This is a genomic window from Curtobacterium sp. PvP017 (assembly GCF_054060195.1).
In genome coordinates this window covers 618617-731313 of record NZ_JBSSCY010000001.1, presented here as the reverse complement: position 1 = coordinate 731313, position 112697 = coordinate 618617, and the positions used below count along the sequence as shown (strand labels likewise).

Annotated in this window: 105 protein-coding genes (2 of these 105 running past the window's edge); 43 read left to right on the top strand and 62 right to left on the bottom strand. The window is 70.7% G+C overall.

Translation table 11 applies throughout. The annotated features are described in order from the left end of the window. On the top strand, positions 1-63 hold the 3' end of the coding sequence (locus ACVKXF_RS03545; RefSeq protein WP_456794842.1) for a transglycosylase domain-containing protein. It extends 1992 nt beyond the left edge of the window; only the last 63 of its 2055 coding nucleotides appear in the window; its start codon lies beyond the left edge, outside the window; its stop codon occupies positions 61-63. A 98-nt stretch (positions 64-161) separates the two neighbouring features. Here the strand turns inward: ACVKXF_RS03545 and ACVKXF_RS03540 are convergent, their stop codons facing one another. The 4 genes from ACVKXF_RS03540 to ACVKXF_RS03525 are packed head-to-tail and all read right to left on the bottom strand — an operon-like array spanning position 162 to position 4235. Next, entirely contained in the window at positions 162-1172 is a 1011-nt protein-coding gene (locus tag ACVKXF_RS03540) for an ABC transporter substrate-binding protein (RefSeq protein ID WP_456794841.1), read from the bottom strand. 11 nt (positions 1173-1183) lie between these two features. After that, positions 1184-2086, bottom strand: coding sequence for an ABC transporter ATP-binding protein (locus tag ACVKXF_RS03535; protein ID WP_456794840.1), 903 nt, complete (start codon positions 2084-2086; stop codon positions 1184-1186). Continuing rightward, on the bottom strand, positions 2083-3159 hold the full coding sequence (locus ACVKXF_RS03530) for a FecCD family ABC transporter permease (protein WP_396289107.1): 1077 nt from the start codon (positions 3157-3159) through the stop codon (positions 2083-2085). Before ACVKXF_RS03530 ends, ACVKXF_RS03535 begins: the two co-directional genes overlap by 4 nt. Next, positions 3156-4235: a FecCD family ABC transporter permease gene (locus ACVKXF_RS03525; protein WP_425340779.1), complete on the bottom strand. Its 1080-nt coding sequence runs from the start codon at positions 4233-4235 to the stop codon at positions 3156-3158. Before ACVKXF_RS03525 ends, ACVKXF_RS03530 begins: the two co-directional genes overlap by 4 nt. 28 nt (positions 4236-4263) lie before the next feature. Here ACVKXF_RS03525 and ACVKXF_RS03520 point away from each other — a divergent pair, with 28 nt between their 5' ends. Then, positions 4264-5103, top strand: coding sequence for a siderophore-interacting protein (locus ACVKXF_RS03520; RefSeq protein WP_123314122.1), 840 nt, complete (start codon positions 4264-4266; stop codon positions 5101-5103). 200 nt (positions 5104-5303) lie between these two features. Here ACVKXF_RS03520 and ACVKXF_RS03515 read toward each other — a convergent pair whose 3' ends face one another. The 3 genes from ACVKXF_RS03515 to ACVKXF_RS03505 all read right to left on the bottom strand — a co-directional run bounded on the left by ACVKXF_RS03515 (position 5304) and on the right by ACVKXF_RS03505 (position 8622). Continuing rightward, positions 5304-6218: a carbohydrate ABC transporter permease gene (locus tag ACVKXF_RS03515; protein ID WP_123314121.1), complete on the bottom strand. Its 915-nt coding sequence runs from the start codon at positions 6216-6218 to the stop codon at positions 5304-5306. A 1-nt stretch (position 6219) separates the two neighbouring features. Next, a complete protein-coding gene (locus ACVKXF_RS03510; RefSeq protein WP_123314120.1) occupies positions 6220-7191 on the bottom strand; it encodes a carbohydrate ABC transporter permease in 972 nt (323 codons plus the stop codon). 75 nt (positions 7192-7266) lie between these two features. Further along, entirely contained in the window at positions 7267-8622 is a 1356-nt protein-coding gene (locus ACVKXF_RS03505) for an extracellular solute-binding protein (protein WP_123314119.1), read from the bottom strand. 284 nt (positions 8623-8906) lie between these two features. On the opposite strand from ACVKXF_RS03505, the gene arfA reads away from it, so the two are divergent. Then, entirely contained in the window at positions 8907-10412 is a 1506-nt protein-coding gene (gene arfA / locus ACVKXF_RS03500) for an arabinosylfuranosidase ArfA (protein ID WP_456794839.1), read from the top strand. 369 nt (positions 10413-10781) lie between these two features. Here the strand turns inward: arfA and ACVKXF_RS03495 are convergent, their stop codons facing one another. Further along, a complete protein-coding gene (locus ACVKXF_RS03495; protein ID WP_456794838.1) occupies positions 10782-11813 on the bottom strand; it encodes a LacI family DNA-binding transcriptional regulator in 1032 nt (343 codons plus the stop codon). A gap of 188 nt (positions 11814-12001) precedes the next feature. Here ACVKXF_RS03495 and ACVKXF_RS03490 point away from each other — a divergent pair, with 188 nt between their 5' ends. From ACVKXF_RS03490 to ACVKXF_RS03475, 4 genes are all read left to right on the top strand, one after another. Then, positions 12002-12949 (top strand): carbohydrate ABC transporter permease, encoded by a 948-nt coding sequence (locus ACVKXF_RS03490; protein ID WP_123314116.1) that lies wholly within the window; start codon positions 12002-12004, stop codon positions 12947-12949. After that, on the top strand, positions 12946-13917 hold the full coding sequence (locus ACVKXF_RS03485) for a carbohydrate ABC transporter permease (protein ID WP_221180584.1): 972 nt from the start codon (positions 12946-12948) through the stop codon (positions 13915-13917). Before ACVKXF_RS03490 ends, ACVKXF_RS03485 begins: the two co-directional genes overlap by 4 nt. Before the next feature lie 47 nt (positions 13918-13964). Continuing rightward, positions 13965-15299 carry an ABC transporter substrate-binding protein gene (locus ACVKXF_RS03480; protein ID WP_340195802.1) on the top strand — a complete coding sequence of 445 codons (1335 nt, stop codon included), beginning with the start codon at positions 13965-13967 and terminating at the stop codon, positions 15297-15299. An 87-nt stretch (positions 15300-15386) separates the two neighbouring features. Next, positions 15387-17216 (top strand): glycoside hydrolase family 35 protein, encoded by a 1830-nt coding sequence (locus ACVKXF_RS03475; protein WP_456794837.1) that lies wholly within the window; start codon positions 15387-15389, stop codon positions 17214-17216. A 93-nt stretch (positions 17217-17309) separates the two neighbouring features. Here ACVKXF_RS03475 and ACVKXF_RS03470 read toward each other — a convergent pair whose 3' ends face one another. Beyond that, positions 17310-17615 carry a biopolymer transporter Tol gene (locus tag ACVKXF_RS03470; protein WP_456794836.1) on the bottom strand — a complete coding sequence of 102 codons (306 nt, stop codon included), beginning with the start codon at positions 17613-17615 and terminating at the stop codon, positions 17310-17312. 44 nt (positions 17616-17659) lie between these two features. On the opposite strand from ACVKXF_RS03470, the gene ACVKXF_RS03465 reads away from it, so the two are divergent. Beyond that, positions 17660-18733 carry a spore photoproduct lyase family protein gene (locus tag ACVKXF_RS03465; RefSeq protein WP_456794835.1) on the top strand — a complete coding sequence of 358 codons (1074 nt, stop codon included), beginning with the start codon at positions 17660-17662 and terminating at the stop codon, positions 18731-18733. Positions 18734-18793: 60 nt separating this feature from the next. Here the strand turns inward: ACVKXF_RS03465 and ACVKXF_RS03460 are convergent, their stop codons facing one another. The 3 genes from ACVKXF_RS03460 to ACVKXF_RS03450 all read right to left on the bottom strand — a co-directional run bounded on the left by ACVKXF_RS03460 (position 18794) and on the right by ACVKXF_RS03450 (position 20613). Beyond that, positions 18794-18970, bottom strand: a complete 177-nt coding sequence (locus tag ACVKXF_RS03460; protein ID WP_123314111.1) for a CsbD family protein — start codon at positions 18968-18970, stop codon at positions 18794-18796. A gap of 106 nt (positions 18971-19076) precedes the next feature. Further along, a complete protein-coding gene (locus tag ACVKXF_RS03455; RefSeq protein ID WP_456794834.1) occupies positions 19077-20177 on the bottom strand; it encodes an SDR family oxidoreductase in 1101 nt (366 codons plus the stop codon). A 37-nt stretch (positions 20178-20214) separates the two neighbouring features. Beyond that, complete coding sequence (locus ACVKXF_RS03450; protein WP_123314109.1) at positions 20215-20613, bottom strand: DUF3253 domain-containing protein; 399 nt, start codon at positions 20611-20613, stop codon at positions 20215-20217. Positions 20614-20694: 81 nt separating this feature from the next. Here ACVKXF_RS03450 and ACVKXF_RS03445 point away from each other — a divergent pair, with 81 nt between their 5' ends. After that, positions 20695-22032 carry an alpha-amylase family glycosyl hydrolase gene (locus tag ACVKXF_RS03445; protein ID WP_456794833.1) on the top strand — a complete coding sequence of 446 codons (1338 nt, stop codon included), beginning with the start codon at positions 20695-20697 and terminating at the stop codon, positions 22030-22032. A gap of 75 nt (positions 22033-22107) precedes the next feature. On the opposite strand, the gene mmsB is transcribed toward ACVKXF_RS03445, so the two are convergent. The 3 genes from mmsB to chvE form a co-directional block, all read right to left on the bottom strand. After that, positions 22108-23289, bottom strand: coding sequence for a multiple monosaccharide ABC transporter permease (gene mmsB, locus ACVKXF_RS03440; RefSeq protein WP_111086259.1), 1182 nt, complete (start codon positions 23287-23289; stop codon positions 22108-22110). After that, a complete protein-coding gene (mmsA, locus tag ACVKXF_RS03435; RefSeq protein WP_123314108.1) occupies positions 23276-24826 on the bottom strand; it encodes a multiple monosaccharide ABC transporter ATP-binding protein in 1551 nt (516 codons plus the stop codon). Before mmsA ends, mmsB begins: the two co-directional genes overlap by 14 nt. A gap of 102 nt (positions 24827-24928) precedes the next feature. Continuing rightward, positions 24929-26056, bottom strand: a complete 1128-nt coding sequence (chvE, locus tag ACVKXF_RS03430; RefSeq protein WP_123314107.1) for a multiple monosaccharide ABC transporter substrate-binding protein — start codon at positions 26054-26056, stop codon at positions 24929-24931. A 181-nt stretch (positions 26057-26237) separates the two neighbouring features. Between chvE and ACVKXF_RS03425 the strand changes: the two genes are divergently transcribed. After that, positions 26238-27287, top strand: coding sequence for a LacI family DNA-binding transcriptional regulator (locus ACVKXF_RS03425; protein ID WP_456794832.1), 1050 nt, complete (start codon positions 26238-26240; stop codon positions 27285-27287). A gap of 204 nt (positions 27288-27491) precedes the next feature. Here ACVKXF_RS03425 and ACVKXF_RS03420 read toward each other — a convergent pair whose 3' ends face one another. Genes ACVKXF_RS03420 through ACVKXF_RS03405 form a run of 4 tightly spaced genes read right to left on the bottom strand, consistent with a single transcriptional unit; the run spans position 27492 to position 32757 of the window. Then, positions 27492-28445, bottom strand: coding sequence for a carbohydrate ABC transporter permease (locus tag ACVKXF_RS03420; RefSeq protein WP_456794831.1), 954 nt, complete (start codon positions 28443-28445; stop codon positions 27492-27494). Between the two features lie 3 nt (positions 28446-28448). Next, entirely contained in the window at positions 28449-29405 is a 957-nt protein-coding gene (locus ACVKXF_RS03415; RefSeq protein ID WP_456794830.1) for a carbohydrate ABC transporter permease, read from the bottom strand. A gap of 42 nt (positions 29406-29447) precedes the next feature. After that, positions 29448-30755, bottom strand: coding sequence for an ABC transporter substrate-binding protein (locus tag ACVKXF_RS03410; protein WP_340195794.1), 1308 nt, complete (start codon positions 30753-30755; stop codon positions 29448-29450). 4 nt (positions 30756-30759) lie between these two features. Further along, positions 30760-32757, bottom strand: a complete 1998-nt coding sequence (locus tag ACVKXF_RS03405; RefSeq protein ID WP_456794829.1) for a glycoside hydrolase family 127 protein — start codon at positions 32755-32757, stop codon at positions 30760-30762. 146 nt (positions 32758-32903) lie between these two features. On the opposite strand from ACVKXF_RS03405, the gene ACVKXF_RS03400 reads away from it, so the two are divergent. The 10 genes from ACVKXF_RS03400 (at position 32904) to ACVKXF_RS03355 (ending at position 46163) form a co-directional block, all read left to right on the top strand. Further along, a complete protein-coding gene (locus ACVKXF_RS03400) occupies positions 32904-33917 on the top strand; it encodes a LacI family DNA-binding transcriptional regulator (protein WP_456794828.1) in 1014 nt (337 codons plus the stop codon). 298 nt (positions 33918-34215) lie between these two features. After that, positions 34216-35946, top strand: a complete 1731-nt coding sequence (locus ACVKXF_RS03395; protein WP_456794827.1) for a xylulokinase — start codon at positions 34216-34218, stop codon at positions 35944-35946. Further along, the gene (locus tag ACVKXF_RS03390; RefSeq protein ID WP_123314056.1) at positions 35943-36653 is read left to right on the top strand and encodes an L-ribulose-5-phosphate 4-epimerase; all 711 of its coding nucleotides are present in this window, start codon (positions 35943-35945) and stop codon (positions 36651-36653) included. The genes ACVKXF_RS03395 and ACVKXF_RS03390 overlap by 4 nt, the downstream gene beginning before the upstream one ends. After that, complete coding sequence (gene araA, locus ACVKXF_RS03385) at positions 36650-38230, top strand: L-arabinose isomerase (protein WP_456794826.1); 1581 nt, start codon at positions 36650-36652, stop codon at positions 38228-38230. The genes ACVKXF_RS03390 and araA overlap by 4 nt, the downstream gene beginning before the upstream one ends. Before the next feature lie 17 nt (positions 38231-38247). Beyond that, entirely contained in the window at positions 38248-39522 is a 1275-nt protein-coding gene (locus tag ACVKXF_RS03380; protein ID WP_456794825.1) for an FAD-binding protein, read from the top strand. Between the two features lie 112 nt (positions 39523-39634). After that, positions 39635-40612: a hypothetical protein gene (locus ACVKXF_RS03375; protein WP_456794824.1), complete on the top strand. Its 978-nt coding sequence runs from the start codon at positions 39635-39637 to the stop codon at positions 40610-40612. Positions 40613-40829: 217 nt separating this feature from the next. Beyond that, positions 40830-42497 carry an ABC transporter substrate-binding protein gene (locus ACVKXF_RS03370; protein ID WP_123314053.1) on the top strand — a complete coding sequence of 556 codons (1668 nt, stop codon included), beginning with the start codon at positions 40830-40832 and terminating at the stop codon, positions 42495-42497. Continuing rightward, a complete protein-coding gene (locus tag ACVKXF_RS03365; protein WP_456794823.1) occupies positions 42494-44236 on the top strand; it encodes a dipeptide ABC transporter ATP-binding protein in 1743 nt (580 codons plus the stop codon). Before ACVKXF_RS03370 ends, ACVKXF_RS03365 begins: the two co-directional genes overlap by 4 nt. Beyond that, on the top strand, positions 44233-45168 hold the full coding sequence (locus ACVKXF_RS03360; RefSeq protein ID WP_456794822.1) for an ABC transporter permease: 936 nt from the start codon (positions 44233-44235) through the stop codon (positions 45166-45168). The genes ACVKXF_RS03365 and ACVKXF_RS03360 overlap by 4 nt, the downstream gene beginning before the upstream one ends. Next, positions 45165-46163, top strand: coding sequence for an ABC transporter permease (locus tag ACVKXF_RS03355; RefSeq protein WP_340195785.1), 999 nt, complete (start codon positions 45165-45167; stop codon positions 46161-46163). The genes ACVKXF_RS03360 and ACVKXF_RS03355 overlap by 4 nt, the downstream gene beginning before the upstream one ends. Before the next feature lies 1 nt (position 46164). On the opposite strand, the gene ACVKXF_RS03350 is transcribed toward ACVKXF_RS03355, so the two are convergent. From ACVKXF_RS03350 to ACVKXF_RS03320, 7 genes are all read right to left on the bottom strand, one after another. Continuing rightward, positions 46165-47142, bottom strand: coding sequence for a squalene cyclase (locus tag ACVKXF_RS03350; RefSeq protein ID WP_456794821.1), 978 nt, complete (start codon positions 47140-47142; stop codon positions 46165-46167). Positions 47143-47152: 10 nt separating this feature from the next. Continuing rightward, positions 47153-47518: a DUF2087 domain-containing protein gene (locus tag ACVKXF_RS03345; RefSeq protein ID WP_456794820.1), complete on the bottom strand. Its 366-nt coding sequence runs from the start codon at positions 47516-47518 to the stop codon at positions 47153-47155. A 107-nt stretch (positions 47519-47625) separates the two neighbouring features. Next, entirely contained in the window at positions 47626-47952 is a 327-nt protein-coding gene (locus ACVKXF_RS03340; RefSeq protein WP_456794819.1) for a pyrophosphatase, read from the bottom strand. Further along, positions 47952-49271 (bottom strand): GNAT family N-acetyltransferase, encoded by a 1320-nt coding sequence (locus ACVKXF_RS03335; protein ID WP_456794818.1) that lies wholly within the window; start codon positions 49269-49271, stop codon positions 47952-47954. Before ACVKXF_RS03335 ends, ACVKXF_RS03340 begins: the two co-directional genes overlap by 1 nt. A 29-nt stretch (positions 49272-49300) precedes the next feature. Beyond that, a complete protein-coding gene (locus ACVKXF_RS03330) occupies positions 49301-50776 on the bottom strand; it encodes a cryptochrome/photolyase family protein (RefSeq protein WP_456794817.1) in 1476 nt (491 codons plus the stop codon). Between the two features lie 38 nt (positions 50777-50814). After that, on the bottom strand, positions 50815-51177 hold the full coding sequence (locus ACVKXF_RS03325) for a hypothetical protein (protein ID WP_123291944.1): 363 nt from the start codon (positions 51175-51177) through the stop codon (positions 50815-50817). Positions 51178-51279: 102 nt separating this feature from the next. Then, the gene (locus ACVKXF_RS03320; protein ID WP_456794816.1) at positions 51280-51819 is read right to left on the bottom strand and encodes a hypothetical protein; all 540 of its coding nucleotides are present in this window, start codon (positions 51817-51819) and stop codon (positions 51280-51282) included. A 99-nt stretch (positions 51820-51918) separates the two neighbouring features. On the opposite strand from ACVKXF_RS03320, the gene ACVKXF_RS03315 reads away from it, so the two are divergent. Further along, positions 51919-52596 (top strand): DUF402 domain-containing protein, encoded by a 678-nt coding sequence (locus tag ACVKXF_RS03315; protein WP_456794815.1) that lies wholly within the window; start codon positions 51919-51921, stop codon positions 52594-52596. Between the two features lie 6 nt (positions 52597-52602). Here ACVKXF_RS03315 and ACVKXF_RS03310 read toward each other — a convergent pair whose 3' ends face one another. The 8 genes from ACVKXF_RS03310 to ACVKXF_RS03275 all read right to left on the bottom strand — a co-directional run bounded on the left by ACVKXF_RS03310 (position 52603) and on the right by ACVKXF_RS03275 (position 59891). After that, positions 52603-53109, bottom strand: coding sequence for a hypothetical protein (locus ACVKXF_RS03310; RefSeq protein WP_456794814.1), 507 nt, complete (start codon positions 53107-53109; stop codon positions 52603-52605). A gap of 164 nt (positions 53110-53273) precedes the next feature. Then, positions 53274-56252, bottom strand: coding sequence for a fibronectin type III domain-containing protein (locus ACVKXF_RS03305; protein WP_456794813.1), 2979 nt, complete (start codon positions 56250-56252; stop codon positions 53274-53276). 96 nt (positions 56253-56348) lie between these two features. Next, positions 56349-56489 (bottom strand): hypothetical protein, encoded by a 141-nt coding sequence (locus ACVKXF_RS03300; protein ID WP_185020900.1) that lies wholly within the window; start codon positions 56487-56489, stop codon positions 56349-56351. A gap of 17 nt (positions 56490-56506) precedes the next feature. Next, on the bottom strand, positions 56507-57034 hold the full coding sequence (locus ACVKXF_RS03295) for a hypothetical protein (protein WP_456794812.1): 528 nt from the start codon (positions 57032-57034) through the stop codon (positions 56507-56509). An 11-nt stretch (positions 57035-57045) separates the two neighbouring features. Continuing rightward, complete coding sequence (locus ACVKXF_RS03290) at positions 57046-57699, bottom strand: signal peptidase I (protein WP_456794811.1); 654 nt, start codon at positions 57697-57699, stop codon at positions 57046-57048. Then, positions 57696-58592: a hypothetical protein gene (locus tag ACVKXF_RS03285; RefSeq protein ID WP_456794810.1), complete on the bottom strand. Its 897-nt coding sequence runs from the start codon at positions 58590-58592 to the stop codon at positions 57696-57698. The genes ACVKXF_RS03290 and ACVKXF_RS03285 overlap by 4 nt, the downstream gene beginning before the upstream one ends. After that, positions 58589-59185 (bottom strand): TasA family protein, encoded by a 597-nt coding sequence (locus tag ACVKXF_RS03280; RefSeq protein ID WP_456794809.1) that lies wholly within the window; start codon positions 59183-59185, stop codon positions 58589-58591. The genes ACVKXF_RS03285 and ACVKXF_RS03280 overlap by 4 nt, the downstream gene beginning before the upstream one ends. 151 nt (positions 59186-59336) lie before the next feature. Continuing rightward, a complete protein-coding gene (locus ACVKXF_RS03275) occupies positions 59337-59891 on the bottom strand; it encodes an alternate-type signal peptide domain-containing protein (protein ID WP_396289067.1) in 555 nt (184 codons plus the stop codon). A 356-nt stretch (positions 59892-60247) separates the two neighbouring features. Here ACVKXF_RS03275 and pnuC point away from each other — a divergent pair, with 356 nt between their 5' ends. After that, entirely contained in the window at positions 60248-60913 is a 666-nt protein-coding gene (gene pnuC, locus ACVKXF_RS03270; RefSeq protein WP_456794808.1) for a nicotinamide riboside transporter PnuC, read from the top strand. Positions 60914-61016: 103 nt separating this feature from the next. Then, a complete protein-coding gene (locus ACVKXF_RS03265) occupies positions 61017-61727 on the top strand; it encodes a hypothetical protein (RefSeq protein ID WP_340195772.1) in 711 nt (236 codons plus the stop codon). Here ACVKXF_RS03265 and ACVKXF_RS03260 read toward each other — a convergent pair. The 6 genes from ACVKXF_RS03260 to ACVKXF_RS03235 form a co-directional block, all read right to left on the bottom strand. Continuing rightward, the gene (locus ACVKXF_RS03260) at positions 61724-62944 is read right to left on the bottom strand and encodes an ABC transporter permease (RefSeq protein ID WP_456794807.1); all 1221 of its coding nucleotides are present in this window, start codon (positions 62942-62944) and stop codon (positions 61724-61726) included. The genes ACVKXF_RS03265 and ACVKXF_RS03260 overlap by 4 nt on opposite strands. Next, the gene (locus ACVKXF_RS03255; RefSeq protein ID WP_123314012.1) at positions 62941-63876 is read right to left on the bottom strand and encodes an ABC transporter ATP-binding protein; all 936 of its coding nucleotides are present in this window, start codon (positions 63874-63876) and stop codon (positions 62941-62943) included. Before ACVKXF_RS03255 ends, ACVKXF_RS03260 begins: the two co-directional genes overlap by 4 nt. A 145-nt stretch (positions 63877-64021) precedes the next feature. After that, positions 64022-65683 carry a glycoside hydrolase family 13 protein gene (locus ACVKXF_RS03250; protein WP_456794806.1) on the bottom strand — a complete coding sequence of 554 codons (1662 nt, stop codon included), beginning with the start codon at positions 65681-65683 and terminating at the stop codon, positions 64022-64024. Between the two features lie 50 nt (positions 65684-65733). After that, a complete protein-coding gene (locus ACVKXF_RS03245) occupies positions 65734-66639 on the bottom strand; it encodes a carbohydrate ABC transporter permease (RefSeq protein ID WP_123314011.1) in 906 nt (301 codons plus the stop codon). Next, positions 66639-67586 carry a carbohydrate ABC transporter permease gene (locus ACVKXF_RS03240; RefSeq protein WP_123314010.1) on the bottom strand — a complete coding sequence of 316 codons (948 nt, stop codon included), beginning with the start codon at positions 67584-67586 and terminating at the stop codon, positions 66639-66641. Before ACVKXF_RS03240 ends, ACVKXF_RS03245 begins: the two co-directional genes overlap by 1 nt. An 11-nt stretch (positions 67587-67597) precedes the next feature. After that, complete coding sequence (locus ACVKXF_RS03235) at positions 67598-68860, bottom strand: ABC transporter substrate-binding protein (protein WP_456794805.1); 1263 nt, start codon at positions 68858-68860, stop codon at positions 67598-67600. A 168-nt stretch (positions 68861-69028) separates the two neighbouring features. Between ACVKXF_RS03235 and ACVKXF_RS03230 the strand changes: the two genes are divergently transcribed. Then, positions 69029-70285, top strand: coding sequence for an ROK family protein (locus ACVKXF_RS03230; protein WP_456794804.1), 1257 nt, complete (start codon positions 69029-69031; stop codon positions 70283-70285). Here the strand turns inward: ACVKXF_RS03230 and ACVKXF_RS03225 are convergent. Further along, positions 70191-70904 carry an NUDIX hydrolase gene (locus ACVKXF_RS03225; RefSeq protein ID WP_456794803.1) on the bottom strand — a complete coding sequence of 238 codons (714 nt, stop codon included), beginning with the start codon at positions 70902-70904 and terminating at the stop codon, positions 70191-70193. The genes ACVKXF_RS03230 and ACVKXF_RS03225 overlap by 95 nt on opposite strands. 57 nt (positions 70905-70961) lie before the next feature. On the opposite strand from ACVKXF_RS03225, the gene ACVKXF_RS03220 reads away from it, so the two are divergent. The 5 genes from ACVKXF_RS03220 (at position 70962) to ACVKXF_RS03200 (ending at position 73429) form a co-directional block, all read left to right on the top strand. Further along, positions 70962-71495: a hypothetical protein gene (locus tag ACVKXF_RS03220; RefSeq protein WP_456794802.1), complete on the top strand. Its 534-nt coding sequence runs from the start codon at positions 70962-70964 to the stop codon at positions 71493-71495. An 83-nt stretch (positions 71496-71578) separates the two neighbouring features. Next, entirely contained in the window at positions 71579-72115 is a 537-nt protein-coding gene (locus tag ACVKXF_RS03215) for a hypothetical protein (RefSeq protein ID WP_456794801.1), read from the top strand. After that, positions 72112-72726, top strand: coding sequence for a class I SAM-dependent methyltransferase (locus tag ACVKXF_RS03210; RefSeq protein WP_456794800.1), 615 nt, complete (start codon positions 72112-72114; stop codon positions 72724-72726). The genes ACVKXF_RS03215 and ACVKXF_RS03210 overlap by 4 nt, the downstream gene beginning before the upstream one ends. A 173-nt stretch (positions 72727-72899) precedes the next feature. Beyond that, a complete protein-coding gene (locus ACVKXF_RS03205; protein WP_456794799.1) occupies positions 72900-73118 on the top strand; it encodes a hypothetical protein in 219 nt (72 codons plus the stop codon). A 62-nt stretch (positions 73119-73180) separates the two neighbouring features. Next, positions 73181-73429, top strand: a complete 249-nt coding sequence (locus ACVKXF_RS03200) for a hypothetical protein (protein WP_243649938.1) — start codon at positions 73181-73183, stop codon at positions 73427-73429. Positions 73430-73542: 113 nt separating this feature from the next. On the opposite strand, the gene ACVKXF_RS03195 is transcribed toward ACVKXF_RS03200, so the two are convergent. The 11 genes from ACVKXF_RS03195 to ACVKXF_RS03145 form a co-directional block, all read right to left on the bottom strand. Then, the gene (locus ACVKXF_RS03195) at positions 73543-74532 is read right to left on the bottom strand and encodes a glycoside hydrolase family 16 protein (RefSeq protein ID WP_456794798.1); all 990 of its coding nucleotides are present in this window, start codon (positions 74530-74532) and stop codon (positions 73543-73545) included. Between the two features lie 282 nt (positions 74533-74814). Further along, positions 74815-76008 (bottom strand): alpha-hydroxy acid oxidase, encoded by a 1194-nt coding sequence (locus tag ACVKXF_RS03190; protein WP_456794904.1) that lies wholly within the window; start codon positions 76006-76008, stop codon positions 74815-74817. Positions 76009-76136: 128 nt separating this feature from the next. Next, positions 76137-77612, bottom strand: coding sequence for a rhamnulokinase (locus ACVKXF_RS03185; RefSeq protein ID WP_456794797.1), 1476 nt, complete (start codon positions 77610-77612; stop codon positions 76137-76139). A 36-nt stretch (positions 77613-77648) separates the two neighbouring features. Beyond that, on the bottom strand, positions 77649-79733 hold the full coding sequence (locus ACVKXF_RS03180) for a bifunctional aldolase/short-chain dehydrogenase (RefSeq protein WP_456794796.1): 2085 nt from the start codon (positions 79731-79733) through the stop codon (positions 77649-77651). Between the two features lie 4 nt (positions 79734-79737). Beyond that, complete coding sequence (gene rhaI / locus ACVKXF_RS03175) at positions 79738-80910, bottom strand: L-rhamnose isomerase (RefSeq protein WP_123314001.1); 1173 nt, start codon at positions 80908-80910, stop codon at positions 79738-79740. A 430-nt stretch (positions 80911-81340) separates the two neighbouring features. Continuing rightward, positions 81341-83668 carry a family 78 glycoside hydrolase catalytic domain gene (locus ACVKXF_RS03170; RefSeq protein ID WP_456794795.1) on the bottom strand — a complete coding sequence of 776 codons (2328 nt, stop codon included), beginning with the start codon at positions 83666-83668 and terminating at the stop codon, positions 81341-81343. A 120-nt stretch (positions 83669-83788) separates the two neighbouring features. Beyond that, entirely contained in the window at positions 83789-84667 is an 879-nt protein-coding gene (locus ACVKXF_RS03165; RefSeq protein WP_456794794.1) for a carbohydrate ABC transporter permease, read from the bottom strand. Then, entirely contained in the window at positions 84664-85599 is a 936-nt protein-coding gene (locus ACVKXF_RS03160) for a carbohydrate ABC transporter permease (RefSeq protein ID WP_260233136.1), read from the bottom strand. Before ACVKXF_RS03160 ends, ACVKXF_RS03165 begins: the two co-directional genes overlap by 4 nt. 4 nt (positions 85600-85603) lie before the next feature. Beyond that, complete coding sequence (locus tag ACVKXF_RS03155) at positions 85604-86953, bottom strand: ABC transporter substrate-binding protein (RefSeq protein WP_456794793.1); 1350 nt, start codon at positions 86951-86953, stop codon at positions 85604-85606. A 291-nt stretch (positions 86954-87244) separates the two neighbouring features. Continuing rightward, a complete protein-coding gene (locus ACVKXF_RS03150; protein ID WP_456794792.1) occupies positions 87245-88330 on the bottom strand; it encodes a LacI family DNA-binding transcriptional regulator in 1086 nt (361 codons plus the stop codon). 47 nt (positions 88331-88377) lie between these two features. Continuing rightward, positions 88378-89388 (bottom strand): LacI family DNA-binding transcriptional regulator, encoded by a 1011-nt coding sequence (locus ACVKXF_RS03145; RefSeq protein WP_123313996.1) that lies wholly within the window; start codon positions 89386-89388, stop codon positions 88378-88380. A gap of 419 nt (positions 89389-89807) precedes the next feature. Here ACVKXF_RS03145 and ACVKXF_RS03140 point away from each other — a divergent pair, with 419 nt between their 5' ends. From ACVKXF_RS03140 to ACVKXF_RS03110, 7 genes are all read left to right on the top strand, one after another. Beyond that, on the top strand, positions 89808-91163 hold the full coding sequence (locus ACVKXF_RS03140; RefSeq protein WP_340197572.1) for an MFS transporter: 1356 nt from the start codon (positions 89808-89810) through the stop codon (positions 91161-91163). Beyond that, a complete protein-coding gene (locus tag ACVKXF_RS03135; protein ID WP_340197571.1) occupies positions 91160-91501 on the top strand; it encodes an L-rhamnose mutarotase in 342 nt (113 codons plus the stop codon). Before ACVKXF_RS03140 ends, ACVKXF_RS03135 begins: the two co-directional genes overlap by 4 nt. 63 nt (positions 91502-91564) lie before the next feature. Continuing rightward, positions 91565-91822 carry a hypothetical protein gene (locus tag ACVKXF_RS03130; protein ID WP_456794791.1) on the top strand — a complete coding sequence of 86 codons (258 nt, stop codon included), beginning with the start codon at positions 91565-91567 and terminating at the stop codon, positions 91820-91822. Between the two features lie 23 nt (positions 91823-91845). Beyond that, on the top strand, positions 91846-92043 hold the full coding sequence (locus tag ACVKXF_RS03125) for a hypothetical protein (RefSeq protein ID WP_456794790.1): 198 nt from the start codon (positions 91846-91848) through the stop codon (positions 92041-92043). A 48-nt stretch (positions 92044-92091) separates the two neighbouring features. Continuing rightward, the gene (locus tag ACVKXF_RS03120) at positions 92092-92277 is read left to right on the top strand and encodes a hypothetical protein (protein WP_456794789.1); all 186 of its coding nucleotides are present in this window, start codon (positions 92092-92094) and stop codon (positions 92275-92277) included. 69 nt (positions 92278-92346) lie between these two features. Then, complete coding sequence (locus ACVKXF_RS03115) at positions 92347-93261, top strand: metallophosphoesterase (RefSeq protein ID WP_456794788.1); 915 nt, start codon at positions 92347-92349, stop codon at positions 93259-93261. 187 nt (positions 93262-93448) lie between these two features. Further along, the gene (locus ACVKXF_RS03110) at positions 93449-94510 is read left to right on the top strand and encodes an NADP-dependent oxidoreductase (protein WP_456794787.1); all 1062 of its coding nucleotides are present in this window, start codon (positions 93449-93451) and stop codon (positions 94508-94510) included. A gap of 50 nt (positions 94511-94560) precedes the next feature. On the opposite strand, the gene ACVKXF_RS03105 is transcribed toward ACVKXF_RS03110, so the two are convergent. The 3 genes from ACVKXF_RS03105 to ACVKXF_RS03095 are packed head-to-tail and all read right to left on the bottom strand — an operon-like array spanning position 94561 to position 97518. After that, a complete protein-coding gene (locus ACVKXF_RS03105) occupies positions 94561-95454 on the bottom strand; it encodes an ABC transporter permease (protein WP_340197567.1) in 894 nt (297 codons plus the stop codon). After that, on the bottom strand, positions 95441-96403 hold the full coding sequence (locus ACVKXF_RS03100; protein WP_456794786.1) for an ABC transporter ATP-binding protein: 963 nt from the start codon (positions 96401-96403) through the stop codon (positions 95441-95443). The genes ACVKXF_RS03105 and ACVKXF_RS03100 overlap by 14 nt, the downstream gene beginning before the upstream one ends. Positions 96404-96441: 38 nt before the next feature. Then, positions 96442-97518, bottom strand: a complete 1077-nt coding sequence (locus ACVKXF_RS03095) for a LolA family protein (protein WP_456794785.1) — start codon at positions 97516-97518, stop codon at positions 96442-96444. A 139-nt stretch (positions 97519-97657) separates the two neighbouring features. On the opposite strand from ACVKXF_RS03095, the gene ACVKXF_RS03090 reads away from it, so the two are divergent. Then, positions 97658-99127, top strand: a complete 1470-nt coding sequence (locus ACVKXF_RS03090) for an FGGY-family carbohydrate kinase (protein ID WP_456794784.1) — start codon at positions 97658-97660, stop codon at positions 99125-99127. 97 nt (positions 99128-99224) lie between these two features. On the opposite strand, the gene ACVKXF_RS03085 is transcribed toward ACVKXF_RS03090, so the two are convergent. The 4 genes from ACVKXF_RS03085 to ACVKXF_RS03070 are packed head-to-tail and all read right to left on the bottom strand — an operon-like array spanning position 99225 to position 103929. Next, on the bottom strand, positions 99225-99707 hold the full coding sequence (locus tag ACVKXF_RS03085; RefSeq protein ID WP_222658265.1) for a ribose-5-phosphate isomerase: 483 nt from the start codon (positions 99705-99707) through the stop codon (positions 99225-99227). Next, on the bottom strand, positions 99704-101443 hold the full coding sequence (locus ACVKXF_RS03080) for a dihydroxyacetone kinase family protein (protein WP_456794783.1): 1740 nt from the start codon (positions 101441-101443) through the stop codon (positions 99704-99706). The genes ACVKXF_RS03085 and ACVKXF_RS03080 overlap by 4 nt, the downstream gene beginning before the upstream one ends. An 11-nt stretch (positions 101444-101454) precedes the next feature. Beyond that, the gene (locus tag ACVKXF_RS03075) at positions 101455-102771 is read right to left on the bottom strand and encodes an MFS transporter (protein WP_456794782.1); all 1317 of its coding nucleotides are present in this window, start codon (positions 102769-102771) and stop codon (positions 101455-101457) included. 27 nt (positions 102772-102798) lie between these two features. After that, entirely contained in the window at positions 102799-103929 is a 1131-nt protein-coding gene (locus ACVKXF_RS03070) for a zinc-binding dehydrogenase (protein ID WP_456794781.1), read from the bottom strand. A gap of 106 nt (positions 103930-104035) precedes the next feature. On the opposite strand from ACVKXF_RS03070, the gene ACVKXF_RS03065 reads away from it, so the two are divergent. Next, positions 104036-104854, top strand: a complete 819-nt coding sequence (locus ACVKXF_RS03065) for a GolD/DthD family dehydrogenase (protein WP_456794780.1) — start codon at positions 104036-104038, stop codon at positions 104852-104854. Positions 104855-104879: 25 nt separating this feature from the next. Beyond that, positions 104880-105842: a sugar-binding transcriptional regulator gene (locus ACVKXF_RS03060; RefSeq protein WP_340197558.1), complete on the top strand. Its 963-nt coding sequence runs from the start codon at positions 104880-104882 to the stop codon at positions 105840-105842. 189 nt (positions 105843-106031) lie between these two features. On the opposite strand, the gene ACVKXF_RS03055 is transcribed toward ACVKXF_RS03060, so the two are convergent. Continuing rightward, a complete protein-coding gene (locus tag ACVKXF_RS03055; RefSeq protein WP_396289036.1) occupies positions 106032-106556 on the bottom strand; it encodes a DinB family protein in 525 nt (174 codons plus the stop codon). Positions 106557-106747: 191 nt separating this feature from the next. On the opposite strand from ACVKXF_RS03055, the gene ACVKXF_RS03050 reads away from it, so the two are divergent. Continuing rightward, positions 106748-108271 carry an MFS transporter gene (locus ACVKXF_RS03050; RefSeq protein ID WP_340197557.1) on the top strand — a complete coding sequence of 508 codons (1524 nt, stop codon included), beginning with the start codon at positions 106748-106750 and terminating at the stop codon, positions 108269-108271. A 161-nt stretch (positions 108272-108432) separates the two neighbouring features. Here the strand turns inward: ACVKXF_RS03050 and ACVKXF_RS03045 are convergent, their stop codons facing one another. After that, the gene (locus ACVKXF_RS03045; protein ID WP_456794779.1) at positions 108433-109461 is read right to left on the bottom strand and encodes a GTP-binding protein; all 1029 of its coding nucleotides are present in this window, start codon (positions 109459-109461) and stop codon (positions 108433-108435) included. Between the two features lie 57 nt (positions 109462-109518). Between ACVKXF_RS03045 and ykgO the strand changes: the two genes are divergently transcribed. Continuing rightward, entirely contained in the window at positions 109519-109641 is a 123-nt protein-coding gene (gene ykgO / locus ACVKXF_RS03040) for a type B 50S ribosomal protein L36 (protein WP_022905672.1), read from the top strand. 28 nt (positions 109642-109669) lie between these two features. Further along, on the top strand, positions 109670-110326 hold the full coding sequence (locus ACVKXF_RS03035; RefSeq protein WP_456794778.1) for a histidine phosphatase family protein: 657 nt from the start codon (positions 109670-109672) through the stop codon (positions 110324-110326). 93 nt (positions 110327-110419) lie between these two features. Here the strand turns inward: ACVKXF_RS03035 and ACVKXF_RS03030 are convergent, their stop codons facing one another. Next, positions 110420-112162 carry an FAD-dependent oxidoreductase gene (locus tag ACVKXF_RS03030; RefSeq protein ID WP_456794777.1) on the bottom strand — a complete coding sequence of 581 codons (1743 nt, stop codon included), beginning with the start codon at positions 112160-112162 and terminating at the stop codon, positions 110420-110422. 191 nt (positions 112163-112353) lie between these two features. On the opposite strand from ACVKXF_RS03030, the gene ACVKXF_RS03025 reads away from it, so the two are divergent. Continuing rightward, positions 112354-112697 carry the beginning of a sugar-binding transcriptional regulator gene (locus ACVKXF_RS03025; RefSeq protein ID WP_165901120.1) on the top strand. Its footprint extends 619 nt past the window's final position, so the window shows 344 of its 963 coding nt (coding positions 1-344); its start codon is at positions 112354-112356; the stop codon falls past the right edge of the window.

Genomic DNA, 112697 nt, shown 5'->3' with positions numbered 1-112697 from the left:
TCCCGCGCAGCGGTCTGGCGCGATGCGCAGACCGCGGTGAACGCCGCCTTGCCGGTGGGCTGACGACAGCAGCGGGTCACGTGCCCGAGACGCACCACAGAACGGACGGGAGGCCCGTTGCCAGCTGGCAACGGGCCTCCCGTCTGATCGTTGGTTGCGTCCTAGGACAGCTTCTTGCTGTCCTCGAGCCAGCCCGCGAGTTCCGTCATGTAGCCGGCCTGCGAGGCGTAGTCGAGCGCGGGGAAGGTGAAGCTGTGCACCTGGCCGGCCTCGAGTGCCGCGTTGTCGGCGAAGGTCGGCTGCTTCTCGAGGTCCGCGACCTGGTAGCCCTGCTGCGACAGCAGCAGGACGTCGGCCTTGATCTGGCCCGCGTTCTCCCACGAGTAGATGCCCCAGTAGAAGCCCTTCGGCTTCGGGTTCACGAAGTCGACCCCGAACGACGAGTACATCTGCAGCAGCGGCTCGTCGGTCGGGCGGGTGACGTAGGCGCCGTCACCGTCGGCGTACATGGAGACGACCGAAAGGTCCTGCTCCTTCGCGACCTTCTCGAGCTCGTCGCCGGCGGTGTCGAAGCGCTTCTCGGCGGCCTCGATCGTCGACTCCTCGGCACCGAGGGACTCGCTCAGGTCGGCGATCTTCTCGATGACGTCCTCGCCCTTGCCGCCCCACTTGACCTGGACGACCGGCGCGATGGCCTCGATCTGCTTCTCCTGCTCGTTGTCCTTGAAGCCGTAGCCGGGCTGCGTGTCGTCGAGCGTGCCCTTCTCGTCGGTCGGGTACACCGAGGTCACGACCAGGTCGGGCTTCAGCGCGGCGAGCTTCTCGAGGTCGATGTCGCCGTACCCGGTGCCGAGCTGCGTGATGCCGTCGGTGTCCAGGTCGTCGAAGCGGGCGTCCTTCGCCATGGTCAGCTGGCCGAAGGTGCCGACCGGCTTCAGGCCGTACTCGATGAACGAGATCGCGATGTCGTTCAGCACGACGACGCGCTTCGGCGTGTGGTCGACCTTGACGGTCGTGCCGGTGGCGTCCTCGTAGGACCAGGCCTTCGACGCCGAGGTGTCACCGTCGGAGTCGTTCGAGTCGGTGCTCGAGCAGCCGGCGAGGAGGAGGGCCGAGACGGCCACGGAGGTCAGGAGGGTGGCTCGGAGGGAGCCGCGTCGGGAGAGCTTCACGTTAGGAGAGGCTAACCTAAGTCTGTTGCGCCCGCCAGCACGGTGTCGCGTTCACGGTGCAGCGACGGGTCGTGCTCGTCGGCCTCGGGCACGATCATCGGGGCGCCGGTCACGGGGTCCGGGAACACGCGCGCGTGCAGCCCGAAGGCGCGCTCGAGCAACGCGGGGGTCAGCACCTCGTGCGGTGCGCCGTCGGCGGCGACGCCGCCGTCGTGCAGGACGACGAGCCGGTCGGAGAACCGGGCCGCGAGCGACAGGTCGTGCAGGACCATCACGATGGTGGAGCCCTGCTCGCGGTTGAGTCGGCGCACCAGGCGCAGGACCTCGAGCTGGTGTGCGAGGTCCAGGTAGGTCGTCGGCTCGTCGAGCAGCAGCGTGTCGGCCTGCTGCGCGACCACCAGGGCGATCCACGCACGCTGGCGCTGCCCGCCCGACAGGCTCGCGACGTCGCGGTGCGCGACGTCGGTCAGTCCGGTCGCCGCGATGGCCTGCTCGGCCACGTCGGCGTCGTCCGCGGTCCACGGCTTCGCCCAGGACTGGTGCGGGTTGCGCCCGCGCATCACCAGGTCGAGCACGCTCGTGCCGGCGGGTGCGACGGGGGACTGCGGCAGGATCGCGAGCTTCCGGGCGACCTGGCGGTTCGGCTCCTTGCGGATCGGGGCGCCGTCGAGCAGGACCTCGCCGGACTGCGGCTTCAGCACCCGACCGAAGGCCTTGAGCAGGGTCGACTTGCCGCAGCCGTTCGCGCCGAGGAACGTCGTCACGGTGCCCCGCTCGACCCGCAGGTCCAGGTCGGTCAGCACCGGGTGCCGGTCGTAGCCGACGGACAGGCCGCGGGCCTCGAGGACCGGGGTGGACAGCGGCTTGGTGGACGGCGTCGTGCTGGACGGCGTCGTGCTGGACGGGGGAGTCATCGGGACATCTCCTTGCGGTGACGGATGAGGAGCCAGATCAGGTACGGGGCGCCGATCACGGTCGTGATGATGCCGACGGGCACCTGCCACGGGAACGCGGCGCGCGACAGCAGGTCCGCGGCGAGGACGAGTGCGGCGCCGAGCAGTCCGGCGAGCAGCAGGGGCGGGCGGTTCGTCCCGGCCAGCCGGAGCCCCACCTGCGGGACCACGAACGCCACGAAGCCGACCGGTCCCGCAGCGGCGACGGCAGCCGCGGTGAGCACGACGGCCAGCGCGATCACGAGCAGGCGGTGCCGCTGCACGGCGAGCCCCACCCCGGTGGCGACCTCGTCACCGAGCTGTCCGATGCCGAGCGCCGCGCTCGTCGCCAGGGCGATCGGCACCGCGACCGCGGCGACGATGAGCAGCGGCCAGACGCTCGACCACGAGGTGCTCGACAGACTGCCGACGAGCCACTGCGACGCGGCGGTGGCGAGGGTGATCTTGGCGCGGACGAGCAGGTAGCTCGTCACCGCGTCGAGGGTGGCGCTGACGCCGATGCCGACCAGGATGAGCCGGTAGCTCTGCACCCCACCGCGCCAGCCGAGCCCGTACACGACGGCGGCGGCGATCAACGCACCGATCGTCGCGGCCACCGGGATCCCGCCGCTGAGCACGAGCGAGGACACCGAGTACGTGCCACCGCCGAGCACGATGGCCGCCACGGCGCCGACGCTCGCCCCCGACGTCACGCCGATGATGTCCGGGGTGCCCAGGGGGTTCCGGGTGAAGGTCTGGGTCAGCGCCCCTGCGATGCCGAGCGTGAGACCGACGAGTGCCCCGGTGAGGACGCGCGGCAGTCTGAGTGTGGTGATGATGAAGGCGTCCGGGCCAGTCTCGAGCCCGACCAGGGAGCGGACGACGATGCCCGGGGCGATCCAGGTGGAGCCGATCGCGACGCCGAGGACGACGAGCACCAGGACGGCGCCGAGTGACGCGACCGTGTACCAGAACACCCGTGGGCGCCAGGCGAGGCCGATCGGTCCGATGCGGACGCCGGCGCGGCCGGGCGCACGGACCGCTGCGCCCGTCACAGGGACACCAGCGATCGGCGACGGGCGACGGCGACGAACACCGGACCGCCGATGACGGCGAGGACGATGCCCACCTCGACCTCCGAGAACCCGCCGATGAGCCGCCCCACGACGTCGGCGAGCAGGACGAGCGCGGCGCCGACGAGTCCCGACACCGGCAGCGTCCACCGGTGCCCGGTCCCGACGAGTGCACGGGCGACGTGCGGCACGGTCAGGCCGACGAAGCCGATCGGGCCCGCGGCGGCGGTCGCGCCGGCAGCGAGCAGGGTGATGCCGCCGAGCCCGACGAGCCGCGCGACGAGCACGTTCTCGCCCAGGCCCTTCGCCAGGTCCGACCCGAGCCCGAGTGCGTCGAGGGCCCGGACGTTCACGACCGCGAGCACCAGCCCGGCGACCAGGAACGGCCACACCGCGCCGAGGACGTCGAGCTGCCGTGCGGCGAGGGAGCCGACGACCCACAGTCGGTACGCGTCGAGCGAGTCCTGGTCGGTCAGCACGACGAACGAGGTCAGCGCGCCCAGCAGGGCCGAGACCGCGGCGCCGGCGAGGGCGAGCGGGACCGGGCTGGCGGTACCGCTGCCCGCGACGGTCACGGAGAACACCACGACGCTCGCGACCAGCGCACCGCCGAGGGCGAACCACACCGTCGCGCCGGTGCTGGTCACGCCGAACACGTAGACGCCGAGGACGACGGCCAGCCCGGCACCCGACGAGACCCCGAACAGTCCGGGGTCGGCGAGCGGGTTGCGGGTGTGCCCCTGCATCAGGAGCCCCGCGATCCCCAGGGCCGCACCGACGGCGGCACCGATGAGCGTGCGCGGGATCCGGGAGCCCCAGACGATCGCCTCGTCGGTCGTCGACCCGGTCCGCAAGAGGCCGTCCAGCACCCGGTCGACGCCGATCCGGTTGCTGCCGAGGAGCATGCTCGCGACCGCCACCAGGACCAGCACGACGACCAGTGCGGCGATCACCAGGACGCGGCGGCGGACGGCGGTGCGGTGGACGCCGAGGGCGGTGGTCGCATCGGGGACGCGGGCCTCCGGGACGGAAGCCAGAGTGGGAGAGGGGGCTGGCACGGAGAACATCTTAGGTTAGCCTTGCCTCATGGCGAAGACTCCGCGGCTCCTGCCCGAGAATCCCCGGCTCTTCCGCGCCCGGGTCCTGCGGACCGAGCGCACCACGCCGTCGATGCACCGCGTCACCGTCACCGGTGACGACCTGCACGAGTTCCCGTTCCTGGGCTTCGACCACTGGTTCCGTCTGTTCACCGGGCGCCCGGACCAGGACGCGTTCCGGATGCCGGACCTGGACGGCAAGAAGTGGTGGCCGACGTTCCTGGCCATCCCCGAGGACGTCCGCCCGCACTGCGCGAACTACACCGTCGCCGCGTTCCGCCCGATGCCCGACGGCACCGCCGAGATGGACATCGACTTCGTCGTGCACACCGACGCCGACGGCGAGCCCGAGGGCCGCGCCGCCATCTGGGCGTGTGCGGCCCGACCGGGTGACCAGCTGGCGATGCTCGACCAGGGCTGCATCTTCGACTGCCCGGACGACACCAGCGAGGTCGTCATCGCGGCCGAGGAGACCGGCCTGCCCGGCGTGCTCGGCATCGCCGCGTCGCTGCCCCGGGACACCGTCGGCCGCATCATCCAAGAGGTCCCCACCGCCGGGGACGTCCGCGAGATCGACGCACCCAGCGGGGTGACCGTCACGTGGATCGTCCGCGACGAGGTGGACCACCACGCCGTGCCGGGTCGCGCCGCGCTCGCCGAGCTGCAGCGGCACGTCCCCGTCGACGACCGGGGCTACGCGTTCGTGGTCGGCGAGTCGACCCTCGCGACCGAAGGGCGCCGGCACCTGCACCGTGCGGGTCTGCCGAAGTCACGCATCACGTTCTCGGGCTTCTGGAAGCACGAGGCCAAGGAGTCCGTCTCTGCCTGAGCGGCGCTCGTTCCTTCCCCTGGCGCCTGCGATGCCTGGTGCCTTCGGGCGTACCGTCACAGAACTTCTCGCCGGGTACGCCCGTTTCCGCCAGGTACGCCCGATCCCGGCAGGCGACCCACGCCCGAGACGCGACCGACCGACGGACGGGAGGCCCGGTGCCAGCTGGCACCGGGCCTCCCGTCCGTCGTGGGGTGGCGTCAGCCCTTGAGGCCGGAACCCGTCACGCCCTCCACGATCTGCCGCTGGAAGATCAGGTAGAGGATGATCAGCGGCAACGCCGCCAGGATCGCTCCGGCCTGGATGTCCGCGTAGCGCTGACCGAAGCTGCCCTGGACCGTGGCGAGCCCGACCGGGATCGTCATGAGGTCCGGGTTCGACAGCACGAACAGCGGCAGCAGCAGGTTGTTCCAGACACCGACGAACGTCAGGATCGTCACCGCGGCGATCACCGGACGCGACAGCGGCAGGATGACCGACCAGTAGATCTTCCAGATGTTGGCGCCGTCGATGCGTGCCGCTTCCTCCAGCTCCTTCGGGATCCCGTCGAAGAACTGCTTGAAGATGAACACCGCGATCACGGCGGGCACCTGCGGGAAGATGACCGACCAGTAGGTGTTCAGCAGGCCGACGGCGTTGAGCTCCTGGAAGATCGGGATGATCAGGACCTGCGTCGGGATCATGATCCCGAGGATGATGAGCAGGAACGCGATGTTCCGACCGCGGAACACCAGGCGGGACAACGCGAACGCCGCCATCGAGGCGAACATGACGGTCAGGACGGCCGTGACGACGCTCGTGATGGCGCTGGCGAGGTACCAGTTCCAGATGTCGCCGGCCTGGAACAGTGCCGCGTAGGAGTGCAGCGTCGGGTTCCAGTTCGACAGGATCGAGTTCGCGCCGAGGGCGGCGACGCCGTTGTCGGACAGCGACGTCTTCAGGGCGAACAGGCTGGGGATGAGCCAGATGATCGCGAAGACGATCAGGATGATGCCGGCGACCAGGTTGAAGCCCTTGCCGGAGACGCCGATCTTGGCGGCGTTCGCGGGCGCGGCGGCCGAGACGCCGGTGCGGAGCTTGGCGCGGCCGGTGGTGATGCTCTCGGTGGCGGTCATGTCAGGCCCCGATCTCTCGCTTGGCGGCAGCGCGCTCGACGAGCTGCCGGATGACCGCGATCGCGACGATCACGATGAACAGGAGCACCGACGCTGCCGAGGCGGCGCCGAGTCGGTTGTCGGTGAAGCCGACGCCCGTGATGAGCTGCAGCGAGACCTGGGTGGAGATGCCCGGTCCGCCGTTCGTCATCAGGTACACCTGGTCGAAGATCTTCAGGCTCGCGATGATCTGCAGCAGGATGACCAGCGTCGTGGTGCGGCCGAGCAGCGGCAGCGTGATCGACTTGATCTGCTGCCAGTTCGACGCACCGTCGACGGCGGCCGCTTCGTACAGTTCGCGCGGGATCTCCTGCAGGCCGGCCAGGTAGAGCACGAAGTTGAAGCCGAGGGTCCACCACACGGTGGCGATCGCGACACCGATCATCGCCGTGTTCGGGCTGGACAGCATGCCGGAGCCCGGGGTGAGGCCGATGGCCGACTGCATGCTGGCCCACAGGCCGGTCGCCGGCGTGAAGATGAACACCCAGATCAGCGAGATGGTCGCCGACGGCAGGATGAACGGCAGGAAGAACGCCAGTCGGAAGAACCACTGGCCGCGGTTCATCCGGTTCGTCAGGACGGCGAAGACGAACGCCAGGATGACGAGAGGCGGCGTCGTGTAGAGCGTGAACTGCAGGGTGTGCCAGAGCGACGACCAGAAGTCGGAGCGTCCGAGCATCTCCGCGTAGTTCGCGAACCCGGCGAAGCTGCCGAGGCCGGTGCGCACGGTCGAGGTGTTGAAGAAGCTCGAGACGATCATCCAGACCGTCGGGCCGAGCAGGAAGGCCACGTAGAACAGGCCGAACGGGGCGAGGAAGAGCCAACCGCTGCGGCCCTGGCCACGGGTGAGGCTCGTGCCGTAGGTGCGGCTCCGGCGCGGACGCGGCGCGGTGGTCGCGTCGGTCGCCCGGTCGAGGACAGGTGCTGTGGTCACGTCATCGTGCCTTTCGCGCGGTGTTCACGGCGTTCACGTGCCGGGCAGGTGCATGCCCGGTGGTCGCGGGCCCGGTCACAGTGGGCTCGGGGTGTTCAGGTAGGTCGCGAGCTGCGACTTGATGGCACGGAGTGCCTGCGCGGGCGACGAGCTGCCCTGCTGCACGAGTGCCAGCTGGGCGCCGACGGTGCCCTCGAAGGTCGAGCCGGAGCCGCCGTACCAGGCGGGGTCGTCGAACACGGCGGTCTCGGCTGCGGCGGCGTAGTTCGACTGGGGCTTGAGCTCCTTGTAGGCGCTGCTGTCGAACGTCGGGATGTAGGCGGGCACGTGCCCGCCCTCGGCCCAGGTCAGGCTCTGCTCGAGCATCTGCTTGATGAAGAGCATGTGCTGCTTGCGCTGCTCCGGGGTGCGGTCCTTCTTCGGCAGCACGAACGTGTGCGAGTCCGCCTGCGTCGCGGGCTTGTCGTACAGCTGCGGGATCGGGGCCATGCCGAACTTCAGTCCCTTGATGGACTGCGCGGTGCTGATCTCCCACTCGCCCTGCATGAAGAAGCCGGCCTTGCCGTCGAACATCAGGGACTGCGCCGTGGCGTAGTCGAGCGCCTTGTTCATCCAGCCCTGCTTGACCCACTTCTGGGTGCGGCTGGTGACCTCGTTGTAGGCGTCCTCGTTGACCGTGAGCTTCGCGCCGCCGTCGCTGATGAAGGGGGTCGCGTCGTTGATCTGGTTGTACATCGTCCAGAAGAAGCGCCACGGGGTGGCGGTCTCCGGCACGACGTTGGCGACGTTGAGGGCCGTGCCGCCGGTGACCTTTGCGACCGCGGCGAGGGCGCTCTCGAACGTGTCCATGCCGGACAGGTCCTTGAGGTTGCCGTCGGCGTCCAGCAGGCCCGCCTTCTTGCACACGTCGACGTTGTAGAAGAGCACGAAGGGGTGCGTGTCGAGCGGGATGGCGATGTTGTTGCCGTCGGTCTTCTGTGCCGTCCACGCCTTCTGGTTGAAGTCGGCGGCGCTGAGGCCGACGCTCGCCAGGTCCTCGGACGTGATCGGGTCGAGCAGGTCGCCGTCCCACAGCGGCTTCGCCCGGGTCAGGTGGGCGACCGCGACGTCCGGCGGCTTGTTCCCGACGGTGGCCAGTGTCAGCTTCGAGTAGTAGGGGTTGCCCCACGCGAACGTGGTGGCCTGCAGCGAGCTCGATCCGCCGTGCTGCTTCGCGTAGCCGTCCTCCATCGCCTGCATGCGGAGGCCGTCACCACCGCCGAAGAGGTTCCAGAAGACGAGCGTCTCGGGGTTGAGTGCACTGCCGGCCAGGCCGGCTGCGATCGGGCTCGAGCACGCGGCGAGCGGCAGGACCGTCGCGGCCGCCGCTCCTGCGGCGAGGAAGCCGCGGCGCGAGAGGCGCGACGCGGGTGTTGCTGGGCGGTTCGGCATGGCATCACTCCATCGGGATGGGCCGGTCTCGGGAACAGGGTCGGTGCTCCCGCCGGAGCATCGCTGTTCCGGACACGGAGCAGTGGGTCGCTGTTCCGTGAGCGCTCACATTAGCCCTCGCGTTCGCTGTCCGCCACCCCTTTCGCGTCGGCGTGGAACCCGGTAGCGTTTCGGTCAGGTGAGCGCTCACTTTCGTGACGGTCCGCTTCGCTTCCCGAGCGCCGGACCGTGCCCGCCCACCGCATGACCCGCAGTACCCGCTCTCGCACGATCGAAGGAGATCCATGCCCCGCACACACCTCGTCCTCGACGCCGCGTTCACCGTGGGGCCGGTGCGACGTCGCCTGTTCGGCGGGTTCGTCGAGCACCTCGGCCGCCACGTCTACGACGGCATCCACGAGCCCGCGCACGAGACCGCCGACGAGCACGGCTTCCGCAAGGACGTCGTCGAGCTCGTCAAGGAACTCGGCGTCTCCGCCATCCGCTACCCCGGCGGCAACTTCGTCTCCGGCTACAAGTGGGAGGACGGCGTCGGCCCCGTCGAGCAGCGCCCGAAGCGCCTCGACCTGGCCTGGCACTCGACCGAGACGAACGAGGTCGGCCTGCACGAGTTCCAGCACTGGCTCGACCAGGTCGGCTCCGAGCTCATGCTCGCCGTCAACCTCGGCACGCGCGGCACCGCCGAGGCGATCGAACTCCTCGAGTACGCGAACATCAACGCCGGCACCGCACTGTCCGAGTACCGCAAGTCGAACGGCCGCCAGGAGCCCTTCGCCATCAAGATGTGGTGCCTCGGCAACGAGATGGACGGCCCGTGGCAGCTCGGCCACAAGAACGCCGAGGACTACGGCAAGCTCGCCGCCATGACCGCCAAGGCCATGCGGCAGATCCAGCCCGACCTCGAGCTGGTCGCCTGCGGTTCCTCCGGAGCGTCGATGCCGACGTTCGGCGAGTGGGAGCGCACCGTCCTCGAGCACACCTACGACGACGTGGACTACATCTCGGCGCACGCCTACTACGAAGAGGGCGACGATCTGCCGTCGTTCCTCGCCGCGGGCGTGAACATGGACCACTTCATCAAGACGGTCACCACCGCCGCCGACCACGTGCAGGCGCAGAAGAAGTCCGACAAGCGCATCGACATCTCGTTCGACGAGTGGAACGTCTGGTCGATCACGAAGTGGAACGAGCAGCAGAAGACCTTCGGGCCGCAGGACTGGCCGGTCGCCCCGCGCCTGCTCGAGGACGTCTACACCGTCGCCGACGCCGTCGTCGTGGGTGGGCTGCTCATCTCGCTGCTCCGGCACGCGGACCGCGTCGCCTCGGCCTCGCTCGCGCAGCTCGTCAACGTGATCGGCCCGATCATGACCGAGCCCGGCGGCCCGGCCTGGCGCCAGACGACGTTCTTCCCGTTCTCGCTGACGTCGCGCCTGGCGAACGGCACGTCGCTGCAGGTCAAGGCCTCGGGCGACACCGTCGACGGCGGCAAGTACGGCGAGGTCCCGGTCGTGGACTCCGCCGCCACCGTGTCCGAGGACGGCAAGGCCGCGGTCTTCCTGATCAACCGCCACCCGTCCGAGTCGACCACCGTCACGATCGACCTCGCGGGCCTGGCGGCCTCGGGTGACGTCCGTGCCGAGGGCATCTGGGACGACGACATCCACGCCGTGAACGACCTGCCGTCCACCGAGCGCGTCGGGCTCCGCACGAACGAGACGGTCAGCCGCGACGGCGACACCATCACGATCGAGCTGCCGCCCGTGTCCTGGACCGCCGTGTCGATCGGCTGAGACGCCTCGGCGTGCGCTGCGGCGGGCGTCGAGTGAGCACAGAGGACGTCGGGCGGTCGCGCCCGACGTCCTCTGCTCGTTCCCGCGCGGGTGCGCGGGGGCCGAGTCTCGGCCTGGGCGACACTTCTCGCGCGCGCGGCCGCGAGATCGGTCGCTCACCGCGAGTCTCGGGGCAACGGGCTCGAGACTCGGCCGGGCGGCGGACGGGAGGCCCGTGGCGGGCTGGCACCGTGCCTCCCGTCCGGTGGGTCCAGGGATTGCGGGCCGAGTCTCGGCCTGGGCGACACTTCTCGCGCCCGCGGTCGCGAGATCGGTCGCTCACCGCGAGTCTCGGGGCGCGGCCAGCGGCCGGCCCGCGGGCGGGCCGCGTCAGCGCGTGGGCGGGGGCGCGGTGCTCGACCGCTCCACCAGGCGCACGGGCACCAGGTCGGGGGCGGAGGACACGGACTCGCCGTCGATCTGGGCGAGCAGGTTCGCGACCGCTCGGCGCCCGACCTCGTCGAACGACTGGTGCACGGTGGTGAGCGGCGGCCAGAAGGAGTCGGACTCGGGGGAGTCGTCGAACCCCACCACGCTGAGCGACGACGGCACGGACCGCCCGGACTCGTGTGCGGCGCGGAGCACGCCGAGGGCGGTCTGGTCGTTCGCGGCGAACACCGCGGTGATGTCCGGGCGTGCGGCGATCTCGAGCCCCGCCGAGTAGCCGTGCTCGGTCGTCCAGCCGCCGTGGAAGACCGGCGGGACGACCCGTCCGGCGCGCGACAGGGTGTCCTGCCACGCGGCCAACCGGCGTGCGGCGGAGTACGACGAGGTCGGTCCGGCGACGTGCCAGACGGTCTCGTGGCCCAGGTCGAGCAGGTGCTGCGTGGCCTGGCGGGCACCATCGGTCTGGTCGGTGTCGATCGCCGGGTGCTCGGTGCTGCCGGTGGAGTCGACGATGACCATCGGCACGCCGTCGGGCAAGACGACCTCGGCCGTGTCGATGATGTGCGACTCGATGATGATCACGACGCCGTCGACGGCCTGCTCGTGCAGGCGGGAGAACGCGGAGCGGACGCCTTCCTCGGTGCGCGAGGCCATCGGCAGCAGCGTGATCGTGAAGTCGGCGGCACCGGCGGCGTCGGCGATCGCCTCGAGCGTGCGCATGTTGCCGAAGGACGCGAGGGTGAACATGATCACGCCGATGGTGCGGAAGCGCCCTGATCGCAGGGCACGGGCTGCGCGGTTCGGGCGGTAGCCGAGGGCGTCCATCGCGCGCTGGACCCGGTCGCGGGTGTCCGGGCTGACATTGTCGAACCCTCGGGCGACACGCGAGACCGTCTGCATGGAGACCCCGGCTGCGTCGGCGACGGCGGCCATCGAGGGCGAGCGGCGGGTGCCGGCGGGGGACTCGGTCGTCATCGGCTCGCTCCTTCCGTTGCGGGTTCGCGCAGTCTGCCTCCCCGGACGGTAGTGCATGTTGACGTTGCCATGCTATCGTCCTGACGTTCGATGTTGACGTCAACATCGGTGTTCACCCCGGACCTCTGATCCGTCCGGGGCTGCGACGTCGACATCGACCACCCGAACGCAGCAGACGAAGGAGTCACATGAGCACGCTCGCAGCGCGGCCCGGCGAAGCAGCCGCAGCGCAGCCGGCAGCACCCCGCCCGGCCGGTCGTCGGACCAAGGCGCGCGGACGCTGGACCGGCTGGCTCTTCGTCGGCCCCTTCGTGGTCGTCCTCGTCGCCATGCTCATCGTCCCGATCGGCTACGCCCTCTGGCTCAGCCTGTTCCGCGACCAGCTCATCGGCGGCAACCAGTTCGTCTGGTTCGCCAACTACGTGCAGCTCTTCCAGGACGCCAAGTTCTGGTCCGGCTTCGGCCGCGTCGCGATCTTCCTGGTCGTCCAGGTGCCGATCATGCTCGGGCTCGCACTCGTCGCCGCCCTCGCGCTCGACAGCGCCCGACTCTGGGGCACGTCGTTCTTCCGCATCGCGGTCTTCCTGCCCTACGCCGTCCCTGGTGTCGTCGCGGCCCTGATCTGGGGCTTCATCTACGGCAACCAGTTCGGTCTCACCGGCGCCGCGAACGATGCCCTCGGCATCGACCTGCTGCAGCCCTTCAGCCCCACCTGGGTCCTGACGAGCATCGGCAACGTGGTCACGTGGGAGTTCCTCGGCTACAACATGCTGATCTTCTACGCCGCACTCCGCACGGTGCCCGGTGAGCTGTACGAGGCCGCCGAGCTCGACGGCGCGGGCCCCCTGCGCACGGTGTTCTCGATCAAGCTCCCGGCGCTCCGCGGCCCGATGGTCATCGCCACGATCTTCTCGATCATCGGCAGCTTCCAGCTCTTCAACGAGCCGAACCTGCTCAAGACGCTCGCGCCGAACGTCATCGGCAGCGCCTTCACCCCGAACATGTACGCCTACTCGCTGTCCTTCAGCGGTCAGCAGTTCAACTACTCCGCCACGGTCGCGATCGTGATGGGCGTGATCACCGCGGTGATCGCCTACGTCGTCCAGGTCCGCGGCACCCGCGAGGAGAACCGATGAGCACCATCCAGCACCCCGCCGGGCCCGCAGCGGCCACGGTGACCGAGGCGACCACGACGCAACGTGCGCCGCGCACCCGCTCGATCCGCGCCTCCAGGAAGGCCGAGGAGCACGTCGACGGACGCAAGCCAAAGCGTTCCGGCCTGCTGACCGCGGTCATGGTCGTCTTCGTCGTGTACTCGTTCGCGCCGCTGTTCTACCTGCTCGTGAACAGCACGAAGACGCAGGCGTCGCTGCTGTCGACCTTCGGCCTCTGGTTCGGCGGGGACTTCAACCTCTGGCAGAACATCGTCGACACCGTCACGTACAACGACGGCATCTTCCTGCAGTGGTTCGGCAACACGCTGCTCTACGTGGTCGTCGGTGCCGGTGGCGCCACGCTGCTCGCGACCGTCGCCGGCTACGGCATGGCGAAGTTCCAGTTCCCCGGACGCCGCGCGGTGTTCGCCATCGTGCTCGGTGCCATCGCGGTCCCCGGCACGGCGCTGGCGGTCCCGACCTTCCTGCTCTTCTCGCAGGTCGGCCTGACCAACACCCCGTGGTCGATCATCCTGCCGTCGCTCATCAGCCCGTTCGGCATGTACCTGATCTGGACCTACGCGGTCGACGCGATCCCCGCCGAGCTCCTCGAAGCCGCCCGCATGGACGGCGCCGGCGAGTTCCGGATCTTCTTCACCATCGCGCTCCGCCTGCTCGCTCCCGGTGTCGTCACCGTCCTGCTCTTCGCGGTCGTCGCCACCTGGAACAACTACTTCCTGCCGCTCATCATGCTGAGCGACCCGAAGTGGTACCCCCTGACGGTCGGCCTGAACCAGTGGAACGCCCAGGCCACCGGGTCCGGCGCGCAGCCGATCTACAACCTCGTCGTCACGGGATCGCTCCTCACGATCATCCCGATCGTGGTCGCGTTCCTCTTCCTCCAGCGCTTCTGGCAGTCCGGCCTCGCGGCCGGGTCGGTCAAGGCCTGACACAGCAAGCTCCACCCCCTCTCCACGAAGAAGTGAAAGGCACCCCCATGAACAAGCGTCTCCGGCGCGGGCTCAGCGCCCTCGCCATCGGCGTCACCGCCGCGATCGCCCTCGCTGCCTGCGCGTCCGGCGGCTCGTCCTCCGGCGGTTCGTCCGACGACATCGACAAGGCCCTGAAGGACGGTGGCACCCTGACCTACTGGTCCTGGACGCCCTCCGCCAAGGCCCAGGTCGCCGCGTTCGAGAAGCAGTACCCCAAGGTGAAGGTCAAGCTCGTCAACGCCGGCACCGGCGCCGACCAGTACACGAAGCTGCAGAACACCGTGAAGGCCGGCTCCGGCGCCCCCGACGTCGCCCAGGTCGAGTACTTCGCGCTGCCGCAGTTCGCCCTGTCCGACTCGCTCCTCGACCTGTCCGGCTACGGCTTCGACTCGCTCGAGGACAAGTTCGCGAAGAGCACCTGGAGCTCGGTCTCGATCGACGGCAAGGTCTACGGCCTGCCGCAGGACTCCGGCCCCATGGCGCTGTTCTACAACAAGACGGTCTTCGACAAGCACGACATCGCCGTGCCGAAGACGTGGGACGAGTACGTCACCGCCGCGAAGAAGCTGCACAAGGCCGACCCGAACGCGTACATCGCGGCCGACTCCGGCGACGCCGGCTTCACCACGAGCATGATCGCCCAGGCCGGTGGCACCCCGTTCACCACCGACGGCGACAAGGTCACGATCAACCTGCAGGACGCGGGCACCAAGAAGTGGACGAGCACCTGGAACGAGCTCGTCGAGCAGGGCCTGCTGTCGAAGACGGTCGGCTGGACCGACGACTGGTACAAGCAGCTCGGCAACGGTGAGATCGCCACGATGATCACCGGCGCCTGGATGCCCGGCAACCTGGAGTCCGGCGTCGCCCAGGCCTCGGGTGACTGGCGCGTCGCCCCGATGCCGACCTACGACGGCGGCACCGCCCAGACCGCGAACAACGGCGGCAGCGCCGAGGTCGTCATGAAGCAGTCGAAGAACCCGGCCCTCGCCGCGGGCTTCCTGAAGTGGCTGAACTCGTCGAAGGCGTCGACCGACGTCTTCATGAAGTCCGGTGGGTTCCCCTCGACCACCGCCGACCTCGACTCGTCGGCCTTCCTCGACGAGAAGCCGGAGTACTTCGGCGGCCAGCAGATCAACAAGGTGCTCGTCGACGCGTCGAAGTCCTCGGACAACGACTTCACCTACCTGCCGTACCAGGTGTACGCGAACAGCGTCTACGCCGACACCGTCGGTCAGGCGTACGAGAACGGCACCTCGCTCGACGCCGGCCTCGAGGCCTGGCAGAAGGCCCTCGCCAAGTACGGCAAGGACCAGGGCTTCACGGTCTCGACAAAGTAGGCACCGCACCCTCGGCGGGGCCGTGCGGACACGTCCGCACGGCCCCGCTCCACGCCCGGCTCCGGCCGGCCATGAGAAAGTCACACCATGCGATTCGCCATCGGCGACACCGACTTCCTGCTCGACGGCGAGCCGCACCGGGTCCTGTCCGGCGCGATCCACTACTTCCGCGTGCACCCCGACCTGTGGGCCGACCGCATCCGCAAGGCGAAGCTGATGGGGCTGAACACCATCGAGACCTACGTCGCCTGGAACGCGCACGCCCCGTCGCCCGGGGTCTTCGACCTGACCGGCGGGCTCGACCTGGGCCGGTTCCTCGACCTGGTCGCCGCCGAGGGCATGCACGCCATCGTCCGCCCCGGCCCCTACATCTGCGCCGAATGGACCAACGGCGGCCTGCCGTACTGGCTCTTCGCCGACGGCACCGTCGGCGTCCGACGCGACGAGCCGGGGTTCCTCGCCGCCGTTTCCTCGTACCTGCACGCGTTGGCGCCGGTGCTGGTCCCACGGCAGATCGACAACGGCGGACCCATCGTCCTGGTGCAGGTCGAGAACGAGTACGGCGCCTACGGTTCCGACCCCGTCTACCTGTCGAAGCTCGAGCAGATGCACCGGGCGATCGGGCTCACCGTCCCCTTCACGAGCGTCGACCAGCCGATGGGCACGATGCTCGAGGACGGCTCGCTGCCGTCGCTGCACAAGACCGGCTCGTTCGGCTCGCGGTCCGTCGCCCGCCTCGAGCGCCTGCGGCAGGCGCAGCCCACCGGCCCCCTGATGTGCTCCGAGTTCTGGGACGGCTGGTTCGACAGCTGGGGTGAGCACCACCACACCACGCCGGCTGCTGCCTCGGCAACGGACCTGGACGACCTGCTCGCCGCCGGCGGCTCGGTCAACATCTACATGTTCCACGGCGGCACGAACTTCGGCTTCACGAACGGCGCGAACGACAAGGGCGTCTACCGTCCGATCGCGACGTCCTACGACTACGACGCCCCGCTCGACGAGGCCGGTCGGCCCACCCCGAAGTTCCACGCCTTCCGCGCGGTCATCGAGCGCTACGCGCCCGTGCCGCCGCTGCCGGCATCGATGGAGCCGGGTGGATCGGGTCGGCTCGCGTCCGATGCTGCGGACGGAGCCGACCGGGAGGCCCGGGTCGTCCCCGCCACGGACCTCGCCGTCCGCCTGGACCGCGTCGCGTCGCTCCGCTCCCTGCTGCCCACGCTCACGACGTGGTCGGCGCACGACGAGCCGCCGACGTTCGACGCCCTCGGTGCGGCGAGCGGCTTCGTCCTGTACCGGGCCGAGGTGGACCTGCCGTCCGGCGGCGTGCTGACCGTCGGCACCGAGGTCCGCGACCGCGCGATCGTGTCCGTCGACGGTGTGGTCGTGGGCGTCCTGGAGCGCGAGCACCACGACCGTGCGATCGTCCTGCCGCCGGTGACCGGCACGCTCGAACTGCTCGTCGAGGACCAGGGGCGGGTCGACTACGGCATCCGCATCGGCGAGCCGAAGGGCCTGATCGGCGGGGTCGCCGTCGACGGGGTCCCGCTCTCGCGCTGGACCGCGTCGCCGTTGGCGCTCGACCCGGTCGCACCGTCCGCACTCGAGGCGCTGTCCGCCGTGGAACCGGCCGACGGCGAGGTGCTCGCCGGACCGACGTTCGCCACGGGGTCGTTCGACCTCGACGCGGTGGACGACCGCTACCTGGCGCTCGACGGGTTCCGCAAGGGTGTCGCCTGGGTCAACGGGTTCTGCCTCGGCCGGTACTGGTCGCGCGGCCCGCAGCAGACCCTGGCGATCCCCGGCCCGGTCCTGCGCTCAGGCCGGAACGACTTGGTCGTCCTCGAGCTGCACGCGTCGGCGTCCCGCACGGCGCACCTGCTCCTCGAGCCGGCGTTGGGCCACACCGAGGCGTAGCCGCGCGTACCTGGTCGAATCGGGCGTCCCTGGTCGGAAGTTTCGACCAGGGACGCCCGATTCTGCTTTCCACCGCGGGCGTCATGGGAAGGATCAGTCGCGGTCGAGCGCGTCCAGGTCGGCGAGGGCACGCTCGGCGTCGGCGATCCGATCGGCCTCGGGCCGCGTCCACCACTCCGGGCCCCGTTCGCCGAGGCCGTGCTTCGCCAGGCCGTTCCGGTGCCGCGCCGCAGCCAGTGCTCCGTGGTCGTCCGCACGGTTGGCCTGCTTGACGGCGTTCCGCCCACGGCCGAGGTGGCTCCGGAGCGCCGCCGCGATGTCCTCGGGCAGCGCGGGGTCGGTGCGGCGCCAGCGTCGGCCGTCCACGACGAAGAAGTGGTCGTCGGGCTCAGCGGTCATGGTCCGAGTCTGCACCGTCGGTGGTGTCGGGTAGACAGGAGCCGATGAGCAACGACCGAGTCCGCCCGATGCTCGACGTCCGACGCATCTACGCCGAGCGGGCCGCCCTCGAACTGCAGCGCGGGCAGGAGATCCTCGGGCGCTGGCCGGACGCCGAGATCGTCCCGGTCGAGTCGCACTGGAACATCCCCGAGGTGCACGGCGACGAACGGAACGTCCAGCGCTGGGTGCGGATCAAGGCCGAGGCGCTCGTGCTCGGCGTGAAGAAGTCGCTGGTCACCCGGCCGAACGGTCGCTCCGCCGACTTCATCGCGCCCTCGACGGCGAACGGCTGCGCGATGGCGTGCGCGTACTGCTACGTGCCACGGCGCAAGGGCTACAGCAACCCGGTGACGGTGTTCGCGAACATCGACCAGATCACGAAGCACGTCGCACGGAACATCGCGAAGCAGGGACCGAAGACCGAACCGAACCAGTGCGACCCGGAAGCCTGGGTCTACGACATCGGCGAGAACAGCGACTGCTCGGTCGACGCGATGCTCAGCGACAACGTCCGCGACCTCTGCGACCTCTTCCGGATGACCCCGACGGCCAAGGCCTCGTTCGCGACGAAGTACGTCAACCGCGACCTGCTCGACTGGGACCCGATGGGCCGGACCCGCATCCGCTTCTCGCTCATGCCGCACGAGACCGCGAAGGTCACCGACATCCGCACGAGCCCGATCGCCGAGCGCATCGCCGCGGTGAACGACTTCGTCGACGCCGGGTACGAGGTCCACCTGAACTTCTCGCCGGTCATCGTCACCCCGACCTGGGAAGCCGACTGGGCCGAACTGCTGCGGCAGGTCGACGACGTGCTGTCCCCGGCCGCCAAGGCGCAACTCGCGGCGGAAGTGATCTTCCTCACGCACAACCAACCCCTGCACGAGGTCAACCTCGGCTGGCACCCGAAGGCCGAGGACCTGCTGTGGCGCCCCGACCTGCAGGAGCAGAAGGTGTCGCAGAACGGCGCAGTGAACGTCCGCTACCGGTCCGGCATGAAGGGACAGCTCGTCGAGCGCTTCCGCGAACTCGTCGCCGAGCACCTGCCGTCCTGCCGCATCCGGTACGCCTTCTGAACGCACCGACGGCCCGACGTCAGCAGACGTCGAGCCGTCGGTGCGTTCACGAGCTGGTGCTCACGCGTCGTCGACGGCGTCCTTCGCCTTCTCCGTCTGCATGCGCGCCTCGCCCATGTGCTGGTCCTTCTTGCCCTGGGCGTGCAGCTCCTGGTCGTCGGTGTGCTCGCCGACCTTCTCCTCGACCTTGCCGACGATCTTCTGCGTGGCGTCCTTGGCCTTGTCTCCGAGCGACATGGTGATTCCTTCCGGTGGGGCATCACCGGCGGTCCCGGCGGTGTGCCACCGACAGTACGGACGCGCCTGTACCCCGTTCACTGCGGCGGGACAGGCGCGTCGCTGATCACGGGATGAGGCGGTCGGCCCGGTAGCGCGCGAACAGGTCGGCGAACGCGCGTTCGGTCCGGCGGAAGGCCGTGAACCCGGCGTCGCGGCTCTTCCCCATGTCGGTGACGACCTCCATCGCGCGACCGAGGTCGGCGTCGGTGTGCCACCACGAGGCGAGCCGGGTGATGTCCGCCTCTGCCAGACCGTGTCGCTCGGCGATGCCGGCCCACTCGGACTCGTAGGGTGCCATCTGCTGCTCGAGCGGCCGCGGCTCGTCCTCGTAGCCGACCACGCGCGCCGGGTCGACGCCGAGGTGCGCCGCGAGCCGCGGCCACATCCAGCGCCACCGGAAGACGTCGCCGTTCACGATGTTGAAGGCCTCGTCGGCACCCTCGGGTGCGGTCGCTGCCCAGACCATCTGCTCGGCGAGGATCCCGGCCTCGGTCATGTCGGTCAGGCCGTTCCACTGCGCCTCGCTGCCCGGGAACACGAAGTCCAGGTCGAGCTCCTTCGCCAGCGTGGCCTGCACCGCGATGGTCAGGCCCATGTTCATCGCGTTGCCGACGGCGTGCCCGATCACGGTGTGCGAGCGGTGCACCGACCACGTGAAGCCCTGGCGCTCGGCGGCGGCGAACAGCTCGTCCTCCTGCGCGTAGTAGAAGTTCGGGGTGTCGAGTCGGGGCTCTTCCTCGTGGAAGGGCGTGTCCGGCATCTCGCCCGCGGCGTAGGCCTCGAACGGGCCGAGGTAGTGCTTCAGGCCGGTGACGAGGGCGACGTGCTCGAGCGGAGCGTGTGACAACGCGGCCAGCAGGTCGCGGACCATACCGCCGTTCACGCGGATGTTCTCCGCTTCGGTCTCCTGGCGCTGCCACGCGGTGAAGAACACGTGGGTCGGCTGCTCGTCGGCGAGCGCGGTCGCCAGGCTCTCGGGGTCGCGCAGGTCCGCTGCGACGGTCCGGACGCCCTGCTCGGCGAGCGGCCGGCGGGACAACGCGGTCACGTCCCAGTCGAGGTCGAGCAGGTGGCTCACCAGGGCGGAGCCGGTGATGCCGCTCGCTCCCACGACGAGGGCTCGGGGCTGGGCGGAGGTCGGTGCGGTCGATCCGGTTGCAGTCATCCCTGCATGCAACCGACGATGGACGACAGGTGTTCCCTCACCGCGGGCGACGGATGCGGATCGGGCCCTTCGCCGTCGAGGGGTCGACGACGGAGCCGCCCTGGGTGATCTCGACCTCGCCGCGGGCCGTCATCCGTCGAGCCGCTCGACGGGCGGGTTCCATCAGCGGACGCCAGTCATCGGGCTCGAGCGAACGCGCGACCTCGGACGGGCAGATGCTCGAGGTCCGGGCCCGCGCGGCGAGGAGTTCGTCGATGCGCTGTTCGAGGGCCCGGTCGGTGGCGTCGACTCCGTGCTTCCGGCACGCTGCGGAGCAGTACCGCGCCTCCGGGGCCGCGGACGCGGGCATCGTCCGACCGCACGACGCGCACGTGCGCTCGGCGTGCTCCGCCTCGTTCGCCGCAGCGTCCGCTTCCGTTCTGATCGCGCGTCCCATGCCGTCATCTTCGTCCTGCTGCTCCTGTCCGTTCTCAGCACGAGCGCACCGGGCGCGGGTCCGGCTGGCAGCATCGGAGCGGTGACCTCCGACACCGTCCCCGTCCGTCAGCCCGAGCCTTCCTGGATCGAGCACGTCATGTGGTGGCACGTCTACCCGCTCGGGTTCGTCGGGGCGGACGTCCGACCCGGTTCTGCTGTCGAGGAACGCGCCGTCGAGCACCGCCTCGGCCGCATCGAGCCCTGGCTCGACCACGTCGTGGACCTCGGCCTGAACGGCCTGGTGCTCGGACCGGTGTTCGCGAGCTCGACGCACGGCTACGACACGGTGGACCACTTCCGCATCGACCCCCGGCTCGGCGACGACGCCGACTTCGACCACCTGGTCACCGCCGCGCGGGAGCGGGGGATCCGGGTCCTGCTCGACGGCGTCTTCAACCACGTCGGCCGCGAGCACCCGGCGTTCCGGGCGCTCGAGGAGCAGGGTCCGGACGCAGCGTCCGCTGACCTCTTCGCGATCGACTGGTCGGGGTGGACCCCGGGGCAGCCGGTGCCCGTCGGGTTGTTCGAGGGGCACGACATCCTCGTGGCGCTCGACCACGACAGCGCAGCGACCGAGGACCTCGTCGTCCAGGTGATGACGCACTGGCTGGAGCGGGGGATCGACGGCTGGCGCCTCGATGCTGCGTACGCGGTGCCGCCGGCGTTCTGGGCCAGGGTGTTGCCGCGGGTGCGGGAGCGGTTCCCGGACGCGTGGTTCAGCGGCGAGGTGATCCACGGCGACGCGGCGGCGATCGCCCGGGAGTCGACCATGGACTCGTTGACGCAGTACGAGTTGTGGCAGGGGATCTGGCACGGCATCGCGGACGGCAACGGCCACGAATTGGCGCACGCGATCGAGCGGCACGACGCCCTGCTCGAGACCTTCGCCCCGACGACCTTCATCGGCAACCACGACGTGACCCGCATCGCGAGCGCCGTGGGGGAGCCGTTCGCCGGCCACGCCGCCGCGGTGTTGTTCACGGTCGCCGGCACCCCGATCGTCTACGCGGGCGACGAGTACGGCTGGACCGGGGTGAAGGAGGAACGCGAGGGCGGCGACGACGCCGTCCGGCCGGAGTTCCCGCCCACACCACCCGCACCGGGCGAGCTGACGCACGCGTACGAGGCGCTCATCGCCCTGCGCCGCCGCAACACGTGGCTGCACCGGGCGCACACCGACGTCGTCCACCTGACGAACACCGCGGTCGTCCTGCGCACCGCGACGTCGGACGCTGCCGTGGTGACCGCCCTGAACCTGTCGGCCGACCCCGTCGAGGTTCCCGCAGCCGACGCGACGCAGGTGGAGGCGGGCGGTGCCGATCTCGGGGACGGGACCATGCGCCTCCCGGCCCGGGGGTGGGCGGTCCTGTCCCGCTGACGCACGAAAGCGACAGAAGTGCGCGGATGTTCCGCAGCACTCTGTCGCTTTCGCGGGGTGACCCCGACCGACGCCCTACTTGCGCGCGGCGGCCGCCCGACGCTTGTTGAACACGTCGAACGCGACGGCGGCGAGCAGGACCAGGCCCTTGATCAGGGACTGGTACTCGGTGCCGACGCCGAGGATCGACATGCCGTTGTTGAGCAGGCCGATGATGAGACCACCGACGATGGCGCCCGGGACCGTGCCGATGCCGCCCGTGACCGCCGCGCCACCGATGAACACCGCGGCGATGGCGTCGAGCTCGAAGCCGTTGCCCGCACCGGGGGCCGCCAGGTTGAGCTGACCGGTGAAGACCACGCCGGCCAGGGCCGAGATGACACCCATGTTGACGAAGAGCATGAACGTCACGCGCTTGGTCTTCACGCCGGACAGCTGCGCGGCCAGGGCGTTGCCGCCGATGGCGTAGACGTGGCGGCCGAACACCGCGCTCCGCATGATGACCGAGTAGATCACCACGAGGGCACCGAGGATGACGAGCACGATCGGGGTGCCGTTGTAGCTCGCGAGCAGCAGGGCCACGTAGACGACCAGCACCACGCCGAAGACGAGCTTCACGATGAACCAGGCGAACGGTTCGCTCTCGAGCTGGTACTTGCGGCGGGTGGCGCGGCCGCGGAACGCGGTGACGGCCATGACGGCTGCGGCGGCGAAGCCGAGGATCATCGTGAGCGGCTCGTAGCCGGTGGTGCCGAACGACGGCAGGAAGCCGGACCCGAGGGCACGGAACCCGTCCGGGAACGGCGAGATCTGCTGGTTGTGCAGCACGATCTGCGCCGCACCGCGGAAGGCGAGCATGCCGGCCAGGGTGACGATGAACGCCGGGATCCCGAAGTAGGCGATCCAGAACCCCTGCCAGGCGCCGACGAGCGCACCGACGACCAGGCAGAGCACGACGGCGATCGGCCACGGGATGTGCCACTGCGTGATCATCACGCCGGCCATCGCGCCGGTGAAGGCGACGACCGACCCGACCGACAGGTCGATGTGCCCGGCGATGATGACCATCACCATGCCGATGGCGAGGATGAGGATGTAGCTGTTCTGGACGATCAGGTTCGAGACGTTGATCGGGGCCAGGGTGATGCCGTTGGTCGTCACCTGGAAGAAGACGACGATGACGATCAGCGCGATGAACAGGCCGATCTGTCGGAGCTGCCCGGTGAGGTAGCCGGCGGCGGACTTAAGCGCGTTCATTGACAGGGGTCTCCCGTTCCTGGGTCATGTACTGCATGAGGACCTCTGGGGTGGCCTCGGAGCGGGGCACATCAGCGGTGATGGTGCCCTCGGAGAGCGTGTAGATGCGGTCGCAGATGCCGAGGAGCTCCGGGAGCTCCGAGGAGATCACGATGACCCCCTTGCCCTGGTCCGCGAGGCTGTTGATGATCGTGTAGATCTCGTACTTCGCACCGACGTCGATGCCGCGGGTCGGCTCGTCGAGGATGAGGACGTCGGGATCGGTGTACATCCACTTCGACAGGACGACCTTCTGCTGGTTGCCGCCGGAGAGCTTGCCCGTGACGACGTCGACGTTCGGTGCCTTGATGTTGAGGTTCTTCAGGAACTGCCCGGCGACCGTGGTCTCCTCGGACGCGTTGACGAAGCCCCAGTTCGCGAGCTTCCCGAGCGCCGACCCGGAGATGTTCCGCTTGATGTCGTCGATCAGGTTCAGGCCGTACCGCTTGCGGTCCTCGGTGACGTACGCGATGCCGTGGTCGATCGCCTGTGACACCGTGTGGGTCTTGATCGGCTCGCCGCGCTTGTAGACGGTCCCGCTGATGCCGGATCCGTACGACCTGCCGAACACGCTCATCGCGAGTTCGGTCCGCCCGGCGCCCATCAGTCCGGCGATGCCGACGATCTCGCCGGCCCGCACGTTCAGGTTGACCTGGTGGATGATCTCGCGCGACCCGTCGAGCGGGTGGTGGACCGTCCAGTCCTCGATCCGCAGGAGCTCCTCGCCGATCCGGGGATCGTGCTCGGGGTACCGGTTCGACAGGTCGCGGCCGACCATGCCGCGGATGATGCGGTCCTCGGACACGTCGTCGGCGTGCATGTCGAGCGTCTCGATGGTCTTGCCGTCGCGGATGATCGTCACCTTGTCGGCGATCGCCTTGATCTCGTTGAGCTTGTGGCTGATGATGATCGCCGTCATGCCCTCGGCCTGCAACGAGCGGATGAGCTCGAGCAGGTGCGCGGAGTCGTCGTCGTTCAGGGCGGCGGTGGGCTCGTCGAGGATGAGGAGCTTGACCTTCTTCGACAGTGCCTTCGCGATCTCGACGAGCTGCTGCTTGCCGACACCGATGTCCACGATCTTCGTGACCGGGTTGTCCTTGAGGCCGACGCGCTGCAGGAGCTCGGCGGCGGCCAGGTTCGTCTTGTTCCAGTCGATGAAGCCGCCCTTGGACCGCTCGTTGCCGAGGAAGATGTTCTCGGCGATCGACAGGAACGGGCTCAGCGCGAGCTCCTGGTGGATGATGACGACGCCAGAGGCCTCGGAGTCGTTGATGTCCGCGAACGAGACCGGTGCGCCGTCGAGCAGGATCTGCCCCTCGAAGGAGCCGTGCGGGTAGACGCCCGACAACACCTTCATCAGGGTCGACTTGCCGGCGCCGTTCTCGCCGCAGATGGCGTGGACCTGGCCACGCTCGACCTCGATCGAGACGCCCTGCAGGGCCTTCACGCCGGGGAACGTCTTGGTGATGTCACGCATCTCGAGGATCGTGTCCGTCACGTCGACCGCCTTCCGTGGTGCGCGCCGTGGCGCGCGGATGGGGCGGACGGGAGGCACGGGGCGGGGTCGACCCGTGCCTCCTGTCCGACAGGTGGGTTGCGACTACTTCAGGTCGGCTTCGGTGTAGTAGCCCGAGTCGACGAGGACTTCCTTGTAGTTGTCCTTCGTGACGACCGTCGGCTGGAAGAGGAAGGTCGGGACGACCTTGACCTTGTTGTCGTAGCTCTTCGTGTCGTTGACCTCGGGCTTCTTGCCGGTGAGCAGGTCCTCGGCCATGGTGACCGACTGCTTGGCGAGCTTGCGCGTGTCCTTGTAGATGGTCGAGTACTGCTGACCGGCGATGATCGACTTGACCGACGCCGCCTCGGCGTCCTGGCCCGTGACGGTCGGCAGCGGGCGGTCGCTGGTGCCGTAGCCGGCACCCTGCAGCGCCGAGATGATGCCGATCGAGATGCCGTCGTACGGCGAGAGCACGCCGTCGAGCGTGGTGCCGCCCGAGTAGGACTTCGCGACCAGGTTCTGCATGCGGGCCTTGGCGGTCGCCGGGTCCCACTGCTGCGTGGCGGCCTGCGAGAGCTGGTCCTGACCCGACTGGATCTTCAGCGTGCCGTCCTCGAGGTACGGCTTGAGGGTCTTCATGGCGCCGTTGAAGAAGAAGCTGGCGTTGTTGTCGTCGAGCGAGCCGGCGAAGACCTCGATGTTGAACGGGCCCTTCTCGCCGGTCTTCTCGCCCTTGTCGTCGAGGACGCCGAGGCCGGTGAGCAGGCTCGTCGCCTGGTCGACGCCGACCTTCTCGTTGTCGAACGACACGTAGTAGTCGACGTTCTTGTTGCCCGTCAGCAGGCGGTCGTAGGAGATCACCTTGATGCCGGCCTTGGCGGCGGCGTCGAGCTGGTCGGAGAGGGCTCCGCCGTCGATCGACGCGATGATGAGGACCTTCGCGCCCTTCGTGATCATGTTGCTGACCTGCTGGGCCTGCTGCTGGACCTTGTTGTCGCCGTACTCGAGGTCGACCTTGTAGCCGGCCTTCTCGAGGTCGCTCTTGACGGCGTCGCCGTCCTTGATCCAGCGTTCCGACACCTTGGTCGGCATGGCGACGCCGACCAGGGCGCCCTTGTTGTCGGTGCTGCCGCCGCCGTCGGTGGACGCACGGCCACCGGCCGAGCAGCCGGCGAGTGCGATCGCGATGCCGAGGGCTGCAACGCCCGCGATGATCCTGCGCTTCGTCATCGAAGTACCTCTGTTCCTCTCGCGTCGTCCTCGACGCGCTCAGGTGCCGGGGCTGCTGTGCCCCGAGGGATGTGCTCGTGTGAGCGCTCACATCTTGTGGGTTCCGTGACGGGGTGTCAACTCGACGTGACCGTTTCGCGATCTTGCCGCGCGGGTCGGACTGCGCGGTACGGTTGGCCTCGTGACGACCACGACCGCCCCAGGGGGCACGGGCGGCAAACGCCGGAAGGCGCCGACGATCTTCGACGTCGCCGAGCGTGCGGGCGTCTCCCACCAGACCGTCTCGCGCGTCATCAACGGCGATCCGACGGTCCGCGACGCGTTCCGCACGCAGGTCACCGACGCCGTCCACGAACTCGGCTACCGGCCCCGCGCCGCCGCCCGGGCACTCGCCGGCGGCCGGAGCCGCGCGCTCGGCATCATCACCGCGGGCGACGCCCTGTACGGTCCGTCGAGCACGGCGATCGGGTTCGAACGCGCGGCCCGGTCGGCCGGGTACCACGTGCTGCTCTCGACCCTGCCCGAGGACCCGACGCCGTCCGACCTGTCCGGTGCACTGACCACGCTGCTCGCGCAGGACGTCGCCGCGATCGTGCTCGTCGCCGCCGACAACCGCGTGCTCGACGCCCTCGCCTCGCTCACGGTGCCGGTCACGGTGCCCGTGGTCGTGGCCAACGCCGTGCAGCGGGACGCCGTCCGCGCGCCGGTCGCGCCCACCGTCGCCGCGGTCGCCATCGACCAGGCCGAGGGCACGGCGCTCGTGATGCAGCACCTGTTCGCGCGCGGGCACCGGCGGATCGTGCACATCGCTGGACCACCGGTGTCGCAGGAGTCCGAGGTGCGCCGTGCCACGTACGTCCGGATCATGGAAGCGGCCGGCCTCGAGCCCGTCGTGCTCGACGGCGACTGGACCCCGGGGAGCGGGTTCGCGGCCGCACGCCACATCGACGTGACGGCCGTCGACGCCGTGTTCGCCGGCAACGACCAGATGGCGCTCGGGGTGCTCCACGCCTTCGCCGACGAGGGCCTGCGCGTGCCGGACGACATCGCGGTGGTCGGGTTCGACGACGTGCCCGAGGCCGCGCACTTCACGCCGCCGCTGACCACCGTGCGGCAGGACTTCCGGGCGATGGGCGAACGGGTGCTCGACACCGTGCGGGCCCTGGTCGAGGGCGAGCCGCGCGACGAGACGCTGCTGGCGCCCGAGCTCGTGGTCCGCCGCAGCGCGTAGAGCGCACGGTGCGGGGTTCTCCGGCCGGGGCGACGTTCTGCCGTGCGCGGGGCAGCGGCGCACGGTGCCGCCTTGCCCATCCGGTGCGAGGTTGGTCGCTCGGTGCGGCGCTCCCCTCACCGAGCGAGCAACCTCGCACCGGCCGGCCAGGGGCGCACGGTGCGGGGCCGTGTCAACCTCGCACCGGCCGGGCTGACCCGACCGTCAGCCCTTCAGCGCGCCGGACGACAGGCCTGCGACGTAGAACCGCTGCAGCCCGACGTAGAGCGCGATGCACGGGATCATCGCCACGACCGACCCGGCGACGAGGTTGCCGTACGACACCTGCCCGTACGCACCGGTCTGCAGGTTGAGCAGCGCCACCGGCAGCGTGTAGAGCGAGTCCTTCGTCAGGAAGGTCAACGCTCCGAGGAACTCGGTCCACGACGCCAGGAACGCGTACAGCGCAGCGGTCGCGGCCCCGGGCAGCAGGAGCGGGCGGAGCACCGACACGACGACCCGGAAGCGGGAGGCCCCGTCGACGAACGCCGAGTCCTCGAGTTCGGTCGGGATCGACTCGAACGCGTTCCGCATCACGAACACCCCGAACGGCAGGTTCACCGTCGTGTAGAACAGCACGAGCCCGAGCAGCGAGTTCGTGAGCTTCATGGCGTTCATCTCGAGGTACAGCGGGGTGAGGATCGCCTGGAACGGCACCATCATCGTCAGCAGCACCAGGCCGAACACGATGCCGGAGCCGCGGAACCGGAAGCGGGCGAACCCGTACCCGGCCATCGTCGCGATCACCGCGGTGAGCACGGCGGTGGCGATCGACACGATCAGCGAGTTGAACACGCCGCTCAGCAGGTGCGACGACGAGCTGAACACCGCCGCGAAGTTCTGCCAGCCGAGCTGGAAGAACGTCGCGGGGTCGGCCGCCTGCGTGATGACGGCCTCGGACTGGAACGCCCGCAGGATCGACCACAGCAGCGGGACGCCGAAGACGAGCACCGACCCGACGCCGGCGATCACGTAGAGGGTGCGCTTGACGGCGGTGTCGCGTGGATGCCGGACGCTGCCCTGGTGGTGGCGCCGGCGGTGTCCGTCGCCGCTGGTGGTCAGCGTTCGGGTGGACAGGTCCGGTGCTGCGAGGCCGGCGCGGGAGGTCGTGGTGCTCATGGCTCAGTCCTTCTCTCGCAGTGCCCAGAACTGGAACACCGTGACGGCGGCGATGACGACGACGAGGGCGATCGACTCGGCGGTCGCGGCGCCGAGCTGCAGGTTGACGAAGCCGCGGTTGTAGATCGCGTTCACGATCGTGGTCGTCTCGGTCCCCGGTCCACCCTGGGTCAGGATGTAGAACTGGTTGAACGCGAGCAGCGAACCGATCACCGAGATGATGGCGCTGAGGGCGATGGTCGACCGGATCATCGGCAGGGTGATGAGCCGTTCGGTCTGCCACCAGGACGCGCCTTCGAGCTGCGCGGACTCGTACACCTCGTCGGGGATGCCCTGCATCGCCGACATCAGGAGCACCATCGTCAGCCCGGACACCGCCCAGACCACGAGCACGCAGATGAGCAGCGTGGCGAGGGGGCCGTTGACGAGCCAGGCCGTGCTGCCGTCGGTGATGCCGAGCCAGCGGAGCACCATGTTGACGGCTCCGGAGTTCGGCTGCGCCTCGAGCACGAGCATGAACGACAGCGTGGTCAGGCCGACGACGTACGGCAGGAAGAACACCGTCCGCAGCAGGGTGCTGCCCCGTCGCCGGGCCCGGATGAGCACCGCCAGGAAGTAGCCGAGCACCAGGATCGGCACCGTCACGATCGCGGTGTACAGCAGCGTGTACCCGATGGCGTGCACGAACGTCGGGTCCTGGAACAGCGTCAGGTAGTTCTGCAGCCCGATGAACCGGTACGGGCCGATCAGGGGCCAGTTCGTGAACGAGATGTAGAGCGCGAACACGAGCGGGGCGAGGACGAACACCGCGACGAAGACGATCGCCGGGGTGACGAGCACGGCGCCGGCGCGCGGCGGGTGCGTGAGCGAACCGCGGGACGGACCCGGGCGGCCCCGGCCCCGGCCGCGGCCGACGGTCGGGCGGCCGGCGCCGGTCCGTCGGGTGGAGATGGTGGTCATGTCTGCACCTCTCTGTGCAACAAACGAGCGAACGAGCGTCGGTCAGGCCTGGACCTGGTCGAGGATGCGGGTGTAGTCCGCCTGCGCCGTCCGCATCGCGGCAGCGGTGCCCGAACCGAACACGGCCTCGCGGAACATCGCGAAGTACGGCGACGACGGCTGGTTGACGAGCAGGTTGTAGGCCAGGGTCTGCGGCGCGTAGCCCTTCTCGATGGCGTCGAGCGGGCCGAACGCCAGCGGGAACCGCTTCCGGTACTCGGGCGTCGCGGCGTCCGAGCGGGTGGGGAAGTACCCGCCGTCGGGCAGGGCCTGCTGTTGCTGGAGACCGTTTGCGTACTGCATGAAGGCCCAGCCGCCCGACGGGTTCGCCGCCCCGTTCGGGATGCACATGTTGTCGCCGCCGTCGAAGAACGACCGCTGGCCGTCCCACGACGGGATGAGCACCGTCTGCATCTTCGCCCGCATCGCCTTGGTGGCCGCGGGCACGGTCGCGCCGTACGAGGTCGGGAAGATCCCCACCTTGCCGGCCCGGAAGTCGGCGCCCCAAGTCGTGCCGGCGTCGGCGTACGTCGCTTTCGACAGCACGCCGTCCTTCCAGAGCTGCCGGTAGAACTCGAGCATCCGTTCGAGGGCTTCGTTGCCGGTGATGTTCGCCGTCTGCCCGCCGACCTCGCCGGACATCATGTCGACGCCCGTGGCCCAGACGTGCGGCTGCGTGACGAAGCCGATGATGCCGGCGGCGTTGCCGGAGATCGACCAGCCGAAGACGTCGTCGTCGAGCTTCCGGATGGCCTTCGCCGCGTCGAGCAGCGTGGAGAGGTCCTTCGTCGACTCCTCGACGTCGAGCCCCGCCCGGTCGAACAGCTCCGTGTTGACGAACAGCTGCGAGTTGTCCGCCAGGTAGGGCAGTCCGTAGTACCGGTCGCGGTACTCGAGCAACCGCAGGTGCCCCGGTGAGATCGCGTCGAAGTAGTCGAGGCCCTGCACCACGTCGGTCAGGTCGGCGAACGCCTCGCGGAAGATGAACAGCTGCGAGTTGATGTCGTCGATGTCCACCACGTCCGGCGGCTCACCACCGCGGATGGCCGTCGCCAGCTTCGTCACGTACTGCCCGTCCGGCACCGGGGTCAGCTCGACCTGCAGTTTCGGGTTCGCCTTGTTGAAGCCGGCCACCGCCGAGGTCAGCCCCGCCTGGGTCGCGGACCGGCACCAGACGTGCACGGTGCCGGTCGCGTCCTTGCCGAAGCTCGCCGCCTTCGCGTCGACCTTCGGCAGGGTGCCGGAGCACCCTGCCAGGGCGAGTGCTGCGCCGCCGGCGACACCGCCGACCAGGAACGCTCTGCGGTCCATCACGTCACCGCGCCAGCGGGAGCCACACGCGCATCGGCGCCGCGCCCCGGTTCGCCCAGGCGTAGTAGGGAACCGCTGTCGCGGTGACCGACGGGAGGCCCGTGGTGGCGCCCTGCGAGCTGGCCACGTCGCCGACGCGGGTCGCGTCAACGGCGTGACCCGCGCCTCCAGACCGGGTCGCGTCCAGCCGCTGGTACGGCCACGGTGCCTGCTCGTGTGCGGCGGGGGCGTGTCCGGGAACGCGCAGCGTGACGATGCCGTCGAGCAGGTCGTCGCGACGTTCCTCGGTGATCGGGGCGACCGCGTCGACCGTCAGGTCGTCGACCGTGAAGCCCTGCTGGTCCGCCTGCTCCACGGCGTACACGAGGGGGCCGCGCTCGATGGCGACCTGACCGCGGGCGGCGTCGATGCGGGAGTCGGCGACGTACCGGTGCGGCGTCGTGTCGAAGACGAGCTCGACGGTGTCGCCGGCGGTCCAGTGCCGGTCGACGACGTGCAGCGTTCCCGGCTCCGGGTGCGCGGTGCCGTCCGGACCCTGCACCGTCGTCGTGTCCGACCAGACCGGGATCCGCAGGCCGAGGGCGAGCGGGCCGTCCTCGGTGACGGTGACGACCACGCGGCCGTCGTGCGGGTAGCCGGTCTCGACCGACACCGGGCCGAGGTCCGCGGTCGCGTACTGGTGGACCTGCAGGCCGCCGTCGGTCGCCGTCGCCAGGTAGCCGTCCAGGCTCGCGAAGGTGCGCATGATGTTCGGCGGGCAGCAGGCGCAGTCGAACCAGCCGCGGCGCCCGTGTGCGGGGGAGCGGTTCTCGTCCTGGTGCGCGTGGTCCCGCTGCTGCAGGGGGTTCACGTAGAAGTACTCGGTGCCCGCCAGGCTCACCCCGGCCAGGAAGGCGTTGTACAGCAGGCGCTCGATCGCGTCGGCGTAGACCGGCTTGCCGGTGGCGAGCAGCAGGCGCCAGGCCCACTGGACACCGCCGATGGCCGCACAGGTCTCGGCGTAGCCGCGGTCGGTGGGCAGCTCGTAGGGGTCGCCGAACGCCTCCCAGTCCCAGCGCGCACCGAGGCCGCCGGTGATGAAGGCCTTCGTCGCCATCATGTCCGCGAACTGCGTCTCGCTCGCGGCCAGGAGCTCGGTGTCACCGGTCTCGATCGCGACGTCCACCGCACCCGCGGCCAGGTACACGGCGCGGACGGCGTGGCCCTCGACGGTCGTGGCCTGCCGGCTCGGCACCCGGTCGGAGAAGTACGTCGGCTCGCCACCGGCGCGCTCGATGATGCCCGTGCCGCGAGCGTCGACGAACCAGTGCGCCAGGTCGAGGTAGTCGCGGTTCCCGGTCTCGCGGTACAGCTCGACCAGGCCCATCTCGACGACGGGGTGGCCGTCGACGTCGCGGGTCTTCGGTGTGCCGTCGGGTGCGGTGCCGTCGCCGAACGTGCGGACCAGGTGGTCGGCGTTCTTGATCGCGACCTCGAGCAGGCCGGTGTCGCCCGTCGCGCGGTGCTGCGCCACGGCCGCCTGGTAAAGGTGCCCGGCGCAGTACATCTCGTGGCTCCACTTGAGGTCCGTGTACCGCTCGCCCTTCCCACGGATCTGCTGCACCGAGTCGAGGTAGCCGTCGTCGGCCTGCGCCTGGGCGTACAGGGCGGTGACCTCGCGCTGCAGGTCGAGCAGGTCCTCGGACGGGGCCCGGCCGTACTCCCACGCCACCGCCTCGAGCCACTTCGTCACGTCGGAGTCCATGAAGATCGGCCCGGTGGCCTCGCCCTCCTCGAGCCCCGCGGCGATGCGCAGGTTCCGGAAGTTGCCGGCGGTCTCGAGCAGGGCGTACCCGCCGCGGACCGCGTCACGGCCGTTGCGCTCCTGCCGGAGTGCCCAGAACCCGCCGGTGATCCGGGCGTCGCCCGTCGGCAGGGGCCGGAGCGTCAGGTGCGCGGCAGCGGTGGGGAGGACCGGGGTCGCGGTGTGTGCACGGCTGTCGGTCGCGAGCGTGGTGGTCATGTCGCCTCCTTGCGATGTGACGTGATCCGTTTCGGAAAACGGTTTCTGGCGGGGACGCTACGACATCGACACGGTGTGCGCAAGCATCCCAGCCGATTCGATGCGTATGCTCATCGACACGTCTCCCGATCCGGAAAGGAGTTGCCGTGACGCTCGAACGCACCGGTGTCGACCGCGGCGCGCAGCCCGTCCGCATCACCGACGTCGCCGCGCTCGCCGGGGTGTCGATCGGCACGGCGTCGAAGGCGCTCAACGGCACCGGGCAGCTCCGCGACTCCACGCGGGCGCGGGTCAAGGACGCCGCCGAGAAGCTCGGGTTCGTCGGTGATGCCCGGGCCCGCGCACTGTCGTCGGGCCGCACCTACACGGTCGGCATGATCACCACCGACTCCTTCGGTCGGTTCTCGATCCCGGTGCTGCTCGGCGCCGAGGACGCCCTGTCCGCCGGGCAGATGGCCGTCCTGCTGTGCGACACCCGCGACGACCACGTCCGCGAGGCCCACTACCTGCGCTCACTCGCGGCCCGCGGGGTCGACGGCATCATCGTGACCGGTCGGTCGGCCGACGCCCGGCCGCCGATCAACGTGTCCATCCCCGTGGTCTACGCCTTCACCCCGTCGACCTCGGCCGACGACGTCTCGATCACACTCGACGACGAGGCCGGCAGTGCGGCCGTCGCCGCCCACGTGCTCACCCTCGGCCGGTCACGCGTCGCCGTCGTCACCGGGCCCTCACGGCACCGTTCCGCTGAACGCCGGGTGGCGGGAGCGGCCTCAGTGCTCGGGTCGCGGCTCGTCACGCCGCCGCTGTTCGGCGAATGGTCGGAACGGTGGGGGCGCCAGGCCGTCGACGTGCTGGCTCGGCAGTCGCCTGACGTCGATGCGATCGTGTGCGGCAGTGACCAGATCGCCCGCGGCGTGTGCGATCGGCTGCGGGAGCTCGGACGATCGGTGCCCGGAGACGTCGCCGTCACGGGCTTCGACGACTGGGACGTGATGGCGCTCGCCTCGCGGCCGCCGTTGACCACAGTGGACCTGCGGCTCGAGGAGCTCGGGCGTGTGGCGGGGCAGGCGTTGCTCGGCCTGATCGACGGCGGTGCGGCGGCCTCGGCGTCGGTCGCCCCGGCCCTCGTCATCCGCGAGAGCACCGCCGGCCCGTAGCCCGCCGCCGCGCGCCCCCCGCGGCCGCCGCCCGCCCGGACCCCGAGGTTCCGAAATCTCGGCATCTGGGCGCGGATCCGAGTCGTCGGTGGAACCTGGGCGGTGCGCGGGCGGCGTGTTGTGGAACCTCGGCGGGAGGGGGTCGGGCGAGTCTTCTCCGCGGATGGGTTCACCGGGCGGGGTGTTGTGGAACCTCGGCGGACGTGAGCGGGGCGGCGCGCCCGGGCATTGCGAGAGTGAGCGCTCACGTGCCAGGATGTGAGCGCTCACGGAGGACGACGGAGTTCTGGAGGAACGCATGGGCGACGACCCCACCCAGCAGGTCGCGAACGGCCGCACGACACTCGGGATCGAGCTCGGCTCCACCCGCATCAAGGCGTGTCTGGTGGACGAGGACCTCGTGCCCATCGCCGCCGGGTCCCACGAGTGGGAGAACGAGTTCGTCGACGGCCGCTGGACCTACTCGCTCGACGCCGTCGAGACCGGCCTCCGAGCCGCGTACGCCGCGCTCGTCGCCGACGTCGAAGCGCAGTTCGGCGTGCGTCCGACCACCTTCCGCGCCGTCGGTGTGAGCGCGATGATGCACGGCTACCTGGCGTTCGACGCCGCGGGCGAGCTGCTCGTGCCGTTCCGGACCTGGCGCAACACCTCGACCGGACCCGCAGCCGAACGGCTCAGCGAAGTCCTGTCCTTCAACGTCCCGCTCCGCTGGTCGATCGCACACCTGTACCAGGCGGTGCTCGACGACGAGCCGCACGTGGCCGAGGTCGCGGGCATCACGACCCTCGCGGGCTACGTCCACCGACGACTCACCGGTCGGAACGTGCTCGGGGTCGGGGACGCCTCCGGTGTCTTCCCGATCGAGAGCGGCCCCGTCGACAGCGGCCCGGGCGAGCCCGGCTCCCGCGACTGGGACGGGCAGATGCTCGCCACGACGCAGGAACTGCTCGGCGAGCACGTCCCCGACCTCCGTGCGGTCCTGCCCGAGGTGCTCGTCGCGGGCGAGGAAGCCGGAGCCCTCACCCCCGAGGGCGCCGCGTGGCTCGATCCCACCGGCTCGCTCAGCCCCGGCGCACCCCTGTGCCCGCCCGAGGGCGATGCCGGCACCGGTATGGTCGCGACGAACGCCGTCGCCCCGCGCACCGGCAACGTCAGCGTCGGCACGAGCATCTTCGCGATGGTGGTCCTCGAGCACCCGCTCAGCACCCCGCACGAGGAGCTCGACGTCGTGACCACCCCGTCCGGCGACGCCGTCGCGATGGTGCACTGCAACAACGGCGCGAGCGAGATCGCGAGCTGGGCGCGGGTGTTCGGACGCTTCGCCGAGGCATCGGGCAGTCCGATGCCGACGGATGACGTGTTCCGGGTCCTCCTGGACGAAGCCGAACAGGCCGACCCCGACGCCGGCGGCCTGCTCTCCTTCAACTACCTGGCCGGCGAACCCGTCACCCACGTCGAGGACGGCCGACCCCTGCTGCTCCGCACCCCCGACGCCCGCTTCACCCTGGGCAACCTGGTCCGCTCCGAGGTGCACGGCGCGTTCGCCACCCTGGCGATCGGCATGGACGTGCTGCACGGCGAACAGGTGCAGGTCGACCGGATGACCGCGCACGGTGGGCTCTTCCGCACGCCCGGTGCCCCGCAGCGACTGCTCGCCGCCGCACTACGGGTGCCGATCGCCCTCGAGGAGACCGCGGGCGAGGGCGGGGCGTGGGGCATCGCCGTGCTGGCCGCCTACCTCGAGCACACCGACCAGCAGCTCGCCGACTACCTGTCGGACACCGTGTTCGGCGGGGACGCCGTGCACGTGGCCGAGCCTGAGCCGCGCGACGTCGAGGGCTTCCAGACGTACCTCGGCCGGTACCGCGCTGCCCTACCCGTCCAGGCCGTGGCGGCAGCGGCGACCCGACCAGACGCGACCGGAACCGGTGCGGCAGCCGCCCCCGGCGCCGGCGCGACCACGACCCGGGGCGAGGGGACGGCGGGAGCCGAGCCGCGCCTCCCGGCAGAGCAGGAAGTGACCAGATGACCAGCGCAACCGACCAGGACACCCAGCGGGCCGTCGCGGCCACCCGCGAGCGCGTCGCCCGCCTGCACGGCGAACTCGTCCGCTACGGCCTGGTGATCTGGACCGGCGGCAACGTCTCCGAACGCGTGCCCGGCACCGACCTCTTCGTCATCAAGCCGAGCGGCGTCTCGAGCGACGACCTGACCCCGGAGAACCAGGTCGTCTGCACCCTCGACGGCCAGCCGGCCGACGGGTGGGGCAACGAGCACGGCCCGTCCTCCGACACCGCCGCGCACGCCCACGTGTACCGGAACATGCCCGAGGTCGGCGGCGTCGTCCACACCCACTCGACGTACGCGACGGCGTGGGCCGCACGAGCGGAACCCATCCCGTGCGTGATCACCGCGATGGCCGACGAGTTCGGCGGCCCGATCCCCGTCGGCCCGTTCGCGATCATCGGCGACGACTCGATCGGCCACGGCATCGTGGAGACCCTCAGCGGACACCGGAGCCGCGCGGTCCTGATGCAGAACCACGGCGTCTTCACCATCGGCAAGGACGCGAAGGACGCCGTCAAGGCGGCCGTGATGTGCGAGGACGTCGCCCGGACGGTGCACATCGCGAAGCAGGGCGGAGACGTCGTCCCGATCGCCGAAGCAGACATCGATCGACTCTTCGATCGCTACCAGAACGTCTACGGACAGAACCCCGAAGGAGCCATGCGATGACGCAGGACACCACGACGCAGGACACCACGACGCCGGACACCACGACGCCGGACACCATCGTCGACCCCCAGGCCACGCTCGACGGCTACGAGGTCTGGTTCCTCACCGGTTCCCAGGGGCTGTACGGCGAGGAGACCCTGCGCCAGGTGGAGTCGCAGTCCCGTGCCGTGCACGCGGAGCTGGCGCAGCACGTGCCGGTGAAGCTCGTCTGGAAGCCCGTCCTGAAGGACGCCGACGGCATCCGCCGCGCCCTGATCGAGGCGAGCGCCGACGACAAGGTCATCGGTGTCACGACCTGGATGCACACGTTCAGTCCCGCGAAGATGTGGATCGGCGGCCTGCAGGCGCTGACGAAGCCGCTGCTGCACCTGCACACGCAGGCGAACGTCACGCTGCCCTGGGCGGACATCGACTTCGACTTCATGAACCTCAACCAGGCCGCGCACGGCGACCGTGAGTTCGGCTACGCCCTGGCGCGCCTCGGCGTCCGGCACGCCACCGCCGTCGGGCACGTCTCGGACCCGCGCGTGCAGCAGCGCGTGTCGAACTGGACCCGTGCCGCAGCCGGTGCTGCAGCCGTCCGCGAGCTGAAGCTGACGCGCTTCGGCGACAACATGCGCTACGTCGCCGTCACCGAGGGCGACAAGACCGAGGCGGAGATCGAGCTCGGCGTGCAGGTGAACACCTGGGCCGTCAACGAGCTCGCGGCAGCGGTGGACGCTGCTGCAGCGGACACGGCAGCGGTGGACGCGCTCGTGGCGCAGTACGAAGCGGCCTACGACGTCGACCCGTCACTCCGCAGCGACGGCGGCGAACGGCACGCCGCGCTCCGCGACGGCGCCGCCATCGAGATCGGCCTCCGCACCCTGCTCGCGCAGAACGGCAGCGCCGCGTTCACCACGAACTTCGAGGACCTCGGCTCGCTCAAGCAGCTGCCGGGCCTGGCCGTGCAGCGCCTGATGGCCGACGGCTACGGCTTCGGTGCCGAGGGCGACTGGAAGACGGCGGTCCTGGTCCGCGCGATGAACGTCGCCGGTGCCGGCCTGCCCGGCGGTGCGAGCCTGATGGAGGACTACACCTACGACCTCACCCCGGGTGCCGAGAAGATCCTCGGCGCCCACATGCTCGAGGTCTCCCCGACGCTCACCACCACGAAGCCGACGCTCGAGATCCACCCGCTCGGCATCGGCGGCAAGGACGACCCGGTGCGCCTGGTCTTCACCGCCGACTCCGGCGAGGCCGTCGTCGTGGCGCTCTCCGACACCCGCGACGGCTTCCGCCTGACCGCGAACGTCGTCGACGTGGTGCCCCCGACTTCGGCGTTGCCGAAGTTGCCGGTCGGCCGTGCCGTCTGGGAGCCGCGCCCGTCCTTCCCCGTCGCCGCAGAGGCCTGGCTCACCGCCGGCGCCGCCCACCACACCGTCATGACGACGGCCGTCGGTCTGCAGGTCGTCGAGGACCTCGCCACCATGGTCGGCACCGAGTTCCTGGTCATCGACGAGCACACCACCGCCCGCGGGTTCCGCGACGAGTTGCGTCTCCAGCAGACGTGGCACCGTCTCGACCGCGGCTTCTGAGGAGTCAGGACCCCACGATGGACGACGTGATCGCGGCCGAGCGCACGTGGACGAACTGGGCGGGCAACGTCACCTACCGCGCCTCGGCGCTGGCGCGCCCGACGTCGACGGACGAGCTCCGGCGGCTCGTCGCGTCGACGCCGCGCCTGACGGCGCTCGGCTCGCGACACTCGTTCAACACCATCGCCGACACCGACGCCGTGCAGGTGTCGCTGCAGGACCTGCCGCCGGTGCTCGACATCGACACGTCGCGGCGCGTGGTCCGCGTCGCCGCCGGCATGACGCACAGTCAGGTCGCGGCCGGTCTGGAGGCCCGTGGCTGGGCACTCGGGAACCTCGCGTCCCTGCCGCACATCTCCACGGCCGGGGCCGTCGCCACGGGCACGCACGGCTCCGGCGTCCGCAACCCATCGCTCGCGCAGGCGGTGGTCGGACTCGACGTGGTGCGCGCCTCCGGCGAGCTCGCGCACGTCGATGCGTCCTCGCCGGACGGCGCCCTCGACGCCCACCGGGTGGCCATCGGCGCGCTCGGCGTCGTCACCGCCGTGGAGCTCGCGATCGAGCCGACCTTCGAGGTCGCCACGACGGTGCACCTCGACCTGCCGTGGGACGCCGTCGCCGCGCAGTTCGACCAGGTGATGTCCGACGCGTACTCGGTGTCGATGTTCACGTCGTTCGACGACCGCGGCGCCCGGCAGGTCTGGGTGAAGCACCGCACCGACGAACCCGCACCGACCGTCGACCTCGTCGCCCTCGGCGCGCGGCCCGCCACCGGCCCCGTGCACCCGGGGGAGAACGACCCGGCCGGCGTCACCGAGCAGGGCGGCGTCTCCGGGCCGTGGGCCGAGCGGCTGCCGCACTTCCGGTCCACGTTCACCCCGTCGACGGGCGCCGAGATCCAGGCCGAGTACCTGATCCCCGCGGCCTCGGCCGTTGCGGCGCTCGAGGCGCTCCGTCCGCTCGAACCGGTGTTCGCGCCGATCCTCATCGCCGCCGAGATCCGCACGATCGCACCCGACACCGCGTGGCTCGCGCCGTCGTCCGGTCGGCAGTCGGTCGGCATCCACTTCACGTTCCGCCGGGACGCCGCTGCCGTGGCGGCCGCGGTGTCGCGGATCGAGGAGGCGCTCACGCCCTTCGACCCACGGCCGCACTGGGGGAAGGTGTCCGGCGTGGGCGTCGAGCGTCTGCACGAGGCGTACCCGCGGCTGTCGGACTTCGCCGCGGTCGCCCGGGACGTCGACCCCACGGGGCGGTTCCGCAACGCGTACCTGGCGCGCGTCCTGTCCTGACGGGGCGTGCCGCTCGCTTCGTGCGCAGCTCACAGGGGATGCCCACCGGACGTGCGGGCGACCCGCCGGTTCGTCGCTGGGAGCGCACATGTGCATCCACAAAGGTCGAGGCATGGCGAACTTCAACCGCATCCTCGGCATGGCCTCGAAGGTCATCGACAAGCAGCTCCAGAAGCGTGGGCAGGGGGACGGTGCGCCCGGCAACGGAGCGCAGCGCGGTGGCGGGACCGACTGGCGTGACGTCGTCCGCGGCGCCGCGGACCGGCTGACCGGCGACGACCGGAGCCAGCAGCAGCGGCCCCAGCAGCAGTACGGCCAGCAGCCGCAGCAGTACGGCCAGCAGCAGTACGGGCAGGCACCACACCCGCAGTACGGTCAGCCGCCGCAGCAGTACGGCCAGCAGCAGTACGGGCAGGCACCACAGCCGCAGTACGGTCAGCCGCCGCAGCAGTACGGCCAGCAGCAGCAGGGCCCGGCCGACTCCGACAAGGTCGCCCTGGCGAAGTACGACTACCTGCTCCGCACCTCGTCGCCGGACCAGCTCGAGCAGGTCCACCACGACGCGTTCGCCCGGCTCACCCCGGCGCAGCGGCAGCAGGTGCGCAACCGCCTGAACTCCGAACTGCCGCCGCACGAGCACCTGCGCGACGACTCGGCAGGCGGCATGGCGCGCGCGATGACGCGCGGTGAGGTCCGACGTCCGGGTCTGATCCGACGCGTCCTCGGCGGCTCGAGCAACGGCAGCGGACGCGGTCGTGGTGGCGCCTTCGCCGGTGGTGCCGCTGTCGGCGCCGGCGCGATGGCGCTCGGCGGCCTCGGCGTCGCCGTCGCTGGGGGAGCGGTGCTGAGCGCCGCCGCCGGCCCCGTGCTGGCGGAGGCCGCGAACCTCGGCGTCGACTTCGACGGCATCGCCTCGGGCATCGGCGACCTCGGGCTCGGAGACCTCGGAGCCGACCTCGGCGGTGGCTTCGAGGGGATCGCGGGCGAAGGCGAGCAGCTCCTCGGGGGCCTCGGCGAGCAGGCATCCGGCCTCGGCGAGCAGGCGTCGAACCTCGGCAACGACTTCCTCGGGGGCCTGTTCGACCGCTGACCCTCGCCCTCGGGGTGGACTCGGTGCAGATCCATCGGGAATAGTCGGACGTCGCACGGGACTTGGATTGTTTCGTCGTGCGACGTCCTTCGCACGTGGAATTCGGACGGGTGACCGCAGCGGTGTCAGGATGGACGCCGCCCGGTGACCCGATCCGCGGAACCGCAGCGACTGCCGCACGGTCGCCACCACCCTTCCCACGAGGAGCCCCACCGTCATGAGACGCCCGAACCGCCTGACGATCACCGCGGCCGTCGCCGCAGCAGCAGCCCTGGTCCTGACCGGCTGCTCGGGTGGCAGCTCCTCGGACGACGCGACGAGCGGCACGGCAAAGGGCGGCACGCTCAACATCCTGACGCCGCAGACCTCGTTCCACCTCGACCCGGCGACGAGCCAGAGCCTGGGCATCACGTCCCTCGGCCTCGTCGCACGGCGTCTGACCACGTGGGACGTCGAGCCGGGCAAGACCGCGAAGGTCGTCCCGGACCTGGCGACGGACACCGGGAAGTCCAGCGACGGTGGCAAGACGTGGACCTACACGCTCAAGGACGGGCTCGAGTTCCAGGACGGAACGCCCATCACCACGAAGGACATCAAGTGGGGGATCGAGCGCTCGTTCGCCCCCACGCTCTCCGGCGGCCTGAGCTACCACAAGTCGCTCCTGGTCGGCGGTGACAGCTACAAGGGCCCGTTCGACGGCAAGTCCCTCGACAGCATCGAGACCCCGGACGACAAGACCATCGTCTTCAAGTTGAACGACGCCTACGGCGACTGGCCGTGGCTCGCCTCGATGCCCGCGTTCACGCCGGTCCCCGAGGGCGACGGCAAGGACACCGGCGCCTACGACCTGAAGCCGGTCGCGTCCGGTCCCTACCAGGTGCAGTCGAACACGCAGGGCACGCAGGTCACCCTCGTGCGCAACAAGGCCTGGAGCGCCAAGACCGACGAGGTCCGCACCGCCGGCCCCTCGAAGATCGTGTTCAAGGAGAGCCAGGACGCCTCCACGATCACGCAGACGCTCATCGCCGACAACGGCGACGCGAAGGACTCCTTCGGCGCCATCTACCTCGGCGCGGCCGAGCTGAACCAGGTGCGCAGCAACCCCGCAGCGCAGGACCGTCTCGCCACGTCCAAGGCCGGTCCGATCTCGTACATGGCGATCAACACCCAGAAGGGCGCGCTGAAGGACCTCAAGGTCCGCCAGGCGCTGCAGTACGCCGTCGACAAGAAGTCGTTCCGGATCGCGGCCGGTGGCGCGATCGCCGGGTCGTACGCGTCGACGCTGATCACCCCGGGCATCGCCGGGCGCGAGGACTACGACCTGTACAAGACGGGCGCCACGGGCGACGTCGACAAGGCGAAGTCGCTGCTGAAGGACGCCGGTGTCAGCAACCTCAAGCTCACGCTGGTGACGCAGAACGACCCGACCTACCTCGCACAGGCGCAGGCGCTGCAGTCCGGCCTGAAGCGTGCCGGCATCACGGTGACGCTGAAGCCGCTCGACTACGACTCCTTCACGCAGGCCACCACGAACGGGACGGACTTCGACCTGTCGCTCTCGAGCTGGCAGCCGGACTTCCCGAGCGCGAACGCCAACCTGCAGCCGCTGTACGACTCGTCGCAGATCGGTGGCGGCGGCTACAACGTGTCGAAGTACAGCAACCCCGAGGTCGACGCGCTGATCAAGAAGGCCAGCGCGACGGTCGACCAGCAGGACGCGCAGAAGCTCTGGGCCGAGGCCGACCAGAAGATCATGGCCGACTCCCCGTCGGTGCCGCTGATCTACGCGAAGCAGTCGTTCCTGGCCGGTTCGAACGTGCAGAACTTCCAGATCGCGGACTTCCCAGCGTACCCGAACTACCTCAAGGTCTCGCTCGCGAAGTGAGTTCGCCGCTGCTCGAGGTCGAGGGGCTCCGCGTCGCGTTCGGCGACGCGGAGCCCGTCGTCCGTGACGTCTCCTTCACCCTGACCCCCGGACGCGTGCTCGCGCTCGTGGGCGAGTCCGGCTCCGGCAAGTCCGTCAGCGCCATGAGCGTGCTCGGTCTGCTGCCGCCCGAAGCGCGGGTCTCCGGCAGCGTCCAGTTCCGCGGCGAGGAACTCGTCGGCGCCTCCGACGACACGCTCCGTGCCGTTCGCGGCGCCGGTATCGGCGTCGTCTTCCAGGAACCGATGAACTCGTTCACGCCGGTGCTGTCCATCGGCACGCAGGTCGCCGAGGCGATCCGGGCGCACCCGACGGACCTCGACCGTGCGGCGGTGTCCACGCGCATCGACGAGCTGCTGCGTGCCGCGGGCCTCACCGACCCCGAGCGGATCCGCACGGCGTACCCGCACGAACTGTCCGGCGGACAGCTGCAGCGCGCGATGATCGCGATGGCCCTGGCCGGGGACCCGGTCGCGCTGATCGCCGACGAGCCGACGACCGCGCTGGACGTCACGGTGCAGGCCGGGATCCTCGACCTCCTCCGCCGGCTCGGTCGCGAGCGCTCCCTCGCCGTCCTGCTCATCACGCACGACATGGGCGTGGTCGCGGACGTCGCGGACGAACTCCTGGTGATGCGGCGCGGCGACCCCGTCGAGCACGGGACGGTCGCCGAGGTCTTCGCGCACCCGTCCGCCGACTACACGCGCGAGCTCCTCGCCGCCGTGCCGTCCCTGGAGGCCCGTCCCGCGTCCGCCACGCCGGCTGCGGACCCCGAGACTCGGCCTGGACGACAGGACGCGGCCCCCGGGACCCGAGCCGTGTCGTCAGACGCGAGTCTCGGACCAGCGGAAGCGAGTGTCGCGGGGGCGAGCCACGCCTCCCCTCCGCTCGTCGCGCGCCTGCGCGACGTCGCCGTGCGGTACTCGCGCCGCGGCGAACCGACCGTCTCGGGCATCGAGCTGGACCTGCGGGCCGGCGAGACCGTCGGCCTGGTGGGGGAGTCCGGGTCGGGCAAGTCGACCATCGGACGCGCCCTGGCGGGGCTGGTGCCCGTCGTCGCCGGCTCGGTCGAGGTCGACGGCAGCGACCTGCGGACCGCCAAGGGCCGACGGCTCCGCGAGCTCCGCAGCCGCGTCGGCATCGTCTTCCAGGACCCGGCGTCGTCGCTCAACCCGCGGCAGACCATCGGCTGGAGCATCGCCGAACCGCTCCTCGTGCACGGGACGGCCTCGGCTGCCGACCGTGCGGAACGCGTCCGTGACCTGCTGACCGCCGTGCAGCTCGACCCCTCATGGGCCGAGCGGTTCCCGCACCAGCTCTCCGGTGGACAGCGCCAGCGGGTCGCCGTCGCGCGGGCCCTGGCGCTCCGTCCGGCGCTCGTCATCGCCGACGAGCCCACCTCGGCTCTCGACGTGACCGTGCAGGCGGCCGTGCTCGACCTGCTCGCACAGCTGCAGGACGAGTTCGGGTTCGGCATGCTCCTCATCAGCCACGACCTGGCCGTCGTCCGACAGCTCGCCGACGAAGTCGTCGTCCTGCACGACGGTCGCGTGGTCGAACGGGGGACCACGGACGCCGTCCTCGACGACCCGCAGCAGGACTACACGCGCATGCTGCTCGCAGCGGCGCCCGTCGCCGATCCCGTGCGACAGGCGGCGCGCCGCGAAGCGTGGCGCGCCTGGGAAGGAGTGGCCTCGTGACCGCCAACGTCGTCGAGCGCCCCGTGGCGTCGTCCGGACGCGCGACCGGCTTCCGCGCCGTGGTGCGCCGGGTCCGGCAGGACCGCTGGGCCGTGACGTCGGCCGCCGTCATCGTGGTGTTCCTCGTGGTCGCCGTCGCGGCGCCGCTCATCAGTGCCGTCTCCGGGCAGGACCCGTACGGGTACGACATCGACGCGCTCAACTCGTTCGGCGCGCCCAAGGGCTTCGGCGGCGGGATCAGCGGCGAGCACTGGTTCGGCGTCGAGCCGCTGACCGGACGCGACCTGTTCGCGATCGTGACTTACGGCGCCCGGACGTCGCTCGGCATCGGGCTCGCCGCGACCCTGGTGTCGATCGTGATCGGCGTGCTCGTCGGCGTCACCACCGGCTTCTTCGGCGGCTGGTACGACCGTGTGCTCTCCCGCGTGGTCGACGTCATCTTCGGCTTCCCCTCGCTCGTCTTCATGATCGCCCTGACCGCAATCGTGCCGACGTCGTTCCCGAAGCCCGTCCTGGTCGTGCTCGTCATCGGCTTCTTCGGCTGGCCGTCCGTGGCCCGAGTGGTCCGCGGTCAGACGCTGTCACTCGTGAGCCGGAACTACGTCGTCGCCTCCACGGCGATGGGCGCCGGCCGGTGGCACGTCATCCGCACGCAGCTGCTGCCGAACCTGGCGGCGACGATCACCGTCTACGCGACGATCTCGATCCCGTCGATGATCGGCGCCGAGGCTGCCCTGTCGTTCCTGGCCGTCGGTGTGACGCCGCCGACGCCGTCGTGGGGCCGCAGCATCGGCGACGCCGTCGGCTGGGTGCAGACCGACCCCATGTACCTCGTGTTCCCCGGAGTGGCCCTGTTCCTCATCACCCTCGCGTTCAACGTGCTCGGCGACGCCCTGCGGGACGCACTCGACCCGAGGGGAGCACGCCGATGAGCACCTTCCGCTTCATCGCGATCCGCATCCTCGGTGCCGCCGTCGTGCTGCTCGTCGTCGCGGCGATCACCTACGCGCTGTTCATGCTGCTGCCGACGAACCCCGCGCGCGCGATCTGCGACAAGCCCTGCACGCCGGACCGGCTCCGCGAGGTCCAGGCGTTCCTGGGGACGGACAAGCCCTGGCTGGTGCAGTTCGGCGCGTACCTGGCGGGGATCTTCACCGGCCGCACGTTCGGCAGCGGCGCGTCCGTGATCACCTGCGCCGCACCGTGCTTCGGGTACTCGTTCCAGCTGCACGAGAGCGTCACCGAACTGATCCTGTCCCGCCTGCCCGTCACCGCGTCGATCGCCGTCGGTGCCGCCGTGCTCTGGCTCGTCGCCGGGGTGTTCGGCGGCACGGTCTCGGCGCTCCGCCGTGGCACCTTCGTCGACCGGGCCGTGATGACCGTCGCCGTCGCCGGGGTCTCCTCGCCCGCGTACCTGATCGGGCTGCTCGGCATCCTGCTGTTCGGGTTCGTGCTCGGGATCCTGCCGACGAGCGGGTACGTCGCGTTCGCCGACGACCCCGTCGGCTGGTTCACGCACCTGATCCTGCCGTGGTGCGTGCTCGCGTTCATCAGCGCCGCGATCTACGCCCGACTGACCCGAGGCGAGATGCTCGAGTCGATGTCGCAGGACTTCGTACGGACCGCTCGGGCCAAGGGCCTGCGGGAGCGCCAGGTCGTCGTGCGGCACGGACTCCGCACCGCGATCCTGCCGGTGGTGACGCTGTTCGGGCTCGACCTCGGGTCGCTGCTCGGCGGTGCGGTCATCACCGAGAAGGTGTTCTCCATGCAGGGCCTGGGCGCGCTGCTGATCGATGCCGTGCACACGCTCGACCTGCAGGTCGTCGTCGGCTTCACGCTGTTCTCGGCGCTGTTGATCGTCACCGCGAACGTGATCGTCGACGTGGTCTACGCGTTCGTCGACCCGCGGGTGCGGCGCAGGGCGTAGCTCAGGCTGCGTCCCACCAGCGCAGCACGCGGGTGCCGTACAGCGTGAGCCACTTCGACGGCTCGCCCTCGGGGACGTCGACCTCGAACCACTGCCGACCCGGCGGCCGAGCGCCCTGCGTCCACGTCCCGTCGGCGTTCCCGGCGGCGCGGACGATCTCGACCGCCTCGGCTGCCCGGGGGTCCGGCGCGGTGCCGTCCTGCAGCGCGGCAGCCCGCAGGTGGTCGGTCACCCGCAGCGCCGAGTAGATCCAGCGCAGCGGGTACGCGAACCGGGTCGCCCACGGCCCGACGAGTTCGCCGTCGTGCTTCCGGAACAGCAGTCGACGCTCGAGCAGGTACTCGGCGCCGCGGTGTCGAGCCGCACGGAGCTCCGCCGCGCGGGGGTGGGTGCCGCCGGTCAGCTGCTCGTGCTGTAGGAGCCCGTCGATGACGTTGAGGGTCGAGTGGAACGACGACACGGTCGACCCCTCGATCCACTCGCAGTTCCACCCGCCGTCGTCCAGCTGGTGATCGAGGAACCACGCCGCCAGCTGACCGACGTCGGCACCGAGCCACGCACCGTTCGCCAGGGTGAACGCGTTGATGCAGCAGTCGACCTCGCCGCTCCAGTAGAGCAGGTCCTCGTACTCCCAGCGGCTGTTCGTCGCGAGGCGTGCAGTCGTGTCCCCGAGGACCGCCGGATCGAGCCCCCAGTCGCGCAGGGCGTTCAGCGACCAGGTCGTCGCCGTGTAGGGCTGTCCGGGCTCGTCCGCCTCGGGACCGTCGAAGTCGAAGTCCGTCGGAAAGTACGCGCCGCCGGCCCACTGCCCGTCGGGGGCTTGGCGTGCGAGCATCGCGGCCCCGAGGCCCTCGGTCGCGACTCGTCCCCGGGTCTGCTGCCACACCGACGGCGGCGCACCGGTCAGATCGCGCTCGACCTGCCACCGGACTGCCGGGTCCGAGTCGAGCAGCCACTCGACCACCGCGTCGTCGCTCATGGCGCGGAGGCTACGCCGTGCGGAACCCCGCCGCCACGTACCGGTAGGACGAGCCGTCGTCGGCCCGATTGACCACACCGAGGTCGACTGCGTCACGTCGGACGATCGCGACGTCCTCGCAGAACATCGCGATGGCGGCGTTCAGCACCGCCTCGCTGACGGGGCGTGACGATCCGAGTCGCTCGAACACCAACTCGACGATGCGCGTCGACAGCGGGAGCCGCTCGTCGTCCTCCACGGGCATCCGGTGGATCCGGTCGAACTCCAGGAGCGCGGCCGGCGCCTGCAGACGCTGCAGATCCTGCGCTGTACGGCCGAGCAGCGCCACATCGGGTCCGTCCGCATCCAGCCAGTCGAACGCGCTGACCGCGGACATGGTCCGCTCGTCGAGCTGAACGCGATCGACGAGCGCTGGGCGCAGTGTCCGGCTCGCCACCACCGACACCACCTGCCGTGCACGTGCCAGCGGCTCCGTGACCCTGCTCAACCTTCCGCCGCCAGCCGATCGGGGTGCCACTTCGCCCACTTCTCACGAACAGCGGCATCGAGCGGGACGTCGAAGTGCCGCGCGATGAGCAGGACCTGCGCGAGGACGCCCGCGATCTCGTCCCGGAAACCCTGCTCGATCTCGTCGTCCGTGCGGCCCTTGCGCCGAGCCTGACCCGAGCGCGCGAGGAACGCCTGCGTGAGTTCGCCCACCTCTTCGCCGAGCTTCAGGACGAACCACTCGTCGGTGCGGTCGATGCCGTGCCGCTCGGCGTAGAACGCGGAGACGGCCTCGACCTCGTCGCTCAGGTCCTGGACGTCCATCAGAAGTAGGTGATGCCGTGCGGGGTCCGAGGCGGGAGCAGCATCGCGCGCAGCAGCTCGATCGACGCAGGATCCGCAGCGCGGACCAGGCCGGCGGCCGCCAGGGTGACGGGCGAGACCGACCCGATGAGCAGCGCACCGAGCTCTGCCACGTCGAGCTGGACGTCGGAACCGGCCGCGTCGGCGTCGTCGGCGATGCGGGTGACGCTGCCACGGGCCTCCTGGACGTCCAGCCGGTACGTGCCGGTCGTGTGGCCGAGCGCATCGGTGACCGCGAGTGTCAGCGAGCCGTCGACGGCGAACGGCCGCGACTCGAGCACCGCGGCCACGTCGAGGACGCGCAGCCAGACGTGGTCCTCTTCGTGATCGACGTCGTAGGCACGGTTGTCGCCGAGGGCCGCGACGATCGGGTCGTCGAGCCGCGAGCGGTTGTACTTCACGACGTCGTTCAGGTCGATCGACAGCAGAAACTCCCACAGCGCCGTGTACGCCTGGTCGTTCGCGTAGACCAGGTCGACGATCTCGAGTGCGGTGTCGGAACCCCGGTCCTCCTTGACACGCCAGGTGACGTAGCCGTCGACCTCGTCGGAGCCGTCGGCACGGTGCACCGCCGCACGGACGTCCTTCGCCTTCTGGCCGTCGTTGCCGAGCAGCCCGAAGACGATCGGCCAGGTGCCAGCGTTGCGGATCATCGAGCCGGGCGTGCGGGTGTGGAAGCGCTCGAAGACCGCCTTGCCGGGGCCGTCGGCGAGCCACTGCGGCGTGACGACGGACACCGAGCCCGACGTCGGGGCGAGGAGGGGGAGTGCGCGTTCGCGACGCACGCGCACCGCGCGCTCGCGGATCGCGCTGCCGAAGCCGAAGCGGCGGTAGATCGTGCCCTCGGACGCGGTCAGCGACGCCACGGCGTAGCCCTCGGCGACACCGCGCTCGAGCGCGTGCGTCATCATGCGGCGCAGGATGCCGCGGCGACGCTCCGTGGGCCGGACCGTGACCGCGGAGATGGCCTGCGTGTCGACGGACGACCCGTCGCCCCAGCTCAGCGCCTTGCGGAACCACGTGAAGGTGCCTGCGGGCCAGGTCTCGTCGACGGAACCGGGGAAGGGCTTCCGGACGTAGACGCCCAGGAAGGTCTCTTCGTCGGCGATGAAGTGGGACGCCATGCGCGCCGCGCCCTCGGCGTCCGGATCGGCTTCGTGGAAGCCGAGGCCGACGGCCTGCATCCACGCAGCCGTCTCGGCGTTCGGCGCCCCCTCGTCATCCGTCCCGGGCGCGAACTCGCGCAGCTCGTAGCGGTCGTCGAATGCCTCGTTGCTCACGCTCACGACCCTATCGGGACCGGGTGACGTCACGGCGTGGTGCGACGAGCCTCCTGCGCGACGACCTCGTCGAGGTCCACCAGCGACCGCATCTGCTGCAGCGGACGGGCCATCCGGTGGTTGTCGCGGAGCGCCGGTTCGACGCGCGACAGGAACGCCCAGTACCCGGCCGTGAACGGGCACGCGTCGTCGCCGACCCGCTTCGTCGGGTCGAACCGGCAGCCCCCGCAGTGGTCCGACATCCGGTCGATGTAGCGGCCGCCCGACGTGTACGGCTTGGTGGCGACCATTCCGCCGTCGGCGTGCTGGGACATGCCAATGATGTTCGCGGGCATCACCCAGTCGGTGCCGTCGACGAACACGTCCGTGAACCACTCCGTCAGGTGCACCGGGTCGTAGCCGCGCTGCAACGCCCAGTTGCCGAGCACCATGAGGCGCTGGATGTGGTGCAGCCAGCCGTGGTCGTGCAGGCCCTCGATCGCGGTCCGCACGCAGACGGCCTCGACCTCGGACGCGTCGAGGTCCTGCCACCAGCCGGGCAGCCGTCCGTGCGCGCCGAGGGCGTTCTCCGATGCGCCGTAGTCGTCGCCGAACCACCAGTAGAGGTGCCAGACGTAGTCGCGCCAGCCGGCGACCTGACGGACGAAGCCCTCGACGCTGGCGAGCGGTGCGGCCTCGGTGCGGTGCGCTTCGAGGGCGGCGTCGATCGCCTGACGCGGATCGAGCACCCCGAGGTTCATCGGCACGCTGAGGAGCGAGTGCGCCATCGTCCAGTCGTTCGTCAACGTGGCGTCCTCGAACGGACCGAAGTCGCCGAGGCGCACCGCGACGAAGTCGTCGAGCGCACGCTGGGCTTCGTCCGCCGTCACCGCGAACCGACGGGTGTCGTCGCGGCCGACGAACCGGGCGGTGCCGTCCCGCTCCCACCGGTCCAGGTCGTGCCGGACTTGGTCGTCGATGTCGTCCTCGTCCGGCCACCACGGCTCCGGCAGCCCGAGGGTCGTCGCACCTTTCGGCGGCGGCTCGCGGTTCTGGTCGTCGAGGCTGAACTTCCCGCCGATCGGCTTGCCGTCGCGCAGCAACCAGCCCTCGCGGCGCCGGACACGCTCGTAGTGGTCCTCCATGCGGAACCGACCCGTGCCCTGGGCCGCCCACTCCGCGAACTCGTCCTCGTCGGTGACGAACCCGCGGCTCGGCAGGATCACGGTGTCCCGGCCCCAGTGCCGGACCTGCGCGCGGAGGGTGCGGGACGGCGGGTCGATCACCTCGAGGTCGTCGCGGCCCGTCAGTGCTTCGCGGAGGGTGTCGACCTGGACGTGGTCGGCACGGTCACCGAGTTCGCGGACGCGGTGGCGCAGGGCGCTCAGCCAGAGGTGGGCCTTCGCCCGGTGGACGGGGCGGGCGGTGAAGAACTCGCGTGCCTCGACGACGAGGGCCGGGCCGCCGTCGTCGAACGCAGGACCGTACTGGCCGGGCAGGACCAGGCGACGACGTTCGGTGGGCATGGGTGGACCGTACCCAAGGGGCGGGGTGGGCTTGTCAGTCAGGGACGCTCGTCGACGAGGGCGATGAACCGGCTACCGATGCCCTCGACCTCTCGTCGGGTGAGCCCGGCGGTCGGTTCCGGCGCCTGGTACGGCTCGTGGTAGTCGCACATCAGGTAGTCCCACTCGGGCCACCACTTCTTCGGCCGCGCTTCTTCGGCGAACGCGCAGACGACGCACTCGAGGCGGACCCAGACCTTCTTGGCACCCGTGCGGTTCGCCCGCGACTGCACGAGCCACGCCGGCGGATCCTGTTCGATCGCGTCGAGTTCGGCTTCGCTGAGACGCGAGGGGATTCCGTGGTGGGTCGCCATCTCGAGGGTGATGTCGAGTCGAACGGCGGCGTCGCGTCGGGAGAGCATCCGACCAGATTAGGTTCTGTCGGGGCGCAGCGCCCGTCGGACCCCGCCGCGCCGGTCGGACCGCTCGGTGCCGGTCGGAGCGCTCGGTGCCGGTCGGACCGTTCAGTGCCCGTCGAGGGCGTGGCATCCGCCGTCGAGGACCCACCCGGCCGTCGTGACCTCGGCCGTGCCGTCCCGCTGGACCTCGCCGATGAGGCAACCGGACATCTCGATCTGTGCCTCGAACAGCACCTTCTCACCGCTCTGCGTCGTCACGATCCAGCGGTCCGGCGCCCCGACGCCGTCGAGGATCTCCTCGACCGCCGGCTGCAGGACCGGGGTCGACTGCGCAGCGAGCTCCCGCTCCACCTGAGCACGTGCGACGTCGAGCGCTGCCGCCGACTCCGCGCTCAGGTCGGTGCGGTCATGGTGCCGCTTGTTGATCCCGTACTGCGGCGGGCTGTCGCCGCCCGGGCCGGCGCCGTCCCCGGACGCAGCGTACGTTCCCGCGGCGCCCGTCGGCTCTCCGGTCGTGGTACCGGCCTGCGCGCCGCTCGTCGACGACACACCGGAAGCCGGGCCGCTCTGCACCGCGCAGCCCGTCAGCAGGATCAGCGCGAGCAGCGCCCCGGTCACCGATGCGGTCGTTCTGCGGTCCCCCATGAGCGGTATCCTGACAGAGCGTGGGGGAGCGCACGGGGCTCGTCCCCGGATCGTGATGCGGGGTGCGGTGACCGAGAACTCCTGTGAGAGCATCGCCGGATGCACGACGATGTTGCGAACGACGTGCGGAGCGAACCGTTCCGTGCCGGTGAATCCGTGGTCCTCCGCAGTCTGCACACGCTCGGCTCGCACGGTCGGACCGTCGCCTTCGCCGTCGCGGGTCGAGTCCTCGTGGACGACGACGACGTCGCGGTGGTCGCGAGCCCGCTCGGTTCCGCCGTCCGTCGCCGGGCCGGTACCGGCAGCGGACCGAACGCGCGGCTCGTCCTCCCCTCGGACTGGAACGGTTCCTACGTCGAGGACCGCTGGTTCGGAGCGACCGTGGTCCGCGTGCACCCGAAGGGCGCAGCGTGGTCGGTGTGGCGCTGGCACGACGGGACGCAGTGGCTGCCGGACTGGTACGTCAACCTCGAGCTGCCCTGGGTGCGTACGTCCATCGGCTTCGACAGCCAGGACTGGACCCTCGACGTCGTCGCAACCCGAGACGGTGCGGGTCGCTGGTCGGTCCGGTACAAGGACGAAGACGAACTCGCCTTCTACACGGACGAGGGCCTGGTCACGGAAACGGACCGAACGATGATCGAACGCACCGGCGAGGATGCCACCGCGGCCGTGCACACGGGCTCGTTCCCGTTCGAGACCGACTGGTCGCGGTGGGTGCCGGACCCGAAATGGTCCGCTCCGCAGATGCCCGCAGGGTGGGACGCCGTCCAGTAGACCCGCTCAGTGCGTCTGCGCTGCGCGTTCGGCGTAGGCGGCGGCGTACCAGCTGACGGTCGAGTCCCCTGCCGTCGGCCCGATGGTGATCGAGTCGGCCGACGTCACGACGTAGAGGTCTTCGTCGTGGCCGCACTGGACCGAGCGCGCCGCGAGCTCGCTGCCGGTGTCGGCGCCGTCGGCGATGCGACCGCCCCAGACGGCCATGCGGACGGTTCCGTGTCCCTGGCAGGCGACGGACACGCGGACGTGTGGGCGCTCGCCCCCGTCTGCGACGCCCAGGGACAGCCGACTGGATGCGTCGTTGGTCCCGGCACCGGCGCCGAGTTCACCGGGCTGTTCGGCCCACCGATCCTGGACGTTCTCCATCCAGGCAGAAGCAGCCTCGACGTCGTCGACCGGCGTCGCACGCCCGGAGCAGGCGGTGAGCGACACCACGATCACGAGCGTCAGCCCGATGCTGCTGCTCCATCGGCGGCGGCGAAGGTGGTCGTGCACAGGCGAGGCAATCATGTCGATCACAGTGTCGTGCACGCCGACCGCTCCCGCACCCTCCCGTTCTGGTGACGAGGGTCGCGTGCGTGCGCCGGCGCTGCGGACGCGAAAGCGCACCTGACTACGGACTGGAGGCCGTGCTCACCACGTGAGCACGGCCTCCAGTCCGTCGTGTGGTCGCGTCAGGACCGCTGGCGGCTCCGGCGGACGCCCGTGCGGACGGCGAAGCCGAGTAGTACGGCGAGCAACGCCGCGAGGGCCATCGGGCCGGTGCCGTCGGCACCCGTGTAGGCGAGTTCGTCCGCGGTCGGGGCCGTGGCGGCGCGGTCACCCTGGTCCGCGACCGGTGCCGCGGTGGGAGGCGCGGTGGCCTGCGACGTGGGAGCCGCGGTGGGCTCCGTCGTCGCAGGCGCCGTCGGCGCCGTCGTCGGCGGCGTGACGACCGCGGTCGGGCTGACCTCGACGGTCAGCGACGCGCTGACCGAGCCGACCGTCGCCGTGATGACGTGCGGCGAGGCGTGGTGGAACGTGACGGTGTCGCCGTGGATCTCGTCCGAGGCGACGCTGCTCGTGAGCACCACGTCGCCGGGCGTCGCGAGTTCGTTGCCGTACGCGTCGGTCCCGGTCGCGGCGACGCGGATCGTCGTCCCCTGCTGGGCCGTGATCGTGCCGTCGTCGTCACCCGTCCCCGCCGTGTCCAGGGTGAGAGCGTCGAGAGCGCCAGGGGTGACGTCGATCGTGACGGTCGAGACGGCGGGGAACCCGACGCCGTTGTCCGCGGTGATCCGGATGACCGACTGGCCGGCCTTCGTGGGGATCCCGGTGATGTCACCGGTCTCCGGGTCGAACGTCAGCCCTGCCGGCAGCTCGCCGTCGAAGGTGACGGTCGGCGCGGGGGAGCCCTCGATGTCGACGTGGTAGCGGAACCGCTCGCCGGCGACGGTCGTCGTCGGCAGGGTGCTCTCCGGGGTGACCGTCGCGGGGATCCCGGCGACCGGCACCGTGCCGTCGGAGGTCACGGTGAGCGTGTCCCATCCAGCGAGGGTGCCGGTGACCTCGACGCTGATGACGTGACCGAGGTCGGCTTCGACGGGGGTGTAGGCGCGGTCCGTCGCGCCCGCGACGGCGGTGCCGTCGCGGAGCCAGCGGTAGGAGAGCTCGGTGCCCGGGGCCCAGCCGGTGCTGCGCGCTGTGAGCTCGGCTCCGACCTGTGCGGTGCCGGTGGCCTCGATCGCGACGGCGGCGTGCTGCGTACCCGCGACCACGGCGGTCGCGGCGGATGCGTCGACCGTGCGGTCCGTGTACCCGTCGAGGTGCCCGGTCACCGTGACGCCGATCACGGCGTCGACGTCGTCGGCCGTCGGCGTGTAGGTGGCGCCGGTCGCGCCGTCGATGGCGACGCCGTCGCGGGTCCACTGGCGGTCGAAGGACGTGCCCGCGAGCCAGCCGGCGTCCGTGGCGGTGAGCGCGGTGCCGACCGCGGCGGTGCCGTCGATGCCGACGGTGCCGTCCTGCGTACCGTCGCCCACGACGACCGGTGTGCTGGCGACGGAGTACCGGTCGTAGCCCTCGGCGGTGCCGGTCGCGACGACGTGCAGGGCGTGCCCGGCCTGTGCAGCGGTCGGCGTGTAGGTGGCGGAGGTCGCGCCGGTGATGGCCCGCTCGCCGTCGAACCACTGCAGCGAGACCGTCGCGCCGGACGGGGTCCAGCCGCTGGTCGTCGCGGTGACGGACTCGGCGACGGTGGCCGCGCCGGTGGTGACCGTGCCGGTCTGCGTGCCGTAGTCCGCGATGACGGCATCCGAGGTGGCCGTCGTCGCGGTGTACCCGCGCGCGGTGACCGAGGCGATGACGAAGACCGCGTGGCCGCCGACGGCGTCACGGCCGGTGACCGTGTACTGGGCTGCGGTGGCGCCGGGGATCTTCACGTTCGTGCTGTCGCGGTACCACTGGTACGTGACCGCGGAGTCGGTGGGGGCCACCGCCGGGAGCGACGCGGTGAGGACCGTGCCGGCCTGTGCGGACGAGCCGACCGTGGCGTCCTGTGCGTCGGCGATCCGGACGGCGCCCGGGGCGATCGTGCCGGCGGCGACGGTGCCGAGGTCCGCGGTCTTCGTGGCGGTGTGCCGGCCGACGGCGTTCGCGGTCACGGTGACCTGCACGGCCTTGCCGAGGTCGTCCGGGGTCGGCGTGTAGGTCGGAGCCGTGCTGACCTGGGCGCTACCGACGGTCCACGACCAGGTGAGGGTCGGGGCCGGGGTCCAGCCGTCCGACTTCGCGGTCACGGGCTTGCCCACTGCCGGGGCCGCGTCGTCGATGGTGAGTGTCCCACCGGTGAAGTCGCCGATGGGCGTCGCCGTCGCGGTGGTGCTCCACGCGCCGGGGCCGCGGTCGGTCGTCGCGCGGACGCGGAAGTCGTAGGTCGTGCCGTCCGTCAGGCCGGTGACCGTTGCGGTCGTTGACGTCGTCGCGGCTGGCGTGCTCCACGAACCGGAGCCGCTGACGGCGTACTCGGTCTCGTAGCCGGTCAACGTGGTGTCCGCGGGCGGGGTCGGGGCGGACCAAGACAGCGCGGCGGTGCCGTCGCCGGCGGTCGCGGTGAAGGGGTCCGGGGCTGTGATCGACAGGACGTAGGTGCGGTAGTTCAGTGAGTACGAACCCCTGTAGTCGTACCCGGAGTACGTCATGCCCTCACCGGGCGCCGGGGCATCGTCGAACCAGATCGCGCCCCCCGGCACGCTGAGGAAGTAGGTGGAACCGGCCGTGATCGTCGGCGGGTCCTGGAACTCCACCGTCTGCCATCCCTGCTCCAGCGAGATCGTGCCGGTCGCGAGCGGACTCTCGTTCCGGGCACCACCCGCGTACACCGAGACCGTTCCGGTGGTTGCGCCGTCCGTGTAGTACACGGTGTTGTCCTGGTACCAGTTGAGGTCCGCACCGGTGAGCTGTCCCGACCGTCCGGCGACGAAGGTCTGGCCTGTCGTGGAGTCGGCCAAGATGGCGCCGTACTGCGACTCGCTCGAGCGGTCGAGCGTTCCGTTGGCAGGGGCAGCCTGCGCGGCGGGCGCAGCGACGAGGGTGAGACCAGCGACGAGGGCGGCGGCGAGGGCCGCTGCCGAGAACCGGGCACGGCGACGTGGCCGCGCGGAGCGTGAGAGCACGGGGATCCTTCGGGTGGATGCGACCGATGCCGGTCACGGGTGTGCTCACCGTACCGAGCAGTACTCACTGCACGCGTCCTCCCATCCGGGGGCCAGTCAGTAGTCGGGGTCCTGGCGATCCTGGTCCTGCCAGGGCAGCATCCGGCCGGCAACCAGCGACAGCACGCCCCCGAACATGAAGACGAGCAGCACCGCCCACCAGGGGTTGCTTCGTTCGCGGGGCTGCTGTCCGTCCATGCCGTCACGATAGCGGGTCAGTCGGTCGCACCCCGTGGCGGTTCGACGAGCAACCCGACGCGATCGGCCAGGTAGTCGGCGAGCGGGACGGCGGAACCCGCGGCCGGTGACCAGCGGACGAGCGGCACGTCGTCCTCGACGAAGAGCACCCCGGTCGAGCCGACGAGCGTCCTGTCCAGCGCGATCGCCGTGGCGCCGTGGTTGACGGTGTCGCCGGCCGCGAAGTGCCCTTTCGCCGCAGCCGCGCGATAGGCCCGACGGACCTCGGCGGAGACCGACTGGAACTGCGCCCGGCCCGGATCGGTGACCCGGGTGATCGCCCCGGTGGCCCAGACCCGGCCGCCGGACTCGAGCGACGACCCGATCAGCAGCGCACCGACGCGCCACACGCGACCGAGGGGCCGCATGGTCGCTTCGCGGCGGATGCCGAGGACCGCCTTCGGCTGCACGTACTCGCCGAGCGCTTCGTCCGGCACCCCGGCGGCGCGGAGCCGACGTGCGGCGTCGTCGAGCAGTTCGCGCGCTCGCTGCACTCCGTCGGTCACGTCCACCGAGCCTAGACCGGGGCCTGCCCCGAGCCCCGGTGCGATGCGCTGCGGCGCCCGTGACCGGTCGTCGCACGTCGCCCGTGCCCGGCCGTCGACCGTCGGCGGCGCGCAGCGGTCACGGTGCCGATCGCGATCATCACACCGCCGTACGCCAGCAGGACCCCGGCGACGGTCGGGATGAGCCAGGTCCGCGACCCGTTGACGAGCTGGTTGACGACACCGATCTCGGGGATGCTGTACCAGACCACGCCCCGGATCTGCGCGGCGGTGACGGGGTGCGGGTCGGCCTTCGCGTTGTTGTCGCCCTTGAGGACGAACGTGCGTTCACCGTTCGACGCCGAGGACACCGAGACCACGCGGTGGCTGATGACGGCCGGCTGGCCGGAGACGATCTGGTAGGTGACGACGTCGCCCACCTCGATGTCGTCGACGGCGGTGGGACGGACGACGAGCAGGGTGCCCGGGGGCAGCGTTGGCTCCATTGACTGGGTCAAGACCGTCAGCGGCATCGAGCCGGTGGCCTTGGGCACCACGATGAGCACGACGGCGAGGGCCGCGACGAGCAGGAGCAGTCCGGTGCTCACGCCGAGGACGACGGCGTGCACGACGGCGCGCGCGCCGGAGCGCTCGGCACGTTCGGGACGGGCGGTCGCGCGGGTCATGCGCCACACCGGATCGCCGCGCCGTTGTTCTGGGTGAAGAGCGTGACCGGGCCGCTGCCGGCGACGGTCGAGGTCGGGTTGCCGGCGCTGTCGAGGACCTTGACGGTCACGGTGAGCGTCCCGGAGGTGCCGGCGCTCGCCGGGACGTCGTTCGGGGCGATGGTGATGAACGCCGAGTAGTCCTGCGCCTTCTGGCCGACCGCGGTGGTGCCGACGAAGGCGCCGTACCAGGTGTCCTTCGGTCGGTCCGCGGCGTCCCAGCGCACCTCGACGTACCAGCCGTCGTGGTCCGTGCAGACCAGTGCGGGACCGGTGTCCGCGGCCGTCGCCGGGATGGTCAGGGTGAAGCCGCCCTGCACGACGCCCGAGGTCCAGCTGCCGCTCGCCACGGTGAGGTTCACGTTCACGGTGGCCGTGGCGGACGCCGGCGCCGACGACTTGAGGGTGCTGCGGGTGCACCAGATGGCCGAGGCACCGGCGGCGAGCTTGGACGTCATGCTCGGCAGCGATGCCCAGGTGCCCGTGACCGATCCGCTGCCGACCGCGGCACTCGTCGTGCACGCCGCGGTCGCGGCGACGGGCCACGCGACGACGGTGACGGCCTGGGCGAGCGCCGTCGAGCTGCCGGAGACGACGGACACGGTGGTCGTCGCGGTGCCGGCGATCGTGCCCGAATCGGTGAGCGTGATCGGCTTCGTGACCGACGTCACCGTGGACGAGAAGGTGGTGGTCAGCGCGCTCGTGCCGGCGATCGAGGCGGAGAGCTTGCCGATGGTGACGCTCGAGGCCGTGGTGCCGGACGCGCTCCACAGTGCCCAGGCGGCGCTCGATCCGCCGCCGACGAACACGGCGGTGAGCAGCACGGCGACGACGAGCCGGAGTCGGCGGTTCATGCGGAGACCTGCGTTCCCGTGACGGTGAGGGTGAAGTCGGTGACGGCGCCGGAGACGCTCTGCGGCGCGTCGGCGTCGAGGACCAGCTCGACACAGCCGACGGAGCTCGCACCGGGCTGCAGCGTGAACGAGCTGCTGCCGGTGTCGAAGGCTGCGAGACGGCCGCTCGCGCCGGACAGCCCGGCGGTGCAGGCCGCAGCCGATGACACGTTGGTCAACCGGAGCGTCAGTTCGCCGAGCACGGCCGCCGACGAGGCGTTCGTCGCGGAGGCGACCTTCGTGGACGTCGTGGCGACCCGCATCGACAGCGGGATCGAACCGGTGTTCTTCACAGCGAAGGTGCCGGTGACGCCGGTCCCCGGTCCGAGGACGGTGGTGTTCATCGTCGACAGGGTGCCGACGGTGATCGTCGCCGTCGCGGACTTCACGGTGGTGGCAGCGGTGCTGGCGGTGCCGTTCCAGAGGGCGTAGGTCCCGCCGACGCCGAGGAGCGCCGTGGCGACCGCGACAACCAGGGCGAGCGCGACGGGCAGGATCCACCGGTGGCGTCGTGCTGCGCGGTGGCGGCCCGTCGTCCTCGGTGTCCCGGTCATGTGCGTCCCCTGGTGCTCGTGAGCCTCTGCTGGTGCGGACCACAAGGGGCCCAGACGGGCCACAAGGGGCCCAGACGGGCCCAAGGGCCCGGGCGGGCCGCGACCGGCGGATCAGGGGCCGGTCGCGGCTCGCGTCAGTGCGATCGGTGGATCAGGAACCGATCGCGGTCTGCGTGAGGGTGAAGGCCAGCGCGCCGACGTTGATCGACCCGTTCTGTCCGGTGGTCGCCGAGGACGGCAGCGTGATCGTGAAGACGACCTTGACGGTCGAGGTGGACGCCGACGGCGAGACGACGAAGGTGTTCGCGTTCGACGTGGACTGCACGACGGTGGCGCTCGACGACGTCACGGCGAGGGTCTTCTGCGTCGCGGCGAGGAGCGCGGAGTCGCCGGTGATCGACTGGCTGGCGTAGGTCAGGTTCGCCTTGAGGTCCTGGCCGGTCGCGCCGATGTTCAGCGTCTGCGTGAACTGGAACGTGTTGCCCGGCACCATCAGGGCGGTGGTGGGGTTGATCGCGGTCGAGCGGCCGTTCGTGATGTCGGTCCAGGCACCGTCGTTGTTCGCGGTGAGGGTCAGTGTGCCGGAGCTCACCGAGGACGCGGCGCTCGAGGCGCTGGCGTTCCAGAGGGCGAAGGTGCCTGCTCCGCCGAGGAGGAGGGCGATGCCGGCCGCGCCGGCGATGGTGCCGGTGACGATCTTGTGCATGGGAGTGGTCCGTTCTGCGCTTCGGGGCGCGCTGAGCACCACCGGCTCGCGGGTTCGGGTCGTCGAGCTGGTGGGACGGTGTCATCGACCTCGCGGGTGAGGGGTCGCGGCTGACCGGTGCCGAGAGTGGTCGCCGGGCTCCGGAGCGCAGATCTGCTGCTCGGGCGGGCTGGACTCGCTCTGGTGACGACGCTACTCGTCCCCCAAAGTGCGGACAAGTCGGAACATGCTTTTGCATGCACCCAGAACGGGGGTGATTTTTGTCCTCCCTGTGGAGGACAGGGTTGTACCCCGATCCTGATCGGAATGTCGGGCGTCCCCCGACCGTTGCACCGACCGGAAACGAGGAGGGACCCATGGGCATCGTGCGCTGGCTGTTCGACGCGCAGATCGTCATCGGCGACCAGACGGTGCTCTGGCGCGAGGTGATCGGCAACGTCTTCGGGCTGCTCAGCGCGCTCGGCGGGATGCGCCGCAAGGTCTGGGCGTGGCCGATCGGGCTGATCGGCAACGCGCTCCTGTTCACCGTCTTCATGGGTGCACTGTTCGACACCCCGAACCCCGTCAACCTGCTCGGTCAGGCCGGCCGCCAGGTCATGTTCATCATCGTGAGCATCTACGGCTGGTACCGCTGGACGCACCGCCCCGACGACACCGCCACCGTGATCGAACCGCACTGGGCCTCGTGGCGGACCCGGGCCCTGCTGGTCGTCGGCATGGTCGGTGGGACCGCGCTGCTCACCCCGGTGTTCCGCGCCCTCGGGTCGTACGAACCGGTGTGGAGCGACGCGTGGATCTTCGTCGGTTCGCTGCTCGCCACCTACGGCATGGCGAAGGGCTGGGTGGAGTTCTGGCTCATCTGGGTCGCGGTCGACCTGGTCGGCGTCCCGCTGCTGTTCTCGGCCGGGTACTACGCGTCGGGTCTCATGTACGTCTTCTACGGCGCCTTCACGCTGACCGGTTTCTTCGTCTGGATGAACCAGCGGGTCAAGCCCCCGGCAGCGCCGGTCACGGTCGGCTGAACGGCCCGCCCACACCGAACCGGTCCACGACGACCCGGCGCGGATGTGACGGCCCCCGGTCTGGGACGAGACAATGGGGTACCGCACACGATGGGATGGTCCGATGGAACCCCTGCACGGCGAACGCGTCGAGGATGATGAGTCCCTCGCCGAGCGCACCGTCCGCGGAGCGATCCGCGCCTACCGACTGCACTCCTTCGACGCGGTCGACGCGTCGGTCGTGGCCGAGGTCGCGGGCATCCCGCTCGAGACCGTGGAGCGCCTGTTCCCCGCGTGGGAGGCGTTGCTGCTGGTGACGTACGACCGGTGGACGCAGCTGCGGGGCACTCGTCGGAAGACCCCGCCGGCGTGCACGATCGACCACGTCCGGTTGACCCTGGCCGAGGACGTCGCCGACCCGGGCCTCGTCCGCGTCCTGGCGGGCGTGATCACCGTCGCGAGCTCGGAGTCCGGGTTCGCCGAGCTGTTCCGCAAGCGCTTCGACGAGTACGTCGAGCAGCTCAGCAACGGTCTGCAACGCGACTTCGACAGCGGCGCCGAGGAATCGGCGATCCCGGCGTACCAGGCGGCGACGCAGCTGCTCGCGGTGTACGAGGGGCTGCAGATCCAGATGCTCGTCCGGCCGCACATCGACGTCATGGTGGAGTTCGACCGCTCGGTCCGGACGCTCCGACAGGGCTGGAAGCAGCACGAGCTGCCGTCGTGGGACCTCGATGCCGACGTCCCCGAGCGCGAGACGCCGCAGCGCGAGCGACCGGCAGCGCAGCAGCAGACCGCACGCGAGCCCGAGCGGGAACCCCAGAGTCGTCCCTAGCGGGAGACCGACCGCCGCCAGGACACGATCTGCCGCAGCGTCACCTTCGACCCGTACTGCGCGACCGAGTGCCGGAACAGGTACTCGGCGAACCACAGCAGCAGCCCGGCGGCGACGAACACCTCGACGATGCAGACCACCGACTCGGTGACGCTCAGTGAGCCGACGGCGTTCCGGACCATGGCGGTGACGGGCGTGAACGTCGGGAAGTACGTGAAGAACGCGGCGACGGGCGACGACGGGGTGGTCATCACGAAGAACGCCGCGTAGAGCGGGATGATCAGGGCGAAGATCGCCGCCGACTGCAGCGCCGAGGCGTCCTTGATCGACGGCACCGCGGCACCGACGGCGACGAACAACCCGGACGCCAGCAGGACGCCGCCGACGAGCAGCAGGGCACCGACGAGCATCCGCCACGGGTCGATCGTCAGGCCGCCCAGCTGCGAGGCGACGAGCGGCAGGACGGCGAGCATCCCCACCAGCCCGGGGACGACGAACACCCCGACCTGCACGAACCCGACGAGCAGCATCGCGATCACCTTGCCGCGGATCAGGTCGCCGGCGGTGACGGCGGTCAGGATCATCTCGGAGATGCGGTTCTCCTTCTCCTCGACCACGACGGTCACCATGCGTGCGGCGAGCAGGATGACGAGCCCGAAGAAGGCGGCGACGTACAGGAACGGCGGCACGATCGACAGCCAGCCCGGCGCGACCCGCCCCTCGGCGTAGGTCGTGACGTCGGTGGCCGGTGGGGAGCGCAGGAGCTCGACCGTCTCGGGGTCGTCGACGGTCGCGGCGACGCTCTGCTCGAGCACCCGCTCGGCGAGCGACGAGTAGCCGCCGTTCGCGAACAGCCCGCGGTCGGCGGCGTCGACCTGGATCGCGGTGGTCGACGGCGACGCGGGGAACTCGATGAACGCGTCGAGGGCGCCGGAGCGCACTGCGGCGCGGTCGGCACCGGCGTCGGTGGACGGCGACCCGCCCCACTTCGCGGCCACGGACTCGGACACCAGCCCGGAGTGGTCGAGGTAGCGGAACGGGGTCTTCGTGGCCGACGAGCCGGAGACCACCGAGTCGGTGCCGGCTGCCTGTCCGATGCCGACGAGCAGGGACACGATGACGATGACGACCGGCAGCGCGAGCGTGCCGATCCAGAACGCGGGCTTCTTGACCGCGCGGACGAACTCGAACCGGACGACGGTGCCGAGCCGGCTCATGCGGCGGCCCCGTCCACCGAGGCCGTGGCGAGCGCGTCGTGGCCGTAGACCTGCACGAAGATCTCGTCGAGTGGGATCCGGCGCATCTCGAACGCGGTGACGCGGACACCGTCCGACACCAGCGCCGCGAGGATGTCGGCGCCGTCCGGCGCGGCGGCGGACGTCGGCACGAGGTAGGCGACGTGCCCCTCGTGCCGCGCGAGCTTGTACAGCGGCGAGCGGGGGACCGGTCCGTCGAGGCCGACCCGGGCGACGGCGCCGCCGAAGGCGTCCTGCACGTCGGGGATGGACCCGTAGGCCGCGGCCGTGCCGTCCTTGAGCAGCAGGATCCGGTCGCAGAGCCGCTCGACCTCGTCCATGTGGTGGGTCACGAGGATGACGGTCGCGCCGTCGGCCTTGCGCTCGTCGACCAGGTCGAGCAGCAGTCGACGGTTGACGGGGTCGAGGCCCTTCGTGGGTTCGTCGAGGATGAGCAGCCGCGGCCGGTCCATGATCGTGATGCCGAGCTGCACCTTCTGCTGCTGGCCGCCGGAGAGCTTGTCGACGCGGAGCTTGGCGCGGTCGGCCAGGCCCACGCGGGCCAGGTAGTCCATGCTCCAGGCCGTGGCCTCGGGGCCGCGCAGCCCGCGGAGCCGTCCGAAGTAGGACATCACGTCGATGACGGATTCCTTCCGGTAGAGCCCGCGCTCTTCGGGCAGGTACCCGATGCCGCCGGTGGCGGGCCGGTACGGCTGGCCGTCGATGGTCAGGGTGCCGGCGGTCGGGGTGGTGATGCCGAGCAGGGCGCGGATCGTCGTGGTCTTGCCGGAGCCGTTGCTGCCGAGCAGGCCGAACGTCTCACCCGCGGCGACGTCGAACGACAGTCCGTCGACCACGTTCCGGTCCCCGAACCGCATGACGAAGTCCTGCACGCTGATGGTCGCCCCGCTCATGCGGCGACCTTACCGGGACAGGCTGACGTCCCGGCCGCCGGTCGCGGCCCGAGACGGTGACCGCACGACGGACGGGAGGCCCGTGGCGAACCCGCCACGGGCCTCCCGTCCGTCACCTAGTCGCGTCCACGACGCGCACCCTGCGTCAGGAACGCAACCAGGCCGTCCCCACGCCCGTCAGGGCGCCGTCTGCCACCGGCGCCGAGGCGAGCAGCAGCTCGCCGGCGGGGAGTTCGTAGGGCTCGTCACCGAACACCGTCACGCTCGTCCAGCCGTTCGGGCGTCGGAAGGCGAGCACGTCGTCGCGGCCGGTCTCGAGCCACTCCAGGTGTTCCTCGGACTGCAGCTGGCCGCGCAGTCCGAGGGCCTTCCGGTACAGGTTCAGGGTCGAGCCGGGATCGGTGTCCTCGGCCTCGACGCTCGCGTCCGCGAACCACGCCGGCTGCGGCAGGTGCGCGGTGCCGGCGCCGAAGCCGAACGACGGCCCGGACCGGGTCCACGGGATCGGCACACGGCAGCCGTCACGTCCGACGTCGACACCCGGGTTGCGGAAGAACGCGGGGTCCTGACGGTCGGCGTCGGGGATGTCGCCGACCTCGTGCAGGCCGAGTTCCTCGCCCTGGTACAGGTAGGCGGAGCCGGGCAGCGCGAGCTCGAGCAGGGTCGCGGCCTGCGCGCGGCGCAGCCCGAGCGAGCGATCGAGGTCGTCCTGCGAACCGCCGGCCAGCAGCCACGCGCCACCCTGCTTGTCGGTGGAGCCGTTCCGCGCCGGCAGCGCGTACCGGGTGGCGTGGCGGACGACGTCGTGGTTCGAGAAGACCCAGGTGGTCGAGGAGCCGGACTGCTCGGCCAGGCCGAGGTTGAACTCGATGATCGTGCGGAACTGGCCGGCGTCGAAGTCGGCCTCGAGCAGGTCGAAGTTGAACGCCTGTCCGAGTCCGTCGGCGCTCGCGTACCGAGCGCGGCGGTCGGCGGCGACCCAGGCCTCGGCGACCGCGGTCCGGGCGGGGGTGTACTCGTTGAACACCGTCCGCCACTCGGCGTAGATCTCGTGCACGTCGTCGCGGTCCCACAGCGGGTGCGAGCCGTCCTTCGGGATCTCGGCGAGCTCCGCCCAGGTCGGCAGGGTGCCGGTGGGCAGGTCCTTCGCGAGCCCGTGCGCGACGTCGATGCGGAAGCCGTCGACGCCGCGGTCCGACCAGAACCGCAGGGTGTGCAGGAAGTCGTCGCGGACCTCGCGGTTCGCCCAGTTCAGGTCGGGCTGCTCCTTGGCGAAGGAGTGCAGGTACCACTGGCCGTCGCCGACCGCGGTCCAGGCCGGGCCGCCGAAGATCGAGATCCAGTCGGCCGGAGCCCGTTCGCCGGAGGGCCCGGTGCCGTCGCGGAACACGTACCGGTCACGGGCCGGGGAGCCCTTCGGCGCGGCGAGCGCCTCGCGGAACCACTCGTGCCGGTCGCTCGTGTGGTTCGGGACCACGTCGACGATCACCCGGATGCCGGCGGCGTGCAGTGCCTCGACCATCCGGTCGAAGTCGTCGAGCGTGCCGAGCTTCGGGTCGACGTCGCGGTAGTCGTCGACGTCGTAGCCGCCGTCGGCCAGCGCGGACGGGTAGAAGGGGCTGAGCCAGACGGCCTCGACACCGAGCGAGGCCAGGTACGGGACGCGCTCGGTCATGCCGGGCAGGTCACCGATGCCGTCGCCGTTCGCGTCCGCGAAGGAGCGCGGGTAGATCTGGTAGACGCTGGCCTGGCGCCACCAGGTCTCGTCGGTCGTGGTGGTGGCGTGCTGGGCGAGGGTATCGGTCACGGGGTTCCTCTCGGGGTGGCTGGTCGGGGTGGCCGTCTCGGCCGGGTCGGTCACTTGATGGCGCCCTGGGTCACACCGGCCATCACCCATCGCTGGGTGACGAGGTAGACGATGATCGCCGGCGCCATCGCCATCAGGTACGAGGCGAACGACACGTTGTAGTTGTTGCTGAACTGCGTCTGGAACATCTGCTGCAGCACCGGCAGGGTCTGCAGCGCCGGGTCCGAGGTGATCAGCGACGGCATCACGAAGTCGTTCCACGACGCCAGGAACGCGAAGATGCCGACGGTGGCGCTCATCGGTGCCAGCAGCGGGAACACGAGCCGCCAGAACACCTGGCCGGTGCTCGCGCCGTCGATGCGGGCGCTCTCCTCCAGCTCGGCCGGGATCGACCGTAGGAACGCGGTGAAGAGCAGCACGCTGAACGACAGCTGGAACATGACGTGCAGCAGCGCGACGCCGAACGGGTTGTCCAGGTGCGCGAGGCCGGTGAGCTTCACCTGCGACAGTGCCAGCACCGGGAACGGCAGGAACATGGCGGCGAGCAGGTAGAAGAACGACCAGCGGAACAGCCGACGGTCCCAGTTCCTGGCGATCGCGAACGCCGTGAACGAGGCGAGCAGGATCGTGCCGACGACGGTGATCGCGGCGACGAGCACCGAGACGCCGAACGCTCGCGGGAAGTCGGTGAGCTCCCACGCCTGCACGAAGCCGTCGACGCTGAAGGGCGCGGGCAGCGAGAACGCGTTGCCGTCGACTGCCTGGCTCGTCGTTTTGAACGCCATCGTCAGGGTGACGTAGAGCGGCACCAGGATCGACAGCGCGCAGAGCACGAGGACGACGGTGACGGGCCAGTTGGCGGTGCCGCCGCGGCGGCCCGCGGTCCGGTCGGCGTCGACCGATCGGATGCTGCCCGTCTTCGTCGTTCCCGGACGGAGGGGTGTCTGGATGGTCATCAGAGCGCTGCCTTCCCGCGGGTCGCCCGCAGCTGGATCACGGCGATGACGACCGCGATGATGAAGAAGATCGTGGCGTTGGCCATCTGGTAGGCGTAGTCGCCGCCGTTGAAGCCCTTGAAGATCGACATCGCGACGCTCGTGGTCGAGGTGCCGGGGCCGCCGTCGGTCAGGCCGACGATGATGTCGTACGAGTTCAGGAAGTTCTTGAACCCGATCACCAGGTTGATCAGGATGTAGCCGGCCGTCAGCGGCGCGGTGATCGAGATCAGCTGGCGCCAGGCACTCGCGCCGTCGAGGGCAGCGGCCTCGTAGACCTCGCCGGGGATGGACAGCACCCCGGCGATGTAGATGAGGAGGGTCGACGGGATCGCCTGCCACGCGGTGACGATCACGATCGCGACCCACGCCAGGTCGGGGTTCGCCAGGATGCTCTGCTCGAGCGGCCCGAATCCGATCGCGGTGGCGAACGCCGGCAGGCTGTTCGCGAACAGGAACGAGAACACGTACGCGATGACGATGCCGGAGATCACCATCGGCAGCACGAACACCGCGCGGAGGGCGATCTTGCCGCGGATCTTCGAGGTCAGGGCGATGGCGAGCAGGAACGCGACCGCGTTGACGACGATCACGGTGACGAGCGAGAACCCGAGGGTGAACAGGTACGCCTGCAGGATCGCGGGGTCGGAGAACACCGCGACGTAGTTCGTGAGCCCGATGAAGCGGAACTCACCGAACCCGACGGAGTTCGTGAAGCTCAGCACGATGCCCATCACGGCCGGCAGCGTGATGGCGAGCGTGAAGAGCAGCAGGGTGGGGAGCAGGAAGGCGAGGAAGAGCGGTTCGATCCGCTTCCGCTTGTGGGTGACGGACTGGAGGCCCGGTGCGGCTCCGCCCCGTCGGCGGCGGTCCGCCGTCGTGATGGCTTCGGTGGTCGTGGTTGCCATGGGACGTCTCCTTACGCGGCCGTGCGGAGCGCGAGGCGCGCCCAGTCGGCGTCGAGGGTGCGGAGCTGGCGCTGCGGGTCGCCGCCGAAGGCGATCGACTGCGCGTAGTTCGCGACCGGGATCTCGGCGGGGATGAGCTGCGACGCACCGAGGTAGAAGGCGGCGTCGTCGTAGTACGACTGCATGCCGGTCAGCGCCGGGTTCGACGCCGGGGGAGCGTCCTTGCGGACACCGAAGCCGTTGTTGTCGGCGTTGTACTTGTCGTTGACCTTCGACTGCATCAGGAACGACAGGAACTCGCGAGCCGCCTCCTGCTTGCGCGACGCCTCCGGGATCCAGAGCGCCAGGTCCACGTTCACCCGCACCTTGTTGTCCGCGGCGTCGTCGGTGACGGGCAGCGGGAAGGTGCCGAGGTCCATGTCCTTGTTCGTCTTCGCGATCTCGCCCAGGGCCCACGGTCCCTGCAGGTACATCGCGGCCTTGCCCTGCGCGAAGGCGAGGTTGCCGTCGCCGTACCCACGGCTGGCCGCGCCGTCCTGGTGCCACTCGCGCAGCTGGACCATGCGTTCCATCGGCGTCCGGAGGTCCTTCTCGAACGACACCGACGAGTCCTTGCCGACCTTCGTGCCCTCGCGTCGCAGCGCGTCGAACGTCTTCGGGGTGTCGATCGCGCCGCCGATCGTGTAGTCGAACATGCCCTGCGCGATCGTCCAGTTGTCCTTGAACGTGCCGTAGATCGGGGCGATCCCGGCCCTCGTCAGGCGCTCGCAGAGGTCGGCGAACTCGCTCCAGGTCGTCGGGACCTCGAGCCCCTGCTCGGCGAACAGCGCCTTGTTGTAGATCACCGAGGCGGCGGTCACGGAGTACGGCAGGGCGCTCTTGCGGCCCGGGTAGTCGGCGGTCTGCTCCATGAGCGGCCACAGGTCGGGGTTGATCGTGTCGGTTTGGGGCAGGTCGGACAGGTCCGTCAGTGCCCCGTGCTCGACGAACGGCACGACCGAGAAGTTGTAGTTCCAGCACCCGAGGTCCGGCGGACGGTTCCGGACGAAGTTCGCGGACATGCTCGAGGTCGAGTCGCGGACGACCCGCACCTTCGACTGGCTGTCGTGGAACTGCGCGATGACGCCGTCGAAGTAGCCGATGACCTCGGGCTTCGACACGTAGAACGTGATGGTCTCCGGCTTGGCGCTCGAGGACCCGATCGGGGCGCACCCCGCGAGCGCGAGCCCGCTGGCGATGCCGCCGGCTCCGAGCAGGAACGAGCGTCGGCTCACCGATGCTGCCGTCCTGGTCGTGGCGTGTGGTTGCACGTCGTCTCCGTCCGTCCGGACCCGGCAGCCCTGCCGTTCCGTCCTGCGATCGGCTCCGATGTCGACCGCGAGACTAAATCTAGCGACAAAATCTAATTACGCAAGGAACTCGTGGCGCGATAAGGTCACGGCATGCCGCCACCCCGCCGAACGAGCGCCGAGACACTGCTCGCGCACGCCTTCGACGCCGGCGCCTTCACCGCGACCGAGGCCATCGACGCCACCGGCCTGACCCGCTCGACCGTCCTGGCCGCGTGCGAGGAACTCGTCCGGCTCGGCTGGCTCCACGAGCTCGACGACGCCCGTGCCGCCGGGGAGTACCGGATCGGGCGGCCCGCTCGGCGCTACGAACTCGACACCGCCGCCGGGGTCGTCGTCGGCGTGGACGCCGGGCAACACCGGATCACCGCCTTCGTCGCCGACCTGCGCGGCACCGTGCTCGGTCGCGCCGAGGGGGCGCTCGGCGAGTCGGGGCTCGAGGTCCCCGTCCGGCTCGCGGTCCTCGCCGACACCGTGGACGACGCGCTCGCCGCCGCCGGCGTCGACCGCTCCCGCATCCTGGTCACCGTCGTCGGCATCCCCGCGCCGGTCGACGCCGGCGGCGCATCGCCGGATGACGGCGGCTTCTGGGACCGGATGAACCCGGGCTTCGCCGACGCCGTCCCGCACGGTCGCGTCGTCGTCGAGAACGACGCGAACCTCGCCGCGCTCGCCGAGCGGCCGTCGTCGGGCGATGCGTCGTTCGCCGCACTGCTCTCCGGCGAGCGGTTCGGCAGCGGCCTCGTGGTCGACGGTGTGCTGCTGCGCGGTGCCCACGGCGGTGCAGGGGAGATGCGCGTGCTCGACATCGTCCAGGGCGTCGGGTCGTCGGACGGCATCGGCGCGACGGCGCGGACGCTGGTCGCCGAGGCCGTCGCGGCGGGCGACGTGCGGCCGGGCAGCCCGCTCGCCGTGGACGACGGCGCCTCCGCCGTGTTCCGAGCGGCGCAGGACGGCGACGCCGTGGCGCTGGCGATCGTCGACCGCCTCGGCGACCGGCTGGCCCGTGTCTGCGTCCTGCTCGCGAGCCTGCTCGACATCGACCGCGTGGTGGTCGCCGGTGCGATCGCCCAGCCTGCGGTCGCCGTCATCGACCGGGCGCGTGCGCTGCTCGACGGCTGGCACTTCGACCCCGTGCCCGACCTGGTGGCGTCCACGCTCGGTGGCGACGTCGTCGTCATCGGGGCCGTCGCCCACGCGGTGGACGCCGTCCGTGCTGATCCGCTGTCGTTCCCGCTGGTCGACCCTGCTGTCGTCAGTGCCGACGGTCGAGGGGAAGCTCCCGCGTCCGGTCCCAGTCCTCGGTCCACCCGAGCCGGTCGAACAGCGCATCCAGCAACATCGCGGTGAACCCCCACACCAGGTGACCGTCGTCGTCGGGGTGCTCGCTGTCCTCCGCATCGACCGTGAAGCCCGGCCCGCGCCACTCCTGACCACCGCGTCTGATCACCGTGACCCCGCGGTTCGCCGGGGCGAGCAGGTCCGCCACCGGCACCCGGAAGACCGCGGCCGACTCGCGCTCGTCGACGACCCGGATCGGGGACGGCTCGCGCCACCAGCCCAGCACCGGGCGGACCAGGTGGTTCGAGAACGCCAGTGGCACCGCGGGCAGCGTGCCGAGGACCTCGACGCCCGTCGGGTCGAGCCCGGTCTCCTCGCGTGCTTCACGGAGGGCGGCGGCGACCGCGTCGGCGTCGCCCGGATCGATCCGCCCGCCGGGGAACGCGACCTCGCCCGGGTGCGCGCGCAGGGTCGTGGCGCGAGCGAGCAACAGGACGTCGAGGTCGCGGGGGACGTCGGCGGCGACGGCGGGGCGGTCGCTCGGCGTGCGGTCGAGTGCGCCGAAGAGCATCAGGACGGCAGCGTGCCGCGGGGTGGTCGTGCCGCCGGGTTCGACGGGAGGCTCGGCGTCGCCCCATCCGGTCGCTGCGACCCTCGCCAGTGCCGCCCGTGCGCGCCCGTCGTCCATCACCCGCCCACCCTAGGCGTTGGTCACGAGCCGTCCGGCGATCGGTAGGTTCGACCCATGGCAACCGAACGTGTCGACGAGAGACCCGCCGACGAGCACGATCCCTACGCCCGCCGCCCCGGCTACGTGACGGGCGTCGACGGTCGAACCGACCGGACCACCACGGCGATGGTCGTCGGCATCGTGGCCGGCTTCCTCGCGCGGGTCGTCCTCGGTTTCCTCGGCCTGGCCGAGTGGGCCGCGCTCCTCGGTGGCATCGTGATCGGCCTCGTCGTGTGGCTCGTCCTCCGAGCGCTGCGGCGCCGTGCAGACCGGATCGCGGGTCGGTCGCCGGACGCCGTCCCGCAGGCTCGCGACCGTGCCATCGCCGAGGCGAACGGTGGCCGCCGGTTCTTCATCGCCCCGAACCCGGTCGTGGTCATCGTGATGGGCGGGATCTTCGTCGCCGTGGGCGTCGCGCCGCCCGTGTTGGACGGTGCGACGGTTGCCGGGCTCCTGACGGCGGTGCTGGTCATCGCGAGCGGCCTGTTCTTCGTCGTGCAGGGCGTCGGCACGCTCGTGGTCCGCCGGCGGGAGCGCAGCGGCCAGTAGCAGCCCGAGTACCCAGCGGACTCCCGGATGCGGTCGGCATCGTGGAAGAACCGAGGACGACTCGAACACGACGAGGGGACACCGTGGACCGCTTCCGACGACTGCCGCTGCCGGCGCTGCTGCCGATGCTGTTCGTGGTGCTGTGGTCGGTGTGGTTCGCGACGGGCCTCCTCACCGGCTCCGATGACTTCGCGCCTTTCGAGCGGGCGATCGGTGCGATCGCGTACGCAACGATCGCGACCGCGGGGTTCGGCATCGCGATCGCGATCCGACGACGTCGAGCAGGCGGCACGGAGACGGCGGTGGGCATCCAGCGCGCCGTCCGGACCGGCGTCCTGCCGGAGTCTGCCGATCCCGTGGTGTGGGCACGCGAACTCGACTCGACCCGGTGGCGGTACCGCAACAACCGGGTGGTCGTCCCGATCGCGGGCGTGTTGTTCGCAGCGTTCTCGGTCTGGGCAGCACTCGTGATCAGCCCGTGGTGGTGGTTGCTGCTGGTGCTGTTCACGGGGATGTGCGCGTACTCCGTCTGGGAGACCCGACGAGCACTGCGGAACATCGACCACCTGCTGACCACCCTGCGCGGGAGCTGGACCGTCCCGCAGTCCAGCAGCCCGTGACCCGGCACGTCCCGAGTCCGGAGCGGCGCTGGAACCACAACACGCACTTCCACGCCCGGGTGCTCGATGCCGTGCCGGAGGGGGCGCACACCGCCCTGGACGTCGGGACCGGCAACGGTCTGCTCGCCCGTGACCTGCACGACGCGGGGTTCGACGTCACGGCGATCGACTTGGATGCGGACGTCCTGCGCGCCGCCCGCGCCGCGAACGCCGACACCGGGATCCAGTGGCTGTGCGGTGACGTGATGGGACACGACTTCGGTCAGCAGTTCGACGTGGTGGCCTCGGTCGCGACGGTGCACCACCTGCCGGACCTGTCAGCCGGGCTCGCTCGCCTCGCAGACCTCACGGCGCCAGGCGGCACCCTGGTGGTCGTCGGACTCGCGAAGCCCACCCGGCTGCGTGATCACGTGCTCGGGTTGGCTGGTGTCGCGCAGCATCGTTGGTCCTCATGGCGGCGCGGCTACTGGGAGCACTCCGCGCCGACGTGCTGGCCACCACCGCATTCGTACGCCCAGGTCCAACACACCGCGGATGCAGTCCTGATGGGCTCCGAGTACCGCCGACACCCGCTGTGGCGGTACGTGATCACGTGGCGGCGCCCGCGCTGACGCACGGGTGACGGGACTGAGTCGGAATCCGCTCGACCAGGCGAATCGTCTGAAACCAGGGCGCGGTACCCACTCATGATCCCGGCGGTCGTACGAGGTGTCCCGCAGGCCGATCTTGGGTTCAGGGACTACTCCCATCGCTTGCGCTGCGCGACCGCACTACGCTCAGCGAGGTGGGCGTGTTCTTGGTCGGGCTGGCAGTGCTCGGCGTCACATGGGGCTGTATCCTCATCCTCTTCCCGAAGCCGATCGCCCGCTTCGCGCGGAGAGTGCAAGGGGAGTTCTGGGGAGGCCAGTTCACTCCGGAACTCACGCGATTCGCCGGCTGTGGATTTGTTCTCGGAGGCGTCATCGCAGCTGCCACGCTCGTCGCCGAGTTCCTCAGGCGCTGAGGGCTGGTGGAGCACCCCGTACCGGAGCGGCCAACGGACAGCGCGCACCTACAATCTCCATCGTGAGTAGACGGAGCCCGGGGCCACGCTTCTTCCGACGCCCGAAGCCCTTCGCCGGCGGGGAGGTCTGGATCGTCCAACACGACGAGTCACCGGACAACACGGTCCTCGGCGTCTTCGCCACGGACGACGAGGCGTACGCCTTCATGGACACGGTCAAGGACGACTACGAGAACGGCGTGATCTGCTCGAGCTTCTCGATCCCGTACCGGTCCACCGATGGCGCAGTTCGTTACCAGGCCGAGGACTGAAGTCGGCCTCCGTCGGCCTGTCGGTCACCCTGCGAGCGCGGTCCCAGTGAGCAGAAGACGTCGGGTCCCTGGTGGGAACCCGACGTCTTCTGCTCACTGGGTGGGCCGAGCGCTCACTCCGTGGTGGAGACCCAGTCGATGAGCAGGTTGCCCTGGTCGCCCCAGTTGCCGACCTGGAACATGAAGCGGTGCGGGGTCGTCGGTACGTCGTGGGTGACGGTGTCGAGGACCTTGCCGTCGACGCTGTAGGTGACCGACTCGCCGGGCACCCAGTCCACCGTGTAGGTGTGCCAGTCGCGCCACGAGACGCCGGTGCCGATCTGGACGCGGTCGGCTTCCTTGCCCGGGGTCATCGAGTGGTGGAAGGCCGAAGGGCTGTCCTCGAAGTTGCCCTCGGGGAAGTCGATCTCGCCGTCGGACCAGGTGCCCGACGTCGGCCACAGCATGAAGGCCGCGCCGTTGCCGTCGCCACCGGTCGCCTTGGCGCGGACGGAGAACGAGCCGCCGACGTGGTCCCAGGCTCCGGCGGAGGAGCCGAACGTGCCGGCCGCCCCCGCTCCGGTGCCGAGGGCGACGTCCATCACGCCGTCGTGCACCGAGACGGTCTTGCTCGGCGCGTAGATGCCGGAGGTGCCGTCGGGGTAGGGCTGCCACGACTGCGGGTAGAGCCGCGAGACGAGGCCGGTGACGGCGTCGGTGGTGAAGTCCTCGACGAACGAGGCGTCCGGCGCGGCGGCTGCGTCAGGAGTCTCGGCGACCTCGTCCTGCGGTTCAGCCGAGCCCTCGGCCTCTCCGTCGGACGAAGGCTCGTCCGACGGAACTGCTGCCTCGGGTTCCGCGGTCGGGGTGGTGTCCTCGATCGGCGCGGCCTCGGCGGTCGGCGCGGGCGTCTCCGTCGGCGTCGTGTCCGACTCCTCGTCGTCTGACGGGGCCGGGGTCGCGGTGTCCGACGGGGTGGGGGTCGGGGTCACCGGGGCGTGGTGTCCGTGGCGGTGTCCGCCCCAGCCCCACCAGCTGTCGGCGGAGGCGGCGGAGGCGGTGGGGACTCCGAGCGCCAGACAACCGGCGGTCGCGGCCGCCAGGATCGCGCGACGGCGGCTCATCGGGTGTGCCGTTCGGTGGTGGAGGTGATGGGCGTGGTGGTCGCGGGGGTCGTGCCGCGCATGGGCGTGCACGTGCTTCGGGTCGAGATGTCGGGCTCCTCGTGGTGCTCGGGCGCAGGATGCGGGGAGGGGACGGCGCGCCAGGGGGCAGGATGCCGAGGGGTTCGGTGACGCGTCCACGGACATCTTGCATCATTTGTGCCCCGTTCGGGGGTAATCGCCCGAATCGGCAGTCGAACGCGCGGTGAAGGGTGGGCAGCCCGCAGCCCGCAGCCCGCCGCCTCAGCCGCGCGGTACCGGCTGCAACCGCTGCAGCTGCGTCACGTGCCCGGGCTCGAGCTCGTCGAGCGACGTGACCCCGAGCAGCCGCATCGTGCGCTCGATCTGCTCCGACAGGATCTGGATCATCCGGTCGACGCCGGCCTCGCCGCCCGCCATCAGCCCGTACAGGTACGCCCGGCCGACCATGGTGAACCTCGCACCGAGCGCCACGGCGGCGACGATGTCCGCGCCGGACATGATGCCGGTGTCGAGGTGCACCTCGGTGTCCATGCCGACCTCCTTGACCACGGAGGGCAGCAGGTGGAACGGCACGGGGGCCCGGTCGAGCTGGCGACCGCCGTGGTTCGACAGCGTGATCCCGTCGACGCCCATGTCCGCCAGACGACGGGCGTCGGCTAGGGACTGCACGCCCTTGACGACGACCTTGCCCTTCCACTGGTCGCGGATCCAGGCGAGGTCCTCGTAGGTGACGGTGGGGTCGAACATGTGGTCGAGGAGCTCCCCGACGGTGCCGGACCACCGGTCGAGCGACGCGAAGGCCAGCGGCTCGGTGGTCAGGAAGTCGAACCACCACCACGGTCGCGGGATGGCGTTCAGTACGGTCCGGGCGCTCAGCTGCGGCGGGATCGAGAACCCGTTCCGCTTGTCCCGCAGGCGCGCGCCGGCGACGGGCACGTCCACGGTGACGAGCAACGTGTCGAACCCGGCCTTCTCGGCGCGGGAGACCAGCGCCATCGACTTCTCGCGGTCCTTCCACATGTACAGCTGGAACCAGTTGCGGCCGTTCGGGTTGGCGTCGCGGACGTCCTCGATGGCGGTGGTGCCCATGGTGGAGAGCGAGAACGGGATGCCCGCGCGTCCGGCTGCCCGGGCGCCGGCACGCTCGCCCTCGGTCTGCATCATGCGCGTGAACCCGGTGGGGGCGATGCCGAACGGGTACGCGACCGGCGCACCCAACACCGAGCGCGAGGTGTCCACGGACGAGACGTCGCGCAGGATCGCGGGGGTGAACTCGATGTCCTCGAACGCCTGGCGGGCGCGGGCGAGCGAGATCTCGGCCTCGGCGGCGCCCTCGGTGTAGTCGAACGCGGCCTTCGGCGTGCGGCGGGCGGCGATGTCGCGCAGGTCCCAGATCGTCAGCGCCGACTCGAGCCGCTGTCGCCGACCCGGCAGCGACGGCTTCTTGAACTGCATGAGCGGTGCGAGGTCCCGCACCGTCGGCAGCTGCCGCTTGATCGGTGTCCGCCGGGTCGACGGTGCCCCGGGGGTCGCTGCCGGAGCCCCGGTCGCGGGGTCGACTCGGTGCTGGTCGTCGATCGAGGTCATACAGACATCCTACCTCTCGGAGTGGATTGTGGGGAGGTGTGATCGGGCCGAGGGGTGTACCGGACGGGCTCGACGGTGCGGGCGATCGTCGCGCGCAGGGCCTCGAGCGACGCTCCGCCCAGGCCACCGAGTCCGGCGGCCCGCGCCTGCACGAGGATGTTGCCGAGCGCTGTCGCCTCGACAGGCCCGGCCAGGACGGGCAACCCGGTGCGGTCGGCCGTCAGCTGGCAGAGCAGCCGGTTCTGCGATCCGCCACCGACGATGTGCACCTGTCGGACGTCTTTGCCCGTGATGGCACCGATCGTCGTGAGGGTGTCCGCGTACGCGGTGGCCAGCGACTCGAGGATCGACCGCACGAACTCCGCCCGCGACGCGGGCGCGCTCAGTCCGTGCGCGCCGCACCACGCGGCGATGCGCGCGGGCATGTCGCCGGGCGCCGTGAACGACTCGTCCGCGGGGTCGAAGACGGGGACCGGGGCGGTGACGGCCGCGGCGGAGGCGAGCAGGGCCTCCAGGTCGAGCGAAGCGCCACCACGCTCCCAGGTGCGGACGCTCTCGGACAGCAACCACAGTCCGGACACGTTCTTGAGGAAGCGGACGCGGCCGTCGACCCCGCCCTCGTTGGTGCAGTTCGCGTCGCGCGCCGCGTCCGACAGGACGGGTGCGTCGAGCTCGACGCCGACGAGTGACCAGGTGCCCGACGAGATGTACGCGAAGTCCGGTTCGGTCGCGGGGACCGCGACGACGGCCGACGCGGTGTCGTGCGAGCCGACGAGCGTGACGGGCGTGGTGCCGCCGACCAGGTCGGCGACGGCGGGCAGCAGGTGCCCGAGTCGGTCGCCCGGGTCGCGCAGGGTGGGCAGGAGGCCGGCCGGGAGGCCCGCAGCAGCCCGCAGCGCCGGATCCCACCCGCGGGTGGTCGCGTTCAGTGCCCCGGTCGTCGACGCGTTGGTGCGCTCGGCCGCCTCGACACCGGTGAGCCAGTAGCCGAGCAGGTCGGGGATGAGCAGCGCGCGCTGCGCGAGCTGCAGGGACGGGTCGGCGGCGAACTGGAACACCGTGTTGAAGGGCAGGTGCTGCAGACCGCTCCGGGCGTACAGCTCGGCTGCGTCCAGCCGCTCGTGCACTGCCTCGACGCCGCCCTCGTGCCGCTCGTCGCGGTAGTGCGAGGGCAGCCCGAGCAGCCGGCCGTCGCGGAGCAGTCCGTAGTCGACCGCCCACGAGTCGATGCCGATGCTGACGATCTCGGGCTGCGCGGCGAACGCCTGACGGAGGCCGTCGGTCACCTGCCGGTACAGCTCCACGACGTCCCAGTGCAGGGCCTCGCGATCGTGCTCGTGCAGGGTGACGGGACCGTTCGGGAACCGGGCGACGTGCTCCATCCGGACGCCGGCGGTGTCGACGTGGCCGAGGATCACCCGGCCGCTCGTCGCCCCGAGGTCGACGGCGGCGACGGTGCCGCTGTTCGTCATGTCGCTACCCCTTGTCGGACATCAGCTTGTCGGCCATCAGCGCAGGAACGCCGCGGCGACGCCGGCGTCGACGGGCACGTGCAGTCCGGTCGTGTGCGAGAAGTCGTCGGTGCAGATGGCGTAGACGGCGTTCGCGACGTTCTCGGGCACGACCTCGCGCTTGAGGATCGTGCGCTGGGCGTAGAACGCGCCGAGGTCCTGTTCCTCGATGCCGTAGGTCTTCGCGCGGTTCGCACCCCAGCCGCTCGCGAAGATCCCCGAGCCGCGGACGACGCCGTCGGGGTTGATCCCGTTGACGCGGACGCCGTGCTCGCCGAGTTCGGCCGCGAGGAGTCGGACCTGGTGCGCCTGGTCGGCCTTCGTCGCCGAGTAGGCGATGTTGTTCGGGCCGGCGAACACCGAGTTCTTCGACGAGATGTAGACGATGTCGCCGCCGAGGCCCTGCTCGATGAGGACCTTCGCCGCTGCCTTGGACACCAGGAACGAGCCCTTCGCCATGACGTCGTGCTGCAGGTCCCAGTCCTGTTCGGTGGTGTCGAGCAGGCTCTTGCTGAGCGACAGCCCCGCGTTGTTGACGACGAGGTCGAGGCCGCCGAAGTGCAGGAGTGTCTGCTGGACCGCCTGGTCGATCGCGGCGGCGTCGGTGACGTTCGCCGCGACGCCGATCGCCTGGTCGGTGTTCCCGATCTCGGCGGCGGCTGCCTGCGCCTTCGCCAGGTCGAGGTCGGCGATGACGACCGCGGCGCCCTCGGCGGCCAGGCGCTTCGCGATCGCCTTGCCGATGCCGCTCGCGGCGCCGGTGACCAGGGCGATGCGAGTGGCGAGCTTCTTGGGGGCGGGCATGCGCTGCAGCTTCGCCTCTTCGAGGGCCCAGTACTCGATCCGGAACTTCTCGGCCTCGTCGATGGGGGCGTAGGTGCTGAGCGACTCGGCGCCGCGCATGACGTTGATCGCGTTGACGTAGAACTCGCCGGCGACGCGGGCGGTCTGGGCGTCCTTGCCGTACGAGAACATCCCGACGCCGGGGACCAGCACGATGAGCGGGTCGGCACCGCGGATGGCGGGGCTCGTCGCGTCGGCGTGGCGGTCGTAGTACGCCTGGTAGTCCGCGCGGTACTGCTCGTGGAGTTCGTGCAGGCGGGTGCTCTGCTCCTCGACGGTGGCCGTGGCCGGCAGGTCGAGGATGAGCGGCTTGACCTTGGTGCGCAGGAAGTGGTCCGGGCAGCTGGTGCCGAGCGCGGCGAGCTCCTCGGCGCGCGAGGCCGCCAGGAAGTCGAGGACGACGTCGCTGTCGGTGAAGTGACCCACCACCGGCTTGTCGTGGCCGGCGATGCCGCGGATGGTCGGGGCGAGGGCGGCGGCGCGTGCGTGGCGTTCGTCGGTCGGCAGCGCCTCGAAGCCTGCTCGGGGCTCTCCGAACGGGTCGGCCTTCCCGTGCTCCGCGATGTACTGCTCGGCGGTGTCGATGATCCAGCGCGAGTTGCCGTGCGCCTCGTCGCTCGTGTCGCCCCAGGCCGTGATGCCGTGGCCGCCCAGGATCGTCCCGATCGCCTGCGGGTGGTCCCGCTTGACGGCCGCGATGTCGAGCCCGAGCTGGAACCCCGGGCGGCGCCACGGCACCCACACCACCTTGTCGCCGAAGATCGTCGCCGTCAGGGCCGGACCGTCCGCCGCCGTGGCGATCGCGATGCCGGCGTCCGGGTGCAGGTGGTCGACGTGCGCGGCGTCGACCAGGGCGTGCATCGCCGTGTCGATGGACGGGGCGGCACCACCCTTGCCGTGCAGCGTGTAGTCGAACGCGGCGACCATCTCGTCCTCGCGCTCGACTCCGGGGTAGACCGCCTGGAGCGCACGGACGCGGTCGACGCGCAGGACTGCGAGGCCCGCCGGGGTGAGGGTGCCGAGGTCGCCCCCGGAGCCCTTCACCCAGAGCAGCTCGACCGGTTCGCCGGTCACCGGGTCGGTCGCGGTGCCCTTCGCCGAGGTGTTGCCGCCCGCGTAGTTCGTGATCCGCGGATCCGAGCCGAGCGCGTTCGAACGCGCGATGAGCGCCCTGATCGTCTCGTCTGCATCGGTGCGCTGCGTTGCGGGGTCCACCCGTGCCTCCAGTGTGTGTGTCATGTGTCTACGCGCCCCAGCCGGCCTGGACGCCGCCGACGCGGTCCTCGGCGATCGACTGCTGGTAGCCCGACTCCAGGTACGCGCGCATCGGGTTCGCCGGCAGGCCGCGGGACTCGCGCCAGGCCGCGAGGTCTGCTCGGACGTCGGTCTGGTACGCGTCCATGAAGACCTCGTTCGCGCCGAGGACGTCGTGCGCCTCCTGCGCGGCCGTCAGGGCGACGCGGTCGAGGAGCAGCGCGCGGGCCGTCATCTCCTGCACGTTGAGCACGGAGCGGATCTGCCCGGGGATCTTGTCCTCGATGTTGTGGCACTGGTCGAGCATGAACGCGACGTCGGGGTTGTCGTAGCCGCCGCCACGGATGACCTCGACCAGGATGCGGAACAGCTGGAACGGGTCAGCGGCACCCACGATCAGGTCGTCGTCGGCGTAGAAGCGCGAGTTGAAGTCGAAGCTGCCGAGCTTGCCGAGGCGCAGGAGCTGCATCACGATGAACTCGATGTTCGTGCCGGGAGCGTGGTGGCCGGTGTCGAGGCAGACCATCGCCTTGTCGCCGAGCGCCGACGTCTGCACGTAGCTCGTGCCCCAGTCCGGCACGTCGGTGTGGTAGAACGACGGCTCGAAGAACTTGTACTCGAGCACCAGCCGCTGGTCGGCACCGAGGCGGTCGTAGATCGTGCTGAGCGACTCGTGCAGGCGGTCCTGGCGTTCACGCATGTCGGCCTGGCCGGGGTAGTTCGACCCCTCGGCGAGCCAGATCTTCAGGTCGCGGCTGCCCGTGGCGTCCATCACGTCGATGCAGCGCAGGTGGTGGTCGATCGCCTTCTGCCGGATGCTCGCGTCCGTGTGGGTGAGGGCGCCGAACTTGTAGTCGTCGTCCTGGAACGTGTTCGAGTTGATCGTCCCGAGCGCGACGCCGTGCTCTTCCGCGTGGCGCTTGAGGTCGCTGAAGTCGTCGACGAGGTCCCAGGGGATGTGCAGTGCCACGGTCGGGGCGAGGCCCGTGTACTCGTGCACCTTGGCGGCGTCGGCGATCTTCTCGTAGGGGTCGCGCGGGGTGCCGGGCGTGCTGAACACCTTGAAGCGGGTGCCGGAGTTGCCGAAGGCCCAGCTGGGCAGCTCGATCTGCTGTCGTGCGAGCTGGTCGGCGATGCCGGCGAAGGTCGGTGTCGATGTCATCGTGTCACTTCCTCGTGTGCGATTGAATCGTTTCATACAGTACGGGTTGCTGCGTTGTGCCGCAACCGTGTGGGGTGTGTTGCGTCGCGCGCCCCGTTGCGGTCATCGCGCCCCGGAGAGTCGGGGCGCGATGACCGCACGGGGGCGCGATGCGGGACGGGCGCGGGCGCGATGCGCGCACGGGGGCGCGATGCGGGATGGGCGCGGGACGGGCGCGGGACGAGCGCTGGGTAAGCGCAGGGCAGGCACGGGACGAGCGGGTTGCTCGCGAAGCGAGGGGGCGGACTGCGGTGGCGGGCTGCGCGCCCCGTTGCGGCCTTCGCGCCCCGAAGAGTCGGGGCGCGAAGGCCGCCCGGGGGCGCGACACCGGGCGAGCGCCGTCAGGCGTCCCGCGCACCCACCGTGACCGGCCCACCATCCGCTCCCCGCCCTACGCGGCGGGGACGGCAGCAGGCGCGCGCAGCTCGTGCGTCCCGCCGCCGAGCCGCTGCTCCGCGGCACCCGGCAGGCGCACCACCGCGGTGACCCCCTCGGGCACCTCGGCCCGCACCAGGAGCTCACCGTCGACGAGCTCCCACCGCACCGCGATGTGCCCGTGCACCGAATCGAGCGAGGTCGACGCCCACGTCAGCCCACCGCCCGGCTGCGGCGCGATCAGCACGGAGGAGTACCCCGGCTCGAGCGCCGACAGACCGCCCACCACCCGGTGCATCCAGTCCGCCACCGCCCCGAGCGCGTAGTGGTTGAACGAGGTCATCTCACCCGGGTTGATGGTGCCGTCCGGCAGCATCGAGTCCCAGCGTTCCCACACCGTCGTCGCACCCATCGTCACCGGGTACAGCCACGACGGGCACTCCGTCTGCAGCAGCAGCCGGTACGCGTCGTCGAGGTGGCCGGTCTGCGTCAGCGCGTCGGTGATGAACGGCGTGCCCGCGAAGCCCGTCGAGATCCGGTACCCGGACTGCTCGGCCAGCTCCGCGAGGCGGTCGCCCGCCCGGCGCTCGTCGTCCTCGTCGAGGATGCCGAACACGATCGCGAGCGCGTAGACGGTGGTGCAGTCGCTCCGGATGCGACCGTCGGTCACGTAGTGCTGCCGGAACGCGGCCTGGAGGCCCGTGGCGAGCTCCTCGGCTTCCGCCGCCTCCGCCTCGTGGCCCGTCAACCGCGCCGCCTGCGCCACCAGGGTCGCGCTGCGGTACGCGCACGCCGTCGCGACGACGCCCGGGTCGGCCTTCGCCTTGGCGGCGTCCTCCGGTGGGGCGTCCGGGTCGAGCCAGTCGCCGAACTGGAAGACGGTGTCCCACAGACCCTCGGGTGACAGGTGGCCCTTGATCCGGCGGAGGTGCGCCGTCATCGAGTCGAGCTGCTCCTCGAGCACCGCGGTGTCGCCGTACGCCTGGTACAGGGTCCACGGCACCCACACGCCGGCGTCCGACCAGATGGCGGTGGCGTCCGGGGTGCCGAAGTCCTCGGCGGGTGAGTACTTCAGCACGTCCGGCACCACGAACGGGATGACACCGTCGGCGTGCTGCTGCTCGAGCCACACGTCACGCAGCCAGTCGCCCAGGAACGCGCGGGTGTCGAACAGGTACGACGCCGTCGGTGCGAACGCGGCGATGTCGCCCGTCCAACCGAGGCGCTCGTCGCGCTGCGGGCAGTCGGTCGGGACGCTCAGGAAGTTGCCCTGCATGCCCCGGACGACGTTGTCGTGGAACGTGTTGAGCAGTTCGTGGCTGGACGCGAACGTGCCCGTGCGGGTCAGGTCGGAGCCGACCTGCACCGCGGTGACCGCTGTGCGGAGTTCGTCGAGCGTGCCGGTCCACCCGTCGACCTGGGCGTACCGGAAGCCGTGGAATGTGAAGCGGGGCTCGAACACGTCCGGGGCGCCGGAACCGTCCGCGCCGCTGCCGCTCAGGGTGAAGTGGTCCGTCGCCTTCGCGGTGCGCAGCGGCCGGGTGCCGAGTTCGTCGTGTTCGAGCACCTCGGCGTGCTTGAGGGTCAGCACCGTGCCGGCGGGACCGGAAGCGACGACACGGAGCCAGCCGACCAGGTTGACCCCGAAGTCGATCAGCGTCGCGCCGGACGGACTCGTCCAGACCTCGACGGGTGCGATCTCGGCGAGCGGCCGGACCGGCGGCACGGTGTCGGCGACGAGTTCGCGCTCGCCGATGTCGACGGTGCGCACGGCGCTGGTGCGTCCTCCGTGTCCGTCGACGCTCGGTGTCGTGACCTCGCCGGGCGTCAGGAACGACCCGTCGCGCAGCCGGGCGTCGATGTCCTCGCCGTCGTAGAGCTGGTCGGCGGTGATCGCGCTGGACAGGGCCTGCCAGTCGGTGTCGGTGGCGACGAGCTGTTCGTAGCCGTCGGCGAAGGTGATGCGGAGTTCGGCGAACCCGGCGGGCTCGTCGGCGTACCAGCCGCCGCCACCACCCCAGGCGAGCCGACCGGCGGCCCACCCCTTGCCGAGCACGAGCGCGAGCACGGCGGCGCTGCCGGCGGCCGTGTCGGTCAGGTGGGCCGTGACGTCGTGCGAGACGACGCGGATGCGCCACTCGTAGCTCGTCCACCCCGGTTCGAGCAGGTGGTCGGAGACGCGTTCGCCACCGAGCCACGCCTCGACGACGCCGAGGGCGCTGACGTCGAGGGTCGCCCCGGTGACTGCGCCGTGGCCGTCGTCGAGGGTGAACTCCCGGCGCAGGATCGGTGCGCTCCCGAGGTCGGCGTCGCTCGTGATGAACGGAGCTGTCCAGGCGGTCATGTGGTGTGTCCTTTCACGCAACCGGTCGTCGTCGACCGGGGCGGGGTCGTGGGCCCGGCCGTCTGCCGGGGTGGGTCGACCCGGCGGAGGCGGGTCGCGCCTCCTGGCCGGGGTGGGCGGTCAGCCCTTGACGGCGCCGCTGGTCATGCCGGCGACGATCTGGCGGTTGAAGAAGATGTACAGGATGAGCGGCGGGATCGTGATGAGCAGGACGTCGGTGAACAGCAGGTTGAGCTGGCTGACCGACTGGCTCTGGAACGCGTAGAGCGTCTGCTGCACCGTGGCGTTCTCGGACCCCGGCAGGAAGTACAGCGGGTTCGTGAAGTCGTTGAACACCGTGACGGACTGCACGAGCACGACCGTGATGATCACCGGCTTGAGCAGCGGCAGCACGACACCGAAGAACAGCCGGACCGGGCCGGCACCGTCGAGGACGGCTGCCTCGTCGAGCTCCTTCGGGATCGTCGCGACGAACGCCCGGAACAGCAGGATGCAGAACGACAGGCCGAAGGTCGCCTCGATGAGGATCATCCCGCCCATGGTCTTGAACAGGTTCAGCCCCTGCAGCACCCAGATCGTCGGCACGATCGCCGGCGGCACGATGAGGCCCGCCAGGACGAAGAAGTTGATCACGCCGTTCCACTTGCTCGGACGACGCTGCAGCACGTAGCCGACCATCGCGGAGAACACGACCATCACGGCCACGCTGCCGACGGTCAGGACCGCGCTGTTCAGGAACGCGCGGACGATCACGCCGTCGCCGGAGCCGAACACGGCCTGCAGGTTCTGCCAGAGCTGCCACTCGGTCGGCAGGCTGAAGCCGAGCTGGTTCGCCTCGGCCGGGTTCTTCGCGGCCTGCAGCAGGACGAAGACGAACGGCACCAGGAAGACCACGAAGCTCACGACGATGGCGATCGTGCCGATGATCCACCGGCGGGTCCGGCCCGGGTGGCGGGACCGCGTCGGGGTGCTGACGCGGGGGCTGGTGAGCGTGGTCACAGTTCCGCCTCCTTGCGGTTCAGGAGCCACGAGATCGGGACCATGATCGCTGTCACGACCACGAACAGGACCACGTTGCCGGCGGTCGACAGGCCGTAGAACCCGGCCTGGTACTGCTTGTAGATGACGCTCGCGATGACGTCACTGGTGAACCCTGGCCCACCGCCGGTCATCGCCCAGATCAGGTCGAAGGACCGCAGCCCGCCGATCAGCGACAGGATGATGACGGTGCCCATCGCGGGACGCGACAGCGGCAGGGTGATGTTCCGGAAGATCGACCAGGCGCTCGCGCCGTCGACCCGTGCGGCCTCGAAGTACTCCTGCGGGATCGCCACGATGCCGGCGATGAAGATGAGCGTCGCGATGCCGACGCCCTTCCAGACGTCCACCGCGGCGACGCTCCACAGGGCGAGGGCCGGGTCGGTCAGCCACCCCGGAGTGGGGAGGCCGACCGAACCGAGCACGCCGTTGATGATCCCGTGGAACGGGTCCATCAGCGCCTTGAACGTGATGCCGATGCCGATCGTCGACACGAGCACCGGGAAGAACACGACCGCCCGCAGGTAGCCGCGCCCCAGCACGGGCGACGTGAGGAGCAGGGCGAGGGCGAGTCCGATGACCACCTTCGCCGCGCTCGTCACGAAGCCGTACTGGAACGTGTGCACGAACCCGGAGACGAGCTGCGGGTCCTGGAAGAAGCGGACGAAGTTGTCGAACCCGATGAAGGTCTGGTCGAACAGCGTCCAGCGGGTGAGGGAGAAGTAGAACCCGGCGAAGGTGGGGACCGCGAAGAACACGACGTACAGCGCGATCGCGGGGATGAAGAACCACGCGGGGTAGAACGAGCGCATCCGCTTGCGCGCGGGTCCGGCCCCGCCGGAGCCCGCTCGGGTCTTCGCCGGCTCGAGTGCCGTCGTGAGGGTCGCGGTCACCGTGTCACCAGCCCTTGATGCCGAGCTGCTGTGCCTGCTGGACGACGTCGTCGTCGTACTGGTCAGCACCCTTGGCGGCGTTCGTGATGCCGGAGCCGACCTGCACGCAGATCTTCTCGAGGTTCGGGCCCTTGATCGGCGACAGGAACTCGAGCGCCGGGCTCGCCTTGCCGTCGTCGAGGTACTTCTGCAGGTCGTCGATCATCGGGGGCACGTCGTCCGGCAGTGAGCAGGTCGAGATGACGTACGGACCACCGGGCGTGCCGGTGTCGTTCTGCACCTTGCAGCCGTCGGCCGAGTTCGCGAAGGCGATGAACTTCTTCGCCGCGGCGAGCTCGTCGCCCTCGGTGGTCTTCGGGATGTACAGGCCGTTCGGTTCCCAGATGGTCAGGTTCGTGTCGTCGGCGTCCTCGGCCGGCAGCGCGAACGCTCCGATGTCCTTGACCGCGTCGGGGCTGTCCTGCTGCAGGGCCGAGATCGCGTTCGTCAGCATCGGGTACTGCGCCCCGGTGCCGTCGGCGAGCATCTTCAGACCGTTCGCCTGTGTGGCCGAGGCGTAGTCCTCGTTGTAGAGGTCCTTGTCCTTGCCCTCGGCCAGGTGGTCGAAGCCGGCGAGAGCGGGTTCCTCGGCGTAGGACTCCTTGTTGGCGGTGTAGTTGTCCGCCCAGTCCTCGTCCTGCGCCGTGATGTTCGCGAAGTCGCCGAGCACGAACAGCTGGCTGGTCCAGGTGTCGCCGTACGTCTGGATGATCGGGGCGACCTTGCCGGCGTCCTTGATCTTCTCGCTGTTGCTGATGAACTCGTCCCAGGTCGTGGGGACGCTGAGCCCGAGGTCGGCGTAGACCTTCTTGTTGTACATGACGCCGCCACCGAAGCTCGTGCCGAACGGCGCACCGTAGAGGCCCTTGTCGGTGCTGACGACCTTGGTGAACTGCTCGTCGACGTCCTTCGTCCAGCTCTCGTCGGACAGGTCCACCAGGGTGTTGTCCGGGTTGAGGGCCTGCATGAGCGAACCGGAGTTGTAGTTGAAGACGTCGGCCATCTCGCCGGTCGACAGCTGGGTCTTGACCAGGTTGTCGCCGTCGGTGCCCTGCGGGCGGGTGTCGAACTTGACGGTGATGTCGGGGTTGGCCTTCTCGAACGCCTCGATGAGCGGCTTCGCGGTGGCGGCCGTCGCGGGCGAGTTGTCGGCCTGGTAGGTGATCTGGACCTTGCCGCCGCCTTCGTCGGCGGAGCCGCCGGACGAACACGCCGCGAGCCCGCCGATCAGGACCGTCGCGCCGCCGATGGCGACAAGCCGTTTGACGACCGCGCGCTTGGTGAGCGTCCTCGTGGTCAGGGAACGAGCTGACATTCCTTACCTCCTCGTAAGGCCCGGGGCGGGGTACCCCGGGTGAAACGGACCCGGATCCCGCGTCGTCGTGGGCTCCGGTTGCTGCTGTTTAGAACGTTTCAATCAGGATGGAACCACGTCGATTGAAGCGTGTCAATCACTGCGCCGATTTCGTTACGGGAACGCGCACGCCGCGCACCGCAACCCACCCCATCCGCGAAAGCGACACCGTGCCGCGAACTGTTCGCGTGGATCTGTCGCGTTGCCGGGCCAGACGGTGTCCCGAGCCGCGGGACTGTCGCTTTCGGGCGCTCAGGCCTCGGTGCGGCGCGGGTCGCTCGGTGTCGCCGTGCGCGCGGCTGCTGCACCGGCGCGGCCGAGCGTGCTCTCGCGGGGGACGAGCTCACTGCCGAGCACGACCGCGCGGTGGACGTGCATCGGATCGGTGAGCTCCTCGAGCAGGAGCTCGACGGCGGCCGCGCCCATCTCCGCACCGTGCATCGTGACCGAGGTCAGCGGCACGGCGCCGCCCCACGCCACCGAGTTGTGGTCGCACCCCGACACCGGGATGTCCTCCGGCACGCGGATGCCGGCAGCTCGGAGCTCCGAGACGACCGCCATCGCGAGCAGGTCCGTGACGCCCAGGACGCCGTCGGGGCGTTCGTCCGCCGGCATCGCGGCGATCCGGGATCCGGCGTGCGTGCCGCCGGGCGGGTCGATGTCACCGGCGTCGATGTCGACGAGTTCCACCCCGGGGTGGCCCGCGATCGCCCGGAGCACACCGGCGCGGCGGAGTGCGACCGGCTGCAGCTCGGCGCGGGCGCTCACGAAGCCGATGTGTCGGCACCCGCGGGCGATCAGGTGCTCGGCGGCGAGGAACCCCGCCTGTTCGTTGTCGACGACGACGGAGCAGGCATCGACCGTCGTCGGCGCGAAGTTGACGTAGACGACCGGACGACCGTGCCGGCGGGTGAGTTCGACCTGGTCGCGCGACTCGGTCATCGAGGCGAGCAGGATGCCCGACACCCGAGCGCTCTCGAGGTACGCGAGGTGTTCGCCCTGCGCCTGCAGGTCGTCCTCGCTGCTCGCGATCAGGAGCGTGAACCCCCGCTTCCGGGCCGCGAGCTGCGCCCCGTTCACCATGTCGCTGAACAGCGAGTTCCGGAGCGACATCACGACGAGTCCGATCGAACGGCTGCTGCCGGAGGCGAGCACCCGGGCGTTGCGGTTCGGCGTGTACCCGAGTTCGGCGATCGCGTCGTGCACACGAGCGGCGGTGGATTCGGCCACCCGCTCGGGGTGGTTCAGGACGTTCGAGACCGTCGCGAGCGAGACGCCCGCGCGAGCGGCGACGTGGTGCACGCTCGGCGGGCCGTCACGCCGGGGGACATGCACCATGCTCCGATCGTAGGCCGCAGCGGCGGTCGCTCCGCGCTGGGGCTCGGCTACGCGTCGGCGACGGAGGACTGCCGGACCACGAGCTCCGGCGTGAACTCCACGTGCTCGAGGTCGATGTCCTGCCCGAGCTCAACCTGCTTCGTCAGCAGCTCGATCGCCTGACGCCCGAGGTCCTGTGCCGGCTGGCGCACCGAGGTCAACGGGACGACGGCTGCTTCGGCGAAGGCGATGTCGTCGTAGCCTACGATCGCGATCTCCTCCGGCACCGCGATCGTGCCCCGCATGATGAACGCCTGTTCGAGGCCCACCGCCAGCAGGTCGTTCGCCGCGAAGACCGCGTCCGGCCGTTCGGCACGCGGACGTGCCTGGAGTGCTTCGCCGACACGGCGCCCTTCGAGCACGGAGAGCGACGCGGTCGGCAGGACCTCGAGCTCGATGCCCGCTGCCCGAGCCGCCGACAGTGCCCCGGCGTGCCGGTCGGCCACCTGGCGGATGCTGGACGGGCCGCCGACGAACGCGATGCGCGTCCGCCCGGTGGCAGCGAGGTGCTCGACCGCGATGCGGCCGCCCGCGACGTCGTCGACGGAGACCGAGGCGAAGTGCTCGTCGTCGGCGCGGCGGTCGACGAGCACCACCGCGGTGCCCTGGTCGCGCAGACGGGCGAGTCGGGACAGGTCGTCGCCGGCGGGGGAGATGAGCAGACCCGCGACCCGGCGTTCCTCGAACAGGTCGACGTAGGTGCGTTCGCGGTCGGTGGACTCGTCGGAGTTGCCGATGAGGACCGCCAGCCCCTTGTCCATCGCAGCGTCTTCGGCGCCGCGGGCGACGTCGGTGAAGAACGGGTTGCCGCCGTCGAGCACGATCAGGCCGACGGTGGAGCTGCGGCCGGCCCGGAGTTGCCGTGCGGAGTCGTTGCGGACGAACCCGAGTGTGGCGATGGCCGACTGCACCCGGTCCACCGTGGTCGGGGCCACCTTGTCGGGGCGGTTCAGGACGTTCGACACCGTCCCCAGGGACACGCCGGCGAGCGCTGCCACCTCTCGCACACTCACCGCCATGTGGCCATCCTGGCATCGGGGCGGTCCGCGCGGTCGGCCCGCGCCGTGATCTGTGGAAAACGGCGGACGGGAGGCGCGGTGCGGGCTGGAACCGGGCCTCCCGTCCGGTAGGTGGGCAGGTCCACCGCACGGTGCTGGATTGTGGGTGCGGCCGCGCCCCGTGCGTGCGCCGGTCCGGCGTGCACCGTGCGTGCTGCGCCGCCACGTGCGAGGTTGGCCGCTCGGTGCGCGCTTGCAGCGCCGCACAGAGCGGGCAACCTCGCACCGAGTGAGCGACCGCGCACCGTGCGGACGCGGGCGCGCCGCGCGCGCACGCGCAAAGCGCGCACGGTGCGGACTTGCCAACGCCCGCCGGGTCGCACTATCGTCTCGCTGTCCCGTTGAAACGATTCACCGACGAACACGCGAACGGAGGACCAATGGCGGTCCGCATCGGAGCCCGGAGCACCACGGGCTGGAAGGCGACCGTCTCGGTCGCCATGTCGAACTACATCGAGTCGGGGTCGATCATCGCGATCGCCACGAGCCTCAGCCTGTGGCAGGCGCAGTTCCACGTCGGCGACCTCGAGGTCGGCCTCCTGGCGAGCCTGTCCGCCAACGCGTTCGGCGCTGCCGCCGGCGCCATCATCGGCGGGCCCCTGTGCGACCGCTACGGCCGGAAGTTCATCTACACCTACGACCTGCTGCTCTACATGCTCGGCATCCTGCTCGCGGTGTTCGCCGGCAGCTACGGCATGCTGCTGGTCGGCTTCATCCTGACCGGCATCGCGGTCGGCGCCGGCGTCCCCGCGAGCTGGACCTACATCGCCGAGCAGGCACCAGCGGACAAGCGGGCCGCCCACGTCGGCACCGCGCAGCTCGCCTGGTCGATCGGCCCGATGGTCGGGTTCGCGCTGGCCATCGCCGCCGCACCACTCGGACTGCTCGGCAGCCGGCTCATCTTCGCGCACCTGTTCGTCGTCGCCGCCGTGGTCTGGTGGCTCCGCCGCGGGCTGCCCGAGTCGGCGATCTGGAAGGACGAACGCGCCGCGACCGGCACGGCGAACTTCTTCCACGGGATCACCCAGCTGTTCAGTCGGCGCAGGAACCTGACCGCGATGCTGTTCCTGTTCGGCGTCTACGCGCTCTGGAACACCGTCGCCGGGCAGGCCGGCATCTTCCAGCCGCGGGTGTACTCGGCCACCGGGGTCACGAGCGTCACCGAGCAGTACGGCCTGCAGATCCTGGTGTGGGGGTGCACCGTCGCCGCGACGTACTTCGGCTTCATGCGCTACGGCGACCGGGTCAGTCGACGGCTGCTGTTCGCCCTCGGCGCGGTGCTCGCGATCGTCGCCTGGGCCGTCCTGATCTACGCACCGGCGAACCTGGGGACGCTGCTGTTCTTCGCGATCACGTGGGGTGTGTCGTCGGGCATCGGTGCGCAGGCGTTCTACGGCCTCTGGACGAGCGAGCTCTTCGCCACCCGGTACCGGGCCAGTGCGCAGGGGGTGCTCTTCCTCGCCGCGCGGGTCATGGTGGGACTGCTGAGCATCTGGTTCCCGCTGCTCCTGTCGGACATCGGGCTCCGCGCACTCGGCGGGCTCATCCTCGGGCTGCTCGCCATGTCGTTCCTGGTCGGCACGATCTGGGCGCCGCGCACGCAGGGCAGGACGCTCGAGGCCATCGAGGCCGAGCGGTACGGCACCGTGACCACCGTCACCGGCACCGTGCGCACCGCCGACGAACGAGCCGTCCGGGAGGCCGAGCAGCGTCGGCGCGCCGAGGCCGACCGGTGACGCGGGTCTGCTTCCGACTCCAGGTGCAGGCCGAGCACCTGGACGCCTACCGCGAGCGGCACGCCGCGGTCTGGCCGGCGATGCTCCGGGCGATCGAGGCGGCCGGACGGCGGAACTACTCCCTGTTCCTCGACGACGACGGCCTGCTGATCGGCTACTACGAGACCGACTCGGTGACCGATGCCGACGCGTCGCTCGCGGCGTCCGAGGTCGCAGCCGCGTGGGAGGCGCACATGCAGGACCTGTTCGACGGTGCCACGGGTCGGGCGGACCAGACCGCGCGGGTGCTGCCTGAGGTTTTCAACCTAGAGGACCAGCTGGCCGCCGCCGCCGAGTGAGGAGCGCTGGACACCTCGAACGGGGAGTCGTACGCCGTCGGTCCGCGGCCCTACGGTGGCGGGATGCGATTCCTGCGTGGCCGAAACCCGTTCCAGTTCGCCCTCGGTGCCCTCGCGGTGGTCGGAACCGTGATCGTCGTCGTGCGGTGGATCGTCAGCGCCGTCTCGTCACAGACCTACAGCTACGCCTACATCGCGGGCGCCGGTGTCTCGATCGACCTGCCGTTCATCGTGGTCGTCGAGCTCGTCACGATCCTGTCGTTCGTCGGGTGGCTCGTCGTCGGCGCGCTGCTCTGGGGGCCGCGGCGCACCGACGGCTGAACACCACGGGTAGCGTCCGGTCCATGGCCGACGTGACCCACGCCGCGGACCTCGGGATCGACCTGTCCGACGGCAAGCCCCAACAGCTCTACCGGTGGTTCCTCGCGAGCATGCTCTTCGGCCGGCCCATCCGGCAGGAGCAGGCGGCGGCGACCTACCGCGTCCTCATCGACCACGGGTTCACCAGCCCGGGGAAGTTCGCGGGCGCCGGACGCGAGTAGCTGCGGAGGGTTCTGGACGAGGGCGGCTACGCGCGGTTCGACTACCAGATGACCGATGCCCTGCACGAGACGATGCACACGCTCGACGCCGACGAGGGCTCCGTGTCGCACCTGGTGAAGACCGCGGCGTCGCGGAAGGACCTGCGCGAGCGACTCGCCGCGCTCAAGGGGATCGGTCCGAAGACGATCGAGATCTTCCTGCGGGACATCCCGGACGCGGTGCTGCCGGACTGACCGCCGGTGCTCACGACGAACCGACGAACCGCCCAGCCCGCCCATCGCCCCCGTGGCTAGCGTGGAGCCATGCAGCCGCCCGCAGCCGGAACCCTCCGCGTCCTCCACCTCTCCGACACCCACCTGACCGGCGACGGCGCCCTGCACCAGGGCTCCGTCGACACAACCGCGGCCCTCGAGAGCGTGCTCGCCCGCGTCGACGGGGTGCCCGGCATCGGTCTCGTCGTCGTCTCGGGCGACGTCTCCGAGGACGGCAGCCCCGAGTCCTACGCCGCCGTCCTCGAACGGGTCGGCGGATGGGCGGAGCGGCACGGAGCCGCCCTGGTCGCGGTGCCGGGCAACCACGATCTGCGCGAGGGCTTCCGCCAGGTCCTGTCCAACGGCCACGTCCTCGGTGAGGGCGGCCGCCCGGTGATGCACACGATGGAGTACCACCCGCCGACCGTGCCGGTGTGGGGGCAGTCCCTCGTCGCGGGCCGCCGGATCGTCACCGTCGACACCAGCGTGCCGGGTGCGGGCTACGGCGAGGTCAGCAAAGCGAGCCTGGAACGGCTCCGCACCGCGCTCGCCGGCGACCACGCCCCGCACGGCACGATCGTCGTCCTGCACCACCCGCCCCTGCCGGCCCCGACCGCGCTGCACGAGGCGCTGCGCCTGCAGAACCCCGAGGCACTCGCCGACGTGGTCCGGGGCTCCGACGTGCGCGTCGTCCTGGGCGGGCACTACCACCACCACTTCGCCGGTTCGCTGGCCGGCGTCCCGGTCCTGGTCGCCCCCGGGGTCGCGAACGACACGGACGTCACCAGCGCGTACGACGAGGAATCGGCGTACGTCGACAGCGGCGCCCTCGTCGTCGACGTCGCCGAGGACGGCTCCGTCTGGTCGACGCCGCTGCGCGTCCCGCGCCCCGACGCCGACCCGCTCGCCTTCCACCTCGACGCAGAGACCGTCGCATCCGTCATCGCGGCCGCCGGCAAGCACTGAGCGCCACCTGCGCTGCGCGCGCGACGCGCACTGGACGTGCGTGGCTGACGGACGGGAGGCCCGTGGCGACGCCGCCACGGGCCTCCCGTCCGCTCGTCGGAACCGTCCACTGCCGGTACCCCGCCTGCTCGGGCTGCACGCGGGGAAACCGAGTAGGCCGGACGCACACGCCAGCGAAGGAGCACCCATGCGGAACGGCAAGGCAGTCCAGTACGACCGGTACGGCGACTTCAGCGTCGTCGAGCTCGTCCCCCAGGACAAGCCGACGGCCGGCCCCGGCGAGATCGTCGTCGAGATCGTCGCCGCCGGGTTGAACCACATCGAGCGGTTCCTGCGCGAGGGGAAGCTCCGGGACCACATCGAGCTCGAGTTCCCGGCACGGCAGGGCGTCGACTTCGCCGGCATCGTCCGGGCGCGTGGCGACGGCGTGAAGGACCTGCGGGTCGGCGACGAGGTCATGGGGCACGCGCCGCAGGGTGGATCGCACGCGAACTGGATCGCGGTGCCGCGCGGAGCGGTCATCAAGAAGCCGGAGTACGTCGGGTGGGAGGTCGCCGGTGGTCTGTACCTCGCCGGGTGCACGGCGGTGTCGGTGGTGCGATCGCTGCGCCTCGGCCCGGAGGACACCGTCGTCATCACCGCGGCAGCGGGCGGTGTCGGGCACATCGAGAGTCAGCTGGCGCACGACGCCGGCGCGACCGTGATCACCCTCGGCAGCGCGCGCAACCACGACTACCTGCGGCAGATCGGGACGCTGCCGGTCGTGTACGGGGAGGGCGAGGAAGAGCGCATCCGAGCGATCGCGGACGGCCGACCGATCACCGCCTTCATCGACAACCACGGGGAGAGCAACGCCGAGCTCCTGGCGGATCGCCTCGGCGTCGGGGCGGAGCGTTTCGTGTCGTCGGACGACCGCCGCGACATCGAGCTCCGGTTCCTGCGCGCCCCGGCAGAGGACGAGGAGACCCGGGAGCTCCTGACCCTCTTGGCGAAGGCCCTGCAGGAACGCCGCTTCCAGGTGCTCATCTCGGGCTTCTACCCGTTCGAGTACATCGTCGAGGCGTACGAGGACCTGGCCGAGATGAAGTCGCGCGGCAAGGTCGTCATCGGCATGCAGACCGTCGAGACCGGAGCGCGGCTCGACTGGTACCGCTCCGAGAAGGCCCGCGACCTGCGGGACCGCTACGCGGATGCGCGCGGCTCCGAGACGGAGACGATGGCGGGCGGATCGGCGACACCTGCGAGCTGACGCGGTCGGGCCCGGCGGTCGGGCCCGGCGGTCGGGCCCGGCGGTCGGGCTCAGCTCAGGATGTCCTTCGAGGCGAACCGGCTGTACGCCAGCGCACCGAACACGACGACGTAGCCGAGCTGCAGCACCGCGTTCGACCCGAACGAGTCGAACGAGATCGGGTCGCGCAGCAGGTCACCGAACCCCAGCCACTGGTGCGAGAACAGGTACGGGTGCAGCCAGTCGAGCTGGGGCAGCTGGTCGAGGACCTGCGAGGCCCCGGCCAGCACGACCGTCGCGGCCATCGCGCCGACCGGCACGTTCGTCAGCGTCGAGGCGAACATGCCGATCGCCACCAGCCCGAGCATCGACATCGCCACGTACAGGGCGAGCAGGAGCGCCCGTCCGGCGTAGGACGCTCCGCCGACCTGGGTGCCGGACAGCAGCGTGACCGGGCCGATCGGGAACAGCACGGCACCGATCGCGGCACCGACGAGCACCACCAGCAGCGTGGCCGCCAGGCAGAACGCCACCGCCCCGGCGAACTTCACGAGGATGAACCGCACCCTGCCGGTCGGCGCGACGAGCAGGTAGCGGATGGTGCCGTGGCTGGCTTCCCCTGCGACGGTGTCGCCGGCGACCACGCCGACGGTGAGCGGCAGGAAGAGCGGGATCGACACGGTCAGCGCGGTGAACGCCACGAACAGGCCGTTGTTGGTGATGTCGCCGAGGAACGCCGGGCCACCGTCGTCACCGTCGGTCGTGAGCTTCACGGCGACCGCGATGAGGATCGGCACCAGGGCGAGCGCACCGAGCATCGCCCAGGTGCGCCGACGTCGGAACACCAGCGCGAGTTCGGAGCCGAGCAGGGCGAAGGGGCGCTGCCGGCGCTGAGCCGGCGCGGCGGTGTCCGCCGACGGACGAGCGGTCTCGGGCAGCGAGCCTGCAGTGTCAGGCAGCGACATCGAAGCCCTCTCCGGTGAGTGCGACGAACAGGTCCTCGAGCGTGCCGCCGCCGACCGTCAGCCCACGGACGCGGACGTCGGCGCGGACGAGCTCGGCGGTGATGGTCTCCGGCAAGAGCTCGTGCGGCAGGTCCGCCACCAGGACGTCGGCGCCGCCGTCGTGCCGGGGCGCGAGCCCGAGCCGCGTCAGCACGCTGCCCGCCTGCCCGACGTCGGGTGTGCGGACGGTCACGGTGCGGGCTCCGGCGGAGCGCAGTTCGTCGAGCTCGCCCTGCGCGACGAGCTTGCCGGTGCGCATCACCGCTGCGTGGGTGCAGACCTGTTCGATCTCGGCGAGGAGGTGGCTCGACACGAACACGGTCGTGCCGTCGTCCGCCAGGGAACGGATGAGGTTGCGGACCTCGCGGGTGCCCTGCGGGTCGAGGCCGTTGGTCGGCTCGTCGAGCACCAGCAGGTCCCGCGGGGAGAGCAGGGCGTTCGCCAGGCCCAGCCGCTGCTTCATGCCGAGCGAGTACGCGTGCGCCTTCTTGTCGGCGGCGTGGGTCAGGCCGACACGGTCGAGGGCATGCGCGACGCGGTCCTTCCGAGTGCGCGGGTCCGACGTGGGGTCCGCCGCGTCGAAGCGCTGCAGGTTCGCCCGTCCGGACAGGTACGGGTAGAAGGCCGGCCCCTCGACCAGGGCGCCGACGCGTGGCAGCACCTGGTGCAGCGCCTTCGGCATCGGCTGGCCGAGCACCTCGATCGTGCCACCCGTCGCGCTCGACAGTCCGAGGAGCATCCGGATCGTGGTCGTCTTGCCGGACCCGTTCGGTCCGAGGAACCCGAACACCGCGCCGCGCGGCACCGACAGGTCGATCCCGTCGACCGCGTGCTGCTTGCGGAAGACCTTCTGGAGGCCCGTGGTGCGGATGGCGAGGTCGGTGTCCGGGGTCGGGCGGGTCGCGTCCACGGCGGTGGGGACCGTCGTGCGCGCGGGTTCCGGTGCGCTCACTTCGCGGCGGCGACCAGCGACGACACCGGCACGGCGCCGGCGAGGACCCGGCCGTCGTCGGTCAGGTACACCGACACGAGCGAGGTCTGGACGGCACGGCCGCCGTCGACCGCCTTCGTGAGCTGGCCGAGCAGACCCGAGGCCTCGTCGCCGAGGGACGACTGGTCCACGGTGCCGGTGGGGAGCTCGGCGATCGTGCCCCAGCCCTCGCCGGTGAACGTCGGCTCGTCGCCGTCGTGCGCACCGCGAGCGTGGTCGCCCTTCGCGTGCGCGTCGTGCTCGGCGTCGGACCGGTCCTTCTCGGTGACCTTCGCGTTCGACGGCGGCGTGAAGTCGAAGAGCCGCGCGGCCGGGGCGCCGTAGTCGAGGCTGGTGAACCCGACCTGCACCGCGGGGTCGTCCTGCCCGGCGGCCTGGATCGTCGCACGGAGCGGGAGCCCGGTCTGCTGGTCGACCGCCAGTCGGACGGTGCCGACCAGGGTGTCGGAGGACTTCGGCGTCAGGGTGATCTGCCAGGCGTCGTGCCCTGCGACGCTGACCTCGGTCGGCTTCGAGACCGTGGTGGTCGGGGTGATGGCGTCGACGGCCTGCTCCGCGATGTCGGTCGGCGTGGCGGTGCCGTCCTGCGGGCCCTTCGCCGAGTCGGAGGGGAGCGTCACGTGCGTGGCGGTGCGCTCCTTCGAGTCCCAGGTCCAGACCTCGGACCCGTTGCGGACCAGGTCCTGCTCGGCGAGCTGCTGCGTCAGCTGGACGCGCTGCTTGCTGGCACCGTCGACGTAGACACGGGCGGTGTGCGACGAGGTGAGCAGGCCGAGCACGTCCGAGGCGTCGCCCTCGAGCGAGGATCCGCCGGAGCCGGTCGGCAGCTCGGGGAGTCCGAGGTCGCTCGACTGCGTGAGCTTGCCGGAGTACTGCGCGTCCGACGACTTCGCGATGCTGGCGATGACGTCCGCCGCGGTCGGGTTCGTCCCCGCGATCGGGTCGTTCGCGGCGTTCGCGATCATCGGAGCGGCGACGGCGCCGGCGACGACCACCGGCGCGATGACTGCTGGCAGCCAGGCTGACTTCTTCATCGGGTTCCCCTCGTGGTGCATCGGAGTCGTGAGTAAGGTACGTCCGGCCCCCGACAGGCAGCTGGGCGTCGACGGATCGCGATCGTTCGTAGACTCGGGACACGACCGACGGCGGTCGTGTGGCGGCGAAGGAGGCGGCATGCGGGCGGTGCTCGGTCTGGACATCGGGACGTCGAGCACGAAGGCGCTGCTGGCGCGGTTCGACGGCACCGTGATCGCCGAGGTGGGTCGCAAGCACGACGTCGACCGCCCTGCCCAGGGGCTGGTCGAGATGGACGCCGCCGTGTGGTGGGACGAGTTCACGACACTGACGCACGAGCTCCTCGCACTCGCCCCCGAGGCTGACGTGCAGGCGGTCGGGGTGAGCGGCATCGGTCCGTGCGTGCTGCTCACCGACGCGGTCGGCGAGCCGTTGCGCCCGGCGGTCCTGTACGGCGTCGACACCCGGACCGCCGACCTGCTGGACGAGCTGACCGCGGAACTCGGTGGCGAGGACGCGGTCCGTGCGCGCTGCGGCTCCGGGCTGAGCACGCAGGCCGCCGGGGCGAAGCTCGCGTGGGTCGCCCGGCACGAGCCCGAGGTGTGGGCGCGTGCCGTCCGCTTCACGATGCCGGCGTCGCGCGTGGTGGAGCTGCTCACCGGGGAGTACGTCCTCGACCACCACTCGGCCAGCCAGACCACGCCGCTCTACGACGTGCACGAGAACGCGTGGATCCCCGAGTGGTGCGAGCGGCTCGCGCCCGGCCTGCCCATGCCGCGGCTGCTGTGGTCCGGTGACCAGGCGGGCGTGGTGACGCGCGAGGCGGCCGCGGCCACGGGCCTCCCGGTCGGCATCCCCGTGACGGCCGGCACCATCGACGCGTGGGCGGAGGGCGTGAGCGTCGGCGAGTCCGTGCCGGGTCGGATGTTCCTGCAGTACGGCACCACCATGTTCATGATCGTGCCGACCACCGAGCCGACGCCGGTGCCGGGGATGTGGACGACGGTCGGGACGCACCCGGGGCAGCCGAGCGTGTCGGGAGGGATGGCGACCTCCGGGGCGATCACCGACTGGCTGCGACGGCTGGTCGACGGCGAGTGGGCGACCATGCTCGAGGAGGCACGGTGTGCCGGGATCGGCGCGAACGGGCTGTTGATGCTGCCGTACTTCGCGGGGGAGCGGACGCCCATCGCCGATCCGGACGCGCGCGGGGTGATCGCGGGACTGACCGTGCGGCACACGCGTGGCGACGTCTACCGGGCGACGCTCGAGGCGACGGCCTACGCGGTCCGGCACAACATCGAGGTGCTGCGTGCCGCCGGGGTCGAGGTCCGTGAGCTCGTCGGGGCCGGCGGCGGGCTGCTCGGACGGCTCTGGCCGACGATCGTGAGCGACGTGACCGGGCTGCGGCAGACGGTGCCGTCGGTGACCGTGGGAGCGTCGTACGGGTCGGCGTTCCTGGCGGCAGCGCTCGTGGCCGACGTCGACATCCGGCAGTGGAACCCGCCGGCGACGGTCATCGAGCCGGACCCCGTCGCGACGGCTGCGTACGAGCCCGGGTACCACGACTACCGCGAGCTGTACGAGGCGACGAAGGCCGTCGTGCACCGCTTGGCCGCGCGCAGCTGACCGTTCGACCCCGCGCAACGGACACAGCACCGCGCAGGTGCACGGTGCTGTGTCCGGAACCTGGTTCCGCGGGAGTGCGCTCGCGCCCGCGCCGCGCCTACGCCGGCGCGTCGACGCCGGCGGGCGCGCTGCCGTCGTACTCGCAGATCGCCTGGACCTTCGAAGCACTGGCACTGGAGCGGTCGAACTCGTAGCCGAGCCACTCCTTCGCCAGCCGGCGGGCGAGCTCGACGCCGACGACGCGCTGGCCCATGCAGAGCACCTGGGCGTCGTTCGACAGGATCGAGCGCTCCACGCTGTACGAGTCGTGCGCGGTGACGGCACGGATGCCCGGCACCTTGTTGGCGCTGATCGCCACCCCGAGTCCGGTGCCGCAGATCAGGATCGCGCGGTCGGCCTCGCCGTTCGCGACCAGGCGCGCGGCGTCGACGGCGACGTGCGGGTACGCGGTGTGGCCGTCCGCGTCGACGCCGACGTCGGTGACGTCCGACACCCGGTCGTCGGCGAGCAGGTCGGCCTTGATGATCTCCTTGTAGTCGAACCCGGCGTCGTCGGACCCGATCACGAGACGGTACGTCATGCGTGTGTTCCTTCCTTGTCAGCACGGGCGGCGAGGACCTCGCCGATCCGCGTGAGGATCATCCCCATCGAGGTGGCACCCGCGTCGGGTGTCCCCAGGCTCTTCTCCGCCAGCGGTCGGGCACGCCCGACCTTCGGTGTGAGGTCTGCGGTCGCAGCGGCTTCCGTCACCGCGACCTGGGCGGCAGCCTGCCACGCCACGGTGAGTGGACGGCCAGCGTCGACGCCGCTCCGCAGCTCGTCCACGAACGGCAGCAGTGCGTCGAGCAGCGTCTTGTCCCCACGGGACGCCCCACCCAGGTGCACGATCGAGTCGGCGAAGGCCTGCGCGGCCTCGACGACGTCGGACGCCTCGTACGCGGAGCGGTCGTCGCGCAGCGACCGACCGAAGGCCTCGAGTGCCGCACCCCACAGGACTCCCGAGGTGCCGCCCGCGAACTCGGCCCACGCGTCACCGGCGCGTCCGAGGACGAAGGCGACCCCCGCCTCCTGGCCGACCCTGCCGACGGCCTTGCGGGCCGCACCGATCCCCTTCACCATGCCGCGTCCGTGGTCGCCGTCGCCGGCGACCGCGTCGATGCGGCCGAGTTCTTCCTCGTGCTCCCGCAGGAGCGCGTCGATCGCGTCGATCGCGTCGCGTGCCGTCTGCGCGGCCTGCCGGGAGGCACTGCTCGCGTCCGGCACGGCCGTCGCCTCGTCCTCGGCGTCGTCCACTGCGGCGGCCGGCAGCAACGCCGCGATCGGCGCCGCCGCCTTGCGGTACGCGGGCGTGTAGGTGTCCGCACGCCACAGGGGTTCGAGCTCGTCGTCGAGCCACTGCAGGGTCAGCGAGCAGCCACCCATGTCGAGGCTCGTGACGAGTTCTCCGACCTCGGGTTCGACGACCTCGAGGCCGGCCTCCTGCAGCAGCGGGAGCACGCGGCCCCAGAGCAGGAAGAGCTCCTCGTACTTCGTGTCGCCGAGGCCGTTGAGGATCGGGGCGACCCGGGTCCGCGCGCCGGCCGGTCGGTCGGCGAGGAGTCGTGACACGAGCAGGTCGGCGAGTTCGGTCGCACGCAGGAGTGGGACGTCCTCGATGCCGGGCTCCCCGTGGATGCCGAGCCCGAGGCCGAGGTGGCCGTCGGGCACGGTGAAGAGCGGCTCGGTCGCACCGGGCATGGTGCACCCGGAGAACGCGACGCCGATGGTGCGGGTCGCCGCGTTCGAAGCGGTGCCGAGCCGTTCGACCTCGTCGAGGTCGGCACCCGCTGCGGCGGCCGCGCCCATCGCCTTGAAGACCGAGAAGTCCCCGGCGATGCCGCGGCGCTTCGACTCCTCGTCGGCGCTCGCGATGTCGTCGGTGACGACGACGATGCGGGTGTCGATGCCCTCGGCACGCAGGCGCTCGGCCGCGAGTCCGAAGTTCATGGTGTCGCCGGCGTAGTTGCCGAAGGACAGCACGACACCCTTCCCCTGGTCCGCTGCCTTGGCGACCGAGTAGACCTGCGCGGTCGACGGCGAGGTGAAGACGTTGCCGACGACGGCGCCGGTGGCGAACCCCGGGCCGACGATCCCGCAGAACGCCGGGTAGTGGCCGGAACCGCCGCCGACGACCACCGCGACCTGGGGTTCCGCGCCCTCGGTGGGCAGGGTGACGACGCCGCCGTGGACGCCGCGGACGCGGTCGGCGTAGAGCGCGAGCCAGCCGGCGAGCTGGTCCTCGGCGAACTCGTCGGGGGCGTCGTGGATCGTGGTCATGCTGGAGTCCTTCAGTGGGAGGTACGGGCGCCCTGGGGCACCTTGAGGAAGTGGATCATCACGAACGCGCAGGCGTACAGGCCGACGAAGGTCCAGGTCGCGGCCTCACCGCCACCGCCGAGCGCGAACACCGCCGCGACCACGCCGGTGCCGAGGAACGCCGCGCCACCGGCCGCCGTCGTGTACATCGCCATCGCGGCGCCCTTGTGCTCGGGGGCGAGCGCCGGCATGATCGCGCCCATCGGCACGAAGCCGGCGAGCAGGCAGCCGAACACGCAGCCGGCGACGACGGAGAGCACGTAGCCCCAGTCGGACCCGGCGGGGACGAGCTGCGGGACGTACCACCAGGCGATGAGGCCGAGGGCGGACCCGACGATGCCGAACCACTTGACGGTGCGCTGCCAGCCGATCTTGTCGCCGACCCAGCCGAACAGGGCGTTCACGAGGATGTTCGTGGCGTAGACGCAGACCGTCATGAGCAGCCAGCGGCTCTGGCCCCACCCGCGCTCGTTCGCGATGACGGCGGGCAGGACGACGAACATGCCGAACTCGGGCGCGGTGTTGATCAGGCGGACCAGGAAGCCCATCAGGATCTTCGGCCGGGTGACGGTCAGGCGGATGCCGCTCGTCAGCACCTGCCAGGCGCTCTCGCCGGCCGGGGCGATGCGGGAGAACCCGTTCGGCAGGCGCACGCCGAACAGCATGATGAGGAAGCCGATCACGACGAGGCCGATCGAGGCGACCATCGCGCCCGTCTCGCCGATCGTGCCGCCGCCGAACACCGGGATGGCACCGATCGCGAAGAGCGAGCCGAGCGTCGGCAGGCCGCCCGTGAACGCGACGTAGAACCAGCCGACGGCCGAACCGTTCCGCTCGACCGGGGTGGTGATGTTCACCCAGACCAGGAACGCGAAGGCGAAGAGCGGGTAGCCGAAGCCCCGGACGGCGTAGGCGACGGCGGCGAACGGCACGCTGCCGATGTTCAGCGCGAGGAGGAACAGCACCTCGAAGACGACCCAGACGGCGAACCCGAGGATCATCACCCGGCGCGGCCCGATCAGGTCGGAGAGGGCGCCGGAGACGTAGCTGCCGATCAGCGCGGCGAGGCTGTAGAAGGTGACGATCGTCGCGACGGTGGCCTCGGGGCTGCCGAGGACCGCGACCATGTGCGGGGTGATGAAGTTCGACTCGACGCCGTTCCCGGTCATGAAGACCAGGACGGCGACGAACCCGAGGGCGAGCGGACGGGGGATGCCCATCCGGTCGAGGCGGCCCTCTGCGCGAGGGGTCGTGGGCGCACCGGTGGCGCGCTGTGTCGTCGTTGACATGCTTGCTGACTCCTGGGGTGGGCGGGCTCAGGCCTGCAGGGACGGGATGATCGAGACCTTGACGCTCGCGCCGGCGGAGTCGCCGACCAGGTCGAGGGCCTCCTGGAACCGCTCGAGCGGGAACTGGTGCGTGCAGATCTCCGACATCGGCAGGGTCTCGGCCTCGAGCAGCTTGATCGCCGCCGGCCAGGTGTGCGGACCGAGGTGGGCGCCGCGGACGTCGAGCTCCTTGTCGTCCGAGATGATCGACCAGTCGACGGAGACGTCGTCCTTGAACACCGAGTACTCGACGAAGGTGCCGAGCTTCCGCAGCAGGTTGAGCCCCTGCGGGACCGCGGACGGGTGGCCGGTCGCCTCGATGTAGACGTCGGCACCGTAGCCGTCGGTGAGCTCCTTGACCCGGGCGACCGCGTCCTCCTCGGCGATGTTGATCGTCAGGTCCGCGCCGACCTTGCGGGCCAGTTCGAGCTTCGCGTCGACCACGTCGAGGGCGATGATCCGGAGCGGGTTCTTCTGCCGCGCACCGGCGATGGCGGAGAGGCCGATCGGTCCGGCGCCGGCGATCACGACGGTGTCGCCGAACTTGATGTCCCCGCGCTCGACGGCGTGGAACGCACAGGACAGGGGCTCGGCGAACGCGGCGACCTGACCGGGCAGGGCACTCGACACCAGGTGGGTCAGTGCCTTGGCGGGGACGAGGACGTACTCGGCCATCGCGCCGTCGTGGCCCTTGAACCCGAACATGTCGTGGACGTTGCACATCCAGTACGCGCCCTCGAGGCAGTACCGGCACTCCCAGCACGGCACGATCTGCTCGCACGCGATGCGGTCGCCGAGCGAGACCTTCCGCTTCGCCAGGGTGTCGTCGTCGCCGGAGACGATCGTCCCGACGAACTCGTGCCCGGGAATGCGGTCGGTCTCGGCCCAGGCGGCGCGGTTCTCGTCACCCCAGAACTTCGCGGCGCCGTGGTAGCACTTCAGGTCGCTCGCGCAGATGCCGACGGCGTCGGTGCGGAGCAGGAGTTCGCCGGGGCCGGGCGTCGGCACGGGGCGTTCCTCGAGCCGGTAGTCGCCGGGCCCGTGGACGACGACGGCTCGCATCGTCGTGGGGATGGTCGTGGTGGCGGTCGTGGCCGCGTGCTCGGTCGTCGTCGACATGCGCTGCTCCTTCGTTGGATGGCTTCGGCGATGACTGTACACCTCGCAGAACGTTTGTCCAGAACACAATTTCTGGTAGGTTCCGACCGAACGCAAAGGAGCGCCCATGACCACCAGCACCCCGACCGACTTCGTCGCAGCCCTCCGACCGGGGCCGGACACGATCGACTTCACCAACGACTTCGCCGGACGGACGGCGGTGGTGACGGGCGGCGCCTCCGGCATCGGGAACGCCATCGCCCGGGCGCTCGCCGCACGGGGTGCGCGGGTCGCGATCGTCGACGTCCGCGCGGACGGCGCCACGGCGGCGGGAGCCGACCTGCCGGGCGCGGCCACGGGCCTCCATGCCGGGTTCGGCTGCGACGTGACGGACGAGACCTCCGTGGCGCGCACCGTCGCCGAGGTCATCGCACGCTTCGGACGCGTCGACGTCCTCGTCAACTGCGCCGGGATCGCCGCACTCGCTCCGGCGGACGAACTGTCCGCCGAGACCTGGTCGAGGACGATCGACGTCAACCTGACCGGGACGTTCCGCGTCGCCCAGGCCGTCGGTCGGCACATGCTCGCCGCCGGGTACGGCCGCGTCGTCAACATCGCCTCGCAGGCGGCGCACGTCGGCATCGACGGGCACGCCGCCTACTGCGCCTCGAAGGCCGGCGTCATCGGACTCACCCGCGTGCTCGCGCTCGAGTGGGGCGGCCGGGGCGTCACCGTGAACACCGTGTCGCCCACCGTCGTCCTCACCGACCTCGGCCGGGCCGCGTGGGCGAACGAGAACGGGATCCGGCACCAGGACGAGATCCCCACCGGCCGGTTCGCCACCCCGGACGAGATCGCCGCCGCGGTGCTGTTCCTGGCGGGGGAGTCGAGCGCGATGGTGAACGGGGCCGACCTCCGGGTGGACGGCGGGTTCACGATCCGCTGACGCGCGCCAGGGCTACGATCGCCCCATGTCCGCCGAGATCCCCGCCGCCGAGGGTGCCCGGACCCGTTTCCCGCTCGACACCGTCTACCAGGCGGCGCGGATGTACTACCTCGAGGACGCCACCCAGGTCGAGATCGCCTCGCGCCTCGGGGTCTCACGGCCCACGGTCAGCCGGCTCGTCGCCGAGGCGCGCAAGGCCGGACTCGTCCGCATCGAGGTCGTCGACCCGTTCCAGGACGAGACCGTCGCGCTCGCCGAACGGCTGCAGGTCGTGCTCGGGATCCGCGCCGTGCACCTGGCCGCCGTCACCCACACCGCCACGCTCGGAGCCGACCTCGCAGCACCCCTCGCCGCTGCGGTCGAGGGCATGGGGCTCGTCCCCGGCGACGCCGTCCTGATGTCGTCGGGCCGCACCGTGTACGACGTCGCGCACGCGGGCATGCCGAGCCTGCCCGGTGTGCAGCTCGTCCCGACGGTCGGCGGCCAGGCCGACCCGATGCCGTGGTTCCAGACGAACGAGATCACCCGGACCGCCGCCGAGCACTCCGGGGCGATCCCCGCGTTCCTGTTCGCGCAGGCCCTGCCGTCGCCCGCGATGCGCTCCTCGCTCGACGAGGACCCGGCGTTCCAGCACGTCGTCGGGCTCTGGGGGCGGGCGAAGGGCGCGATCCTCGGCATCGGTGCGCCGACGCCGACGCGTGACGCCCTGGCGCGGGGTGTCCCCGTCGAGGATGCCGCGTTCGACCACGCCGCAGGCGACGTCTGCCTCAACTTCTACGCGGCCGACGGCTCGCCCATCGAGTTCCCCGGCAGCGACCGGATGGTGCGGACGTCGCGCGAGGTCCTGTCCGGTGTGCCGCACGCCGTCGGCGTCGCCGTCGGCAGTGCCAAGGTCGGCAGCATCGTCGGCGCGGTGCGCGGGGGACTCGTCAACGAGCTGGTGTCGGACGCCGCGACGGCCCGCGCCCTGCTCGACGCGCTCGCCTGAGCGGTCTGGCTCGGCGCCTGATCCTTCCCATCACGCGTGCGATGGATGGTGCTTCCGGGCATACCTGGCCGTTTCTTCGTGGCAGGTACGCCCGGTTCGGGCAGGTACGCCCGGTTGCGGGGCGACTGCAGGCGGACGGGAGGCGCGGGGCGGGGCCGCACCGCGCCTCCAGGCCGGTGGTTCCCGCGTCTAGTGCGTGCGCCGCACGTCCCACAGGTGGTGGACGGGGTCGTGCGCGTAGTAGGTGGCGAGCGTCGCGACGGTGAAGGCGCTGCCGTCGGACCGCAGGCCCGTGCGCTCGAGCTGGTCGTCGCGGACCTCGTCGAACGCCCGGGCTGCCCGGTGTGCGGCCTCGCCGAGTTCGCGAGCGACCACGGCCGGGTCCTGCTCGCCGTAGTGCTCCTCGACCGCCGTGGCGTCCTGGTCCCAGTTCGGGAACGTCGGGGCGTCCTCGGCGAGCATCAGTGCGAGCCGCTCGGTCATCTTCCGGTGCACGTCGCGCACGTGGGCGCCGTACTCGAGTGCCGACCAGGTGTGGTCGTCGGGACGCTCGCGCACGTCATCCCGTCCGAGTTCGGTCGGCCACGCGGTGGTGTTCGCGTCGATGATCCCCGGCACGTCGCGGATCGACACCGTCGTGCCGTCGTAGCCGCACTCGGGGCAGGTGCCCTCGATGACCCAGGTCCAGCTCTTCGTCTCGGGTTCGATCGCCATGCGCCGATGTTGTGTCCTCGTTACTCAGCCTCGCGGATCCGCAGCCGCATGCGGATCGAGCCCCACCCCCGTTCGGGTGACACGCCGTTGCCTGGGAATCACCGGCCAATGACATTTCGGTTGCTCGGTAACGTCGCTCGCTGTTCTGGGCCGGTACCCGTCGGCCCACCGATCCCCCCGAGGAGCGATGCATGGGTTCCGACCCCAGCAGTACCCACACCCGGCCGCGCCGACGTCTGCGCGAGAGCGACGTCACCGTGGTCGACAAGAGCATGATGCGCCGCGCGGTCAGCGGCATGGTCGTCGGCAACACGATGGAGTGGTACGACGTCGGTGTCTACGGCTACCTGGCGGTCACGATGGGGAAGGTCTTCCTGCCGACGGCCGAGCCCGCCGTGCAGATCCTGTTCAGCCTCGGTGTCTTCGCGGCGACCTACATCGCCCGCCCGCTCGGCGGCATCGTCTTCGGCCGGCTCGGCGACCGCATCGGGCGCCAGAAGGTGCTCGCGACGACGCTCATCATGATGGCGGCGTCGACGTTCCTCATCGGCGCGCTGCCCGCCTACGCGACGATCGGCGTGTTCGCCCCCGTCGTGCTGGTCGTGCTGAAGCTGGCGCAGGGCTTCTCGACCGGTGGTGAGTACGCCGGTGCGACGACCTTCGTGACCGAGTACGCACCGGACCGGCGCCGCGGGTTCTTCGCGAGCATCCTGGACTTCGGCAGCTACCTGGGCTTCGCGCTCGGTGCGACCGTCGTCTCGGTGCTGCAGATCACCCTCGGCGAGGACGCGATGGTCGCCTACGGCTGGCGGTTCCCGTTCCTGGCGGCCGGCGTGATCGGCGTCGTGGCGATCTGGTTCCGCCTGCGCATCGAGGAGTCGCCGGTGTTCCAGGCGACCCAGGCGGCGCAGGAGGCTGCGTCCGAGACCCGTGCGTCCTTCGACGGTGAGCGTCCGGCGAACGTGCTCGTGATGGTGCGCGACCACTGGCGACCGATCGTCATCGCGATCATGCTCGTCGCGGCCTCGAACACCGTCGGGTACGCCCTGACCTCGTACATGCCGACGTACCTGACCGACTCGCTCGGGTACTCCGCCCTCGACGGCACGCTGCTGACGATCCCGGTCCTCCTGCTGCTCGCGGTGATGCTGCCGCTGACGGGCAAGCTGTCCGACAAGCTGGGCCGACGCGTCGTGATGTGGATCGGTGCGGCGACGACCGTGGTGCTCGTCGTGCCGGCGTTCATGCTGATCGGGCACGGCGCGCAGTGGTCGACGCTCGCCGGGCTCGGGCTGCTCGCGCTGATGACGGCGCTGTGGGTGTCGAACCAGGCGGCCTCACTGCCGGCGCTGTTCCCCACCTCGACGCGGTACGGCGGCATGGGCTTCGCCTACAACATCGCCATCGCGGTGTTCGGCGGGACGACGCCCCTGATCGTGCAGGCGCTGCTGACCGTGACCGGCGACGAACTCGCCCCGGCGTACTTCCTGATGGCGATGAGCGTCGTCGGTGCGATCGGTGTCTTCTGCATGAAGGAGTCCTCGCGTCGCCCGCTGCCCGGCTCGATGCCCGCGGTCGAGACCGAGGCCGAGGCGAAGGAGCTGGTGCTCACGCAGGACACCAACCCGCACCTGGACCTGGGGGACCTGCCGTTCGCCGCGCAGGACGCCGCCGCCCGGGCTGCCCGCGACGCCGAGGCCGTGCCGGCGCGCTGACGCCGGGGGCGCGCGGTCGACCCGGAACGACGAGGTCGATGTCGTACGACATCGACCTCGTCGTTCGTTGCCGACGCGCACTGTTGTGTCGGAGCAGGAACGACATCGTGGTCGTCGCACGACGTCGAGGATGTCGTTCGGGGTCCGGGCGCGCGGCGGCCTCACTCGTGCCGGTGCTCGGACGCCGGGTCCACCGCCGGCCACACGGGGAACGGGTCGGCCCACCCGCGCCAGAGGTCCGGCCCGGCGAGCAGCTCCGATGGCGTGAGGAGCGCGCCGTCGAGGGCCCGTTCGATCGCGTGCACGTCGAGCCGCTCGCCGACGAACCACAGCGCCTGCCCGATCGGGGCGTCGGCGTCCCACGACGGGTTCGCGGTGGGGTCGAGCGCGAGCATGGCCCCGAAGCTCGACCACGAGCCGACGTGGTCCGGCCGGGACGCCAGGCGGAAGAACCCGCGCGACCGCAGCACGCGGCCGTTCACCCCGGCGGACAGGTCCTCGGCGATGACGGACGCAAGTCGTCCGGGGTGGAACGGCAGCGGTTCCCGGTAGCGCATCGCGACCAGGTCGTCGCGGGCGTCCCGTCCGGTGTCCGCGCCGCTCGACAGTGCCCGCATCCAGCCGGCGCCGGATGCCAGGACCCGTGCGGCCCCGCCGTTCGAGGCGGGCAGGTCGCGTGCGGTCCGGAGTGCGGGCAGCGCCACGACGACGGCCTGCGGCGCGAGGCGGTGCAGCAGCGCGACCAGGGCACGACGGCGGCGGAGGGGGAGCGGCGCGAGACGGTCGAGCGCGATGACGGTCGCGTACTCGACGAGCGATGCGACCCGGTCGGCGGCCACGAACGCGTCGTCGACGTCGGACCACAGCAGGTGCGCGACGTCGTCGGCGCGCAGCACCCCGACGACGTGTCGGAGCACCCGGTCGTCACCGGTCTCCGAGCGTGCGGCGTTCGCGAGCAGCATGCCCACGGCGCGGGCGTCGGAGCCGGGCTGCAGGGTGACGACGAGGCCGTGGTCGGCGTCGGGGCCGCACACGCGGTCGAGGTGGTCGGCCCGCTCGGCGACCGCGCGGGCCGCCGCGAACGCGCTCCCGTCGACGTGCATCCGGTGCCCCGTGGCGATCCGGGCGGCGACGCGGTCGGCGTCGACCTCGTGGAGGGCGGTGACGAGGGTGATGGCAGCAACACGCATGTCGGGTACCCTACCTGAAAACCGTTCTCAACAAGAGGGCGCCGACGGAGGAGAACCATGAAGGTCCGCAACTCGCTCAAGGCACTCAAGAAGATCCCCGGCTCGCAGGTCGTCCGGCGTCGGGGTCGCGTCTACGTCATCAACAAGCAGAACCCGCGGTGGAACACCCGGCAGGGCTGACGTCGGCGGTGGTCCGTAGGGTGGATCCATGCGACTGCTGCTCATCCGCCACGGCCAGACCCCCGCGAACGTGAACGGCGTGCTCGACGCCGTGGTGCCCGGGCCTGGCCTGACCGAGCTCGGCCAGCAGCAGGCGGACGCCCTGCCCGCGGCCCTGGCCGACCGGGGGATCGAGCGGCTCTTCGCCTCGACCATGGTCCGGACGCAGATCACCGCGGCACCCTTGGCGGCGTCGCTCGGGCTCGAGCCCGTCGTGCTCCCCGGACTCCGTGAGATCGAGGCCGGCGACACCCAGGGAAAGCGCGACACGGTGTCCGTGCAGACCTACATCTCCACCGTGCACGGCTGGTCCGGCGGAGACCGCACGACCCGGATGCCCGGCGCGGAGAGCGGGATCGAGTTCTTCGAGCGGTACGACGACGCCGTGCGGCAGATCGAGGCCACCGGCGTCGGCGTGGCGGCGGCGGTGAGCCACGGTGCGGCGATCCGCACCTGGGCGAGCGCGGCCGCCGACAACACCCCGGACCACTTCGGCACCAAGCGCCACCTGGAGAACACCGGCATCGTCGAGCTCGAGGGGTCCTTCGCCGACGGCTGGCACCTGGTCGACTGGGAGGGTGAGCCGGTCGGCGGCGACCAGCTCATCGACCGCACCGCGCTCGACCCCACCGGCGAGCGTTTCTGACGCGACCAGCGGCTCGCAGACGCGACCAACAACGGACGGGAGGCCCGGTACCAGCTGGTACCGGGCCTCCCGTCCGTCTCGTGGTCGCGTCGACTACGCGAGCTGCGACGCCGACGTCAGCGGCACGATCACGCGGTGCGCCTCGCGCAGCACGTCGAGCGTGCGCTGGACCTCGTCCGCGCGCTCCTCGGGCGTCCAGTCGAGCGCTCCGGCGAGCACGTCGGCCAGCTCGTCGAGCAGGTCGATCGTGACGCCGCCGACGAACGCCAGGTTCGTGCGGCGCAGGACGACGTCGACCAGGTGGACGGCCTGCTCGTGCTCGGCGAAGTACGCGACCTCGGCGCGGGTGAGCGACGGGTCGGACTCGAGCGCCTCGACGGGGCCGTCGGTCAGGACGTCCACGACCTCGGCGGCACGGGTGCCGTACCGCTCGAGCAGGCCCTCGACCAGGGACTCGTCCAGGCCGTCACGGTGCGAGGTGATCCACAGGGCGCGCTGCGCGTCGGTGGTCGGGAACTCCTTGCCACCGCCGATCGGCATGCCGGTGGTGTCGACCGTGCGGGTCATGCCGAGCTTCGTGGTGGCCTCGGTCGACAGGTGTGCGGCGAGGGCGCGGAACGTCGTCCACTTGCCACCGACGAGCGACAGCACGGTCGACTTCGGCAGCCCGGCGATCTGCGTGTCCACGATCCGGTAGTCACGCGACACGAAGCCGGGGGCGGTGTCCTCGTGACGGGGGAGCGGGCGGATGCCGGAGTAGCTGTAGACGATGTGGTCGCGGGTGACGTCGATCTGCGGGAACACGTGCTTCACGAGCCCGAAGAAGTAGTCGATCTCCTCGTCGGTCGTCGTGACCGGCTTCGACGGGTCGGCGTCGATGTCGGTCGTGCCGATGAGGACCCGGCCCTTGAGCGGGTAGATGAGGACGATGCGTCCGTCGTCGTTCTCGAAGAACAGCTCGCGGCCCTTGGTGGCCTCGAGCAGCTCGTCGTTCTGGACGACGATGTGCGAGCCCTTCGTGCCGCCCATGAACTTCGTCTCGCCGCCGAACGCCTCGTTCGTCAGGTCGGTCCAGGGGCCGGATGCGTTGATGACGACGTCGGCGGTGAACACGAACTCCGAACCGGTCTCGCGGTCGCGCAGGAGCACGCCGCCGTCGCGGGTGCCGGCGGCCTCGACGTAGTTGGTGGCGCGGGCGGTGGCGGCGGAGCCGGTCCCGGTGCCCGCGGCGATGCCGTCCTTCAGGACGTCGAGCGCCAGGCGCTCGGGCTCGTGCACGCTCGCGTCGTAGTAGGTGCCCGTGTACTTCAGGTCCTTGTTGAGGGCCGGCATGTCCTCGAGCGCGGCCTTCTTGGTGCGGAAGACGTGCTTCGGGACGGAGCCGCCGTCGCGCGAGAAGGAGTCGTAGATCGTCATGCCGATCTTGATGAGCATCGCGCCGCGCTCCTTGGTGGAGCGCTGCTTGTGCGTCAGCATGCGCAGCGGGGCGTTCATGATGCCCGAGAACGTCGAGAAGATCGGCATCGTCGTCTGCAGCGGCTTGACGTAGTGCGGGGCGATGCGGATCAGGCCGTTGCGCTCTTGCACGCTCTCGCGCACCAGGCGGAACTCGCCGTTCTCCAGGTAGCGGATGCCGCCGTGGATCATGTGGCTCGACGCCGCGGACGCGCCGGAGGCGTAGTCACCGCGCTCGACGAGGGCGACGTCGACGCCCTGCAGCGCGAGGTCGCGGAACGTGGCGATGCCGTTGATGCCGCCGCCGACGACGAGGACCTGCGCGTTCGGGCGCTCGGTGAGGGCGGTCACCGTGTTCCGGGGCTGTGTCTTCTTCGACATGGTTCGTCGCTTCCTTCGTCTGTTCTCGTGGTCAGGATCGATCGTGCGCCGGTTTGGGAGGTCGGGCAACTCACGTGCACGAACGTGCAGCACACGTGTCGTGCGCCCCGATCGGGGGACCGGGAGGCGCGACAGGGGTTGCAGAGGCCGTGCACGTCCGTGCATGGTTGCGTTCGACAGATCGGAGCACCATGAGCGATGCGGCTCAGCCCATGCGCACGCAGCAGGCGCTGCGCGCCGCACACCTGTACTACCTGCAGGACCTGACGATGGACGCCATCGCCGACGAGCTCGCGACCTCGCGCTCCTCGGTGTCGCGCCTGCTGAAGTACGCCAGGGACACCGGACTCGTCGACATCCAGATCCGCTCGCCCCTGGACCAGGCCGCTGCCCTGAGCCGCAGCATCCGCTCGCGGTTCGGCGTGCACGCGCACGTGGTCCCGGTGCCGGACCACACGAGCGACGTCGACCGCCTGGAGCGGGTCGCCCTCTCCGCCGCCCGGATCCTGACGCAGTACGTCGAGTCGAACATGGT

What these genes read in the sequence shown, in the direction of transcription:
- ACVKXF_RS03535 (WP_456794840.1), bottom strand. Translation starts at nt 2,086, where the DNA reads ATGACTCCCCCGTCCAGCACGACGCCGTCCAGCACGACGCCGTCCACC.
- ACVKXF_RS03520 (WP_123314122.1), top strand. Translation starts at nt 4,264, where the DNA reads ATGGCGAAGACTCCGCGGCTCCTGCCCGAGAATCCCCGGCTCTTCCGC.
- ACVKXF_RS03515 (WP_123314121.1), bottom strand. Translation starts at nt 6,218, where the DNA reads ATGACCGCCACCGAGAGCATCACCACCGGCCGCGCCAAGCTCCGCACC.
- ACVKXF_RS03505 (WP_123314119.1), bottom strand. Translation starts at nt 8,622, where the DNA reads ATGCCGAACCGCCCAGCAACACCCGCGTCGCGCCTCTCGCGCCGCGGC.
- arfA (WP_456794839.1), top strand. Translation starts at nt 8,907, where the DNA reads ATGCCCCGCACACACCTCGTCCTCGACGCCGCGTTCACCGTGGGGCCG.
- ACVKXF_RS03495 (WP_456794838.1), bottom strand. Translation starts at nt 11,813, where the DNA reads ATGACGACCGAGTCCCCCGCCGGCACCCGCCGCTCGCCCTCGATGGCC.
- ACVKXF_RS03490 (WP_123314116.1), top strand. Translation starts at nt 12,002, where the DNA reads ATGAGCACGCTCGCAGCGCGGCCCGGCGAAGCAGCCGCAGCGCAGCCG.
- ACVKXF_RS03485 (WP_221180584.1), top strand. Translation starts at nt 12,946, where the DNA reads ATGAGCACCATCCAGCACCCCGCCGGGCCCGCAGCGGCCACGGTGACC.
- ACVKXF_RS03480 (WP_340195802.1), top strand. Translation starts at nt 13,965, where the DNA reads ATGAACAAGCGTCTCCGGCGCGGGCTCAGCGCCCTCGCCATCGGCGTC.
- ACVKXF_RS03475 (WP_456794837.1), top strand. Translation starts at nt 15,387, where the DNA reads ATGCGATTCGCCATCGGCGACACCGACTTCCTGCTCGACGGCGAGCCG.
- ACVKXF_RS03470 (WP_456794836.1), bottom strand. Translation starts at nt 17,615, where the DNA reads ATGACCGCTGAGCCCGACGACCACTTCTTCGTCGTGGACGGCCGACGC.
- ACVKXF_RS03465 (WP_456794835.1), top strand. Translation starts at nt 17,660, where the DNA reads ATGAGCAACGACCGAGTCCGCCCGATGCTCGACGTCCGACGCATCTAC.
- ACVKXF_RS03460 (WP_123314111.1), bottom strand. Translation starts at nt 18,970, where the DNA reads ATGTCGCTCGGAGACAAGGCCAAGGACGCCACGCAGAAGATCGTCGGC.
- ACVKXF_RS03455 (WP_456794834.1), bottom strand. Translation starts at nt 20,177, where the DNA reads ATGACTGCAACCGGATCGACCGCACCGACCTCCGCCCAGCCCCGAGCC.
- ACVKXF_RS03450 (WP_123314109.1), bottom strand. Translation starts at nt 20,613, where the DNA reads ATGGGACGCGCGATCAGAACGGAAGCGGACGCTGCGGCGAACGAGGCG.
- mmsB (WP_111086259.1), bottom strand. Translation starts at nt 23,289, where the DNA reads ATGAACGCGCTTAAGTCCGCCGCCGGCTACCTCACCGGGCAGCTCCGA.
- chvE (WP_123314107.1), bottom strand. Translation starts at nt 26,056, where the DNA reads ATGACGAAGCGCAGGATCATCGCGGGCGTTGCAGCCCTCGGCATCGCG.
- ACVKXF_RS03420 (WP_456794831.1), bottom strand. Translation starts at nt 28,445, where the DNA reads ATGAGCACCACGACCTCCCGCGCCGGCCTCGCAGCACCGGACCTGTCC.
- ACVKXF_RS03415 (WP_456794830.1), bottom strand. Translation starts at nt 29,405, where the DNA reads ATGACCACCATCTCCACCCGACGGACCGGCGCCGGCCGCCCGACCGTC.
- ACVKXF_RS03410 (WP_340195794.1), bottom strand. Translation starts at nt 30,755, where the DNA reads ATGGACCGCAGAGCGTTCCTGGTCGGCGGTGTCGCCGGCGGCGCAGCA.
- ACVKXF_RS03405 (WP_456794829.1), bottom strand. Translation starts at nt 32,757, where the DNA reads ATGACCACCACGCTCGCGACCGACAGCCGTGCACACACCGCGACCCCG.
- ACVKXF_RS03395 (WP_456794827.1), top strand. Translation starts at nt 34,216, where the DNA reads ATGGGCGACGACCCCACCCAGCAGGTCGCGAACGGCCGCACGACACTC.
- ACVKXF_RS03390 (WP_123314056.1), top strand. Translation starts at nt 35,943, where the DNA reads ATGACCAGCGCAACCGACCAGGACACCCAGCGGGCCGTCGCGGCCACC.
- araA (WP_456794826.1), top strand. Translation starts at nt 36,650, where the DNA reads ATGACGCAGGACACCACGACGCAGGACACCACGACGCCGGACACCACG.
- ACVKXF_RS03380 (WP_456794825.1), top strand. Translation starts at nt 38,248, where the DNA reads ATGGACGACGTGATCGCGGCCGAGCGCACGTGGACGAACTGGGCGGGC.
- ACVKXF_RS03375 (WP_456794824.1), top strand. Translation starts at nt 39,635, where the DNA reads ATGGCGAACTTCAACCGCATCCTCGGCATGGCCTCGAAGGTCATCGAC.
- ACVKXF_RS03370 (WP_123314053.1), top strand. Translation starts at nt 40,830, where the DNA reads ATGAGACGCCCGAACCGCCTGACGATCACCGCGGCCGTCGCCGCAGCA.
- ACVKXF_RS03355 (WP_340195785.1), top strand. Translation starts at nt 45,165, where the DNA reads ATGAGCACCTTCCGCTTCATCGCGATCCGCATCCTCGGTGCCGCCGTC.
- ACVKXF_RS03350 (WP_456794821.1), bottom strand. Translation starts at nt 47,142, where the DNA reads ATGAGCGACGACGCGGTGGTCGAGTGGCTGCTCGACTCGGACCCGGCA.
- ACVKXF_RS03345 (WP_456794820.1), bottom strand. Translation starts at nt 47,518, where the DNA reads ATGTCCGCGGTCAGCGCGTTCGACTGGCTGGATGCGGACGGACCCGAT.
- ACVKXF_RS03340 (WP_456794819.1), bottom strand. Translation starts at nt 47,952, where the DNA reads ATGGACGTCCAGGACCTGAGCGACGAGGTCGAGGCCGTCTCCGCGTTC.
- ACVKXF_RS03330 (WP_456794817.1), bottom strand. Translation starts at nt 50,776, where the DNA reads ATGCCCACCGAACGTCGTCGCCTGGTCCTGCCCGGCCAGTACGGTCCT.
- ACVKXF_RS03325 (WP_123291944.1), bottom strand. Translation starts at nt 51,177, where the DNA reads ATGCTCTCCCGACGCGACGCCGCCGTTCGACTCGACATCACCCTCGAG.
- ACVKXF_RS03320 (WP_456794816.1), bottom strand. Translation starts at nt 51,819, where the DNA reads ATGGGGGACCGCAGAACGACCGCATCGGTGACCGGGGCGCTGCTCGCG.
- ACVKXF_RS03315 (WP_456794815.1), top strand. Translation starts at nt 51,919, where the DNA reads ATGCACGACGATGTTGCGAACGACGTGCGGAGCGAACCGTTCCGTGCC.
- ACVKXF_RS03310 (WP_456794814.1), bottom strand. Translation starts at nt 53,109, where the DNA reads ATGATTGCCTCGCCTGTGCACGACCACCTTCGCCGCCGCCGATGGAGC.
- ACVKXF_RS03300 (WP_185020900.1), bottom strand. Translation starts at nt 56,489, where the DNA reads ATGGACGGACAGCAGCCCCGCGAACGAAGCAACCCCTGGTGGGCGGTG.
- ACVKXF_RS03290 (WP_456794811.1), bottom strand. Translation starts at nt 57,699, where the DNA reads ATGACCCGCGCGACCGCCCGTCCCGAACGTGCCGAGCGCTCCGGCGCG.
- ACVKXF_RS03285 (WP_456794810.1), bottom strand. Translation starts at nt 58,592, where the DNA reads ATGAACCGCCGACTCCGGCTCGTCGTCGCCGTGCTGCTCACCGCCGTG.
- ACVKXF_RS03280 (WP_456794809.1), bottom strand. Translation starts at nt 59,185, where the DNA reads ATGACCGGGACACCGAGGACGACGGGCCGCCACCGCGCAGCACGACGC.
- ACVKXF_RS03275 (WP_396289067.1), bottom strand. Translation starts at nt 59,891, where the DNA reads ATGCACAAGATCGTCACCGGCACCATCGCCGGCGCGGCCGGCATCGCC.
- pnuC (WP_456794808.1), top strand. Translation starts at nt 60,248, where the DNA reads ATGGGCATCGTGCGCTGGCTGTTCGACGCGCAGATCGTCATCGGCGAC.
- ACVKXF_RS03265 (WP_340195772.1), top strand. Translation starts at nt 61,017, where the DNA reads ATGGAACCCCTGCACGGCGAACGCGTCGAGGATGATGAGTCCCTCGCC.
- ACVKXF_RS03260 (WP_456794807.1), bottom strand. Translation starts at nt 62,944, where the DNA reads ATGAGCCGGCTCGGCACCGTCGTCCGGTTCGAGTTCGTCCGCGCGGTC.
- ACVKXF_RS03255 (WP_123314012.1), bottom strand. Translation starts at nt 63,876, where the DNA reads ATGAGCGGGGCGACCATCAGCGTGCAGGACTTCGTCATGCGGTTCGGG.
- ACVKXF_RS03245 (WP_123314011.1), bottom strand. Translation starts at nt 66,639, where the DNA reads ATGACCATCCAGACACCCCTCCGTCCGGGAACGACGAAGACGGGCAGC.
- ACVKXF_RS03240 (WP_123314010.1), bottom strand. Translation starts at nt 67,586, where the DNA reads ATGGCAACCACGACCACCGAAGCCATCACGACGGCGGACCGCCGCCGA.
- ACVKXF_RS03230 (WP_456794804.1), top strand. Translation starts at nt 69,029, where the DNA reads ATGCCGCCACCCCGCCGAACGAGCGCCGAGACACTGCTCGCGCACGCC.
- ACVKXF_RS03225 (WP_456794803.1), bottom strand. Translation starts at nt 70,904, where the DNA reads ATGGACGACGGGCGCGCACGGGCGGCACTGGCGAGGGTCGCAGCGACC.
- ACVKXF_RS03220 (WP_456794802.1), top strand. Translation starts at nt 70,962, where the DNA reads ATGGCAACCGAACGTGTCGACGAGAGACCCGCCGACGAGCACGATCCC.
- ACVKXF_RS03195 (WP_456794798.1), bottom strand. Translation starts at nt 74,532, where the DNA reads ATGAGCCGCCGTCGCGCGATCCTGGCGGCCGCGACCGCCGGTTGTCTG.
- ACVKXF_RS03190 (WP_456794904.1), bottom strand. Translation starts at nt 76,008, where the DNA reads ATGCAGTTCAAGAAGCCGTCGCTGCCGGGTCGGCGACAGCGGCTCGAG.
- ACVKXF_RS03185 (WP_456794797.1), bottom strand. Translation starts at nt 77,612, where the DNA reads ATGACGAACAGCGGCACCGTCGCCGCCGTCGACCTCGGGGCGACGAGC.
- ACVKXF_RS03180 (WP_456794796.1), bottom strand. Translation starts at nt 79,733, where the DNA reads ATGACACACACACTGGAGGCACGGGTGGACCCCGCAACGCAGCGCACC.
- rhaI (WP_123314001.1), bottom strand. Translation starts at nt 80,910, where the DNA reads ATGACATCGACACCGACCTTCGCCGGCATCGCCGACCAGCTCGCACGA.
- ACVKXF_RS03170 (WP_456794795.1), bottom strand. Translation starts at nt 83,668, where the DNA reads ATGACCGCCTGGACAGCTCCGTTCATCACGAGCGACGCCGACCTCGGG.
- ACVKXF_RS03155 (WP_456794793.1), bottom strand. Translation starts at nt 86,953, where the DNA reads ATGTCAGCTCGTTCCCTGACCACGAGGACGCTCACCAAGCGCGCGGTC.
- ACVKXF_RS03150 (WP_456794792.1), bottom strand. Translation starts at nt 88,330, where the DNA reads ATGGTGCATGTCCCCCGGCGTGACGGCCCGCCGAGCGTGCACCACGTC.
- ACVKXF_RS03145 (WP_123313996.1), bottom strand. Translation starts at nt 89,388, where the DNA reads ATGGCGGTGAGTGTGCGAGAGGTGGCAGCGCTCGCCGGCGTGTCCCTG.
- ACVKXF_RS03140 (WP_340197572.1), top strand. Translation starts at nt 89,808, where the DNA reads ATGGCGGTCCGCATCGGAGCCCGGAGCACCACGGGCTGGAAGGCGACC.
- ACVKXF_RS03130 (WP_456794791.1), top strand. Translation starts at nt 91,565, where the DNA reads ATGCGATTCCTGCGTGGCCGAAACCCGTTCCAGTTCGCCCTCGGTGCC.
- ACVKXF_RS03125 (WP_456794790.1), top strand. Translation starts at nt 91,846, where the DNA reads ATGGCCGACGTGACCCACGCCGCGGACCTCGGGATCGACCTGTCCGAC.
- ACVKXF_RS03120 (WP_456794789.1), top strand. Translation starts at nt 92,092, where the DNA reads ATGACCGATGCCCTGCACGAGACGATGCACACGCTCGACGCCGACGAG.
- ACVKXF_RS03115 (WP_456794788.1), top strand. Translation starts at nt 92,347, where the DNA reads ATGCAGCCGCCCGCAGCCGGAACCCTCCGCGTCCTCCACCTCTCCGAC.
- ACVKXF_RS03110 (WP_456794787.1), top strand. Translation starts at nt 93,449, where the DNA reads ATGCGGAACGGCAAGGCAGTCCAGTACGACCGGTACGGCGACTTCAGC.
- ACVKXF_RS03105 (WP_340197567.1), bottom strand. Translation starts at nt 95,454, where the DNA reads ATGTCGCTGCCTGACACTGCAGGCTCGCTGCCCGAGACCGCTCGTCCG.
- ACVKXF_RS03095 (WP_456794785.1), bottom strand. Translation starts at nt 97,518, where the DNA reads ATGAAGAAGTCAGCCTGGCTGCCAGCAGTCATCGCGCCGGTGGTCGTC.
- ACVKXF_RS03090 (WP_456794784.1), top strand. Translation starts at nt 97,658, where the DNA reads ATGCGGGCGGTGCTCGGTCTGGACATCGGGACGTCGAGCACGAAGGCG.
- ACVKXF_RS03085 (WP_222658265.1), bottom strand. Translation starts at nt 99,707, where the DNA reads ATGACGTACCGTCTCGTGATCGGGTCCGACGACGCCGGGTTCGACTAC.
- ACVKXF_RS03080 (WP_456794783.1), bottom strand. Translation starts at nt 101,443, where the DNA reads ATGACCACGATCCACGACGCCCCCGACGAGTTCGCCGAGGACCAGCTC.
- ACVKXF_RS03075 (WP_456794782.1), bottom strand. Translation starts at nt 102,771, where the DNA reads ATGTCAACGACGACACAGCGCGCCACCGGTGCGCCCACGACCCCTCGC.
- ACVKXF_RS03070 (WP_456794781.1), bottom strand. Translation starts at nt 103,929, where the DNA reads ATGTCGACGACGACCGAGCACGCGGCCACGACCGCCACCACGACCATC.
- ACVKXF_RS03065 (WP_456794780.1), top strand. Translation starts at nt 104,036, where the DNA reads ATGACCACCAGCACCCCGACCGACTTCGTCGCAGCCCTCCGACCGGGG.
- ACVKXF_RS03060 (WP_340197558.1), top strand. Translation starts at nt 104,880, where the DNA reads ATGTCCGCCGAGATCCCCGCCGCCGAGGGTGCCCGGACCCGTTTCCCG.
- ACVKXF_RS03055 (WP_396289036.1), bottom strand. Translation starts at nt 106,556, where the DNA reads ATGGCGATCGAACCCGAGACGAAGAGCTGGACCTGGGTCATCGAGGGC.
- ACVKXF_RS03050 (WP_340197557.1), top strand. Translation starts at nt 106,748, where the DNA reads ATGGGTTCCGACCCCAGCAGTACCCACACCCGGCCGCGCCGACGTCTG.
- ACVKXF_RS03045 (WP_456794779.1), bottom strand. Translation starts at nt 109,461, where the DNA reads ATGCGTGTTGCTGCCATCACCCTCGTCACCGCCCTCCACGAGGTCGAC.
- ykgO (WP_022905672.1), top strand. Translation starts at nt 109,519, where the DNA reads ATGAAGGTCCGCAACTCGCTCAAGGCACTCAAGAAGATCCCCGGCTCG.
- ACVKXF_RS03035 (WP_456794778.1), top strand. Translation starts at nt 109,670, where the DNA reads ATGCGACTGCTGCTCATCCGCCACGGCCAGACCCCCGCGAACGTGAAC.
- ACVKXF_RS03030 (WP_456794777.1), bottom strand. Translation starts at nt 112,162, where the DNA reads ATGTCGAAGAAGACACAGCCCCGGAACACGGTGACCGCCCTCACCGAG.